This is a genomic window from Maribacter dokdonensis DSW-8, assembly GCF_001447995.1.
GTDB classification, from domain to species: Bacteria; Bacteroidota; Bacteroidia; order Flavobacteriales; family Flavobacteriaceae; genus Maribacter; species Maribacter dokdonensis.
Genome location: NZ_LDPE01000002.1, coordinates 1 through 115,343, shown reverse-complemented (window position 1 = coordinate 115,343; position 115,343 = coordinate 1). Strand labels below are relative to the sequence as shown.

At 36.5% G+C, this 115,343-nt stretch carries 94 protein-coding genes and 1 tRNA gene (1 of these 95 running past the window's edge); 49 read left to right on the top strand and 46 right to left on the bottom strand.

Annotated elements, in window-relative coordinates:
- Positions 1-358, bottom strand: partial view of a sensor histidine kinase gene (locus tag I600_RS10115; protein WP_058104424.1) — the 5' end (the start) only. 2,891 nt of this gene lie to the left of the window's left edge; only the first 358 of its 3,249 coding nucleotides appear in the window; it begins with the start codon at positions 356-358; its stop codon lies off the left edge, out of view.
- A 295-nt stretch (positions 359-653) separates the two neighbouring features.
- Between I600_RS10115 and I600_RS10110 the strand changes: the two genes are divergently transcribed.
- From I600_RS10110 to I600_RS10090, 5 genes are all read left to right on the top strand, one after another.
- The gene (locus I600_RS10110) at positions 654-2,066 is read left to right on the top strand and encodes a sensor histidine kinase (protein ID WP_058104423.1); all 1,413 of its coding nucleotides are present in this window, start codon (positions 654-656) and stop codon (positions 2,064-2,066) included.
- Positions 2,067-2,084: 18 nt separating this feature from the next.
- Positions 2,085-2,867 (top strand): enoyl-CoA hydratase/isomerase family protein, encoded by a 783-nt coding sequence (locus I600_RS10105; protein WP_058104422.1) that lies wholly within the window; start codon positions 2,085-2,087, stop codon positions 2,865-2,867.
- A gap of 17 nt (positions 2,868-2,884) precedes the next feature.
- Entirely contained in the window at positions 2,885-4,438 is a 1,554-nt protein-coding gene (locus I600_RS10100) for a hypothetical protein (protein ID WP_058104421.1), read from the top strand.
- A gap of 47 nt (positions 4,439-4,485) precedes the next feature.
- The gene (locus I600_RS10095) at positions 4,486-5,559 is read left to right on the top strand and encodes a PA0069 family radical SAM protein (RefSeq protein ID WP_058104420.1); all 1,074 of its coding nucleotides are present in this window, start codon (positions 4,486-4,488) and stop codon (positions 5,557-5,559) included.
- Between the two features lie 316 nt (positions 5,560-5,875).
- Positions 5,876-7,309: a glycosyltransferase gene (locus tag I600_RS10090; protein WP_058104419.1), complete on the top strand. Its 1,434-nt coding sequence runs from the start codon at positions 5,876-5,878 to the stop codon at positions 7,307-7,309.
- Between the two features lie 83 nt (positions 7,310-7,392).
- Here I600_RS10090 and I600_RS10085 read toward each other — a convergent pair whose 3' ends face one another.
- The 3 genes from I600_RS10085 to I600_RS10075 form a co-directional block, all read right to left on the bottom strand.
- Positions 7,393-8,070, bottom strand: coding sequence for an HD domain-containing protein (locus I600_RS10085; RefSeq protein ID WP_058104418.1), 678 nt, complete (start codon positions 8,068-8,070; stop codon positions 7,393-7,395).
- Positions 8,067-8,651, bottom strand: coding sequence for a lysophospholipid acyltransferase family protein (locus I600_RS10080; RefSeq protein WP_317038729.1), 585 nt, complete (start codon positions 8,649-8,651; stop codon positions 8,067-8,069). Before I600_RS10080 ends, I600_RS10085 begins: the two co-directional genes overlap by 4 nt.
- Before the next feature lie 234 nt (positions 8,652-8,885).
- Entirely contained in the window at positions 8,886-9,296 is a 411-nt protein-coding gene (locus I600_RS10075) for a BrxA/BrxB family bacilliredoxin (protein WP_058104416.1), read from the bottom strand.
- Between the two features lie 130 nt (positions 9,297-9,426).
- Between I600_RS10075 and I600_RS10070 the strand changes: the two genes are divergently transcribed.
- The 4 genes from I600_RS10070 to I600_RS10055 all read left to right on the top strand — a co-directional run bounded on the left by I600_RS10070 (position 9,427) and on the right by I600_RS10055 (position 12,940).
- A complete protein-coding gene (locus I600_RS10070) occupies positions 9,427-10,167 on the top strand; it encodes a TerB family tellurite resistance protein (RefSeq protein ID WP_058104415.1) in 741 nt (246 codons plus the stop codon).
- 25 nt (positions 10,168-10,192) lie between these two features.
- Positions 10,193-10,777, top strand: a complete 585-nt coding sequence (locus I600_RS10065; RefSeq protein WP_058104414.1) for a HupE/UreJ family protein — start codon at positions 10,193-10,195, stop codon at positions 10,775-10,777.
- Between the two features lie 85 nt (positions 10,778-10,862).
- A complete protein-coding gene (locus I600_RS10060) occupies positions 10,863-11,300 on the top strand; it encodes a deoxycytidylate deaminase (protein WP_058104413.1) in 438 nt (145 codons plus the stop codon).
- A 14-nt stretch (positions 11,301-11,314) separates the two neighbouring features.
- A complete protein-coding gene (locus I600_RS10055; RefSeq protein WP_058105103.1) occupies positions 11,315-12,940 on the top strand; it encodes a S41 family peptidase in 1,626 nt (541 codons plus the stop codon).
- On the opposite strand, the gene I600_RS10050 is transcribed toward I600_RS10055, so the two are convergent.
- Both I600_RS10050 and I600_RS10045 read right to left on the bottom strand, forming a co-directional pair.
- Positions 12,937-13,140 (bottom strand): hypothetical protein, encoded by a 204-nt coding sequence (locus I600_RS10050; protein ID WP_058104412.1) that lies wholly within the window; start codon positions 13,138-13,140, stop codon positions 12,937-12,939. The genes I600_RS10055 and I600_RS10050 overlap by 4 nt on opposite strands.
- 38 nt (positions 13,141-13,178) lie before the next feature.
- Complete coding sequence (locus I600_RS10045; RefSeq protein WP_058104411.1) at positions 13,179-13,757, bottom strand: MarC family protein; 579 nt, start codon at positions 13,755-13,757, stop codon at positions 13,179-13,181.
- Positions 13,758-13,872: 115 nt separating this feature from the next.
- On the opposite strand from I600_RS10045, the gene I600_RS10040 reads away from it, so the two are divergent.
- The gene (locus tag I600_RS10040; protein ID WP_058104410.1) at positions 13,873-14,442 is read left to right on the top strand and encodes a DUF3109 family protein; all 570 of its coding nucleotides are present in this window, start codon (positions 13,873-13,875) and stop codon (positions 14,440-14,442) included.
- Here I600_RS10040 and I600_RS10035 read toward each other — a convergent pair.
- On the bottom strand, positions 14,435-16,270 hold the full coding sequence (locus I600_RS10035) for a tetratricopeptide repeat-containing sensor histidine kinase (RefSeq protein WP_082642952.1): 1,836 nt from the start codon (positions 16,268-16,270) through the stop codon (positions 14,435-14,437). The two genes, I600_RS10040 and I600_RS10035, sit on opposite strands and share 8 nt — an antisense overlap.
- Before the next feature lie 146 nt (positions 16,271-16,416).
- Positions 16,417-17,151: a LytR/AlgR family response regulator transcription factor gene (locus I600_RS10030; protein ID WP_058104409.1), complete on the bottom strand. Its 735-nt coding sequence runs from the start codon at positions 17,149-17,151 to the stop codon at positions 16,417-16,419.
- Between the two features lie 305 nt (positions 17,152-17,456).
- Here I600_RS10030 and I600_RS19195 point away from each other — a divergent pair, with 305 nt between their 5' ends.
- The 4 genes from I600_RS19195 (at position 17,457) to I600_RS10010 (ending at position 22,258) form a co-directional block, all read left to right on the top strand.
- Complete coding sequence (locus I600_RS19195) at positions 17,457-17,597, top strand: hypothetical protein (RefSeq protein WP_157490883.1); 141 nt, start codon at positions 17,457-17,459, stop codon at positions 17,595-17,597.
- A 22-nt stretch (positions 17,598-17,619) separates the two neighbouring features.
- Positions 17,620-18,177: a hypothetical protein gene (locus I600_RS10020; protein WP_157490882.1), complete on the top strand. Its 558-nt coding sequence runs from the start codon at positions 17,620-17,622 to the stop codon at positions 18,175-18,177.
- A gap of 491 nt (positions 18,178-18,668) precedes the next feature.
- A complete protein-coding gene (locus I600_RS10015) occupies positions 18,669-19,655 on the top strand; it encodes a ribonucleotide-diphosphate reductase subunit beta (RefSeq protein WP_058104406.1) in 987 nt (328 codons plus the stop codon).
- Between the two features lie 122 nt (positions 19,656-19,777).
- Positions 19,778-22,258 carry a ribonucleoside-diphosphate reductase subunit alpha gene (locus I600_RS10010; protein ID WP_058104405.1) on the top strand — a complete coding sequence of 827 codons (2,481 nt, stop codon included), beginning with the start codon at positions 19,778-19,780 and terminating at the stop codon, positions 22,256-22,258.
- Positions 22,259-22,815: 557 nt separating this feature from the next.
- Here I600_RS10010 and I600_RS10005 read toward each other — a convergent pair.
- The 3 genes from I600_RS10005 to I600_RS09995 form a co-directional block, all read right to left on the bottom strand.
- Entirely contained in the window at positions 22,816-23,739 is a 924-nt protein-coding gene (locus I600_RS10005) for a hydroxypyruvate isomerase family protein (protein WP_058104404.1), read from the bottom strand.
- A gap of 77 nt (positions 23,740-23,816) precedes the next feature.
- Positions 23,817-24,464 carry a gluconate 2-dehydrogenase subunit 3 family protein gene (locus tag I600_RS10000; RefSeq protein WP_058104403.1) on the bottom strand — a complete coding sequence of 216 codons (648 nt, stop codon included), beginning with the start codon at positions 24,462-24,464 and terminating at the stop codon, positions 23,817-23,819.
- A complete protein-coding gene (locus I600_RS09995) occupies positions 24,464-26,176 on the bottom strand; it encodes a GMC oxidoreductase (RefSeq protein WP_058104402.1) in 1,713 nt (570 codons plus the stop codon). The genes I600_RS10000 and I600_RS09995 overlap by 1 nt, the downstream gene beginning before the upstream one ends.
- A gap of 171 nt (positions 26,177-26,347) precedes the next feature.
- Here I600_RS09995 and I600_RS09990 point away from each other — a divergent pair, with 171 nt between their 5' ends.
- From I600_RS09990 to I600_RS09975, 4 genes are all read left to right on the top strand, one after another.
- Positions 26,348-27,340 (top strand): sugar phosphate isomerase/epimerase family protein, encoded by a 993-nt coding sequence (locus I600_RS09990; RefSeq protein WP_058104401.1) that lies wholly within the window; start codon positions 26,348-26,350, stop codon positions 27,338-27,340.
- 17 nt (positions 27,341-27,357) lie between these two features.
- Complete coding sequence (locus tag I600_RS09985) at positions 27,358-27,801, top strand: DinB family protein (RefSeq protein ID WP_058104400.1); 444 nt, start codon at positions 27,358-27,360, stop codon at positions 27,799-27,801.
- Positions 27,802-29,031 carry a nucleoside permease gene (locus tag I600_RS09980; RefSeq protein ID WP_058104399.1) on the top strand — a complete coding sequence of 410 codons (1,230 nt, stop codon included), beginning with the start codon at positions 27,802-27,804 and terminating at the stop codon, positions 29,029-29,031.
- A 151-nt stretch (positions 29,032-29,182) separates the two neighbouring features.
- Positions 29,183-30,322 (top strand): Gfo/Idh/MocA family protein, encoded by a 1,140-nt coding sequence (locus I600_RS09975; RefSeq protein ID WP_058104398.1) that lies wholly within the window; start codon positions 29,183-29,185, stop codon positions 30,320-30,322.
- Positions 30,323-30,389: 67 nt separating this feature from the next.
- Here the strand turns inward: I600_RS09975 and I600_RS09970 are convergent, their stop codons facing one another.
- Positions 30,390-30,851, bottom strand: coding sequence for an ASCH domain-containing protein (locus tag I600_RS09970; protein ID WP_058104397.1), 462 nt, complete (start codon positions 30,849-30,851; stop codon positions 30,390-30,392).
- A 64-nt stretch (positions 30,852-30,915) separates the two neighbouring features.
- Positions 30,916-32,619 (bottom strand): GMC oxidoreductase, encoded by a 1,704-nt coding sequence (locus I600_RS09965; RefSeq protein ID WP_058104396.1) that lies wholly within the window; start codon positions 32,617-32,619, stop codon positions 30,916-30,918.
- 158 nt (positions 32,620-32,777) lie between these two features.
- Between I600_RS09965 and I600_RS09960 the strand changes: the two genes are divergently transcribed.
- From I600_RS09960 to nadD, 6 genes are all read left to right on the top strand, one after another.
- Positions 32,778-33,830, top strand: coding sequence for a sugar phosphate isomerase/epimerase family protein (locus tag I600_RS09960; protein ID WP_058104395.1), 1,053 nt, complete (start codon positions 32,778-32,780; stop codon positions 33,828-33,830).
- An 11-nt stretch (positions 33,831-33,841) separates the two neighbouring features.
- On the top strand, positions 33,842-34,582 hold the full coding sequence (locus I600_RS09955; protein ID WP_058104394.1) for a 3-keto-disaccharide hydrolase: 741 nt from the start codon (positions 33,842-33,844) through the stop codon (positions 34,580-34,582).
- A 12-nt stretch (positions 34,583-34,594) separates the two neighbouring features.
- Positions 34,595-35,416: a 3-keto-disaccharide hydrolase gene (locus tag I600_RS09950; RefSeq protein WP_058104393.1), complete on the top strand. Its 822-nt coding sequence runs from the start codon at positions 34,595-34,597 to the stop codon at positions 35,414-35,416.
- A gap of 132 nt (positions 35,417-35,548) precedes the next feature.
- Positions 35,549-36,406 (top strand): YicC/YloC family endoribonuclease, encoded by an 858-nt coding sequence (locus I600_RS19190; RefSeq protein WP_058104392.1) that lies wholly within the window; start codon positions 35,549-35,551, stop codon positions 36,404-36,406.
- Positions 36,407-36,988 carry a guanylate kinase gene (gene gmk / locus I600_RS19185; protein ID WP_058104391.1) on the top strand — a complete coding sequence of 194 codons (582 nt, stop codon included), beginning with the start codon at positions 36,407-36,409 and terminating at the stop codon, positions 36,986-36,988.
- Positions 36,989-36,994: 6 nt separating this feature from the next.
- On the top strand, positions 36,995-37,579 hold the full coding sequence (nadD, locus tag I600_RS09935; RefSeq protein WP_058104390.1) for a nicotinate (nicotinamide) nucleotide adenylyltransferase: 585 nt from the start codon (positions 36,995-36,997) through the stop codon (positions 37,577-37,579).
- A 20-nt stretch (positions 37,580-37,599) separates the two neighbouring features.
- Here nadD and I600_RS09930 read toward each other — a convergent pair whose 3' ends face one another.
- The 4 genes from I600_RS09930 to I600_RS09915 all read right to left on the bottom strand — a co-directional run bounded on the left by I600_RS09930 (position 37,600) and on the right by I600_RS09915 (position 42,016).
- Positions 37,600-38,319 (bottom strand): Tim44 domain-containing protein, encoded by a 720-nt coding sequence (locus tag I600_RS09930; RefSeq protein WP_058104389.1) that lies wholly within the window; start codon positions 38,317-38,319, stop codon positions 37,600-37,602.
- A gap of 66 nt (positions 38,320-38,385) precedes the next feature.
- Complete coding sequence (locus I600_RS09925) at positions 38,386-39,102, bottom strand: DUF6503 family protein (protein ID WP_058104388.1); 717 nt, start codon at positions 39,100-39,102, stop codon at positions 38,386-38,388.
- A 28-nt stretch (positions 39,103-39,130) separates the two neighbouring features.
- The gene (locus I600_RS09920; protein WP_058104387.1) at positions 39,131-41,398 is read right to left on the bottom strand and encodes an inorganic phosphate transporter; all 2,268 of its coding nucleotides are present in this window, start codon (positions 41,396-41,398) and stop codon (positions 39,131-39,133) included.
- 219 nt (positions 41,399-41,617) lie between these two features.
- A complete protein-coding gene (locus I600_RS09915; RefSeq protein WP_058104386.1) occupies positions 41,618-42,016 on the bottom strand; it encodes a carboxypeptidase-like regulatory domain-containing protein in 399 nt (132 codons plus the stop codon).
- A gap of 179 nt (positions 42,017-42,195) precedes the next feature.
- Between I600_RS09915 and I600_RS09910 the strand changes: the two genes are divergently transcribed.
- A complete protein-coding gene (locus I600_RS09910; protein WP_058104385.1) occupies positions 42,196-43,539 on the top strand; it encodes a deoxyguanosinetriphosphate triphosphohydrolase in 1,344 nt (447 codons plus the stop codon).
- Here I600_RS09910 and I600_RS09905 read toward each other — a convergent pair.
- Both I600_RS09905 and I600_RS09900 read right to left on the bottom strand, forming a co-directional pair.
- The gene (locus I600_RS09905; protein ID WP_058104384.1) at positions 43,536-44,663 is read right to left on the bottom strand and encodes a DUF3078 domain-containing protein; all 1,128 of its coding nucleotides are present in this window, start codon (positions 44,661-44,663) and stop codon (positions 43,536-43,538) included. The two genes, I600_RS09910 and I600_RS09905, sit on opposite strands and share 4 nt — an antisense overlap.
- Complete coding sequence (locus tag I600_RS09900; RefSeq protein WP_058104383.1) at positions 44,660-46,426, bottom strand: 1-deoxy-D-xylulose-5-phosphate synthase; 1,767 nt, start codon at positions 46,424-46,426, stop codon at positions 44,660-44,662. The genes I600_RS09905 and I600_RS09900 overlap by 4 nt, the downstream gene beginning before the upstream one ends.
- 62 nt (positions 46,427-46,488) lie before the next feature.
- Here I600_RS09900 and I600_RS09895 point away from each other — a divergent pair, with 62 nt between their 5' ends.
- Complete coding sequence (locus I600_RS09895) at positions 46,489-46,932, top strand: nucleoside deaminase (protein ID WP_058104382.1); 444 nt, start codon at positions 46,489-46,491, stop codon at positions 46,930-46,932.
- A gap of 70 nt (positions 46,933-47,002) precedes the next feature.
- On the opposite strand, the gene I600_RS09890 is transcribed toward I600_RS09895, so the two are convergent.
- The 6 genes from I600_RS09890 to aspS form a co-directional block, all read right to left on the bottom strand.
- On the bottom strand, positions 47,003-47,194 hold the full coding sequence (locus I600_RS09890; protein WP_058104381.1) for a cold-shock protein: 192 nt from the start codon (positions 47,192-47,194) through the stop codon (positions 47,003-47,005).
- Between the two features lie 70 nt (positions 47,195-47,264).
- Positions 47,265-47,531: a hypothetical protein gene (locus I600_RS09885; RefSeq protein ID WP_058104380.1), complete on the bottom strand. Its 267-nt coding sequence runs from the start codon at positions 47,529-47,531 to the stop codon at positions 47,265-47,267.
- A gap of 33 nt (positions 47,532-47,564) precedes the next feature.
- On the bottom strand, positions 47,565-49,349 hold the full coding sequence (locus I600_RS09880) for a chloride channel protein (RefSeq protein ID WP_058104379.1): 1,785 nt from the start codon (positions 49,347-49,349) through the stop codon (positions 47,565-47,567).
- Positions 49,350-49,384: 35 nt separating this feature from the next.
- Positions 49,385-50,239 (bottom strand): tetratricopeptide repeat protein, encoded by an 855-nt coding sequence (locus I600_RS09875; protein WP_058104378.1) that lies wholly within the window; start codon positions 50,237-50,239, stop codon positions 49,385-49,387.
- Positions 50,211-50,756 (bottom strand): hypothetical protein, encoded by a 546-nt coding sequence (locus I600_RS09870; protein WP_058104377.1) that lies wholly within the window; start codon positions 50,754-50,756, stop codon positions 50,211-50,213. Before I600_RS09870 ends, I600_RS09875 begins: the two co-directional genes overlap by 29 nt.
- Positions 50,757-50,884: 128 nt before the next feature.
- Entirely contained in the window at positions 50,885-52,639 is a 1,755-nt protein-coding gene (gene aspS / locus I600_RS09865) for an aspartate--tRNA ligase (protein ID WP_058104376.1), read from the bottom strand.
- A 259-nt stretch (positions 52,640-52,898) separates the two neighbouring features.
- On the opposite strand from aspS, the gene I600_RS09860 reads away from it, so the two are divergent.
- A complete protein-coding gene (locus I600_RS09860; protein WP_058105101.1) occupies positions 52,899-53,246 on the top strand; it encodes a toxin-antitoxin system YwqK family antitoxin in 348 nt (115 codons plus the stop codon).
- 73 nt (positions 53,247-53,319) lie between these two features.
- On the opposite strand, the gene I600_RS09855 is transcribed toward I600_RS09860, so the two are convergent.
- The 11 genes from I600_RS09855 to I600_RS09805 form a co-directional block, all read right to left on the bottom strand.
- Entirely contained in the window at positions 53,320-56,820 is a 3,501-nt protein-coding gene (locus I600_RS09855) for an efflux RND transporter permease subunit (protein WP_058104375.1), read from the bottom strand.
- Positions 56,821-56,826: 6 nt separating this feature from the next.
- Entirely contained in the window at positions 56,827-57,993 is a 1,167-nt protein-coding gene (locus I600_RS09850; protein WP_058104374.1) for an efflux RND transporter periplasmic adaptor subunit, read from the bottom strand.
- Between the two features lie 25 nt (positions 57,994-58,018).
- Positions 58,019-59,359 carry a TolC family protein gene (locus I600_RS09845; RefSeq protein WP_058104373.1) on the bottom strand — a complete coding sequence of 447 codons (1,341 nt, stop codon included), beginning with the start codon at positions 59,357-59,359 and terminating at the stop codon, positions 58,019-58,021.
- The gene (locus tag I600_RS09840; RefSeq protein ID WP_058104372.1) at positions 59,360-59,965 is read right to left on the bottom strand and encodes a TetR/AcrR family transcriptional regulator; all 606 of its coding nucleotides are present in this window, start codon (positions 59,963-59,965) and stop codon (positions 59,360-59,362) included.
- Positions 59,966-60,049: 84 nt separating this feature from the next.
- The gene (locus tag I600_RS09835; RefSeq protein WP_058104371.1) at positions 60,050-60,469 is read right to left on the bottom strand and encodes a hypothetical protein; all 420 of its coding nucleotides are present in this window, start codon (positions 60,467-60,469) and stop codon (positions 60,050-60,052) included.
- Positions 60,470-60,480: 11 nt separating this feature from the next.
- Entirely contained in the window at positions 60,481-61,005 is a 525-nt protein-coding gene (locus tag I600_RS09830) for an RNA polymerase sigma factor (RefSeq protein ID WP_058104370.1), read from the bottom strand.
- Between the two features lie 122 nt (positions 61,006-61,127).
- Positions 61,128-62,852: a CRTAC1 family protein gene (locus I600_RS09825; protein WP_245188875.1), complete on the bottom strand. Its 1,725-nt coding sequence runs from the start codon at positions 62,850-62,852 to the stop codon at positions 61,128-61,130.
- The gene (locus tag I600_RS09820) at positions 62,812-64,173 is read right to left on the bottom strand and encodes a phosphatase PAP2 family protein (protein ID WP_082642951.1); all 1,362 of its coding nucleotides are present in this window, start codon (positions 64,171-64,173) and stop codon (positions 62,812-62,814) included. The genes I600_RS09825 and I600_RS09820 overlap by 41 nt, the downstream gene beginning before the upstream one ends.
- A gap of 14 nt (positions 64,174-64,187) precedes the next feature.
- A complete protein-coding gene (locus tag I600_RS09815) occupies positions 64,188-67,529 on the bottom strand; it encodes a VCBS repeat-containing protein (RefSeq protein ID WP_058104368.1) in 3,342 nt (1,113 codons plus the stop codon).
- A 67-nt stretch (positions 67,530-67,596) separates the two neighbouring features.
- Complete coding sequence (locus I600_RS09810) at positions 67,597-69,474, bottom strand: RagB/SusD family nutrient uptake outer membrane protein (RefSeq protein ID WP_058104367.1); 1,878 nt, start codon at positions 69,472-69,474, stop codon at positions 67,597-67,599.
- A 9-nt stretch (positions 69,475-69,483) separates the two neighbouring features.
- A complete protein-coding gene (locus I600_RS09805) occupies positions 69,484-72,675 on the bottom strand; it encodes a SusC/RagA family TonB-linked outer membrane protein (RefSeq protein ID WP_245188874.1) in 3,192 nt (1,063 codons plus the stop codon).
- A 433-nt stretch (positions 72,676-73,108) separates the two neighbouring features.
- On the opposite strand from I600_RS09805, the gene I600_RS09800 reads away from it, so the two are divergent.
- Both I600_RS09800 and I600_RS09795 read left to right on the top strand, forming a co-directional pair.
- Entirely contained in the window at positions 73,109-74,125 is a 1,017-nt protein-coding gene (locus I600_RS09800; RefSeq protein WP_058104365.1) for a GntR family transcriptional regulator, read from the top strand.
- A gap of 136 nt (positions 74,126-74,261) precedes the next feature.
- Complete coding sequence (locus tag I600_RS09795) at positions 74,262-75,236, top strand: polyprenyl synthetase family protein (protein ID WP_058104364.1); 975 nt, start codon at positions 74,262-74,264, stop codon at positions 75,234-75,236.
- On the opposite strand, the gene I600_RS09790 is transcribed toward I600_RS09795, so the two are convergent.
- Together I600_RS09790 and I600_RS09785 are read right to left on the bottom strand one after the other, a co-directional pair.
- Positions 75,233-76,375, bottom strand: coding sequence for a lycopene cyclase family protein (locus I600_RS09790; RefSeq protein WP_058104363.1), 1,143 nt, complete (start codon positions 76,373-76,375; stop codon positions 75,233-75,235). The genes I600_RS09795 and I600_RS09790 overlap by 4 nt on opposite strands.
- A 75-nt stretch (positions 76,376-76,450) precedes the next feature.
- The gene (locus I600_RS09785; protein WP_058104362.1) at positions 76,451-78,727 is read right to left on the bottom strand and encodes a TonB-dependent receptor; all 2,277 of its coding nucleotides are present in this window, start codon (positions 78,725-78,727) and stop codon (positions 76,451-76,453) included.
- Between the two features lie 78 nt (positions 78,728-78,805).
- On the opposite strand from I600_RS09785, the gene I600_RS09780 reads away from it, so the two are divergent.
- The 4 genes from I600_RS09780 to I600_RS09765 all read left to right on the top strand — a co-directional run bounded on the left by I600_RS09780 (position 78,806) and on the right by I600_RS09765 (position 81,261).
- Complete coding sequence (locus tag I600_RS09780; RefSeq protein ID WP_058105099.1) at positions 78,806-79,468, top strand: metal-dependent transcriptional regulator; 663 nt, start codon at positions 78,806-78,808, stop codon at positions 79,466-79,468.
- Between the two features lie 19 nt (positions 79,469-79,487).
- Positions 79,488-80,309, top strand: a complete 822-nt coding sequence (locus I600_RS09775; protein WP_058104361.1) for a ZIP family metal transporter — start codon at positions 79,488-79,490, stop codon at positions 80,307-80,309.
- Between the two features lie 63 nt (positions 80,310-80,372).
- Complete coding sequence (locus I600_RS09770) at positions 80,373-80,813, top strand: hypothetical protein (RefSeq protein WP_058104360.1); 441 nt, start codon at positions 80,373-80,375, stop codon at positions 80,811-80,813.
- Between the two features lie 25 nt (positions 80,814-80,838).
- Positions 80,839-81,261 carry a DUF2141 domain-containing protein gene (locus I600_RS09765; protein ID WP_058104359.1) on the top strand — a complete coding sequence of 141 codons (423 nt, stop codon included), beginning with the start codon at positions 80,839-80,841 and terminating at the stop codon, positions 81,259-81,261.
- 3 nt (positions 81,262-81,264) lie between these two features.
- On the opposite strand, the gene I600_RS09760 is transcribed toward I600_RS09765, so the two are convergent.
- Positions 81,265-81,672 carry a SusC/RagA family TonB-linked outer membrane protein gene (locus tag I600_RS09760; RefSeq protein WP_058104358.1) on the bottom strand — a complete coding sequence of 136 codons (408 nt, stop codon included), beginning with the start codon at positions 81,670-81,672 and terminating at the stop codon, positions 81,265-81,267.
- A gap of 69 nt (positions 81,673-81,741) precedes the next feature.
- Here I600_RS09760 and I600_RS09755 point away from each other — a divergent pair, with 69 nt between their 5' ends.
- A complete protein-coding gene (locus tag I600_RS09755; protein ID WP_058104357.1) occupies positions 81,742-82,128 on the top strand; it encodes a DUF423 domain-containing protein in 387 nt (128 codons plus the stop codon).
- On the opposite strand, the gene I600_RS09750 is transcribed toward I600_RS09755, so the two are convergent.
- The 4 genes from I600_RS09750 to I600_RS09735 all read right to left on the bottom strand — a co-directional run bounded on the left by I600_RS09750 (position 82,125) and on the right by I600_RS09735 (position 87,145).
- Positions 82,125-83,663, bottom strand: coding sequence for a carboxypeptidase-like regulatory domain-containing protein (locus tag I600_RS09750; protein ID WP_058104356.1), 1,539 nt, complete (start codon positions 83,661-83,663; stop codon positions 82,125-82,127). The two genes, I600_RS09755 and I600_RS09750, sit on opposite strands and share 4 nt — an antisense overlap.
- 257 nt (positions 83,664-83,920) lie before the next feature.
- Positions 83,921-86,113 (bottom strand): ferrous iron transport protein B, encoded by a 2,193-nt coding sequence (gene feoB / locus I600_RS09745; protein ID WP_058104355.1) that lies wholly within the window; start codon positions 86,111-86,113, stop codon positions 83,921-83,923.
- Positions 86,110-86,355 (bottom strand): FeoA family protein, encoded by a 246-nt coding sequence (locus tag I600_RS09740; protein WP_058104354.1) that lies wholly within the window; start codon positions 86,353-86,355, stop codon positions 86,110-86,112. Before I600_RS09740 ends, feoB begins: the two co-directional genes overlap by 4 nt.
- A 106-nt stretch (positions 86,356-86,461) precedes the next feature.
- Positions 86,462-87,145 carry an SCO family protein gene (locus I600_RS09735; protein WP_058104353.1) on the bottom strand — a complete coding sequence of 228 codons (684 nt, stop codon included), beginning with the start codon at positions 87,143-87,145 and terminating at the stop codon, positions 86,462-86,464.
- 162 nt (positions 87,146-87,307) lie between these two features.
- Here I600_RS09735 and rseP point away from each other — a divergent pair, with 162 nt between their 5' ends.
- Positions 87,308-88,660, top strand: a complete 1,353-nt coding sequence (gene rseP, locus I600_RS09730; RefSeq protein ID WP_058104352.1) for an RIP metalloprotease RseP — start codon at positions 87,308-87,310, stop codon at positions 88,658-88,660.
- A 79-nt stretch (positions 88,661-88,739) separates the two neighbouring features.
- Positions 88,740-88,813: transfer RNA gene (locus I600_RS09725), tRNA-Asn, on the top strand.
- 181 nt (positions 88,814-88,994) lie between these two features.
- Here the strand turns inward: I600_RS09725 and I600_RS09720 are convergent.
- Positions 88,995-89,888 carry a helix-turn-helix domain-containing protein gene (locus tag I600_RS09720; RefSeq protein WP_058104351.1) on the bottom strand — a complete coding sequence of 298 codons (894 nt, stop codon included), beginning with the start codon at positions 89,886-89,888 and terminating at the stop codon, positions 88,995-88,997.
- 139 nt (positions 89,889-90,027) lie between these two features.
- Here I600_RS09720 and I600_RS09715 point away from each other — a divergent pair, with 139 nt between their 5' ends.
- From I600_RS09715 to I600_RS09695, 5 genes are read left to right on the top strand one after another with little or no spacing between them, the layout of a single operon-like run.
- Positions 90,028-91,464, top strand: a complete 1,437-nt coding sequence (locus tag I600_RS09715; protein ID WP_167342546.1) for an MATE family efflux transporter — start codon at positions 90,028-90,030, stop codon at positions 91,462-91,464.
- A gap of 53 nt (positions 91,465-91,517) precedes the next feature.
- Entirely contained in the window at positions 91,518-92,687 is a 1,170-nt protein-coding gene (locus I600_RS09710) for an efflux RND transporter periplasmic adaptor subunit (protein WP_058104349.1), read from the top strand.
- Positions 92,688-92,702: 15 nt separating this feature from the next.
- Entirely contained in the window at positions 92,703-95,864 is a 3,162-nt protein-coding gene (locus tag I600_RS09705; RefSeq protein ID WP_058104348.1) for an efflux RND transporter permease subunit, read from the top strand.
- 13 nt (positions 95,865-95,877) lie between these two features.
- Positions 95,878-97,290, top strand: a complete 1,413-nt coding sequence (locus I600_RS09700; protein ID WP_058104347.1) for an efflux transporter outer membrane subunit — start codon at positions 95,878-95,880, stop codon at positions 97,288-97,290.
- Between the two features lie 55 nt (positions 97,291-97,345).
- Positions 97,346-98,059: a hypothetical protein gene (locus I600_RS09695; protein WP_058104346.1), complete on the top strand. Its 714-nt coding sequence runs from the start codon at positions 97,346-97,348 to the stop codon at positions 98,057-98,059.
- Between the two features lie 81 nt (positions 98,060-98,140).
- On the opposite strand, the gene I600_RS09690 is transcribed toward I600_RS09695, so the two are convergent.
- On the bottom strand, positions 98,141-98,536 hold the full coding sequence (locus I600_RS09690) for a MauE/DoxX family redox-associated membrane protein (protein WP_058104345.1): 396 nt from the start codon (positions 98,534-98,536) through the stop codon (positions 98,141-98,143).
- Between the two features lie 672 nt (positions 98,537-99,208).
- On the opposite strand from I600_RS09690, the gene I600_RS09685 reads away from it, so the two are divergent.
- Genes I600_RS09685 through I600_RS09675 form a run of 3 tightly spaced genes read left to right on the top strand, consistent with a single transcriptional unit; the run spans position 99,209 to position 102,777 of the window.
- Positions 99,209-99,688, top strand: coding sequence for a biotin/lipoyl-containing protein (locus tag I600_RS09685; RefSeq protein ID WP_058104344.1), 480 nt, complete (start codon positions 99,209-99,211; stop codon positions 99,686-99,688).
- A gap of 46 nt (positions 99,689-99,734) precedes the next feature.
- Complete coding sequence (gene accC, locus I600_RS09680) at positions 99,735-101,207, top strand: acetyl-CoA carboxylase biotin carboxylase subunit (RefSeq protein ID WP_058104343.1); 1,473 nt, start codon at positions 99,735-99,737, stop codon at positions 101,205-101,207.
- A gap of 28 nt (positions 101,208-101,235) precedes the next feature.
- The gene (locus tag I600_RS09675; RefSeq protein ID WP_058104342.1) at positions 101,236-102,777 is read left to right on the top strand and encodes an acyl-CoA carboxylase subunit beta; all 1,542 of its coding nucleotides are present in this window, start codon (positions 101,236-101,238) and stop codon (positions 102,775-102,777) included.
- Between the two features lie 14 nt (positions 102,778-102,791).
- Here I600_RS09675 and I600_RS09670 read toward each other — a convergent pair whose 3' ends face one another.
- Positions 102,792-103,817, bottom strand: coding sequence for a LacI family DNA-binding transcriptional regulator (locus tag I600_RS09670; RefSeq protein WP_058104341.1), 1,026 nt, complete (start codon positions 103,815-103,817; stop codon positions 102,792-102,794).
- A gap of 193 nt (positions 103,818-104,010) precedes the next feature.
- Between I600_RS09670 and I600_RS09665 the strand changes: the two genes are divergently transcribed.
- From I600_RS09665 to I600_RS09645, 5 genes are all read left to right on the top strand, one after another.
- Positions 104,011-106,686: a TonB-dependent receptor gene (locus I600_RS09665; protein ID WP_058104340.1), complete on the top strand. Its 2,676-nt coding sequence runs from the start codon at positions 104,011-104,013 to the stop codon at positions 106,684-106,686.
- A 177-nt stretch (positions 106,687-106,863) separates the two neighbouring features.
- Positions 106,864-108,177, top strand: a complete 1,314-nt coding sequence (locus I600_RS09660; protein WP_058104339.1) for an MGH1-like glycoside hydrolase domain-containing protein — start codon at positions 106,864-106,866, stop codon at positions 108,175-108,177.
- 102 nt (positions 108,178-108,279) lie between these two features.
- Positions 108,280-109,884, top strand: a complete 1,605-nt coding sequence (locus tag I600_RS09655; RefSeq protein WP_058104338.1) for a sodium:solute symporter — start codon at positions 108,280-108,282, stop codon at positions 109,882-109,884.
- Between the two features lie 10 nt (positions 109,885-109,894).
- On the top strand, positions 109,895-111,019 hold the full coding sequence (locus I600_RS09650) for a glycerate kinase (RefSeq protein ID WP_058104337.1): 1,125 nt from the start codon (positions 109,895-109,897) through the stop codon (positions 111,017-111,019).
- A gap of 338 nt (positions 111,020-111,357) precedes the next feature.
- Positions 111,358-115,343 (top strand): DUF7507 domain-containing protein (locus I600_RS09645; protein WP_245188873.1); only part of this gene is annotated, 3,986 nt, incomplete at its 3' end.

The following is a 115,343-nucleotide window of genomic DNA, read 5'->3' as shown; positions in this document are numbered from 1 at the left end:
AAGGAGCTACGATATTTAAACTGCGGTTGAATACGTTTAAGCCTTGGTTGGTACCTATCAATAAATTTTCATCGTCTTCGTAAAGCTCAACTATATATTCATGACTAAGCCCTGTTTTGCCATCTGAGCTCTTTGTGAAAATTTCAAAATCTTTACCATCGTATTTGTTTAATCCGTTACGTGTACCTACCCAGATAAAACCATACTTGTCTTCTAATAACACAGTAGAAGAACTTTGTGACATGCCGTCTTGAATATGATGAAATTTTAGGGGTTCTAAATTTTGGGTATACGCATTCAAAGAGGATAGAACCAATAATATAAAGGCAAGATTTTTAGAAAAAGTATTGAAAATCATATGGGACCTTTATAGGTATACTAAGAGTTAACGTAATTAAATATAAGAAATTACTTTCAAAATTAACAAAATGCATTCTGTGTGTTCTTATTTGTTAATTTGAGTAGAGTATGTAGTTTTTGTTTAAATGACTCCGTATGCAATAAGATAGTTGCTCTTAAATAAATGCTTTTATCTTATGAAAGTAGGTTCAACAGCGTAATTAGTGCATTTTGGTGCGATATTTGCTAACTTTAGACGAAATAACAGAATCTTGTTAACAAGGGTATCTTTACGGTCACGCATTTTTTTATCCATGATATTTTTGGTGCTCATTGCATCTGTATTAATAGCTGGGGTTACGGTATACCAATATCGTGAACAATCAAAGGATTATCATGAAAATAGAATGGAGCGTAAAGAGGAACAAATACGTCAAAGTATAGACCTTGCCATTCAGAAAACAACGTATCCGGTTACCACGGAGAATCTAGATTTAATTTTTAAAAATGAAATCTATGAGATTGCCGTTGTTCAAAACATGAACTTTAATATCTATAGTTTGGAAGGCGAGCTAATTAAGAGTTCTAGACCCAAGTTTGCCAATGATTCTATTTCTATGTGCCTAGATGCTGAGGTACTTAATAAGCTAGAAATAAGTCCCAATAAGCGTTATGTCATGGAAAATGCCTTGGCGGGAGATAAGTATCAAGCTTCATTCACCTATATAGCGGATCAAAAGTTTAAACCAATTGGTATTTTAAACTTGCCCTACTTTGAAGATAATTCGTTTAACGATTATGAATTGAAAGAATTTTTGTTTCGTTTATCTGGGGTTTATCTGCTAATGCTATTAATGGCAATATCTTTTGCTTTTTTCATTTCGAAATATATAACCCGCTCACTAGAAACCATTTCAACCATGATGGGCAAAACCGAGCTAAGTAAACAGAACAAGAAAATTTATTTGGATAATCCGGGTGAAGAAATAGAAAAACTGATTTCTGCGTATAATGGAATGATTGATGAATTGGGTCAAAGTGCAGTTAAATTGGCTCGTAGCGAACGTGAACAGGCATGGCGAGAAATGGCTAAGCAAGTGGCACATGAAATTAAGAACCCACTTACGCCAATGCGACTGAGCGTGCAGAGTTTTGAACGAAAGTTTGATCCCAATGATCCAGATATACATCAAAAAGTAAAAGAATACTCCAATACTTTAATTCAGCAAATAGATACCATGAGCAGTATAGCATCTGCATTCTCAAATTTTGCAGAAATGCCGGCACAGCAAAATGAGACATTGAATGTGGTTAAAATCGTGAAATTAGCTTTGGATATATTTAATGAAGACTATATTCATTTTATTGCGGATGAAGAGGAAATTATTGCGAAATTGGATCGTACCCAACTTATTAGAGTGGTTACTAATTTGGTGAAAAATGCTATACAGGCAGTGCCAGATGTAGAATCTCCAAGAGTATTGGTAACGGTAGCATCTGAGGGTAATATGGTAAAATTATCTGTGGCAGATAATGGTCATGGTATAGAGAAAGATAATGAAGACAAAATATTTGAACCAAAATTTACTACTAAAACCAGTGGTATGGGCCTAGGTCTTGGCATGGTTAAAAATATAGTGGAAACGTATAAAGGCACCATTAAGTTTACTTCGCAATTAGGTAAGGGTACGGTGTTCTGTGTAAAATTCCCTAAAGAAAATGTATAATTCAACAACTTAATAACAATGGCATACGAAACAATATTGATTGAAAAAGAAGCAACAACGGCAATTGTAACTATTAATCGCCCTAAAAAATTAAATGCTTTAAATAAGGAGACCATTGGGGAGTTACATGATGCTTTCAAAGATTTGCAAAAAGATAAGGATGTCAAAGCCATAATTTTGACCGGTAGCGGTGAAAAAGCATTTGTAGCGGGTGCCGATATTTCTGAATTTGCAGATTTCGATGTTAAAGAAGGAAAAAAATTGGCGGCCAAAGGTCAAAAACAATTATTTGATTTTGTTGAAGGCTTATCTACACCTGTTATTGCTGCGGTCAATGGTTTTGCTCTAGGCGGCGGATTAGAGCTTGCAATGGCTTGCCATTTTAGAGTGGCCAGTGATAATGCCAAAATGGGACTGCCAGAGGTTTCTTTAGGATTAATACCTGGGTATGGTGGTACCCAACGTTTGCCTCAATTGGTGGGTAAAGGTAGGGCAATGGAAATGATCATGACCGCGGGCATGATCTCTGCCGATCAAGCTAAAGCCTACGGGCTTGTAAACCATGTAACTACACAAGAAGAACTATTACCGCTATGCCATAAGATAATAGCAAAGATCACCAATAATTCTTCTGTAGCCATTGCTCATGCAATAAAAGCGGTAAATGCTGGTTTTAAGAATACTGTAAATGGTTATGAGCAGGAAATTGAGGCTTTTGGTGACTGTTTTGGAACAGATGATTTTACCGAAGGTACTACTGCATTTTTGGAAAAAAGAAAAGCTGAGTTTCCGGGTTCATGACATAAACCAAACTGGTTATGTTAAAACGTAGCGTATTCTTATTTTTGTTCATTACCAATGTACTAGCTTCTTTAGCACAAGAAGAATTGGTGACCTATACCATTGGGGAAAAATTTCATGACAAATACAGATATTCCAATATGCTGGCAATTGCTGATGACGGCAATGAAGGTACCGTTGTGGTACGAGCATATTATACCGGTATAGTTTTAAAGCCCAAAGGTTATTTTATTGAACATTACAATAAAGACCTTGAATTGGTTTCTGAGTATAATTATAAGCTTAAGGGTGCTAATTTTATAGATGCATATGTGCGTAATGGACAGGTTTATCTATTATTTTTAGAGTATAATTATAATAACAGAAGCTACCAATACGAAGTACATAGGAGTCCGTTTTCCCAATTTCAATTTACCAAAGAGACCATTTTATCCATTGCTTCTGAACCTGTAGAGCAACCTTTGGATAGAAATTTCTATAACCGAAATTTTTCATCGGGTTTTACAACTTCCATTTTGTTTAATGATGATAAATCGGCATTCGCAATAACTACGCATTATAAAAAGAGAAAAGTTGACCAGCATACCATCTATGCCTTTAATGCCAATTTGAATAAGCTCTTTGAGCATGATTTCTCTGATGAGGTAGAAGAAAAAAATTACGCTTTTGAAAACGTAGTTTTTTCAAAAGATATGCAAAATGTGTATTTGGTAGGTAAGGCATACTTTAAGAAGAAACGCTTTAACGCTACCGAACGTAAATTTCAGTATGAAATGGTAAGGGTTTCCAGTAGCGGAAGAAGTTTACAGTCTTTTTATACCCCAGGGAAATTTCCAGAGGCATTAAAACCTATATTTAAAGGAGGTGAATTACTGTGTATAGGATTTTATGCGGATAGAAAGGATAATAGGTATAACGGCATTTCCTATTTTAATTTAGACCCTAGGTCGCTTACTTTAAAGACAGAAAAATTCAATGCCTTCTCAGAACAGTTTATGTTAGATAAATTTGGAAGGGAAGATGATAAGGCCATTAAAAACTTGGTGTTTAAAGGGATGGATATCACATCTGAAGGTAATATCCTGTTCAACGCAGAAGAATACTTTACCAGTAACAGCGTACAATCGAATTCAAGTGGTGGTAGGGTGATGGTTACTAGGTATCATCATAACGATATTATAAGTGCAAAACTTAGCGCCACTGGTGACTTAGTCTGGGCAAGAAATATAAACAAAACAGAAGTGACGCAAGGTGATGGTGCTTATGCTTCTTACAGTGCCTACACTAAGAATAATAACACCTATTTCTTTATAAGCACATCAGCTGAAAATCCACAGCAATTGAGTGATGACCGTATTATGTTTAAGCAAGGGTTGAGCAGAAATAGAAATGTATTTTTAATTCGTTTGGATGAAAACGGACATATGAAGTATAATAAGGTTATTGATGATACTGAAGCACGTTTGCCGTTAATGGTTTCTGCACCATATATTGATCGTCAAAAAGATGAATTAATGTTCTATGCCAAAAGGGGAACAAAAAAGCAACTGGTTCAAGTAGGTGTTAAATAAAATTGCAATTAGGATTTAATCCATAATTTTGGAGTAAATCCTAATTAATGAAATCAGACTTTTCTATAAAAGGTAGAGGCGCCCAAAAGAATACCTTTAATAAGTTTTCAGCATACAACTACGAAACTAGGGACGATTTTCTTGAATTTTGCCGTCTTGAAGGTGAAATTGCCGATAACAATAAAACCCAATACATACCAGTTTACCCAAAATCAATAGTAAATAAGGTAACTAGCCCAGATGTGGGTATGAGTTATTCTATGAACATGTACCAAGGTTGTGAGCATGGTTGTATTTACTGTTATGCTAGAAATGCACATGAATTTTGGGGCTATAGTGCAGGTTTGGATTTTGAACGTAAGATTTTGGTAAAGCATAATGCACCAAAATTGTTAGAAGAGAAATTAAAAAGTAAAAGTTGGAAGGCATGTACCATTGTGCTTTCAGGAAATACAGATTGCTACCAACCTGCTGAACAAGAGTTTCAATTAACCCGTAAATGCTTAGAGATTTTCTTGAAATACAAGCATCCAGTGGGAATCATTACTAAAAATGCGTTGATTTTGCGCGATTTGGATATTCTAAGGAAATTAAACGAGCATGGTTTAATTGGTGTAAACATATCTGTTACCTCTTTATCTGAAGAAACCAGAAGGATATTAGAACCAAGGACTACCACCATTAAAAAGAGGTTAGAGGCTATTAAAGTTTTATCTGACAATGGCATTCCGGTAAATGCTATGTTGGCTCCGATCATACCTGGCATCAATAGTCATGAAATTTTAAATTTAGCTAAGACAGTTGCGCACCATGGGGCATTGTCAATGGCTTTTACCGTGGTTAGATTAAATGGAGCCATTGGTCATATTTTTACCGATTGGATTCGTAAAACACTTCCAAATAAAGCAGACAAGGTTTTGCACCAAATTGAGGAGTGTCATGGAGGAAGTTTAAATGATAGCAGATTTGGTATCCGAAGTAAAGGAGAAGGTAAAATTGCTACTCAAATTCATGATATGGTCAGTTTGGCAAAACGAACCTATTTTAAAAACAGCACTTTCCCAAAATTAAATACTGATTTGTACGCATCATATAAAGATGGTCAATTGAAATTATTTTAAAATTTTTCTGCAATTGTTGAAAATCCCAAGGAAAATATAATTAGATAAAAATGGTAATGTTTTTTGCATCCATTGGGCTTAAATGTTTCTATTTTATTTGAAATAGATATTTCCCAAATAAATGGTATAACCGCATGAAAATGAGTAAAATATTGTTATTAAGTCAAAAATTTATGGTTTTAAATTAGTGTGCTAAGTAAAAAAATCGTGGTAAAGTTTAGGGTAAAAAAAATCTTTAAAAACTTTTGTTAAAATAAGATCTAAAAGATGATTCTAAGCGTAGATAGGGAGAATGAAATAAATATTAGAACCATTTATGAAAACCAAGAACACTACCATAAAAAATATGAAAACCGTAAACAACAAAACCGAAAAGAAAACTAAGAAGTCTTTCTTTTCCAAAATTGCCAACCAAATAGAAAATGCCAATGCATGGGGTGTTTTTGTAATGGGCAGCACATTTGTATTAATGTTTGGATCTGCTTATTTGGCTTATATATTACAGAGCGATTTTTCAGACTTACATTTAGAGCGCAGAAGTAGCTTAATAGGATTTATTTTTATGATCGTTGCTGCGGCCTTCTTTGTATTCAAGTTAAGTTTTTTCATCTATACGTTTGTCCGTTTTTTAAAGTACAAGGCTATACCTTCAGTTTCAGATGATGAACTGCCTACGGTAACCGTTATTGTACCGGCTTATAATGAAGGAAAACAAGTTTGGGCCACCTTAAAAAGTTTGGCAGATAGTGACTACCCAGAGCATAAAGTGCAATTATTGGCAATTGATGATGGTAGTAAAGATGACACTTGGAACTGGATGCAAGAGGCAAAAAAAGAATTAGGTGACAGGGTTTCTATTTGTCAACAGCCTAAGAATATGGGTAAACGTCATGCACTTTACAGAGGCTTTAATGAAGGTACAGGTGAAATTTTCGTTACTGTGGACAGTGACTCTATAGTTGATCCAGATACTTTAAGAAATTTAGTTAGTCCGTTCATTGTTGATGAAAACTGTGGTGCGGTTGCAGGTAATATTCGTGTTTTAAATAACAAGAAAGAAATTTTACCTAAAATGCTAGATGTAAGTTTTGCACTTAGTTTTGAGTTTGTACGTTCTTCTGAAAGTACTTTAAATTCAGTTTTATGTACTCCAGGAGCTTTGGCAGCTTATAGAGCTACTGCGGTATTTGGTTGCTTAGATGAGTGGATCAACCAAACCTTTATGGGGCAGCCTTCTGATATTGGTGAAGATAGAGCTATGACCAATATGATTTTAAAGCAAGGTTTTCACGTATTGTTTCAAAGAAATGCTTTTGCTTATACCAATGTTCCTGAAAAATACAAGGGTCTGTATAAGATGTTCATTAGATGGGGTAGAAGTAATGTTCGTGAGAATATTCAAATGTCTAAATATGTATTTACGAACTTTAGAAAAGGACCAAAAGCAGGTACTAGATTATTATTCTTCAGCCAGTTTTCAAGAATTGTATTGTGTTACCCATTTGTACTGTTCATGTTAGTTTTTGTTTTCACGCATCCGTTGTTGTTCTTAAGCTCAACGTTCTTAAGTATTTTGGTACTGTCAACATTCCCGGTAATATTTTACGCAAAAAGATATACGTTCTCAGAGTCTTTCTGGGCATATTCTTACAGTGTTCTATATACTTTTGGTCTGTTCTGGATTACCCCTTATGCTATTGCAACGGCAAGTAGAAGAGGTTGGTTAACAAGAGAGTTACCGCAGAAATAAATAATACAGAAAATATAAAGGGTCTCAATTGAAATTGAGACCCTTTTTTTATGACTTAAAATATAGATATGATTCGGTAATGGCTAGCTTAAATTTTTAAGAGGACTCCACTCTTGGTAAAATTGTTCTAGAAAGTCTATCATATATTGGTGTCTTTGCTGGGCCAATCGCTTTCCGGTTGCGGTGTTCATTTTGTCTTTAAGTAACAATAGTTTTTCGTAGAAGTGATTTAGAGTAGGCGCTTTTGACTTTTTATACTCCTCTTTACTCATTTCCAAGTTAGGAGGTATACTGGGGTCATAAAGGGCTCTATTTTTAAACCCACCATAATTAAAGGCCCTTGCAATGCCTATGGCGCCAATAGCATCTAAGCGATCGGCATCTTGTACTACCTGAAGTTCTTTTGACGTAAATAGTTTTTTCTTCATTTTACCATCATTTAGACCAGCCTTAAAAGAACTATATTTAATGATATTGGTGACGTGGTTAATGGTTCTTTTAGGAACTTTTAGACTTAACAAAAAGTTCTCTGCCATCTTTGGCCCTAAAGATTCATCACCATCATTAAATTTGGCGTCTGCAATATCATGAAGTAAGGCACCAAGGCTTACCACCAATAAATTTACGTCTTCCTCTTTAGCAATAAGCATGGTATTATTGAAAACACGTTCAATATGGAACCAATCATGACCTCCCTCGGCATTTTTTAGTGTTTCTTTGACGAAAATGATAGTTTCTTCTACGATTTCTGAGTTGGTCATTTAAAGGAGTTTATACCGCTTACTACGGATGCTTCAATTTGTGTTATTAGTTCATCAAGATTACCCTTGTTCTCTATGGGTTGTTGTACCTCTAAACGTACCTTGGAACCTAATCCCATAGGAAATTGACCGAATCTTACCAGCTTCCATGAATTATTGATGCTTATGGGAACGATCAAAGCTGAAGGCGCTTTTTTAAGAAGCATTTTAAGTCCCATAGGTTTAAACGGTTTTGGGTGCCCATCCCTACTTCTGGTACCTTCAGGAAAAATTACCGCACTTCTATTATGTTTTTCAATGTACGATCCAAGTTTGCCTATCTCCATAATAGCGGATTTCCCATCCTTTCTATCTATAAGAACAGAACCACCATGAACAAGATTGAAGGAAACGCTTGGTATACCTTTACCCAATTCTTTTTTACTGACAAACTTTGGGTGGTGTTTGCGCATGTACCAAATCAACGGGGGTATGTCATACATACTTTGGTGATTGGTTACAATTATTAAAGGCCTGTTTGTAGGAAGATCGTATTTGTTGGTGAATTTATACGTAGTGCCTAAAATATTAGTGCTTCGCATTAAAAAGAAATTCAGCTTGCTAACAACAGGCTTTAGTCCATTGTATCCAAAAACTTTAAAACCAAACCATTGAATGGGGTGAAAAATAAGAAGACATAGCCCAAAAGCTATGAAAAAAAAGGGGGTTATTATATATGAAAGCAGTTTCTGCATCTTACAAAAATAAAAAACCGCTCAATTAGAGCGGTTTTTTAATACTATTATTTTACTTAAATAGAGTCTAAGACTGTAGTTTTAGCAAAACTCATCATAAGCTTGTGCTAAATTTTGAGCGATCATTTCAGCTGGTCTACCTTCAATATGGTGACGTTCGATCATGTGAACCAATTCTCCATTTTTAAACAAAGCCATTGATGGCGATGAGGGAGGAAAAGGGATCATTAGATTTCTTGCTGCATCAACCGCTTCTTTATCAACACCGGCAAATACCGTTACGGCATGATCAGGTCTTTTACTGTTCTGCAAGCTCATTTTGGCCGCAGGTCTTGCATTGGCAGCTGCGCAACCACAAACAGAGTTTACAACAACTAAAGTTGTTCCTTCTTTGTTAATGGCATCGGTAACTGCATCTGCAGTATATAATTCTTCAAATCCGGCAGAGGCCAGATCATCTCTCATTGGTTTAACTAATTCCGCAGGGTACATATTCTTAATTTTTTAATTAATTGTTACAAAGATAATCAATTAGTCGTAGGACTGCTTTATACCTTAACGTTTCATTGGCCATACTTTCTATTCGTAATATTTTATCTTTGGCAAAATTGAGCATACGAAAATGATTAAATGGTTAGGGGCCGTAATTGGTTTTTCTTTTAGAGGGTTATCTGGAGCAATTTTAGGCTTCTTTGCCGGCAGTATAATAGATAACTTTTTTGGGTCTAGTAAGGGCAGTGCACGTAGCGTTTTTGAAGATTATACCAGACCAAATGTTACGGCCGCAGATTTTGAATTGAACTTGTTGTCTTTATGTTCTATAGTTATAAAGGCAGACGGACAAGTAAGCCAATCAGAAATGGACTATGTACGTCAGTACTTTGTGGGCACTTATGGGAAGGATAAGGCAAATGCCATTTTTAGGAGATTCAATGAAATCAATAAAAAAGGGCAGATATCCGCACAAAACGTGTGTACATTTTTGGCACAACGTACCCGCTATGAGGTTAGATTGCAATTATTACATTTTTTATTTGGTATAGCACAATCAGATGGCAACATTAGTAATCCTGAAATTCAAAAAATAAGGGAAATTGCAGGTTACCTTAGAGTATCATTGAACGAGTTTGAAAGTATTAAAGCCATGTTCGTGAAATCTGCTAACAATGCTTATAAAATTCTTGATGTGCCTAAAACTGCCACTGATGCCGAGGTAAAAAAGGCGTACAGGCAAATGGCAAAAAAATACCATCCGGATAGGGTCAATACTCAAGATGAAGCTATTAAGAAAGGTGCTGAAGAGAAATTTAAACAAGTACAAGAGGCATACGAAACTATACAAAAGGAACGCGGATTAAATTAGTTTGAACAGATAATATAAAAGTGCAATGCAAGAATTTTGGTTTTATATAAAATTAGGTTTGCAACATGTATTGGATATCAATGCATATGACCATATCCTTTTTTTGACGGCGATGGCGCTACCATTTACGTTTAAAAGCTGGAAAAACGTATTATGGTTGGCAACCGTTTTTACGGTAACCCACTGTTTAGCTTTGGTTTTCTCGGTTTATGAGATTATGGTAGTAGATGCTACTTGGATAGAGTTTTTAATACCTGTAACCATTTTAGCAACAGCGTTGTTCAATATAGTAGATGTAATGTTGCTTAAAGAAAATAGAACAATTTGGTTTCATATGTTGGCAACAGGTTTTTTTGGCCTGGTTCATGGTTTTGGCTTTTCCAACTACTTTAAGATGATGATTATGGGTGAAGAAGATAAGCTTGCACCTTTACTGGGTTTTGCTGGTGGAATAGAATTATCTCAAGTGGTTATTGTTTTGATGGTATTGGTCCTAGCTTTTGTTGTCCAAACATTAATGAATGTAAAACAGCGTGTTTTTATATTGGTAGGCAGTATTGTTGTGATACTGATAACCTTACCGTTGTTATATGAAACATTTCCTTTTTAGATTGTTAAAGTTTAGCCTAACATAATGTTGTTACTGTTCAAAGCAGGTAACTTAGGGTTATGCGCTTTTATAAAGCTCACCGTTCATGAAGAAAGAAAAACAATTAAAATACGATAGGGCCTATTTAAGAATGGCCACGGAATGGGGAAAATTATCGTCATGTAAAAGAAAACAGGTAGGTGCAATTATCGTCAAGGATAGAATGATCATATCTGATGGTTATAACGGTACCCCTACCGGTTTTGAAAATTATTGTGAAGATGAAGATGGGTATACCAAGTGGTATGTTTTGCATGCAGAGGCCAATGCCATTCTTAAGGTTGCCAGTTCAACACAATCTTGCCAAGGGGCTACTTTGTACATTACTTTATCTCCCTGTAGAGAATGTAGTAAACTAATTCATCAATCTGGCATTAAACGTGTAGTGTATCAAGTTGGTTATAAAGATGATTCGGGATTAAAATTTTTAGAGAAAGCTGGGGTTGAAATAGAACATATGCCAGAAATAAATGTGACAAACTAACGTTAACACTAATGATGAACAAAAAATACAGTGCTCTTTTTCCTTTAATTATCGCTTCTGCTCTTGCATTAGGGTTTTTTATTGGTGGAAAACTGAATTTTAATGATTCTCCCGAAAGACTATTCTCTACCAATTCCAAAAAAGATAAATTAAACAGACTTATAGATTACATTGATTACGAGTACGTAGACGATGTAAATACAGATAGTATAGTCGATGTTACCGTGAATAGTATCCTAGAAAAATTAGATCCCCATTCGGTCTATATTTCAGAAAAGGAAATGTCTAGCGTAGCAGATAATATGAAAGGTGATTTTGTTGGTATAGGCATTAATTTTTACTCTTATCATGATACCATTGCAGTAATCAAAACCGTTAAGGATGGTCCTAGCTATGCGAAGGGAATTTTACCTGGCGATCGTATTTTAATGGCTGATGAAGACACGCTTTACGGTCATGATTTTCCTAGCGAAATTATTGTGGACAAGCTAAAAGGTAAAGAAGGTACTTCGGTTGACCTTACTGTCTTTAGAAAGTCTGAAAATAGAACGTTTAACGTTAAAGTAAAACGTGGTATAGTGCCTTTAAAAAGTGTAGATGCCTTCTACATGCTAACAAAGGATATGGGCTATATTAAAGTGAATCGTTTTGCTGAGTCTACCTATAAAGAATTTAAAGATGCTTTAGGGAAATTGCAAAAGCGTGGTGCCCGCAAGTTGGTTCTTGATCTAAGGGATAATCCAGGCGGTTATCTGGGTATGGCAGAAGAAATGGCGGACGAGTTCTTGGAAGATGGTAAACTAATTTTGTTTACTAAGAATAAGAAGGGAAAGATCAGTAAAAGTTTCGCAACTGACGAAGGTAGTTTTGAAGATAAGCCTATTTATGTTTTGATCAACGAAAGATCTGCTTCCGCTAGTGAAATTGTTGCCGGTGCGTTACAAGATAATGATATAGGTACCATTGTTGGTCGTCGTTCTTTTGGTAAAGGTTTGGTACAGCGAGAAATGGCTTTAGGCGATGGTTCTGCAGTTAGACTGACCGTTTCTAGATATTACACCCCAACGGGTAGAAGTATTCAGAAAACATACGCAAATGGCACTAAAGATTATTATCAACGTTTTACCGACAGATATCATAGTGGCGAAATGATTTCGGTTGATAGCATAAAAGTGGCAGATTCATTGAAATTTGTAACCCCTAAGGGAAAAGTGGTCTATGGCGGTGGCGGAATAATTCCGGATGTCTTTGTGCCTATCGGTTCAAATGAGGAAGAGGCAGTGGATAGTATGGATAATTTGGGCTTTATTTCATTTTTTGTATTTGAACATTTAGATGAAGATCGTGACCGGTATGCCCAGTATACCCAAGAGGAGTTCGTGAACGATTTTAATGTTGATGATATCCTTTTTGAAAAGTTTGTGGAGTATTCGGTAGATAGAAACCTAAGAATGAACTTCTATGAGCATGAGAATAGCATTAAGCTGTTCTTAAAGGCTAATATTGCAGAACAACTGTTCAATACAAATATACATGCCAAAATTAAGGCAGATGAGGACTTAATGCTGCAGAAAGTATTAGAGTTAGATGGTGGTGGTATCGAACAGCAAGAGTCTGGCGCAATTAAGACCTACAACTAATCTTGGTTCATCTTATCCTGAATCTTCTTGCTGGTTACAAATACCAAAAGTAGTACTATAGCACATAAAGATGCCATAATACCGATCAATGCAATGGTACTGTTCTTTTCAAAAGGATCTGCAAAATTTACCAATGTAACATTATAGGCAATTAAAGCAATTGCAATAACTATGAATATAATGGATAACGTCTTGCTCATATAATCTTGTTTTTATAAAAGTACAACCTTCTAACGGTCTAGAAAAGTTGATTAATGTTAGCGGCGAATAATTTAACGGCGATGGCCATAAGAATTACCCCAAAAACCTTTCTAATTACATTAACACCATTTTTGCCTAGCATTTTTTCGATCTTGCCCGATGATTTCAATACTATGAACACGAATATAATATTGACGATAATGGCAACGATTATATTTTCTACATAATATTCAGCTCTTAAAGAAAGTAAAGAGGTCAATGTACCGGCACCCGCAATTAATGGGAAGGCAATGGGTACAACAGATGCACTCTCTGGTTCGTCATCCTTGTATAGGGTAATGCCTAAAATCATCTCAATAGCCAAAAAGAAAATAATAAAAGCTCCCGCAACGGCAAATGAATTTACATCAATACCGATCAAGTTCAATATCTCCTCACCAAGGAACAAAAAGGCTACCATGATCACGGCAGCTACAACAGAAGCTTTTTCAGATTGTATGTGCCCAACCTTTTTGCGTAACCCTATGATAATGGGTATACTGCCTAAAATATCTATTACGGCAAAAAGAACCATGCTAGCTGTAGCAATCTCCCTTAAGTTAAAATGAAATTCCATCTTTCAAATTTTTTGCAAATTTACGTTTTATGTATGCATTTGGATCTTTATTCTTAAAATAATCCATCTCAAAGACTTTTTTAAAATATGTATCTTGCGGCCTTTAAACTAAGCCATGTTTCAATTAGGGAAAACCATAGTATCTGAGGAAATAATAGAGAATGATTTCGTTTGTAATCTTAGCGCCTGTAAGGGTGGTTGTTGCGTAGACGGAGAGGCAGGTGCTCCCGTAGAGGATAGTGAAACGGAAATTATGGTAGATATCTATTCAAAAGTAAAACCTTTTCTAAGACCTGAGGGAATTTCGGTTATTGAAAAAGAAGGAGCTTTTGTTAAGGGAGAAGATGGTGAATGGGAAACTCCGTTAGTAAACGGTAGTGAGTGTGCCTACGTAATTTTTGATGAAAAAAAAGTTGCCAAATGTGGTATTGAAGAGGCTTATAACCAAGGTGTGATCAACTGGAAAAAACCGGTTTCATGTCATTTATATCCTATAAGAGTTCGAGAGTACACAGAATTGACTGCGGTTAATTACCATAAATGGCATATTTGCGACCCTGCTTGCGCCTTGGGTGACGAATTAAAAGTGCCTATTTATAAGTTTGTGAAAGAAGCGTTAATCAGAAAATTTGGTGAGGCTTGGTATAAAGAGTTAGAAGAGGTAGCTACGGACCATCTTAAATAGTAGGTATATAAATTACGATCTGTGTGCCGATCGGATTTGTATCATCATCGAATTTGTCAATGATATCAACGTGGAAATAGTTTTCATAGTCACGGGAGAAATTTGCTAAACGCTCTTTGGTAATATCGATGCCAACAGATTTTCTTTTAAGTACTTTACTGTCTTTTATTCGCTCTGCAGCATCTCTACCTACGCCATTATCGGTTATAACTATCTCTATAAAGCCGTTTTTACCTTTTTTTACTTCTAAGTCAATATTTTTGGCTCCTTCCTTTGAAGATAGTCCGTGCCATAATGCATTTTCTAAAAACGGTTGTAGAATTAGCGATGGAATTTTAATGTTATGAATATCAATGTCGTCTTTTATATGGACGTTGAAGTTGATTTCATTAGAAAACCTAATGTTCTCTATGTTCATATAAAGCTCAACAGTTTCTAGTTCCTCTGCCAGTGAAATCTCGCGTTGGGAAGATGCCTCAAGTATCTTTCTTACCAGTTTTGAAAATTTGTTGAGGTAATGAACGGCATTTTTCTTCTCATTGTTTATGATATATAATTTAATTGAGTTCAGTGAATTGAATAAAAAATGTGGATTCATTTGGCTCCGAAGCATACTTTGTTCCAATGTCAATAGCTTTTTATCTGCATTCAATTGACTCTGGCGATAGAGAATGTATAAAATACCTATCAATAGTATAAGTGATATACCTATGATAATCAACATGGTCTTGTTTTTCTTCAACTTTAAACGAACAGATTCATTCTCTTCTGCAAGACGTTCTAGTTGATTGGCCCTCATTTCAGATTCATATCGTAAAATCATATCATTCACATACCTAAGGTTGAGTGAGCTTGTTATGCGTTCTTCATATTTTTTAAAATCTTTATAGTAACGCATTCCCTTTTGGTAATCGTCACGTTTGATCCATAGTTCAGATAGAAATTTATTTGCTTCTGCTATTTCCGCGTTCAGTTTGTTCGTTTTTGCCAATGCTAAACCAGATTCTAAATTGGTTTCTGCGGCATTATAATCCCCTAAACGAATAAAGGCCCAGCCAAGGTTTATGTAAATGGTAGTAATGAGTTTATTGTCAGCTAAGGAAATTGCTTTCAACAAATTTGATTGTAGAATGTCTATAGCTTCCTGAATTTTACCTTGATGGACATATACATGGGCAATGTTGTAGTTACACGTTATTTTGCCCTTATTAGAGTCCATAATCTCATAATAAACAAGGGATTTTCTGAAGTTTTTTAAAGCGGGCTCCAATTTGCCTTGAGCTTCATAACATTCGCCCAGGTTTTTATGGTTAATGGCCAAGCCCAGTTTATCGTCCAATTCTTTTTCAAGAATCATCGATCTCTCGTACTTTTCTATGGCCAGGTCATACTGCTCAAGCATTTGATAGGTTGCTCCTATATTATTTAAAGACGCTATAATGCTCTTTTTGAGTCCGTCGCTGGGTGTAGCTACAGTTTCAGCCAATTCAAGTGCATTTTGACTATAGTCCAATGAGGACTTAATGGCTTCTGTCCTTGAATATACACTGCTGATCATATTTAGGCTGTAGACCCTAAATTCTATATTGTTTGCTTCAACCGATAATTGGAGTGCGTCTTGGTATAAGGCTAAGGCTTCTTGGTATAGTGCTTGATCACGGTACAATGAACCAAGTTGATTGAGCGCATATACTTGTCCTAAAACATACTTTTTGGTAATTGACCTTTCTTGAATATAACGAAGCGATGTGCTGTCATTACTGTATGGTTTTAGAATATCATTAATTTCTTTACGGGTTTCTGGTACTACCGTTAAAAGGCTGTCCATGTTTTCCTTTAAAACAGTAGATATGTCTTGCGAGTAACCGTAAAAAGACAGCACTAAAGCATAGAGAAGTAAGAATGGAATTTTATACCTAATGATGTACACTATTATTTTAGAAAAGCTTTGAAATGGTTTTTACGGATGTTGACTTACAACATGTCTAAAAAATCTGATTTTTTTTGTCTGGAAACAGGTATTTTATGGTTGGACTTTAATACCACGTAACCATCTGTCTTCAAGAATTCCTTTATTTTATTTAAATTAATGATGTATGAATTATGAATTCTGAAAAATGAATCGGAAGGTAGTAATTCATTTACCTCTTTCAATTTTTTGGTTAACACTATTTTTTGACCATCTGTTAAAAAAATGGTGCTGTAGTTACCATCAGATTCTGCGTATAATATTTCATCGCTTTCTAGAAATAACAATTTGCCGTCGGTATTTAAAGTAATACGCTTATGTATGGCTCTTGAATTATAGTTTAAAAGCACCATTTCCAATTTCTCGACAGAAAAATTGTTATTGTTGAATTTTTTGATCTTTGCAATGGTTTCTTCCAAATCATCGGTATCGATCGGTTTTAATAGATAATCTAGAGCCTGACTCTTAATGGCCTTTAAGGCATATTGGTTATAGGCGGTAGTTATGACAACAGGAAAATTTTTGTTGGTCAGTTTTCTAATGAATTGAAAACCGTCCATTGTGGGCATTTCTATATCTAAGAATAGACAGTCTGGCGTGTGTTTTTCTAAGTAGGTAAGTGCTTCATTTGGATTGGTAAATGAGGCAATTACATTGATTTCATCACTAAAATTAGTGAGCTCCCACGTTAAGCTTTGCAGTGCTTTTATTTCATCATCAACAATTACAGCTTGTAGCATAAGGTTAGGGTATCAAGTTAGAAAGTTATGAAAAATTAAGTTTTTGTATGGTTTTTGAATGCTATTTTGTGTCAATGGATCTAATTTTAGTGTAATCGGTATATTTTGACTAGGTGGCGATTATTTGGATTTATAAATACAAAAAGAAAGAAAAATACTACAAATTATATTTATGAAAATTCTTTTGAATTTTTCATGCTCCGATTATACATAAAAGAGTGCAGATTATACAAAATAGGTGTTTGCTGTTTCAGCTTAAAATTACCTTTAGCCTAGAGTTTCAGTATATTATAAATGAAATTGAAATGAGAAAATGCGGTTATATGTTGGCATTTTTTATTGTAATCTTATTGATTGCATCTCATTTTATGGAAGGTGAAGAGCCAATTAATGAGGGATTGGAAGTAGCTATTGAACTAAAACAAAATAAAGTGACCAGACCATAATTCAAAAACTCAACTAATGATCATGAAGAATAGTTTTCGGTTTGTTGGTAAATTTTTGAAGTTAGTTTGCTTTGGTATTGTACCATTTATGCTATTAAGTGGTGGGTCAAAAGTTGGGGTTACTAATAATAAATTGGATGATGGCACTTGTAGTTTTAACATCATAGGCAGTACTAATTTTCATATAGACGGTTTTGCATCGTTTAAGAGAATTACTGAACCTGATAACTTTGGAAATATTGCAGATAAATTAGTGTTGAGTTTTTCTGATTGTGATACTAACAAGATGCATAATCTGGAAATTGTTATCGCATCGACTAATACTGATGACGTTGGTGTTTCGGTCGGTAAACATAAAATTAAAAACATTCATTGTCTGATCAATAGGTTCAGCGGTGTATATGGTTTTGCCGATTTAAGTGAGGTAGGTGAACTGCCTTTCTTTGTGAAATCTGGTGATGTTATAATAAAGGAAAGTATTTCTAATAAAGTTGATGGAAATTTAGAAGTACAATTAGAAAATGCTAACGGAGAATCTTTGAATGTCAAGGGCTCTTTCAATGCACTAATAAAAGTTTAAAAATAGTACGGTTCTTTATAAGGTAGTGTATGTTGCCTTATATCTAATGTTTGAGCGCCATATAGTATAAATACGATTAGTCGTATGATTACATTCTAAGAAAAGGTTTCGGGGGAACTACCTTTATTAGTTTTGGTGGGCATTTTTCATAATAGAAGCATTAGTGGGGCCGTACATTTTTTATGGAATACACTTACCTGTTTTACCTCTTTTTATAAGCTAGTTTTAATAAACCATTGAGTATGATTTTTTATACTTTTTGGTTTAAAAAAATCATGTTTAAAGTTTACCTAAAATTAATGCTAAGTCCTTATTTCGCAAAGGTTAATGAACACTAGGAGTACAGGTACATTTCAACACACGGTGTTAAAAACTTTGTGGTCAAAATACCTAAACTAACTTTATATTTTCAATGCAATTTTAAATCTTTGTTAGTACCTTCAGAGAAGAAAACTATTTCTTTTTCACTACTAATTTTAAATCTAAATTATATGTCCGCAGCTTTAGAGCCTATTTTGGAGCCAAATGATGATCGCTTTGTTATTTTTCCTATCAAACATGATGATTTATGGGAATGGTATAAAAAATGTGAGGCTTGTTTTTGGACAGCGGAGGAGATTGATCTTCATGAAGATTTAAATGATTGGAATAACAAACTGAATGATGACGAGCGTTATTTTATAAAACATATTCTTGCATTTTTTGCAGCTTCCGATGGTATTGTTAATGAGAATTTGGCTGAAAATTTTGTGAGTGAGGTTCAATATGCCGAAGCAAAGTTCTTTTATGGATTTCAAATAATGATGGAGAATATTCATTCTGAAACCTATTCACTTTTGATAGATACTTATGTAAAAGATGAAAAGGAAAAGAATGTTCTTTTCAAAGCTTTGGAAAATTTTCCAGCAATAAAGAAAAAAGCAGATTGGGCCTTAAATTGGATCGAGTCGCCAAGTTTTGCAGAACGATTAATTGCTTTTGCAGCAGTAGAAGGTATATTTTTCTCCGGTGCCTTCTGTTCCATATTCTGGTTAAAGAAAAGGGGCTTAATGCCAGGTCTAACTTTTTCTAACGAACTTATATCAAGAGATGAAGGCATGCATTGTGATTATGCGGTTCACCTGCATAACAAGCATTTAATGAATAAAGTGCCAAAAGAACGTATTACTCAAATTTTGACCAATGCCCTGGATATTGAGCGTGAGTTTATTACAGAGTCGTTACCGGTTAGTTTAATTGGAATGAACTCTAAATTAATGACGCAGTATTTGGAATTTGTAACAGATAGGTTATTGGTTGAACTTGAATGTGATAGAGTGTACAATGCCTCCAATCCATTTGATTTTATGGATATGATTTCTTTACAAGGTAAAACCAACTTCTTTGAAAAACGTGTTTCTGAATATCAGAAAGCAGGCGTTTTGAACAAGGATAAAGATGATGATTCCCAGAAAATTAGCTTTGATGCTGATTTCTAATTAATGTAGTGCACAATTTTACCAATAGAAGTATACGGGAAAATTGTGTCATCATTTAAAATGTTAAAATTTTAACATTAATAACGTAAATATAATATTAACCCTTAATTGTTTGTAGCCAAATGTTCGTAGTTAAAAGAGATGGAAGAAAAGAAGTGGTCATGTTTGATAAGATCACCGCACGTGTACGTAAGTTATGTTATGGTCTAAATGGTCTTGTTGATCCGCTAAAGGTAGCTATGCGGGTAATAGAAGGTCTTTACGATGGTGTAACTACATCTGAGTTAGATAATCTAGCAGCGGAAATAGCGGCAACAATGACTACCACACACCCAGATTATGCAAAATTGGCTGCACGTATATCTGTATCTAACTTACATAAGAATACTAAAAAATCGTTCTCACAAACCATGAACGACCTATATACTTATGTAAACCCTAGAACTGGTAAAAAGGCCCCTTTATTATCAGATGAGGTTCATAAGGTAATTGCTGAAAATTCAGAAAGATTAGATTCTACGATCATCTATAATAGAGATTTTAGCTATGACTATTTTGGTTTTAAGACTTTGGAGCGTTCTTACTTATTAAAAATCAACGGTAAAATTGCAGAACGACCACAACACATGCTAATGCGAGTATCCGTAGGTATACATTTAAATGACCTTGATGCTGCTATAGAAACGTATGAACTAATGTCTAAAAAGTTCTTTACACATGCTACGCCAACATTGTTCAATTCAGGAACACCAAAGCCTCAAATGTCATCATGTTTTCTTTTGGCTATGAAAGATGACAGTATTGATGGTATTTATGATACTTTAAAACAGACCGCCAAAATTTCCCAATCTGCAGGAGGTATAGGTTTATCTATACATAACATTAGAGCAACTGGGTCTTATATAGCTGGTACAAACGGTACATCAAATGGTATAGTGCCCATGCTACAAGTGTTTAATGATACTGCTCGCTATGTAGATCAAGGTGGTGGTAAACGTAAAGGTAGTTTTGCAATATATCTTGAGCCTTGGCATGCCGATATTTTTGAATTTTTAGACCTAAAAAAGAACCATGGTAAGGAAGAAATGCGTGCAAGGGATTTGTTTTATGCCATGTGGATTTCAGATTTGTTCATGAGAAGGGTAGAAGCCAATGAAGATTGGACTTTAATGTGTCCTAATGAATGTCCAGATTTGTTTAATAGACATAGTGATGAGTTTGAAAAACTTTATCTACAATATGAAGCTGAAGGTAAAGGGCGCAAAACTGTCAAGGCGCGGGAACTTTGGGAAAAAATATTAGAATCGCAGATAGAAACCGGCACACCGTATATGTTGTATAAAGATGCAGCCAACCGTAAGAGCAATCAAAAGAATCTTGGAACCATACGTTCATCAAATCTTTGTACCGAAATCATGGAGTATACGTCGCCAGATGAGGTAGCCGTGTGTAATTTAGCATCTATTGCGTTACCTATGTTTGTAAAAAACGGTGAGTTTGATCATAAAGAATTGTTTAAGGTAACCAAAAGAGTGACTAAAAACCTTAATAAGGTCATTGATAGAAATTACTACCCTGTTAAAGAAGCGGAGAACTCAAACATGCGCCATAGACCTATTGGTTTAGGTGTACAGGGTCTTGCAGATACTTTTATAATGCTGAGAATGCCCTTTACAAGTGACGATGCAAAAAAATTAAACCAAGAAATTTTTGAAACTTTATATTTTGGTGCGGTTACGGCATCTATGGAAATGGCCAAAGAAGAAGGTCCATATTCCACATTTGAAGGTTCTCCAATGTCCAAAGGTGAATTTCAATATAATATGTGGGGAGTAAAAGATGATGAATTATCCGGTAGATGGGACTGGGCAAAACTTCGTAAAGAAATGCAGACCAATGGTGTAAGAAACTCTCTTTTGGTAGCACCTATGCCCACTGCATCCACTTCGCAAATATTAGGGAACAATGAGTGTTTTGAACCTTATACATCTAACATTTATACCAGACGCGTTCTTTCAGGTGAATTTATTGTGGTCAATAAACATCTTTTAGAAGATCTTGTTGGTTTAGGTATGTGGAACGAGAGTATGAAACAAGAGCTTATGAGAGCCAATGGATCTATTCAACATATAGAAACAATACCCCAAGATATCAGGGATCTGTACAAAACGGTTTGGGAGCTCAGTATGAAAGACATTATAGATATGTCTAGACAAAGAGGCTACTTTATTGATCAGAGCCAGTCCTTGAACTTGTTTATGGAAAATGCCAATTATTCTAAACTTACTTCAATGCATTTTTATGCTTGGAAGAGTGGTTTAAAGACTGGAATGTATTATTTACGTACCAAAGCAGCTGTTGATGCGATCAAGTTTACATTGGATAACAGTAAGAAAAATGTTGTAGCCACAGATGAGGTGAAGAAGACAGAAGTTGTTACGGCAATAGACAGTGAAGTGGTTATTACAGATACAAAGGTTTCTAAAGTGGCTCCTCAAGCAGAATTGGATATAGCACCTTTGTCACCTCAGGAGATGAAAGAAATGATTGCTAGGGCTAAGGAAGGGCAGGCAGATGATGATTGTTTAATGTGTGGTTCTTAAATACCATTTTTAAAAATAACCATAAAAAAGACCCCACATTTTGGGGTCTTTTTTACATACGGCTAAGCCGGAGGTTAAGTAAGGGGGCGTTTATTTATCGTTTGTGATATATGGCTTTAATACCGTCGTAAATACCAACGCGGCTACATATATCATTAATATTGTAATGTAGTTTTCCATAACTTAAGTAAAAGGGTATAAGATATATACGTATTAAAAACCTGTTTGGATTACGGAAATTTAATGGTATCGTTAAAAAGACTGTGATACATTAATCTTACAGCGTGTTTAAAGTTGAACCATTTATAGGTTAGTCTCATTTGAAATAATTCAAATGAATTGAACCTTATCTTCTTATAGATGTAAAAAGATAATTTTGAAGCCAGTAATAAACCGGCATAGACGAGTATTGCTTGTAGGTATTGGGACATATACAAAAGAACGAATAAGTAGGTTAATTCTTACAAAGTGAATATGTATTTCATCGAATAAATATTATTTTTCGATGAAATACATTCAGTTCTTCTTTTACTAATCGGTCATAGTGTTGCTGAACCCTATTTAAAGCTATCTACTTTTTTATATGCTTCAATTACGGCGAGTTCACCTTCTTTGCCCTCTCTAGAGTTTCCATGTTCCATGCCTAAAATACCATCATAACCCTGCTCATGAATCCATTTGAATACGTTGTCATAGTTTATTTCGCCAGTTGTGGGTTCTTTTCTACCGGGGTTATCTCCAATTTGTATATAGGCTATTTCAGACCAAGAAGCTTCCATATTGGGTATTAAATTGCCTTCTTGTATTTGTTGGTGGTAGATATCGAACAATATTTTACATGAAGGTGAATCAACTGCTCTACATATTTCATAGGCTTGGGGCGAATCCGTCAGGAACAATCCTGGGTGATTCCTGAAATTTAAAGGCTCCAATACCATTGCAATATTATGTGGTTCCAGTAAAGCTGATGCCTGTCTAAGACTTTCAATAACGTTGGCAGTCTGGTAGCCCATTTTTAGTTTCAAATCTAAATGTCCGGGTACTACTGTCATCCATTTGGCGTTCACCCGCTTGGCAACCGCTATAGAATTTTTAATATCATTTAAGAACTCTACTCTTTTTGCCTTATCCCCAGATGCCAGATTAGGAGTTTTCCAATGTATTTCATGTGCTACGAAGACGCCCATCTCCAAACCGCGTTCCTTCATGGTTTTTGCTATCTTTTCTTGCAGTTCAATAGGTCTTTTACGCATTTCATTATCTTCAAATGCGGTATAACCTTGGTCGGCCATAAAGTTTAATTGATCTATAGGATCTTCACCTGCAAGATTTTTGAACATTCCTAAATGGGGAGCATATTTCAGGTTGTATTTATGAACTTTTGGTTTCTGGTTCATAGAGTTAGCATAAGCTAGACTACTACCTAATGAAATGGCCCCTGTGGTCAATGCGGATTTTTGAATGAAATTTCTTCTTTTCATAAGTGGTTTTTTATGTAAAAAGCCAAGAACTATGTAAGATCAAGTTCTTGGCTTTTAATAATTAGAAAGTTATATGGTTATAAGGACCATGCCTTACCACCTGTAAGCTCTTGCATATCTCCACATGCTACGTATTCACCCGGTACAGGTAAATATGCCAATACTTCTTCACCTACATATTCAGACGCTTTATAGCCCCAAATAGTCATTCCTCTCAAGTTGTTGGCAAATGCAAATCTTGATATTTCATCATCTATCTCAGCAGTTGTACCTTCAGATATAGCTTTTGTGTAACTATTGATAGTTTCGAACATTTCTGCTTGCTGATCTTTTGTGTATTTCAAAGAACTTGCCAATACTGGGTCTAAGTCTTCGGTGGTAAGATCTTCGGCATTTTCCTTACCAGAATCTGCCAACGCTTTATCAATAAATTTGGTCATTGACATTTTAAGGAAATCCTGTTGTTCCTTTTCCATAACATCTTTTGCAAATTTGTCGATAAAAATATCTACTTGTACTTCAGAAGCAGAGGGAGTATCTGTTTTAGGTAAAATGATGTCTACCAATTTTGTTAAAACTTTACCTTGGGATTGAGCTAGAAATTCGGGAGTCCAGGTAATTGCTGGTTCACTTTTACAACTTTGTACAATTGATAATAATGTAGGGGTTGCAACCATATATCCAAGTGACAGCCCCATGTTTTTTAATACGCGTCTTCTATCCATTATATATTTCCTTTTTTAAGTTCTTCTACTGCATGGTTTGCAGCCCTTGCCGTAAAGGCCATGTATGTTAAAGATGGGTTTACGCAACTTGCAGAGGTCATAAAAGAACCGTCTGTTACGTAAACATTTGGTACATCATGTAGTTGATTGTTACCATTCAATACCGATGTTTTTCTGTCTCTTCCCATTCGGGCAGTTCCCATCTCATGAATACCTAAACCTAATGCACTTTCGTTATCATATCCTTTTACATCTCTTAAACCTGCTTTTTCTAACATATCTACAGCAGATTCTAGCATGTCTTTTCGCATTTTCAGCTCGTTTTCTTGTAATTCGGCATCAAATGTAACGGTAGGCAGTCCCCAGTCATCTAATTTGTCATAGTCTAGGGTAAATCTATTGTTCTCATATGGCAATACTTCACCAAAGCCCATCATACCGAACGTCCATCCACCTGGCTTTAATACGGCATCTTTTAAATCTTTACCATAAGATAGCTCGGCAATGGTTTCTTCCCAATTACCTCTAGAGGCACCACCTTGATATCCAAATCCTCTTTTGTAATCTTTTCTGTCAGAATCACCACCTAAATTTCTAAATCTTGGAATATAGATACCGCTTGGCTTTCTTCCTTTGTAATATTTATCATCAAAACCATCAAACTTACCAGACGCACCCACTTGTAATTGGTGGTCCATAATATTACGTCCTAATTGATCAGATGCGTTACCCATACCATTAGGGAACGTTTCAGATTTAGATTGCATTAATATAGATGTAGAGGCAATGGCCGATGCACATAAGAAAATCACCTTTGCTTTGAACTCAAAAGTTTCTTTGGTGTTTGCGTCAATTACTTTTACACCTGTTGCTTTTTTTGTATTTGGATCATACATTACTTCATGTACAATAGAGTCTGGTCTTAAAGTCATGTTTCCTGTAGCTTCCGCTGCCGGTAATGTTGATGATAAACTACTAAAGTAAGCTCCGAAAGGACAACCTCTAATACATCTATTTCTAAATTGACATTTACTTCTTCCGTCAAATTGTTTTGTTCCTGTAATATGGGCCGTTCTACCAGCTGTTACCACACGGCCATCAAAATTCTCCGCAACCTTTTCCCTAAATTCCTGCTCAACACAGTTAAGCTCCATCATAGGTAGAAATTTACCATCAGGTAATTGTTCCAAACCTAAGTTCTCTCCACTTACCCCTATATATTCTTCTACCTTGTCATACCAAGGTGCTATATCTTTATAACGTACAGGCCAATCTACGGCAATACCCTCTTTTTTATTTGCTTCAAAATCAATATCGCTCAAACGGTAACTTTGACGGCCCCATTGTAAAGAACGTCCACCTAAATGGTAACCTCTCATCCAATCAAATCGTTTGGTTTCGTTGTACGGATGTTTAAGGTCATTAACGAACCACATGTGACTGGCTTGGTTTGTAGTATAGCCTGTTCTGTTTTGTTTTGGTTGTTGTGCTATAATTTCCTTTGTTGGTTGCCCGGCATTCGGGAAATCCCATGGGTCCATATTGGCGGTCTCATAGTCTTCAATATGTTTTACCATTCGACCTCTTTCCAAAACTAGTGTTTTAAGGCCGGCTTCACATAATTCTTTTGCGGCCCAACCACCACTAATTCCTGTTCCTACAACTATAGCGTCATAGGACTCCTGCTCTTCATTGTAATAAAATTTGCTCATAAAAGTTGTTTAATCTCTAAATTTATTAAATATTAAATTAATTCTATACATTTATTGTCCATTCTTCTTGCGAAATTCGCTAAAATATGCATCTTGCATATGTATAAAATCTAGACATGGTTTTACGCAAACGATTGAGAATATTATTCAAACAACAACAAACAACCAAAAATGAGAACAAACAAGTTTATTAAGATTACAACAGCAGTATGTGTTGGACTATTAGTATTAGGTACTTACTCCTGTAAAGACGCCAAGAAAGAAAAAGTGGCAGAACCTGAAGTAGTAGAAGAAACACGTAATGCCGAACCATTTTTTGATTTATCACTCGCGCAGTGGTCTATGCATAAAATGATTAGGGAAGATGGCGTAGATCCGTATTCTTTTGCCGAAAAAGCTAAAAATTGGGGTTTTACCGGATTAGAGTATGTTAGCCAATTGTACAATCCGGAACTTGAAAAAGCAAATTACTCTGAAGAGGCTATGGCAAATTTTGTTGCCAAATCTAATGCCGAAGCTGAAAAGCACGGAATGAAAAATGTGTTGATCATGATCGATGGCCAAGGTAATTTGGCGGTCAATGATGAAGCAGAAAGAAATGAAACCGTAGAAAAACATAAAAAATGGGTAGATGCTGCTGCAGCAATGGGTTGCCATGCCATTAGAGTAAATCTTAATGGTAGTACCGTGCCAGAAGAATGGATAAAAAATTCGGTAGACGGATTAACAAAATTAGCTACCTATGCAAAAACCAAGAATATTAATATTTTGGTAGAAAATCATGGGGGACTCTCTTCTAACGGTGAACTTCATGCGGAGGTAATGAAAACTGTAAATATGGATAATTGTGGAAGTCTACCCGATTTTGGTAATTTCTGCATAGAACGTAAGCCAGATAGTTGGGATTGTCTTAAAGAGTATGATAAATACAAGGGGGTTAAAGAACTTATGCCTTATGCAAAGGCAGTTAGTGCCAAATCAAATAATTTTGATACCGATGGGTATGATACAGGTATAGACTATGTACAAATGTTGCAGATTGTTAAAGACGCAGGTTATACAGGTTTTATTGGTGTAGAATATGAAGGTTCTGAAATTAGCGAAGAAGCCGGTATTATTGCTACTAGAGACTTATTGATAAAAGCCTCAAATGAAATAGAATAATTTTTATGGAATGATGTATGGAAGCTTTTTTTAATGAAATTTTCGACTATAATTTTCACTGTAATAAAAAATTGATCGAGCAATGTTCAGAGCTAGACGACGTACCGGCAAACGCGGTACGTTTGTTTAGCCATATTCTGAACGCGCACCATATATGGAATGCTAGATTGGTGGATAAGCCTAGCAAATTGCAGATTTGGCAAGAGCATGAGATAAAGGACTGGTCAGATATTCATTATGATAATCAGCGTACATCTTTTGAGATTATCTCCAATGCAGATAATTTTGAAAAGCGCATAGATTATGAGAATACGGAGGGTAGACTTTTTACAAATACCGTTCAGGATATTCTATTCCATATCATAAATCATTCTACCAATCACCGCGGTCAAATTGCTGTGGATTTTAGAAATAATGAGAAGAAGCCAATAGGTTTTGATTATGTTTATTATAGAAGATAGATGAAAAGTTTAGTTAGGGCACAGCTTTGCTTTATGATGTTTTTAGAGTTTTTTATTTGGGGTGCATGGTTTGTAACATTGGGCACTTTTTTAGGGAATAACTTAAAAGCAACAGATGGGGAAATAGCATTGGCATTTTCAACACAATCTTGGGGGGCTATTATAGCTCCCTTTGTTATAGGAATTATTGCGGACAGATATTTCAATGCGGAAAGAATCTTGGGAGTTTTACATATTCTAGGCGGGGTACTTATGTATTTCATGTACGGAACAACCGAATTTGATGATTTTTATATTTTGGTTTTAGGATATATGATTTTGTACATGCCTACATTGGCATTGGTGAACTCGATCTCTTTCAATCAAATGAAAAACCCTGCCAAGGAATTCTCTTTGGTTCGTGTGTTTGGAACATTGGGTTGGGTAATAGCCGGCCTATCGATCAGCTATGTGTTTAATTGGGACCAAGGCATCAATATTGGAGATGGTCTGCTTAGAAATACATTTTTGATGACCGCAATTGCATCGGTCATACTAGGTGTTTTTAGTTTTACATTACCTAAAACACCACCAAGAGCGGCAACTACGGGTAAGATTAGTTTCAAAGAAATACTGGGTTTAGATTCCTTAACTCTGTTTAAGGACAAGAACTTCTTGATATTTTTTGTGTCATCGGTCTTAATATGTATTCCTTTGGCATTCTACTATCAGAACGCCAATCCTTTTTTGGTAGAGATAGGAATGAACAATCCTACCGGTAAAATGACATTGGGGCAAGTTTCTGAAATTGCCTTTATGCTTTTATTGCCCTATTTTTTCACCAAGTTCGGTTTTAAGAAAACTATTCTTGTTGCCATGGCCGCTTGGGTAGTACGTTATTTGCTCTTTGCCTTTGGAGATGTAAACGAGCTAGGCTTTATGCTGATAATCGGAATTGCATTACACGGAATCTGTTATGACTTTTTCTTTGTTTCAGGACAGATTTATACGGATAGCAAAGCTGGTGAAAAATTTAAAAGCTCTGCCCAAGGTCTAATTACATTGGCAACTTATGGGGTAGGTATGCTCATAGGTTTTTGGGTAGCAGGTAAAATATCTTCTGCGTATGTAATAAATGATGGGAAACATATATGGCAAACCATTTGGATGTATCCGGCTGGTTTTGCATTAGTTGTTTTTATTTTATTCGCTATTTTTTTCAAAACGGAGAAAATAGATTATCAATCTTAGATAAATTCTTTAATTTAAGCCCCAAAAATCAATAGACCATTAGTACAAATAGCCTTTATTTTATAGATAAATGGCTTCAATATTTCAAAATAGATAATAGTAATCCAACAAATTTTAGTAAATATTATTTTCAATTTAAACAACAACAAAAATGCCAAAGAAAATACGATTAGGAATATTAGGTGGAGGAGGAGATTCACTTATAGGAGTTTTACATAGAGTAGCTTCTTTTATTAATGACAATTACCAAATTACAGGTGCTGTGTTCAATCCGGATCATGATGCCAGTATTGCATTTGCAAAGGAAATAGATGTACCCTTAAATAGAATATACAAAGATTTTGACACCCTTATAGAAGAGGAGTTGAAATTGCCTGAAGATGAGCGTATACAGGTATGCTCTGTTCTAACACCAAATTTCTTGCATTACCCAATGGCAAAGAAGTTATTGGACAATGGTTTTAGTGTTATTTGCGAAAAGCCAATGACCACAACGTTAGAGGAAGCCAAGGATTTACAAAAGGCACATGCCAAAGCAGGTACCGTTTTTGCTTTGACACATACGTATACCGGATACCCAATGGTACGTCAAATGCGTGAAATGATCAAAGCAGGTGCTTTGGGTAAAATACATAAGGTTGATGCCGTTTATTACCAAGGGTGGATCAATACCATTATACATGATAAAGAGAAAAGATCTTCAGTTTGGAGATTGGATCCTAAAAAAGCGGGTATTAGTTCTTGTATGGGCGATATAGGTGTTCATGCTTTTAATATGGTAGAATATACTACCGGATTAAAAGTTAAAGAGCTACTTTGTGATTTCAATTACCTATACGAAGACAATCAAATGGATGTTGATGGTACCGTACTTATTCGCATGGGAGATCATGTAAAAGGTGTTATTAGAGGTAGCCAGGTTGCCACAGGTGAGGAAAATGGTTTGGCTATTGCTATTTATGGTGAAAAAGGAGCATTTAGATGGGAGCAAGAACGACCTAATTTTTTATATAAATTAAGTGATACGGAGCCTACGCAAGTTTATAAGCCTGGTCATGCCTATAACTCTGAATTATCATTAGACGGAACAAAATTGCCAGCAGGTCATCCTGAAGGTATATTTGATTCTATGGCGAATATTTACAAAGGTGTTGCAAAGGCCATTAGAGGAGAAGATTACAATGATGGCGAGTTCCCCACCATGGCAGATGGTGTTCGCGGTATGAATTTCATAGAAGCTACCGTAGAATCGCACAAAAGCGGTAATAATTGGGTAGCGCTAGAAAACTAATCCATTATATCGTAGAAAATAAAAGAGCCGCATTTTGCGGCTCTTTTTTATGTTGTAAAATGAAAAACTAGGAATGTACCATTTTAAATTCTTGACAGACAACGATCATACTTTCCCTAGGTTCCCTATTGAATTTTTGCAACTCTCTACTGAAAAGGTCCCAATGGTATTTTTTCCAGTACTCTAACGTTTTATCCCCGTTTGCTTCAAGTTGGGCGTAAGCCGAATCAATACTAAAATAAGGTTTAATTGTAACTGCGGTGGTAGCAACTATGCATTGTGCTTCACCATTATAATTGGTTACCACAATATAGTCTCCTATTTTAGGTAAGGGTTCATGACGGTTTTGTAGGCCTAACAAAGAATGTGTAATCGCTTTTTTAACACCGGTTTTAATTAAATTGGCATTCTCATTTGCGTCGGTTTCATTGTCGCCAAAATACATAGTTTTAGGCGTTTCGTGAAAAACGTCTTCCAAGTGGTTTTTTAAATAACTTCCCCACATGTTTCTTGCCGATGCATTCTCCATAGATTAATATTTTCTGTAATGTATAGTTTGTAGTAAACGCTATTCTTTATAATAAATTTCAGTATCAAGAAAATTTACCTTCTTTTAACTGTTCGGCTGCATGGTTTGCAGCTCTGGCAGTAAATGCCATATAGGTCAAAGATGGGTTTACACAACTAGACGAAGACATAAAAGCGCCATCCGTTACATACACATTGGGTACTAAATGTACTTGGTTGTTCTTGTTGATTATTGAGGTCTTTGCGCTGTACCCCATTCTGGCGCCACCCATTTCGTGAATGCCCAAACCTGGTCCGCTAGACTCTTCATAAGAAGCTACATCTTTAAAGCCTGCAGCTTTGAACATGGTAACAATCTCTTTTTTAATGTCTTCACGCATATTATACTCGTTCTCTTTAAACTCTACATCAAAAGCTAGTTGAGGTAAACCCCATTTGTCCTTTTCGGTAGGGCTTAGGGTTACTCTATTATCATCATAGGGTAAAAACTCACCAAATCCCGTTACGCCAATGGTCCAGCGACCTGGTTTCAATACAGACTCCTTTAAGTCTTTACCATATGAAAGTTCTCCAATTTCTTTTGACCAATCTCCCCTGCTGGCCGTGCCTTGGTAGCCAAAACCTCGTAAATATCCATTCCGTTTTGTTTTTTCGTTCAAGTTTACAAAACGTGGTATGTAAAACCCGTTGGCTCGCCTTCCTTTATAGTATTTGTCTAGGTAGCCATCAACTTTTGCCGTAGCACCTAATTTATAATGGTGGTCCATGATTCCTCTTCCCAAAGCATCAGAATCGTTTCCTAATCCGTTCGGGAAGCGTTTGGATTTGGATTGTAATAGAATACCGACCGATGCCATTGCAGATGCGCAAAGAAAAATCACCTTTGCCTTAAATTCAATTTTCTCATTTGTTTCTGCATCTATTATTTTTACGCCTGTTGCTTTTTTGGTATTATCATCATAGATAACCTCATACACTATAGAGTTTGGTCTAAGGGTCATGTTTCCGGTTCGTTCCGCTGCCGGTAATGTTGATGAGTTACTACTGAAATAACCGCCAAATGGGCAGCCGCGCCAACAACGATCTCTGTTTTGGCAAGTACCACGACCTTCAAAAGTGGCATTGGGATCGGTAATGTGTGCGGCCCTACCTATGGTAATCAATCTTCCGTCTTCGAATTTTTCTGCAACGTTGTTTTTAAAATCCTCTTCTACACAATTTAATTTCATGGCAGGTTGAAAAATTCCGTCAGGTAACACATCTAACCCTAAGGCCTCACCGCTTACACCTATATATTCTTCAACTTTATCATACCAAGGCGCAATATCCTTATATCTTACGGGCCAATCTACGCCAATACCTTCTTTTTTGTTGGCTTCAAAATCAATATCGCTCCAACGGTAACTTTGTCGACCCCAAGTAAGTGATCTACCGCCTACTTGATATCCACGAATCCAATCAAAGCGTTTGGTCTCTACATAAGGGTGTTCCAAGTCATTGACAAAAAAATGTTTAGAATCTTCTGTAGGTGCCCAATTTACCCGTTTTTGAATATGGTATTTTTCTTTATCTTCTTTAGAAAGTTGACCTTTTAACGGGTAATCCCAAGGGTCATCGTGCATGGTAGGATAGTCTTCAATATGCTTCACCATAGGGCCACGTTCCAAGACAAGTGTTTTTAAGCCCTTCTCTGTTAATTCCTTAGCGGCCCAGCCACCACTTATTCCTGTGCCGACCACGATTGCGTCGAATATTTCATCTTGATTCATGCTTCAATTTTTATCTTTTTCTGATGGTATTCCCTATATTTATAGCAAATCTTTAAAGTATTGAGAAGAACACTATTCAATTCTTAAATATAAGATAAATTGATGCATTTAATGTGTCTTTTTCAACAACTAAATCAAACAACAGACAGTAAATTTTTATGAAAACAATCAAAGGACCAGCCGTATTTTTGGCACAGTTTGTAGACAGTAAAGCTCCTTTCAACACCCTTGACGGAATGTGTAAATGGGCATCTGACCTTGGTTACAAAGGAATTCAGATTCCTACATGGGAAAGTTTCCTAATCGATTTGGACAAGGCGGCCGAAAGTCAGACCTATTGCGATGAGCTAAAGGGAAAAGTAAACTCATATGGCTTAGAAATCACAGAACTTTCAACACACCTTCAAGGTCAATTGGTAGCGGTACACCCTGCGTATGACCTTATGTTCGATTCTTTTGCGCCCGATAATGTACGTGGCAATGCAAAGGCAAGAACAGAGTGGGCAGTAGAAACGGTTAAAAAAGCCGCTACGGCCAGTAGAAGATTAGGGTTGAACGCACACGCAACTTTTTCTGGGTCGTTACTATGGCATACTATGCACCCATGGCCACAAAGACCAGCCGGTTTAGTGGAAATGGGTTTTGAAGAATTGGCAAATAGATGGTTGCCGATCTTAAATCATTTTGATAAAGAAGGTGTAGATGTATGTTATGAAATTCACCCGGGAGAAGATTTACATGATGGCGATACTTTTGAGCGTTTTTTAGAGGCTACGGGAAATCATAAAAGGGTTAATATTCTTTATGATCCAAGCCATTTTGTATTACAGCAGTTAGATTACATCACGTATATAGATCATTACCATGAATTTATAAAATCTTTTCATGTAAAGGATTCAGAATTTAACCCAACAGGTAAGAAAGGTGCGTTTGGTGGGTTTAATGATTGGGGAGATAGAGCTGGTAGATATCGCTCTTTGGGTGATGGACAGATAGATTTCAAGACCATCTTTTCTAAATTAACGCAATACGGATGTGATGTATGGGCAGTAATGGAATGGGAATGCTGTATTAAAAGTCCGGAGCAAGGTGCTCGTGAAGGGGCTAAATTTATTTCGGACCATATTATTGAGGCCACTGAGAAGACCTTTGATGATTTTGCCGGTGCGGAAATAGATAAGGAAATGTTGAAGAAAATGTTAGGACTTTAAAAAGAGGATAAATGAAGAAGTTATTGGTAAGTGCCACTTGTTTATTGGCAATGATGTCGTGTAAGCAAGAAAAGAAAGAAACGGTAAACGCTACAGTAGTAGAAGAAGTTGAAGTCGTTGAAAATGAATGGGAAGTACTGTTCGACGGTACTTCGCTAGATCAGTGGAAAGAGTTTAAGACTGACGGCGTAAGTGATGCATGGAAAATTGAAGGTGATGCCTTGGTATATACGCCACCAGCGGAAGGTGAAGAACAACAAAACCATGATTTGGTTACCAGAAAAGAGTATACCGATTTTGTTTTGACACTTGATTGGAAAATATCGGAAGCAGGTAATAGTGGTGTATTTTGGGGAGTAAGCGAAGATGAGAAATTTGGTACGGGTTATCAAACCGGTCCCGAAATTCAAATTTTAGATAACGATAAGCATCCAGATGCCAAAGCGGGTACAACGCACCAAGCATCGGCTTTGTATGATATGGTAGCCCCTGCCAAAGATGCAACCAAACCAGTAGGTGAATGGAATACGATGGTCATTACGGTGAACCATAAAGTGCATAAGGGTAGTGTTACTTTGAACGGTGAAGAAATGGTAACTTTTCCGGTAGCTAACGATGAATGGGACGCTATGGTTGCAAAGTCTAAATTTGCCGGATGGGACGGATTTGGAAAGTATACCACTGGTAAAATTGGTTTGCAAGACCACCACAACGTGGTGTCTTTTAGAAATATTAAAATTAAACAACTTTAATAGCATTAGGTTATGAGAAAGAATAACACTTTAATGATGTTGGGGGCTATTTTGGTTTTGGTGTCTTGCCAAGAAAAAGTATCTACCGATGTTGTAGAAACTATGCAGGCTAAAGATAGCGTGATCGTTTATGAAGAGTATATGGGCGAGGAGCCTACAAAACCCGAAGAAACTGAATTCTATGAACCCAAAGTGCCTGTTGTTAAACCTGGCGGGGTTGGGTCTGCCCCAAGTGATGCCATTGTGCTTTTTAATGGTACTGACTTAAATAATTGGATAAGTACAAATGATAGTACGGCTGCTAAATGGCACTTGAACAAAGATGGAAGTATGACGGTAAATGATAAGACCGGAAACATACAGACCAAGCAAAATTTTGGAGATGTACAATTGCATATAGAATGGAAATCTCCTTTACCGGTGCAGAGAGAAGGGCAAAATAGAGCAAATAGTGGTGTGTTTTTAAATGGTATTTATGAAGTACAGGTATTGGATCAAAATGATAACCCAACCTATGTAAATGGGCAAGTAGCTTCTATATACAAGCAACACGTGCCGTTGGCTATGGCTTCTGTGCCAACAGGGGAATGGAATACTTATGATATTATTTATCACGCACCGGTATTCAACAAAGATGGCGGTAAAATAAAATCTGGCGATATCACGGTAATCCATAATGGCGTGTTGGTTCAAGACCATGTTGAACTAAAAGGTACAACGCCATATATTGGATGGCCAAAAAACCCACCACATGGCAAGGGACCTTTAATGTTACAAGATCATGGCGACGATAGTCGCGTAAGTTTCCGTAATATTTGGGTTAGGGAGCTTTAAAAAAATAATTTAATAATTGAGGAGTAAACAAGAGTTCGGTTTTGTTTACTCCTTCTTTACATATGTATGGTAATAGGTTTTACATTAGATTTTTCAATTACCTTACCTTTGTCTTAATCTTAAAATGAATTTATGATTCAATCCATGACCGGTTTCGGTAAGCATGTAGTTCAGTTACCTAATAAAAAGATTACCGTTGAAATCAAATCACTTAACAGTAAGAGTATTGATTTAAATGCGCGTATGCCCTCCAGTTATCGTGAAAAAGAGTTAGAACTTAGAAAGTTGGTAGCTAATTCTTTGTTACGTGGAAAGGTGGATTTTAACTTGTACGTGGAACTTACCGGTAATGAAACCTCTACTCAGGTAAATGAAATAGCGGTTAAGCAATACATGAATCAATTAAAGAATATAGCTTCTGGTGATGATCTTAGATTATTGGAAATGGCATTGCGTTTTCCCGATGCCATGAAGACAGATAAGGAAGATATTGATGAAGAGGAGTATAAAGCCATAAAGGAAGCTTTAATAGGTGCTTTAAAAGAGATCAATGAATTTAGATCCGAAGAAGGCAGTGTTTTAGAAAAGGATTTTTTAGATAGAATAGCTTCTTTGGAAAAATTGTTGGAAGAGGTGATCGCAATTGACCCAGATAGACAGGCAACAATACGTGAGCGATTAGAAAAGGCGGTGCAAGATATAAAAGCTGATGTTGATGCAAATAGGTTTGAGCAAGAGCTTATTTATTACTTAGAAAAATATGACATTACCGAAGAAAAAGTTCGGCTGGCCAATCACTTGGATTATTTTAGTAAAACATTACTTTCAAATGATAGTAATGGTAAAAAATTAGGGTTTATTTCTCAGGAAATAGGTCGTGAGATCAATACTATTGGGTCTAAGGCCAACTTTGCCCCAATGCAACAGCTTGTGGTGCAAATGAAAGATGAGCTAGAGAAAATCAAAGAACAAATGTTAAACGTATTATAGATGAAAGGCGGTAAACTAATCATTTTTTCTGCGCCATCGGGTAGTGGCAAAACTACCATTGTTCGGCATTTATTGGCGCAACCAGAGCTGAATTTGGCTTTTTCGGTCTCTGCGACGTCACGCCCAAGAAGGGGGAAAGAAAAAAATAAGGAGCATTATTATTTTATGTCGGTTTCAGAATTTAAGAATCATATTAAAAATGATGATTTTCTGGAGTGGGAAGAAGTTTACAGGGATAATTTCTATGGTACGCTTAAAAGTGAGGTAGAACGTTTATGGGCAGAAGGCAAGAACGTTATTTTTGATATTGATGTTGTTGGCGGATTACGTATTAAAAAGAAATTTCCTGAACAGACCTTGGCGGTTTTTGTAAAACCCCCTAGTGTTGATGAGCTTAAAATAAGACTTAAGAAACGCAGTACCGAGAGTGAAGACAAAATTAACATGCGTATTGCAAAGGCATCGGTAGAATTGGCTACGGCACCTCAATTTGATAAGATTATTAAAAATTATGATCTTGATGTGGCTCTAAAAGAAGCGGTGAATCTAGTAGCAGATTTTGTTTCTGAAGACAAAGACTAGTATGTTATGAAGAAGGTAGGATTATACTTTGGTACCTTTAACCCTATTCATATTGGTCATTTAGTCATTGCGAACCATATGGTAGAGTTTTCTGATTTGGATGAGGTTTGGTTCGTAGTAACCCCACAAAGTCCGTTTAAGACCAAGAAAACGCTTTTAGACAACCATCAAAGATTCGAGATGGTATATGAAGCCACAAAAGAGTACGATAGGCTAAAACCTAGTAATATTGAATTTAACTTACCCCAACCGAATTACACGATAAATACACTTGTTCATTTGGGGGAAAAGTATCCAAATGGATATGAATTTTCGTTGATAATGGGTGAGGATAATTTAAAAGGGCTGCATAAATGGAAGAATTATGAGGCTATTTTAGATCTGCATAACATTTATGTGTACCCTAGAATTTCAGAAGGTGCTATAGAGCATCAATTTCAAGACCATGAAAAGATACATCGGGTAAATGCTCCTATTATGGAAATCTCTTCCACGTTTATACGAAAGGAACATAAAAACGGTAAAAACATTAAGCCATTATTACCACCAGAGGTTTGGAAATATATGGATGAAATGAATTTTTATAGATAGTACCCCAAGAATCCCAATAATTAACTCGCTGGCGCTATGTTTGCTGGAATTATGTTTTTAGTTTTGGCGAATGCTAGGGAAAGTTGCCCGTCCTGAATATCGTCTAGTACCCATTGTCCATTAGTATATTCCATTACCCAAATTTTTTCTTCTTCATCAAATTTATTACTTCCCTGAACAATTTTATGGGTGTCAATATCTTTTAGATAATCCATAATGTTGGCAGTAATTAGAAAGGCAATTCTTGAACCTTCTAAACCTGCATCTTCTGAAATCTCAAGATATAATGGTTTAACTGATTTTATGCCATCTACTTTACAAACATTCCTTAGGTTTTCTTTTTTCCATTCGTCCAAATGCACCAATTGCTGATTTTGCCAGTACCAATGACTAATGTAGCTAGAGGCTTCTTTTAAGTCTTGATTATTCCATGCGATATAGACCCTGTTGAATATATTACGTACATTCTTATCTAAATTGAGCCAAGAGAAATCTTTATTTCTTTTGCCTAATTCCAATAATACTTTTTTACAGTTTTTAACGGCAAAATATTCCCTGAAATAAACGTAGATAGTAAGAGGAAAAAATATAATTCCAATAATGCTTAAAAGTACTTTTCCCCACCAGGTCTTAAAAATTGCCTTCACCACAGTTCCGCCAGGTCCGGCATACATAGGATCAATATCAAAAAGAACTAGGGTAATAACCAGTATCAGTAGTATATAATGAGTTTTTCTCATGCTAAAAATGAATTAGGGTTCATTTAATAACTGAGAATATACTGAATTTAGTATATCAATATCTAATTATAGTGAATTCGCTTTACGTAGGTTATCGGTAGCTAGGTATACATCACCTTTATTATAATACCATGCACGTACTTTAGGAATTCTAATGCCGTTTACGGTAATCATCTCTGAAAGTAGAATGTACTCGCCATCATTTTTACTTTCATCATGAAAGAACTGATATACCTCCATGGCGTAGGTTTTAGGGTCAAAGTAAAAATACCAAGTATCATTACCTACTTCTTTTTCATACGTGGCTTTTAATACTAAATACTCCTTTCCCTTAAAAGTCTTCTTAACTACGTTATTATCTATTATAGTACCCGGATCTTTCAATTTCATAGGAAGACCATATAGGTAGGTATAATAGTTTTTCATCATCTTAGCGCGATCACAGCTAATATTCAAGCTATCCTTAATCTTTGGGAATATAGAAGTACTGCCGTTCAATTTCAATGTACATTCACCATTGTCCAATTCAGATTCAATAGTATAATTGTCTTTTTTAACTGTAGATTTAAAATAGTTGTTAGGCAGCTTCATTTCAATCACAGTGCTACGTGGACTGCTTTTAGGGTTTTCCATTTCAATGAGCATTTTACCTTTAAAACTAGACCAGTTATTTTCTGGGTCATGATAGGCAATGGCGCGTTCTAATAACTGAGTTCCTGTAATTTCTTGAGCATAATTTAATACCCCGTGTAGCAAGAAAACGGATAGCAAAACATATTTCATAAAACGTGTTGTTTAAAGTGTATCTCCTTTAGTCTAATGTTGCCGGTTTAACATCGGCATCATGTTCCTTGTAATATAGCTCTAGAAGGTTCATGGTCGCCGTCATCAAATCTTTAGTCTCTAGTAAGATAGTAAAATATAACGTAGTGTTTTTAGGACTGGATTCTTCTGACCTGGTGCGCTCAACCTGAAGGCTTATTTTTTGGGATACCAAATCATATAATTCTTGTTTGTTATTAAGAATGTTACCTATTTTCTCAAATGATCTTTCGTCAAAAGCATGATAGGTATTATCTAGAATTTCGGCAAGTTTAATATCTATTTGCTTCAGTTCCTTGATTTGGTTATACTTTAATTTTTTATGGTTATTGTTAACGTGCTTGTGACTTACCTTGCCAATATATTCCAATGATTGTGAAATATCTGTCAAGTGGCCCATGGCATTTATATAGAAATTACTGGCACCTATATGTGCTTCTTCCAAATTTTTAATAAAATAGAAGGTGTGGTTTCTTAGGTCTTCAATTTCGTTGGCCAATTTGGCGCCTTGCTTTTTGTTTTTATGAAGAGAGCTTAAGTCTTGTTTTGCAAGTCCGTTAATGGAGTTCGAGTATATTTTGTTGGCTCTTTTAACAACGTTTGCAATATTCTTGGCACTTTCCTCAATAACCCCTTGAATAGAACTGCTTTCAGCACGTTGTAAGATTTCCTCTTCTTTGGTTTCCTTTAATTTTTTAGTGTGTGATAAGTAGTTCTTGCCAATTAGGATAAAGGCAAAAATCAATAAGGCTCCAATTGCCCAAATACCTCCTAAATGTATAACATAAGCAATGATCGCTGCCGCAACAAAAGCTACAATGGCGGTAAAGAACCATCCGCCTATAACATTAAGCACACCCGCAACTCTATATACCGCACTTTCCGATCCCCAAGCCCTATCTGCCAAAGATGTACCCATAGCAACCATAAAGGTTACGTAGGTTGTAGATAATGGTAGTTTTAACGATGTAGCCAAAGAGATCAATACACTGGCAACCATTAGGTTTACCGAAGCTCTAATTAGATCAAAAGCAGGCTGATCTTTAGCTTTTGCTTTTTGGGCATATGATGTTGGCTTAATAAATTGTTCGTTGATTCTATTTTGAATTGCTACGGGAATTAATCCGTTTAAATTTTCTGAAGCTTTAATGGAGAATTTAACAATTTGCCTAGACAGGTAATTGGGCTCAAAACGTTCTTCTCCTTCATCTTGTCTAGAAAGATCCACGCTAGTCTTTACAACATTTTTTGCTTTAGATGAAAACCAAAGTGTAACCACCATGATTATACCAGATGCCAGTAATAGATACGTTGGTGTCTGTACAGCGACCGCAAGTCCTTTCATATTGTATTCTGAAGCTAATTGACCAGATTCTGACCAACTTAAAAAAGATTCATAAGCAGCCAATGGAACCCCAATAAAGTTTACCAAATCGTTACCTGCAAACGCCATGGCCAGGGCAAAAGTTCCTAAAATGATAATTACGGTATAAATATTCCACTTCAAAAAAGTGGTTGCTGCCCAAGACAGCACAAACCATAAAGCGAAATTTCCTAAAAGAAATAATTCTGGATTTTCGGCAATGAACATAGCTGCCTCAGGACTAATGATCGAAGTGCCTTTAAGACCTTTGATCAATATGAAATATATAATCGCAGTGATGGCCATACCACCAAAGATTGCACCTACCCACTTTGGCTTTTCGTTGAATTTAAAGGATATTAAAACCCTAGTAAAAAATTGAACAATGGCACCAATGGTAAAAGCAATGACGACCGATAATAAGATTCCAATGATAATCTCGGTGGCCTTATCTGTATTTATATAGTCGGTTAAATGTGTAATATTACCATCGCCAGAATATATTTTAACAAGCGATATTGCTACGGCCGCACCCAATAGTTCAAAAACAATGGAAACTGTTGTTGATGTGGGCATACCAAGGGTATTGAAAAAATCCAGTAATAAAATATCCGTAATCATAACGGCCATAAAGACGATCATGATTTCTGCAAATACAAATTCTGACGGATTAAAGATTCCTTTTCTGGCAACTTCCATCATGCCACTAGATGATATTGCGCCAAAGGCTATACCAACACTGGCAACAATCATTATAGTTTTAAAGGAAATTGCTTTTGAACCTATTGCTGAATTTAAAAAGTTGACGGCATCATTACTAACACCTACAATTAAATCGGTTATGGCCAGTACGGCCAATGCAATAATCATGAATAAATATATGTTCTCGCCCATCAAAAAATTAAATAAGGAACAAAAATGATACTATAAATTATCATTCAGGTTAACATAAGGTTATGAAGTTAAAATCGTATTTCATGCAATGATGATTAATACTTTCAAAGAAACCAAGTTTTGTTGATGAAAATACTACTTTTCTTTTTAAATAGATTTTTAAAAGCACGTATTGGTCAATTTTTAAAGAGTAAAAATCGACTAAAAAATGTGCTAATATTACTTGGTCTTATTTACGGCCAACTCAAATGCGGTTTCCGTCTCGGCAGATGCGGAACTTACTTTAGTAGAAGAAGGCATTGGTAAACTTTTGGCATAAAGTGTTTCTAAAATTGTGGCCTGTTCCCCTTCTTTTACCAAAACCTCTAGACGCATAGGTTCGTATCCCATGAATTGAACAAGAATATTGTGCTTGCCAGGGGCAATATCATTGAATTCAAAGTTACCTCTAAAGTTGGTTTGTGTAGAAAAAGTGGCATCGTCCAAAGAAACAGAGGCCATTAATAGAGGCTCGTTATAGAACTCACCGTCCAAAATTTTCCCTTTAATAGAGCTGGTCTCTTGTGCAAATGACAAGGAAGTTATCACTAGGGCAAATAGAACAAATACTTTTTTCATCGGTTATTTAGATTCTCGCGCAAAGAAAGGCACTCAAGGTTAAGAAAATGTTACCTAAGAATTATGAATACGTATTTTAAAGGTTAAGATTCTAGTATATAATGACTTAGTTGTGTCATAATTCAAAAGCTAAAAAGTAGTAAATGCCGTATCTTGCGGCTTGTAAATAATGGGTTAAAATGAATTGGGAGCAACTACTTTCTTTACGCAGACAAGGCGATAAAAATAAACGATTAAGAAATGAACAAGATGAAACTAGGTTAGGGTTCGATGTTGATTATGATCGTATCATCTTTTCATCCGCTTTTAGAAGTCTTCAAGATAAGACCCAAGTTATTCCGTTATCTAAAACTGATTTCGTTCATACAAGACTGACCCATAGTTTAGAAGTATCTGTTGTTGGCAGAAGCTTAGGTAGGTTAGCGGGGAAAAAAATTATAGAGAAACATCCGCATTTAAAAGAAGTACATGGTTACCAATTCAATGATTTTGGAGCTATAGTCGCTGCGGCCGCCTTGGCACATGATATTGGAAATCCTCCCTTTGGCCATAGTGGGGAAAAAGCAATAGGAGAATATTTTAAAACTGGAAACGGACTAAAATTTAAAGAACAGTTTACGGCGGTAGAATACCAAGATATTATTGACTTTGAAGGTAACGCAAACGGATTTAGATTAGTGACCCAAGATAGAGCAGGAGTGTCCGGGGGGCTACGTTTAAGCTATGCCACTTTAGGGGCATTTATGAAGTACCCTAAAGAATCTTTGCCCAAGAAACCTTCCAAACACATTTGCGATAAGAAATTTGGATTTTTTCAAAGTGAGAAAAACATATTTGATGAAGTTGCCAAAGATTTAGGTTTACCTGCCAGAAGTCTAAACGGTTCCGTTGCTTATGGTAGGCATCCTTTAACCTTTTTGGTAGAAGCCGCAGATGACATTTGTTACACGATAATTGATTTTGAAGACGGTATTAATTTAGGTTTGATTTCTGAAGATTATGCTTTGGAATACCTGATAAAATTGGTTAAGGATACTATAAATACCAAGAAGTATAATTCCTTGGAGTATATGGAAGATAGGCTTAGTTATCTGCGGGCCTTGGCTATAAATACCTTAATACAAGATGCGGTCTCCATATTCATAGAACATGAAGATAGTATTTTGAATGGTACCTTTGAAGTGTCCTTATTGGACAAAAGTAAATTTAAGGCCCAAATTGAAGATATCATTAGCTTAAGCGTTCAAAAAATATATCAATCGCAAGAAGTGGTAGAAAAAGAGATTGCCGGCTATACCATTATTTCAGATATTTTAGATGTGTATATTGATGCGCTTATCGGTAAAAAGAACAATACGGCATCTAATTATCACAAACTCATTTTAAGGACTTTACCGGGTTTTTACCAGCAAACAGACGCATCATTATATCAAATTGTTTTAAACACTTGTTGCTACGTGGCTAGTCTTTCTGATAGTGCCGCAGTGCATATGCATAATAAAATAAAAGGCAAGACTCTTTAGAAGCCGTATAGTAAACCTACGCCCAATACTTGCTTAAACTGTATTTTGGGTGTTCCAGGATCAACAATGGTTCCGTTATCATTTTTGACTACGTCAAAAAGAATATCGTCATCATAGATCATTTGGGTGCCTAAGCTTGTACTAATAAATTTGTTCACCTTCATGTTCAGGGTTAATTCCCAATCAACATCAACGTTTCCAAAACTCTTAATATAATCGGTATAGAGGTTCAGCCTACTTTTCAATTCAATATTGTCGGCAATATTATAATTGAAATTATTGGTAATAAGAATACCAATTTCCAATAAGTGATTTTCCCCAGGAGTAATAACGTTGCCATCAGCATCTAATTCTGCTTCTTCCACACCAAAGGCACCATTATCTGCCAAGTCTTGATCTAAAACAAAAGTTGATTTTTGGGTTAAAGGAGATAGATATAGGTTAAATTTTTCGTCTTTGGTAATATATGATGTACCCGCACCAAATAGTAAGTAACCCGGAGCCATAAATCTTGATATAGGCGTATCTCTATCTGGGTACTTGTAACCGTTGGAAAATTGGGTATTAAAGTTTAATTGTACCGAATAGAACCACCTGCTTGTATTGTCTTTTTTAAAACCTAGATTAGAGGTTAATCTTATGACATCTTCGGTTTTTCTTAGTTTTTGCCCTTCTTGTGCATTTAAACCGTAGCGTAATTCTAAATTGTTTTCCCATTGAAAGTTACTGAACTTGTATTTTCTGGCAAATTTCAGAAATCCTAGACCACTTATGGCATTATCACCACCGGCATTCCAATTCACAAAGGCGACTTCACTGATATTGATACCAAAACTATTTTCAGTTTCCCAAAAAGAAGGTACTCTAAAACGTTGAAATCCCTTTTGGAGTGTTTTGGTTTTTTTAAAATCTATATTGGGTATCTGTAGGTTTACATCTTTTCTTGGAGAGTAAATTTTATCTACGGTCCTTCTGATTACAATGGTGTCTACCGCAATACTATCAATGGTTACACTGTCAACAATAATAGGTGCCGGTATAGTATCTTGACCATGAGAAATTTGGATCAACAAAAGAAATGCGGGTAGTAAAAGGTAATAAGGTTTAAAAGCTATTCTTTTCATAGAAACTGTTGTACATATTGTTTTACGGACATCTTATCTATTCCTGCTTCCTTGTAGAGTTTTTCTGTAGCTCCATGGGTGATATAGAAATCAGGAACTCCAAATATCTTAATTATTTTATGGATTCCAATATTATTTGCAAATTCTAACACTGCACTGCCAAATCCGCCAATCGCCGCGCCGTCCTCTAAGGTGATGATATGTTCAAATTTTATAAGTATTTCTTTTAATAACTTGTTATCCAGAGGCTTTATAAAAGGAAAGTTGTAATGCGCTATAGCATCGGGTTGGTTCAATTCTTCTATCATTTCAGATATCATATTGCCTATAGGTCCGGTGCTTAGAATAGCAATTTTATGTCCTTTCTTTAATGCTACAGCTTTACCTATGGGAAGTTTTTTCATAGGTAATTGCCAGTTCAACATTTTTCCCCTACCTCGTGGATATCTAATGGCAATTGGGTGGTCTAACCCTAACTGAGCGGTATACATTATATTTCTTAGCTCTTCTTCGTTCAATGGGGAAAAAATAGCAAGGTTAGGTATGCATCTTAAATAAGAGATATCATAAACACCATGGTGTGTTGGTCCGTCTTCGCCCACTAAACCTGCGCGATCCAAACAGAAAATTACAGGTAAATTTTGCAAGGCCACATCATGAATTACCTGGTCATATGCACGTTGTAAAAAGGTAGAATAGATATTGCAGAAAACAACCATGCCATCAGTGGCCATACCGGCAGCCAGGGTAACGGCATGCTGTTCGGCTATACCTACGTCGTAGGCTCTTTCTGGAATTGTGGCCATCATATATTTTAAAGAACTACCTGTTGGCATGGCAGGCGTAATACCCACAATTTTTTCATTTTTTAATGCCAGTTCCACTATGGTCTTTCCAAAAACATCTTGAAATTTTGGAGGTTCAAGAGCGGCATTTTTCCTTTTTAACTCTCCCGTTTGCTTGTTGAACTTACCGGGTGCATGGTAGGTTACTTGATTTTCCTCTGCTTTTTGCAGCCCTTTGCCCTTTGTAGTAATAACATGTAAAAGTTTAGGACCATCAACATGCTTTAAAATTTCCAATTCTTTGATTAAGGATGGCAAATCATGACCGTCTACCGGACCGGTATAATGGAAATTAAGGCATTCAAAAATGTTCTCTTCTTTAGCAGATCCTGTTTTTACGTTGGTCAAGTATTTCTTTAATGCACCAACGCTTGGATCGATCCCCATGGCATTATCATTTAAAACAATCAACATATTGGCTTTGGTTTCTCCTGCATGGTTTAACCCCTCAAATGCCATGCCACTTGCAATAGATGCATCGCCAATTACTGCAATATGTTGCCTTTCTGGTTTTCCTTGTAGTTGTGCCGCCAATGCCATTCCCAATAATGCAGAAATAGAAGTTGAGCTGTGTCCTGTACCAAAAGCATCAAACTCGCTTTCTTTCATTTTTGGAAATCCACTAATACCACCAAATTGACGGTTGGTGTCAAAAATATCTTTTCTACCGGTCAGTATTTTATGTCCATATGCTTGGTGGCCAACATCCCAAATAAGCTTGTCTATAGGGGTGTTGAACACATAGTGTAGTGCAATGGTCAATTCCACAACGCCTAAACTGGCACCTAAATGGCCTTCTTTTACAGAAACAATATCTATAATAAATTCACGTAGCTCAGTAGCCAATTGCCTTAAATTTTCCTGATTTAAAGGTTTTAGGTCTTTCGGTGAATTGATATGTTCTAGTATCGATTTCAAACTGTGGGTATAATGGGACAAAAATACTTTTTTAAAAATGAAACTATCGTATTTTTGACCTTATGGTTTTACCTTACGATGATACTTATTTTATGAAAAGAGCCCTTCAAGAGGCCGAATATGCTCTTGAAGCTGGTGAAGTGCCCGTAGGTGCTGTAATTGTGGTGCAAGATAGAATTATTGCCAGAGCACATAATCTCACTGAAAAATTAAACGATGTTACTGCACATGCGGAAATGCAGGCAATAACATCTGCCGCTAATTTTCTTGGGGGAAAATACTTGAAAGATTGTACTTTATATGTAACCTTAGAGCCATGCCAAATGTGTGCAGGAGCCCTATATTGGAGCCAGATAGGTAGAATAGTTTATGGGGCTAAAGATATAGAGCGTGGTTGTGGTGCAATGGGTACTACCTTACACCCCAAAACCAAGATCATAGGTGGTATTTTAGAGGTGGAGTCGGCTAGTTTGTTGCAAGAGTTCTTTGCTAAAAAGAGAAAGTAAAACCTAGGTGCAAATTGAAAAACCACGCAAAAGCGTGGTTCATTGATGTTTTGATAAAAAAGAAAATAAATTATAGTACCTGAACTTGTCCGGCAACCGTACCTTTTCTTCCTTCTTCTTCTTCATAGCTCACTCTATCACCTTCTCTAATTTCAGTGCCATGTAATGCGGTGGCATGAACAAAAATATCTTTTCCAGTTTCTTCATTGGTTATAAACCCATAACCTTTAGATTCGTTGTAAAATTTGACGGTACCAATCATTGTATTGAAATTTTAATATTATGATTCTAATTTAATATAATTTTGCGTTGATTGGTAGCGAATTGCCCTATTAATTTTTTGGAGAGTCTTGATTATCAGTGTTTCTAGGCTCTTTTCCTTGCATTTTTCTTACATTTTCATCTGTGAGCATATAATCTTTGAATTTTTTCCCTTTGCTCTCTTTGATTAAGAAGAGGGGCATTGCCAATAAAAACAATCCTAAGGTACCTGAGCCTATATATTTATGGGATAAAGCTTCTTGACCGTTATCTAAGGTGAATCCGTAAATAATCAATCCAAAGGAGATTACAACTATAAGGGAAATAAGGTATTTCATTTTATTACTTTTATCTTGAGCGACTGCTATTTTTTATTTGGTAAATCTTATTAATTCTCTTCTGTAGGCGGTCAATAGTTTAGATTTGGATACAAAACCCATGTATTTTCCATTTTTTACAACGGGTAAATTCCACGCCCCACTATCCTGAAATTTTTGCATTACGATCTGCATGGTATCAATGCCGTAATAAATATGGTCCGGTGCTTTATGCGTAAAGGTTTCTACTTTTGTAGTGTTGTACAGTTTAGTATCGAACATGAACTCCCTAATATCGTCCAATAGGATAATACCTAAAAATTTTTGATGGGCATCAACCACGGGGAATATATTTCGGGTAGATTTTGCAACGGAATCATGTAACATTTCCCCCAATGTCATTTCTGGATGTACCGTTTTGAAATTGGTCTCTATCACGGTGTCTAGATCCATAAGGGTAAGTACGGCTTGATCTTTGTTATGGGTCAATAGTTCACCACTTTCTGCCAGCTCTCTGGTGTAAATAGTGTAATCTACCGTGTTTTTTGTAATAATGTATGAGATTGATGCAGTAATCATTAACGGAACAAACAAGGCATAACCACCAGTTATTTCTGCAATAAGGAAAATAGCCGTTAAGGGTGCATGTTGTACACCGGCAATTAAGCCTGCCATGCCTATTAAGGTGAAATTACTTTCCGATACCGAAAAGCCCAAGCCTGAATTGTTGATCAGTTTAGCTACTACATTTCCTAAAGCGCTGCCCATGACCATGGTGGGAATGAAAATTCCACCGGCCCCACCTGCCGCTAACGTGGTGGTCATTGCTACTGCTTTAAAAATGGTGATACCGAACAGTAATGCAATAACGATCCAAATATTATCAATGTAAGCGTCAAAAGGGGTTTTTCCCAAGGCATTAATATGGTCTCCTTTTAGCAAGTCGTTTATAAAGGAAAAACCTTCACCATATAACGGAGGTATAAAATAAAGCATAATTCCAATAGCCAAACCGCCTACTAAAAGTCTGTACTTTGGACTCTTTAATGGTTTAAACAAGTTGATAATGCCAAAATACATTTTAGTAAAATAGATCGATGCAATGGCGGTACCAACGCCTAAAACGATGTAGAATAGGGTGTCTTTTACTTGGAACGGTTCATTGATCGAGAAATTGAACAATACTTCATTGCCCATAAAGAAGTAGGAGGTAAGTACGCCACTTATGGATGCCAGTAATAATGGTAACATTGATATCATCGTAAGATCTAGGCTAAATACTTCTACCGCAAAAATAATAGCCGCAATGGGCGATTGAAAAATAGATGATATTGCACCGGCCGATGCACAGGCAATTAGTAAGGACCTTGTCTTAGAGTTGATATGAAACAATCGGCCAAGGTTAGAACTTATTGCAGCGCCGGTTGCCACTGCAGGACCTAATAACCCCACCGAACCACCAAAACCAACGGTTAAAGGTGCAATGATCAATTGAGTGTATACTTGTTTAACATCTATATGACCTTTGTTTTTTGATAAGGAGAAAAGAATGGAAGAAACCGCATGTTTCAACTTCTCTTTGTGGACATATTTTACGTAGAGAAACACCAAGGTTAAACCTACGATTGGTAAAATGAAATATAATTGATTGCTAGAGAAAATAATTCCTTTCTCTAAGGATGCCTCAATAAAATAAGTAATATTCTTAAGTGTTACCGATGCTAAACCGGCCAATAAGCCAACAACAACACTTAAAATGTAAATAAAGGTCTTTTGTGAGATGTTCTTATATCTCCACTTATAAATACGCCTTAAGAAATTGTTTGTTTGTATGGGCATTGTATAACCATATCGTTAGTAGCCATCAAAGGTATTTAATTACTTGCAATGATTTTTGATTTAAGTTCTTCTAAATCTTCGAGATAAATTTGTTTTAAAACCTCAACATAATTATGGCTGTTAAAGTATCCATTGTTGAAATCTACAATGGCATCATTTATCATATTCAAAGCTGTTTTTTTATCACCTTCGTTCCATAATAGCTTCGCCTTGTAATACTTAGCATCTGCAGAGTTGGTGAAATATTGAATTACTTTGTCAAAATTCTCATTTGCTTTTTCTTTGTTATCCGATTCGTAATAGGCTATACCTCTATAAAGAAACGCCTCTAATTCTACCCAATCTTCACCAGAATCTTCAGTTTCTTTGGTGATATGTTTATCCCAATAAGCAACAGAGTTATCATAGTCTTTTGCGCCTAAATATGCAATGCCACGCCAATAATCTACACTATGCCCCTGTGGGTAATCTAAATATGTGGTTAAAGAATCTGATGCGTTGAAATCTGCAATGGCTTTTTCATAATCTCGGTAGAACGATAGGTAGAGGTAACCTCGCATTGGAACCCAAGTAGCTGGGTCATGTGCAACCGCTTTGTCAAACCTTAGTTTCCATTCGTGTGGAATTCCTCTTTTTAGAAAAGGAACGGAAATCTCTCTTAATGCTTTTGCATGGGTACTATCTAAAGCTATAATGTTATCTAAAAGAGTCATCGCTTTAGGTGTTCCTTGAAAACTACGATCAAAACCATGTTTACTCTTTTCGCTATCCCATAGTTGCTTTGCCATTAATTTTCGCTCTTCAAAAGGAATTTCATCAAAATCTTTATTCTTACAGCTTAATGATGTCAATAGTAAAAAACTAAGGCAATATTTCAGTAATTTTTCCATCTTCTAGTCTAAAAATCAAGTACATATATTTGTCGTTATCCGATTTGTTATCTGAAATAACCCAATTCTCCTTTTCGACTGTTAATTGAATTATTTCTTCAACCAAATTATTGTTAAATTTTGTTAATTGATAATCTTTATTTAACTGGTTTACCTCCATGTCACCGACTTCACCATTACAATTGATGATAAAACGAAGGTTGAGCATGCCACTATCAGTATAAAGATTACTGTTGAAGTTAGATTGAATAAAGCGTTTAAATTGTGCTTTATTTTTATCAAAAACATTGAAGTTTACATGAGAGTAATAACCTATTGGGCTGTAATCGTTACAACGTTTGAAATTGGGGGCAAAATCACGATTTTCTGATGATAAATAACCAACATCATATTGATGTTTTTCAGAATTTACATCATACTTCCATTCATATTGATAATAAATGTACCCGATAATTCCACAAAGAATTAGAAGTATGCCCAATAAACTATACAATACTATTTTGAGCCATTTTTTCATAAAGTGAATTTAACAAAAATTATCTTACATGGTTAGACTCTTTGTTGATGTTCATTTATTAATTGGTAGAAAACAAAAAATCCTGCACTTGGGCAGGATTTTTAATTATGTAGGGAAATCAAGAACTGTTATTCTTGAATATCTAACTTTAAGTTCAATTCTTTTAATTGTTCGTCGTCAATTGCTGCAGGCGCATCGATCATGACATCTCTACCACTATTGTTCTTAGGGAATGCAATGAAATCACGTATGGTCTCCTGTCCGCCTAAAATAGCTACGAGTCTATCTAAACCAAATGCCAATCCGCCATGTGGTGGTGCTCCGTACTGAAAGGCATCCATCAAGAATCCAAATTGTGCTTTTGCCTCCTCGGGAGTAAAACCTAAGTGCTTGAACATGGTTGCCTGTGTTTCTTTATCATGAATACGAATAGAACCACCGCCTATTTCATTACCATTCAATACTAAATCATAAGCATTGGCGCGAACAGCACCTGGATCGGTATCCAATAATTCTAATTGACCTGGTTTTGGTGATGTAAATGGGTGGTGCATGGCGTGGTAGTGATCCGTTTCTTCATCAAGTTCCAATAATGGGAAATCAACTACCCATAATGGAGCAAACTCGTTTGGATTTCTCAACCCTAATCTGGTTGCCATTTCCATACGTAGCGCACTTAACTGTGTTCTTGTTTTATTGGCGTCGCCGGAAAGAACGCAAATAAGGTCTCCTGATTTAGCACCAGTTACCTCTGCCCATTTTGCTAAATCGTCTTGGTCGTAAAATTTATCTACGGTAGATTTAAAGCTTCCGTCTTCATTACATTTTACGTACACCATTCCATTAGCACCAACTTGTGGGCGCTTTACCCAATTTACCAAGGCATCTAATTCTTTTCTAGTGTAAGATGCTGCACCAGGTACCGCAATACCCACAACCAATTCAGCGGAATTGAATACACCAAATTCTTTATGTTGTGCTACAGCATTTAATTCCCCGAACTCCATTCCAAAACGAATATCTGGCTTGTCGTTCCCATATTTAGACATGGCTTCATCATAGGTCATTCTTGGGAAAGAGTCTATTTCAACACCATTAACTTCTTTTAAAAGGTATTTGGTTAAGTTCTCAAATACATTAAGAATATCTTCTTGCTCTACAAAAGCCATTTCGCAATCTATCTGTGTAAACTCTGGCTGCCTGTCTGCACGTAAATCTTCATCCCTAAAACACTTTACAATTTGAAAGTATTTATCTAAACCACCAACCATCAATAATTGTTTAAAGGTTTGTGGCGATTGTGGCAATGCATAGAACTGCCCTTCGTTCATACGGCTAGGTACTACGAAATCCCTTGCACCTTCTGGTGTAGATTTTATTAAATAAGGAGTTTCCACTTCTATAAAGCCTTCGCCAGATAAAAACTTTCGAACTTCCATAGTTACCTTACTTCTAAAAATAAGGTTGTTTTGTACCGGTTTTCTACGGATGTCCAAATACCTGTACTTCATTCGCAGGTCTTCGCCACCATCAGTTTCGTTCTCAATAGTGAATGGCGGAGTCTTAGATTCGTTTAAAATGGTTAATTCAGAAACTAAAACTTCTATATTCCCCGTTGGAATGTTTGCATTTTTTGATGCTCTTTCAATAACCTCACCTTTTATTTGAATAACAAACTCTCTACCTAAGTTTCTTGCTTGCTCCAATAATTCTTTAGAAGTACGATCTTCATCAAGCACTAATTGTGTTATACCATAGCGATCACGAATATCTACCCAAACAACAAAACCTTTATCTCTTGTTTTGGAAACCCACCCAGAAAGGGTAACTGTGGTACCAATATGTGATTCTCTTAATTCCCCGCAGGAATGGCTTCTATACATAATACTTGCTTTAATGAAAGGGCAAATTTAAGAAGTCTATTTCATAGTAGGTCTATATTAAATGCAGGTTTTACTCGATGACCGGTTTTACGAAACAACCTTTTTGGACAAGGTTAATATACTGACAAATAGATGATTACATAATCAATGTTAATTTAATGTTATGTAAAAGTTACCTAAACATTGATTAATTGCAAAATAATTGTATCTTTATACCGTTATCATACAAGAAATCAGTAATCAAAAAAAATATATAATTATGAAAAAGATACTAATTATTGCCGTAATGGCATTGTCGTTTGGAGCATACGCTCAAATTGATCCAGTTTTTGAAAAAGAAGGAGATAAAGTAAAAGCTACATACTTTCATGCTAATGGAGAGAAATCCCAAGAAGGTTATTTTGTAAATGAAAAGCTAGATGGGCAATGGAAAATGTTCAATGAAAAGGGAGAGAAGATAGCCATGGGTAACTATGATAGCGGTGTTAGAACCGGTAAGTGGTTGTTTTGGGAAGGTGATGTAAGAAGTGAAGTTAATTTTGACAACAATAGAATTGCAAGTGTTTCTAAAGCAAGCAAAAAAGATCCTGTTGTAAGCAATAAGTAAATCAACTAATTCATATATAAAAGCCCGTATTCATTTGAATACGGGCTTTTTTTATATCAATTTTTAGAGATGCTTAAGCAGCACTTTCCAATTGCTCATTGTTATCTGTACTGTTACTTCCCCAGTTTCTAAATTTTATTTTTATACGGTATACAATATTGAATAACACCGGTACTATAATTAAGGTTAAGAAAGTGGCAACTAATAAACCAAAGATAACCGTCCACGCTAATGGCCCCCAGAATATTACGTTGTCTCCACCCATATAGATCTTAGGGTTAAATTCTGAGAACAGTGAAAAGAAATCTATATTTAGTCCTATTGCCAAAGGGATCAGACCAAGCACTGTTGTAATTGCCGTAAGAATTACTGGTCTTAATCTTGCCTTACCACCAACGATCATAGAATCTGTAGCATCTTCAATAGTCAATAGGTCGCTGTCGTCCATATCTAATCTAATCTTTTTACGGTCTATCAGTATCTGTGTGTAATCTAGGAGTACCACTCCATTGTTCACAACAATACCTGCCAGCGAAATAATACCCATCATGGTCATCATAATAACAAAAGACCATCCGGTGATCATTAACCCTCCAAATACACCAATAAAACTCAAGAAAATGGCGATCATAATGATCAATGGTTTAGAAATGCCACCAAATTGGAATATTAAAATAAGCATGATCAATCCTAATCCTGAGAAAAAGGCACCTACTAAGAAGGCTTGTTGTTTTGCTTGTTCTTCCAGTTGACCGGTGTAATCTATTTTAACGGTTGACGGAGTACCATCAAAACTTTCCATTTCTCTTTGTATTTCCGCTACAATAGCACCAGCATCTGTAAAGCCAGGTTTTAATCCGGAGTAAATGGTAACTACTCGTTTACCATCACGATGTTTAATGGCGCTAAAGCCCGAGGTATTTTTCTCTTTGGCTACGGCAGAAATTGGTATTTCTTTGATTTGACCGTTAGATGGGTCCCTAAAAATAATATTCTGATTGAATAAGGCACTTTTATTATATCTAAGATCTTCGTTGAATCTAACGTTGATGTCATAATCTTCGCCATCTTCTTTATATACGCCTGCTTTTTCACCAAAAATGGAACGTCTTAATTGATTACCTACCTGACCAACGGCTACACCAAGTTCACCGGCTTTTTCACGATCAACTATTACTTGCATGGCAGGTTTGCCCTTGTTCACATCAATTTTTAACTCCTCTATACCTGCAATATTTTTGGTGTTGATGAAGTTTTTAATGTCTTCGGCAGTATTAATGAGCTCATCATAATCGCTACCCTCAAGCTCAATGTTAATAGGGAAACCAGCTGGCGGACCATTGGCATCTTTTTCTACGGAAATGGCAACACCAGGGTAAATACCTTGTAATGCAGCTTGTACACGAGCCCTGATGTCTTCTGTGTTCAGACCTTCCCTATATTTATACTCACTAAAGTTTACGGTTACTTTACCCTTATGTGGCATTTCTGCCGAAGAACCACCATCTGTTAATGGGTTACCGGCACCTTCACCAACGACCGATACCGCTGAGGCCATCATAAAGTTTTCCCCGTTCTTTTTGTACTTAGGGTCATCCATTATGGCGTATACTTGATCTTCTACCTCTTTGGTGATTTCATTGGTTTTTTCAATAGAGGTTCCTTCAGGATACTCTACATACACATAGATTTCATTCGGTTTGTTGTCCGGAAAAAACTCAATTTTAGTACGTCCACTACCAACCGACATGCCAAATAACATAAATACACCGATCAACATGAAAAAGGTAATACCAAAATACCAGTATACATTACTACCTCTAAGGGCGTGCTTTAGACGTTTTTCATACCAATTTTCAAAACGAACCATGGTTTTACGCTGAAATTGTATAGCAGCACCTTTAATTACATATTTGTATACCCAGAACATGATACCGGTTAAGATCAATACAGATCCTAAGCCTCTCATAGCACCACCAAATATTAAGATCAAAGCTCCCAATACCCCCAAAATAATACTCATACGAATAAGCTGCTTTAGGGTCAGTTCTTTTTCATCGGTACTCATAAATTTAGAAACCAACATAGAGTTCATGAAAATGGCAACGAACAAGGAGGATCCCAATACAACAGAAAGTGTGATAGGGAAATAAATCATAAACTGCCCAAAAATACCTGGCCATAATCCTAACGGTACAAATGCCGCTACTGTTGTTGCGGTAGAAATGATAATGGGGTAGGCTATTTCACCAATACCCTTTTTAGCAGCTTCGGTTCTAGAAAGACCTTCGTCCATTAATCGGTAAACGTTTTCTACCACTACAATACCGTTATCTACCAACATGCCAAGCCCCATGATCATTCCAAATAAGATCATGGTATTTAGCGTATAACCAAGCCATGACAATATTACGAAAGACATGAACATTGACATAGGTATGGCAAAACCAACGAATAGGGCATTTCTAAATCCTAAGAAAAACATTAAAACGGTTACAACTAAAATGATCCCGAATATGATGTTGTTCACTAAATCGTCTACCTGGTTCAAAGTTCTAGTAGAAGAATCATTGGCAATAGAAATATTAAGATCTGGCGGAAAATAATCAGCTTCTTCCTTCTTGACCAATTCTTTGATTTTGTCTGCGGCAGATATCGCATTTCTACCAGCTCTCTTCTTTACATCGAGCATGACTACATTCTTGCCAAACTCACGGGCGTAGGTGGTTTTATCCTTAGCATGAAAATTAACGGATGCAATATCCTTAAGGTACACGGCGCCATTCTCAGACTTGACCACAAAATTGTTCAATTCTTTTGGATCTTCTACTTCGCCTAAAATACGAATGGTACGTCTTTGACCAACTGTTTTCAGGTTACCAGCGGACATTGTCATATTACCATTGCTAATGGCATTTATAACATCTTGAAAACTAATTTTAGCGGCCATCATCTTATATATGTCCACGCCAATTTCTACTTCTAGATCTTGGGCACCACGTATATCGGCCTGTTTAATTTCTGGTAGGTCTTCAACTTCATCTTGCAGGTATTCTGCAAATTCCTTCAGTTTTTCTACAGGATAATCTCCCGTAAAATTGATGTTCATGATAGGAACTTCTTCAGAGAAATTTAAATCGAAAACATTTGGTTCTACCTTAGCTCCGTTGAACGTTGGCCAGTCTTCACTAGCCTTTTCACTATCAACTTCGTCCTTAACCTTTTGTTTGGCTTGTTCTACGGTTATATCCTCATCGAATTCTACGGTTAAAATAGCGTAATCTTCTTGAGAGGTTGATGTGATCTCTACTACATTACTTACGTTCTTTAATCTATCTTCTAAAGGGTCTGTAATCAGTTTTTCAATATCCTCGGCAGTGTTGCCAGGGTAGGGTGTACTAATATAAATTTTGGTTTCTATGATTTCAGGAAAGTCTTCTCTGGGCATAGCCATGTAAGCACTGAAACCTAACCAAAGAAAAATGGCGATCATGACATAAATAACCGAGGGGTTATCTATGGACCATGATGAAAGACCGAATTCCTTATCGGCGTTCTTTTTTACTTTACTCATCGATCTTTATTTTTTAATTTTAACTTTTTGACCATCCTTGACGCTTCTTGCGCCTTCTTTGATAATATGGTCTCCGTCGTTCAATCCTGTTAAGACCTCTATAGCTGCACCTTGGGTTTTACCTGTGGTGATTATGGTTCTTTTTACGACCGATTCTCCATCTGCATTTGGTTCATCTGCAACAAATACATACTGTTCCCCTTCTGCATTTTCAGAGATTATACTTGTTGGTATCAAAATTGCATCTTCGCTGGTGTAATCATTAATGTTCACTTTTGCGGAAAGATTAGGTTTAATTTTACCTTCTTTGTTCGGTACCGGTATTTCAGCTTCAAAAGAACGGTTAGACGGATTGATGAAATTACCCGTTTCCCTGATCTTAGTAACAACGCTATCACCTAGTATAGGAAAATAGACCAAAGCTTCCTTTCCTTTTGTAACATTGCCTAAATAAGCTTCTGGTACTTCTACTTCAATATACATATCAGACAAGTTAACTATGCGAAATACCTCAGATCCCTGTCCTGGTGCAACCACAGTACCTTGGTCTTTAATTACATTGTCTATGATTCCTGAAAATGGAGCTCTGATCGTAGACTTGCCTAACTGGCTTTGCGCTTGTGATACCATGTTTTCGGCCGCTTCATAATTCGTTTTTGCCTGTAGGTACTGAATTTCCGATCCAATATTCTGATTCCAAAGACGTTCTTGACGTTCAAAAGTAGTTTTGGCTAAAGATGCCTGTGTTTTTAATTGGTTTAATTGACTTGACATTCCGCCATCATCTATGGTTGCAAGAACTTGTCCCTTGCTTACACGGTCCCCTTCTTTAACGTATACCCTTTGTAAGGTACCTGCCATTTCTGGGTAGATCAGTACATTCTGTTTGGTACTTACATCTCCTTGCAATTCCAGATAGTGATTAAATATTTCCTTTTTGGCTGTTAATGTATTTACTAAAGGTAACTTCTCTTCATTGCCCAAAATGGCAATTGCAGAGTCCAAAGATTTTAGTTGGGCATCTATCAGTTTTTGCTGGGTAGTTATTTCATTTTTTTTGGCTCTTATGGCCTCAAGGTTTTGTCCCGAAATAATTTCAGCTACCGATTGATCTTCACCACCACATGAGTAAAGGCCTATGACGGCTATTAATAAAATAGGTAATTTCTTCATGATCGTTTTTTTTATGATTGATTATTTAGGATTTTGTATTTAGTATAATTTCTAGATCCGTTTTTTTATTGATAACCTCAACCATTGACTGTAAAAACTCTTGTTGAGTGGTATATAGTTGGGTTTGTGCTTGGCGCAACTCAAAACTGGTAGCCAATCCTTCTTTGTATTTAATTTGATTTTTGTTTTCTATACGCTCAGAAAGTAACAGGTTTTGTTTTGCCGTTTCATAATTGTTAATGGCCAACGTATAGTCGTTCTTGGCGTTCTCTAACTGCAATCTAATCTGTTGTTCTGCTTCCGTTAATTGTGTTTTTGCCTTTTCTAACGCAATTTTTGCACGTTGTGTACTGGCACTACGCTTTAAAGAACTGAATATTGGTATGTTTAGATCAAAGCCCAATATGGAAGAATCAAACCACTCTGGGTCTCCACTAAAGAAATCAAAACTTTCTGAATAGGAAGAACTACCGTAGTTTACAAAAGCGTTTAAAGTGGGTAGGGCTCTACTTCTAGACAATTTCCATTCGTAATAACGTTGCTCGTTTAAGTTTTCGGCAAGTTTATAATCTACATTGTCGCTGATATTAAAAGCTGTACTTAGTATGCTAAGATCCATTTTAGAAACGGTAAGGTCTTCTAGTTTTTCTTGTAGTTGCGTTGGTGCATTTAAGTCTAAACCTAAACTAACATTGAGCATTTGTAAGGTAATCTCTTTTAGTCTAAGTGCATTTTGTAATTGGTTTTCTACAGAAGAAAGTGTTATTTGAAGTTGGTCTACACTTTCTTCATCTCCTAACCCGTTTTCGTACAATTTGGTTGTTTCATAAAGGTTTTTTTCAAGGTTCGCCTTATTCTTTTCTAAAATCTTTACCGATTCTTCTGCCAATAAAACGTTGCCGTAGGCTTCAACTACTTGTTTTCTAACATCTAGATCTGTTTTTTCTTTATTATTGGCACTATAGCTCAAAAAGGCTTTTGTTGCCTGAACACCAACAATGTATGACCCATCAAAAATTTGTTGGGTTAAGGTTGCCGTAGCGGTCAAAGATTGGGGTTGGGAAAATACTACCGGAATAAACTCACCTGCCGCACCCCCAACAAGCTCTGCTGGCAAAAGGGTAACGGGTTGTTTTAACTGGTTTTGATACCCAACTGATCCGTTTATTTGAGGTAAGCCACCCGCAATAGTTTCCCATTTTTGCTTTTGAGCATCTATGATGTCCCTATTGGCGTTTATAGCGGCGTAGTTGTTTTCTAAAGCAAATTGAATTGCCTCATCTAAGGTAAAAGAATACGTCTGTTCTTGTGATAGACCTAAGTTTAGACTTAGAACAGTGATTAAGATTACTAATTGATTTCGCATTTATTCTTGATTTGAATTGATGATGTTATTTAATATGGTTTTCCCTTTAGGAGTAACTATACCTCGTATATGATATTCCAAAAATGAATCCATAAGTTCAGATATAGGAAAAAGGTCTAAAGGAAAAATATTCTGATCTTTAATGGTGTTCATTCCGCTAAAATATATTCGGGCTACAAATTCAGGATTTACATTATCTCTAAAAAGCCCTTGAGCTAACCCTCTTTCTACATTTAAAAGCACACACTTATGCATTTTTTCAAATTGCATAAGTTTTAGCGATTTATGGATTTTAGGGTAGTATTTCATTAATTGGTATTGAGGAGAGCTTTTTTCGTTGTTCAAATGGGACATTACAAATCTTTTGATCTCATATAATTCTTCAATAGCATTCTTTTCCATAGCTATTATTAGATCTATACCCTCACTTAAAACACAAAACTTAGCCATAACGCAATCTTCAACAAGCGAAGTCTTATTTTCATATTCGCTGTAGATCGTTTTTTTGGACATGCCTATTTCATTGGCAATATCATCCATTGTTATACTTTTAAAACCGCGTTCCAAGAATAGCTGTGATGCCGTATTCCGTATTTTTTCTTTCATAACGAATGCAAATATACATCAGGAAACTTTAGAAACTGTAAAAGTTTCCAAAGTTTTACAATTTGTTAATGTCGTTTAGAAACTTCATCCGTTGTTTATAGATTCATTACGTGCCACGTATTCTTTATAAGCTTGTTCGCCTTCATTCTTCCAGAATTCATCATAGTGTTTCCACTTGGAAAAATCTGTTCTCATAGGTTTGCATGGATCAAATTTTGAAAATCTCTTGTGTTTATCCTTTTTCTTTTTTTTGCTGTTAGGACCATCACCACCACCAAAACCAAAGATTATTTTAGATAATAGTAGTATGCCAAGAGCTTTCCAGTAGTCTATTTGAGGTAATCCAAAAATATCTGGCATAAGCCAATTCCATAAACGCATAACAATGTAGCCTACTAAAAAGACTATAATGATCCCTAGTAAAATATACATGAGAATTTTGAACGCTTTATAAACATAATATTGAGCTGATTTTTCCATGGTTTTTTCCAAATTAGATTTCATAATGCTATTTTTTAATTTTCTATTTTTTTAAGAAGTATTGAAAGTGCCCTATGTCTTCTGGACATTAGTGTGCCTTGAGGTATACCGGTTTCCATTGAAATTTCTTTGTAGCTGTAATTTTCAAAATCAACTGCAACTATGATATCCCTATAGACAGGCTTTAATTCCTCTATGGCAATCTTTAGTTTTTCTTGTATTAGTGCAGGGTATTCATTTGAAGATTGATCATAGAACAAATAGGTAAAATCTGTCCAGAGTTGTTCTAGTTGCTCTTGGTCATCAAACCGTGTTCTTTTGGTACGTAATATATCTGTAATCTTATTTTTGACGGCATTATACACATAACCACCAATGTTATGTATTGGTAAGGCGTCTATAGGTCTAGAGAAAATACGTAAAGCAACATCTTGTATAATATCTTCGGCATCACTTTCTGATGTTTGTTTAATTTTAGATTGAATGTAGCGCTTGATCGAGCTATATTCTTCTTCAAAAAAACTATTCAGGTTTGTGTTATCTTTTTGGTCAGATGCCATCCAAGAGCTTTTTCAATTGGTCTTCACTTATAAAGACGCAGAATTTGAAACCTATTGCATTTTTAAGGAATTTTTTTAAAAATTAATTTTGTAAAATGTGTAAAGATAATATAATCAGCTGTTTAACTTCTCTTGTTGCGGTATAGATATAGGACTGTAATTATTAAAAATAGAGCACCAATGAAGTACCAAAAATTGAATAAGGGCTTTTTGGGTTGGGCTGTTTCTACAATTTCTAATAATTGATTGGCTTTAATATTGGTAATAATTTGATTGTTGCCACCAGACCAGTTTACTATGACGGAATCTATTTTGGTAGTTGTACCCAGGCCAACATGTGCAATGACCGAGTTTTGAGAAATATGACTAGACCCACCACCATCTATTTCCCTAATGAATTTTTTACCGTTCGCAATTACCGTTACCCTAGAACCAATACCATTGCTTTCTGCTTGTACGCCCTTTAAAGCTATTTTTAACCAATTTCCTCTTGCAATGTCGTTTCTAAATAAGCGGGTGGTTGACGCAATAGGATAGTTTAGAATAGGTTTTTGATTTACGACCAGTAAATCCATGTCTCCATCATTGTCCATATCAAAAATTACCGAACCTCTACCAATACCATAATCGTTAATAGCAAGTTCACGTCCCTTTTCGGTATACGTATTGGCATTGTTCTCAAAATAGAAATTGCCCATTGGGGTGCAGTTGGGGTTTAAATCGCCATTGGAAACAAAAAGGTCTAAATCTTCATCATGATCAAAATCGGCAAAATTGGCGCCCCAGCTTATGGCTAAATTGTAGGTGCCCAATTCTTTAGCCTTATCTACAAACGGATTACCATTGCCTTGGTTTTCCATAAGCATATTGAATTTAATGTTGGTAACATAATAGTCCATCCATCCATCCCCATTGTAATCACCAACAGCCGCTCCCATAGCGTTGATCTTTAAATCCATTTTGGTTTGCTGGCTTACGTCCTCAAAGCGATCATTAGGATATTCATTTTGGTACAGGAAGTTGGGCACTGCTTTGTAACCAAAATCTTGGTTCACCAATAAGTCTTGGTCTTGATCATTGTCGAAGTCGGTGAAAACACCACCAAACCCAAAACCTTTATGACCTAAGCCATAGTCATCATACACATTTTTAAAGCTTTTACCTTCATTGTTTTTTAGTAAATAACTTCTTGCGGTTTGGTTTGCACTAACTATAGTTGCGTCTTTTATAATACCTAGTTTTCCGGTAAATTCTTGGAAGTAATTGCCAACAAAAAGATCTGGGTATCCGTCGGCATCTATGTCTCCAAAACTTGGACCTGTACTAAAAGAGTTGAATTCTTCTAAACCATATGCTTTTGTAACGTCGGTAAACGTGGCATTTCCATTATTTAGAAACAATAGATTTTTTGCCCTAGGTATTACATTTTTACCATCGGTAGTTGTGATTGTTGTAATGAACAAATCTCTAAACCCATCTTTATTGATGTCTGCACTGACCACACCTTGGGTAACATACTCATTGGTAACCTCTAGACCAGAGCCTTTAAAAACGTCTTCAAACGTACCATTTCCTTTATTTAGATATAATCTGTCCGCTTGTATACCGCTAGTGATATAAAGATCTTCAAAGCCATCGTTATTAAAGTCGAAAACGGTTACACCGCCACCAAATGTTCCTTCATATACTTCGTATTGGTGTTCAATACCTGCATGCTCTGTAACATCAACAAAAGTTTCTTGTGCGTTAATTAGGCATCCGCAGAAAAAAAGTACTGCCAAAAAATATGTGTGCGTTATAGTGGTGTTATTTTTCATTTGTATTCTTCCATTGAAGGGTGTAAACATTTTTTGCGATTTCCACTCCTTTTTCTAATCCTACCTCGTTGTCAAGTTGAGTATGTATACCGCCGTAAAATCTAGAATCAGCAGTTTCTTGTGCAGCTTCCCAAAAGGTGTCAAAAGAACGAACGACAAAATCGGTTTCTTTTAACTCATCTCGTTCTCTTCCTTCGTGTGCCCTATCGGTAAAAGTGAATTCCTTGCCAAAATTATGTTCTAATATAGTTGCGGCAGCGGCGGCTTGTATTGCATGTCCAGATGGAAATGAAGGAAATGGCGGGTCTGGCCAAAAAGATTCCCATTCTTCATCAATGTACTTTGGGATAAAGGTATTAGGTCTTTCCGTAAAGAAAAGATATTTCCATTTCCAACAATTAATAAAAGCGTCTGCCACCGCCATGCCTACTTGGGCATACACTTGGGTGCTTTCTATAAGTGAAAGGTCATGCCCATCTACTGCCAACGTAGCAAAATAGTACGAGTGACCAGGCGGTGTAAAGCTAACATCAGGGTCATCTCCCCACCAAATGGCAGCTTCCTTTTCTAATTGGGTCAATTCTAAATCTTTTAGATAAACATTTTCAAATTGTTGGTAGTAGGCAGACCCTGGAAGTGTGTCATAAGGTATCATTTGTGGATCCTCAATTGTTTTATTGATAGGAGCAAAGGTTCTATTTTCGCCCCAATGTGGGTGTAATGGATGATGGCTAAAAGACTGTGCGAACAATGGTGGTTTCCATGCTCCCGGTCTGTCTGGATGAACCATAGATTTGTCAAAATTGTATAAGTATCCTCTATGACCTCCATCTGTTTTACTCCATTCAAAAATTACTTTTGCAACAGATTTACCATATTCTATAGAGCGCTTCACCGTTTCTGGAGCAACACTTGTTTTAAATTGATTGTAAACAACCTGTTCAAGGGAATCTATTTTTTGGATATTTTCATCTGATGTTTGAACATAAATATTCTTCAATATTTCTGACTGACCTGCATTAAGAGATAGTATCCAATTATATTCTTTGTCCGTATCTATTGTTGGTAACATGGTTAGACCAGTAACCTGATTGTTCATTGTACTATATTCTTTATAACCTGGTACTATAGATTCATACATGGTTAAACCGGTGTAACCAAATGCTCTTGAGGCAAATGTAGGGGAGTTAGATGGGGTATATTGTGTAATGTACAAAGTCATGTTGGCCCATTCCGTAGCAACATCTTTTTCACTCATATTTGGTTGTTCTTCTGTAGAACAAGCTGTAATCATTAAAAGTAGTGATAGTAAGAGCGTACTGCCAAGTATGTTTTTATTATAAATGGTCATTGTTATTTATAAAGCTATTTTGTTAGTTGATATGTTTGTATTGACTTGCCGTAGTTGGTAAGTATTAGTTTATCGTCAATGATAATACCTCTGGTATTACTTCCTTTTATGGATAGACCAGATTTAGATTGGGAAATGTACTTATAATTGGCATTTTCATCACCTAAAAGTAATGTACCATAGTTGGCATCGAATTTACCTATACGTAACTTATAATAATCATTGTTGCCAAGAAGTAGCAGGTCTAAATTACCATCTTGATTAAAATCTTCCGCAATAATTTCTGAAACCGGGGAAAATTGAGCTTGTAATGGCAATTGAACTTTTGTATACTTTTTATCTGTTGTGCTTAAAAATAGGGATGTTTCTTGGTGTGTTGCAGTTAATTTTTTCACCTTTTTCAATTCAGTATCATTAAAAATGTCTGTTATCTGCGCATCAGCGTATTTTTCATAACTGTTAAATTTCTGTCTTTTGCTCGATAGTTGTCCTAACAGTTCATCTCTGGTAACATATGGATAACTATTACCGTCAATGTAAAAATTTAGAATGGGATCAATAGAACCGTTATTATCAAAATCGGAATAATACAATTCAGCCGGAGTGTCTTTGTCTATTGTGAATTGTGTATTGGTACCAATATTTCCTGCAATAATATCTTGTTTGCCGTCTTTATTTAAATCTTCAACAAGAACGCTGCTCCAGAACCCATTTAAATCACTTTCAAAAAACTGGTCTGTTCCATTGATCAATTTGCCATTTTTAGTCAAGAAAATAGTTATGGGCATCCATTCACCAACTATAATTAAATCTTCTATAGTGTCACCATCCATGTCTGCCCAAGTGGCATCGGTAACCATACCAGGATATTGTAAGTTGGGTTGAATTTCATTGGTCTTGTCTACATAACTTCCTTTACCGTCATTGATAAGAATATAACTTCTTGGTATTTCAGGAAAGCGACCAGGAACATTATAACCACCGATAAATATATCTAAGTGCGAATCATTGTTTATATCTGAAAATGAAATCGATCCGGTGCTTATGGTCATTTGTGGTAATGAATTATGAGCCTTTTTAAAATTCCCTTTCCCATTGCCCAAATAGAGCCTGTCCTGTAATAGAGGATCATTAGCGGTTAGGTTATGATATCCGCCACTCGCCATATAAATATCTAGATGACCATCATTATTAACATCAAGTACTGCAATATCAGTATCAAAATGAGCCTTGTCTAGGTCAAAATCTGCGTTTGGTTTTTGATTGAAATTTTTATTGTTAGTTTGAAGATATATGGCGGTAGGTTGATCAACGCCGCCACCAATGACAATATCTTCTAACCCATCATTGTTTAAATCTGCTTTAGCAATAGGAGGACTACTATGAGATAATTGTTTTATTAAGAGCGACTGTCGTTTAAAATCATTTACAGAAGATGGTTTGTGCTCAAAATTAACGGAATTGCGTACAGTTGAAAACAACGTTTTACTTTTCTTTTGAGCCAATTCCAAGGTTTGGGCATTGGATTCATTCAGCTCAATTGTTCTATTCGCTGAAAGTGCTTCAATAGTCTCCGTTTTTCCAGAGTTCCAAGTTACTTTTAAAGAATCTACGGTAGTTATGTCGCCTAATCCAAAATGTAAAATCGATGATACGGTCGAAAGATATCCCCTGGTTGGCATTTGCTCAAGTACTTGGGTTTTTCCTTTGGCGTAGATACTGATTTTTGATCCAATACCATGTGTGTTTTTTTGGTTTCCTTTTAACTGAATGTTTAAGAAATTGCCATTGCCTTTTTGGGTGTCATTCCTATAAATAAATGCCGGTTTGTTAATGTTATTAATAACGAGGTCTAGATCACCATCATTATCTAAATCAGTATATATGGCACCATTGCTGTTGGCAGGTTGGGCTATACCTGCTTCTTGAGATTGATCATTGAAGTGGACGCCATCTTTATTGGTATAATAGAAATTGGTCAGGTTAGATGCTGGCATTTCTTTTATAAGTTCTAAAACATCTTGCCGTTGTAGTCTGCCTTTAGATTGTACGAAACTGTCCATGTAATTGATGAAATCCAAATTGGTGTAATCCCTAAAATATCCGTTGGTAATGAATAGATCTTTAAAACCATCATTGTCAAAATCAGCAAAAAGTGGAGCCCAGCTCCAATCTGTATTTGAGATACCGGCTAGTTGACCTACTTCACTAAATGAATTGTCGCCATTGTTCAACTGAAGCATATTGCGCATATATTGATGATGAAAACCACTTCTAATATTTAGATCAAACTTTTCATAATTATCTGGCGATAAAAGTAATTTTTGGCGCTTATTATCTTTAGGCAACATGTCTAAAGTGAAAATATCCTGCAAGCCATCATTATTGATATCGGCTACATTATTGCCCATAGAAAAATGACTTGTATGTCCCATTTGATCACCTAGTTGGTCTGTAAATGTGCCATTTTTATTATTAATATAGAGATAATCTGGTACAGTATAATCATTAGAAACATAGAAGTCTTGCCAACCGTCATTGTTAATGTCACTAATACCTATACCTAATCCATAGGTTAATGCAGAACCACTAATACCTGCTTTTTGGGTTATATCATAAAATTTCTCATTTTTTTGCTCAAACAACCTAATACCTTGATAAGGGTCATCTTTTTTTAAAAACTGTTTAGTGCTTACTTCATTTAAAACAGGTAAAGATTTTGGATTGTGGTTTAGTAAAAGCATATCTAGATCACCGTCTTTATCATAGTCAAAGAAATATCCTTGATTGCTAAAAGCAGCGCTGGCCAAACCATATTCTTCCGCTTGTTCTTTGAAAATTGGTACGTTGTTGGCATCATTCCCTTGATTGATGAAAAGTTGATTTTTACGCTTTGCATCTGGTAAGGCCCCTGAATAACATAGATACAGATCTAATTTACCATCTCCGTTTACATCTGCAGAGGTTATGCCTGTTTTCCAAGGTCCAGGTCTACCGGCGACTTTAGAAATTGTAGTAACATCTTTAAATGTGAAATTGCCTTCATTTAAATAGAATTTATTTTCACCCATGTTAGAAGTGAAATATAAGTCTTGAAGACCATCGTTATTAAAATCCCCTGTAGCTACACCACCGCCGTTATAGAGGTATTCGTAAACCAATACGTTGGCATTTAACCCTTCCTTTAAGGTGTTTTGAAAAGTTACTTTCGTTTCATGTTCGGATAAAAGAGTGAATAGGGTTGGTTCTTCAATCTTGTTAATTATTGAAGAGGTTTCATCTTTTTTAACTTTCTCTGTACAGCTTTGATGTAATAAGAAAATTATAAGAATATAGAAGATTAGATTTTTTGTCATTTGTTTAAAAGTAAAAGATCTATTCCAAAAAGGAATAGATCTTTAATTTAACTCAATTTAAACTAAACTAATAACCTGGATTCTGAATCAAAAGGTTATTTCTATTGATTTCATCTCTACTTATAGGCATGAAATACATTTTATCGTCCCAAGTTCTGGTTTCATTATCATTATTGTCTACAACGGTATAGGTGTAATCATATACAGATGTGTCATACTGATAAGGAGTTCTTGGTGTTGCACCAGCTTTAAGGGTAGCTGTTACTTTCATAACCTTAATGCCCCTGCCCAAAGTTTGATCAGCGATCATCCATCTTCGTGCATCATGGTATCTGTGTTCTTCATATGCCAATTCAACTCTTCTTTCATTGATGTAATCCTCTAAAAGCTCAGTTCCAGATGAGGTAAGTGCCGGCATACCTGCTCTAAAGCGAATCTTGTTCAGCCAGTTTCTCGCTTCGCCTTCATCACCAAGTGCAATAGAAGCTTCTACATAGTTCAATATTATTTCGGTATATCTAATAAATGGCCATGGTACTACTTGGGCACTAGATTGATTGTCCACTAAAGATGGGTCTGGATCAATGAACTTTCGTACATAATAACCGGTTCTACTTCCGTTCCAGTTTTCAATTGGTGAATCTCTCATATCAACACCAGGTATTATTCCTCCGCTACCATCTGCATATGTACCTGTCTGTATTTCATCATAAGGATCTATTGAGGCAACATCATCTGGTCTTGGTTTCCATGCTGCTCCATCATAAAGAATAGTTGCGGCCATTCTTGGGTCTCTATTCTCATATGGTGCAGCCGCGTGTTCTTCATTGCTCCAGTCGAAATCAGAACCGTCCATCATTTGATAGTCGTCTACCAATTGTTGAATAGGTGTGTTACCTGCCCAGTTATGATATCCGTTAGGTCCATTGTTGATCCCTTGGTGAATTCCACCTAAAGGCCAATTACTTTCTTGTGTAAATAGAGGCGAATGTGTTCTTTCAAATAATAGTTCTGATCTTGCAGCAGCATCACCAACGGCACTTCCACCTCCCATAGCAATAGAGATGTATGTTTCAGTCGCTTCTTCTGCACTTGCAGGTTCGGTTAAATCTAACTTGTAACCAGTGGTCGCATCTAAAACGGCCTTGGCAGCGGTCTTTGCAGCGTTCCATCTTGCATCTCTGTCCCCAGAAGTATATGCAACCAGTTCTAAATTTGAATATCCACCTAATGTTGCCGACTTAGCGCTCGCTGTAGGTCCGTCGCGCAAATCACTGGCGGCATATGTCAATACACGAGATTTTAACCCCATAGCACTTAACATAGATGCTCTACCTGGTGTAACCTCTTTGCCTTCCAGTAATGAAATGGCTTTGTCAAGGTCACTGGTTACAAAATCTACATTTTCAGCATAAGTACCTCTAGCTATAGAGTAGTCATCATCTAAGCCGTAAGGGGCATCAATTAATGGTGCGCCACCGTAATAGCGCATTAATTGATGGTAATAATACGCTCTTAGAAAATGTGCTTCACCCGTTAACCTGTCTTTCAATGTTTGATCATCAAAAGTTGAATTTGGTAATTCTTGTAAAGCTATATTCGCTTTTCGTATTGCTAAATATAATTCGTTCCATTGTGGAATGATATTCACGTTACCCGTACCCGACGGGGAAAGTGAACCTTCTGTAATAACGTTTACTCCTCTACCAGAGTGTGTAAACATTGCTTCGTCCGTTAATGAAGCCAAACCTTCTTCTTCAAACCCTCCATAGCCAAGGGATGCATAGACGTTGAATACGAATGCTTGTGCCAACGCACCGTCTGCCCAAGTGGCATCTGCCGAGATTGAATCTAATGGCTGCGTTTCTAAAAAATCTTCATTACACGAAATAGGTACTAACGCTAAAGTCAGTAGGCCTAAGAGTACTAATTTTCCTTTTTTCATGATTTTTTTTTAAAATGTTAAACTAAAACCTGTGTTAATAATAGTCTGTTGTGGATAAAACTGACCGTCATTACTTGTCGATTCAGGATCATATATATCTTGAGCCGCCCATGTAGCCAAGTTTAGACCACTCATATATATTTTAAATTTAGATAGACCAAATTGCTCAATCAATTCTGAAGGAAAGTTGTATGCCAATTGAACATTTTTAAGTCTTAGGTAATCTTTACTAAATAAGTTGTAGGTATTATTGCCATAATCACCACCTGTATAGTAGGTGTCTCCACGACTGGCAAGTCTTGGATGAACGCTACTTGGGTTGTCTGGACTCCATCTGTTGTCAAAGCTGTACTTTAAAAAGTTACCTATGTCACCAGATTCTGTTTGGATAAATAATTTAGCCCCTGTAGCTCCTTGTAATAATACAGAAAGATCAAAGTTCTTGTATGAAGCGTTAAACGTAACACCAAAGTTAAAGTTAGGGTTGATGCTATTTTTTAACCTTACTTGATCTAAGTCGTTAATGGCACCATCTCCGTTGATATCTTTAAATTTCATATCACCTGGCTCTAATGTTGGCTTAACAGCACTATAATCTAGTGGATTGGAATCAATGGCAGCTTGGTCAATAAATACACCATCAGACTCGTATACTAAATATGAGCCAATAGGCTTTCCTTCTTGTAATTGGTAACTTGGAGCACCAGGAATTTCATCTAGGAACTCAACTGTATTTTGTGCGTAACCTCCGTTTACACCAACATCCCATTTAAAACCATCAAAGCTACCACCAAAATAGTTCAACGCAAATTCAAAACCTTCGTTATTTACTTTACCTGCATTTACAGGAGGTAAAAGGTCTGAAATACCAGAAGAACCTGGGGTAGAACCTGTTTTTTGAATTAGAATTTGATCACGTTTGTTCAAGAAATATTCAAGGGTGAAACTCATTTTTCCGTCCAATACAATACCGTCTAAACCAATATTATAATTCTTAGCTCGTTCCCATGTAAAGCTAGGATTAGCCAAGAGGTTTTCAAATAAAGTCGTTTGTACTTGACCATTTATTGGGTATTGACCAAATTCGTAAATAGATTGGTAAGCATATTCTTGTAATTCATCATCGGTTATTTCACCGTCACCGTTGGTGTCAAATGAAACTTGATCATTACCCATTTCACCGTAAGAACCCCTTAACTTTAAGTAGCTAATAGAGTCAACGTTGAACCAATCTTCATTATTAATGTTCCAACCAACTAACAATCCTGGGAAGAACCCAAAACGATCATTACCTGGGAAAATATATGAACCATCATATCTCCAGATGAACTCGGCTAAGTATTTTTCTTTAAAGTTATACTGGGCACGGCCATAGTAACCTAAACGTGTTCTGTTGTAACCGAAACCATCCGTTTCTTGTGCAATTTCACCACCTACTCCTAACTGGTCAACAGCGGTAGAAAGGTAGTTTCTTCTAAATGCTGAGAAAAATTCACCTTGAAAATTCTCACGGGTAACACCGGCCAATAAGTTAATGGTGTGGTCATCACCAATTGTATTGTCATAACTTAATAAACCGGTTAGGTTAGTGTTTAGTACATTATTAGATGATTGTAATAATCTTGCATCTGTAAAGTTGGAACGTATAGATCCGCTTAGTTCCGGTACACCGGTAGCAATATAGTTTGCACGGTCAAGAGAATAAAGAGTCCATGGTGTTTGCCATAGTTTTCTACGTAACTGGCTTTGGTCAACACCTGCCAATAATGTCAGTTTAAGACCTTCTACCCATGGGTTGGTAATATCCAAAGAACCTGTAAATTGTAGGTAATCTGTTGGTTGTTTGTCATACCCTGTAGCATTCGTTGTAACTACCACCGGTTGTTGACCATTTTCAATATCAGGTCCTGGTAATCCATTTGGCCATATTGCAGGTTCATTTGGTCTACCTCTCATCAACATTCTAAAGATAGCACCTGCACCTTCAGTAGGGAAGGTTCTATCTTCCTTTCTATATCCCATACTTAGTTTAGTAGACAGGTATTCATTAATTCTAGCATCGGTATTGATTCTAAAATTATACTGTTGGTATCTGTTGGCCGAGTTTTTATATATAGCGCCTTGATCTGCATAACCTACAGATGCGTAATATTTTAGATCTTCACTACCACCGCTTATGGATAGGTTGTGTCTTTGTTGTTCCGCCCAATCTTGAAAAGTGGCACCAAACCAATCCGTATCAGGATATAACCATGGATCAGCATTGGTTCTATGATTATTGATTGTTTCTGGACTAAATGCAGCGTTTACGGTTTCTGCAGGATCACTACCTGGTATAGTATAACTACCTGAGGTTTGAAAAGCGGTATTTGCAGCTCCCCATTGTGATGAAGGAATATTACTGTTATAAATCGCCAATTCATTCATTATAGTTTGATACTCTACCGCACTTGCCATTTCTGGTACTCTTGTAGGTCTGGTTATACCAAAATCAGCCTTATAATTTATTTGCATTTTGCCGGCTTTACCGGTTTTGGTAGTAACGATTATTGCTCCGTTGGCCGCTCTAGCTCCATAAATTGCAGCTGATGCATCTTTAAGTACAGAGATATTGGCAATATCATCTGGGTTAATACGACCTATACCACCATCTCTATCTGGAATACCATCAATAACGATCAAAGGTTGGTTGTTTCCTAATGTATTGGTTCCACGAATACTTATGTTCGATTCGTCATTACCAGGCTCCCCACTGGTCTGTACGATTACTACCCCGGGCAATCTACCTGCCAAGGAATTCGATACACTTATGGCCGGTGAACTTTCTAGTACCGGACCCTGTACTGCGGTTACCGCACCTGTTACGGTCGCTTTTTTCTGAGTACCGTAACCAACGACAACAACTTCGTCTAGGTTGGCAACGTCCTCTTCTAAAGATACATTGATGGTACTTTGATTGTTTACCGGTACCACTACAGCCTTAAAACCAATGTAGCTGAATCGTAAACTGGTACTACCATCATCTACGGTAATTGTAAAGTTACCGTCAAAATCCGCTTGTACTCCTGTTGTAGGGTTGTTGGCATCAATGACCGAAACACCTGGCAACGGCATGTTGTCTGAAGCTGAAGTAACAGTTCCAGAAACGGTTGTCTGTGCGTGGAGACCCATAAAGAGAAATCCACTAAAAAATAAAATCATCGTTAAGCTTACATGATTCCGAATCATGGAAAACTTAGAAAAGTCTGTTTGATAATTCATAAAGTTAGTTCTTACAGTTGTTAGTTAATTATGTTGACGTAGGCGTTATAGTCTCTTTAGGGAGCGTTTTTGAGATGAAGAGACTATGATACACTATGCTACTGTGAACAAATATAAAATAAAATGTTAATTTAATAAATATTAACATGTTATTTTTTAGAATTTCCATTTAGATCTTAAAATATTATCAAATACATATTATTTGTCATTTTATCTAAAAAATCTGTATTTGCGTGTTTGTAGCCTTTTTCGGCATATAAACCTTTTTTTTACATGCTAATTTGTTGTGTTAGGTACACTATAATTCAGGAGCTATTTTTTGATATCTTTTTTTAAATTGTATATTGACGCCTGCAAATTTCATTTATAATTTATGCCGGTTATTAGTAAAATTCTAAACCTCACCCACAATAATAACCTTACAAAACATGAACAATTGGTTCAAGGCGTAATTGAATCTATTGAAGATGGGCAATTGACTATTGGTGATCAGTTACCCTCTATAAACACTATGGTTGAGGAAATAGGCTATGCAAGAAAAACTATTTTTAAGGCATATGAGGAGCTTAAGAATAGAGGCTTAATAGAGTCTAGGCAATTAAAGGGTTATTTTGTGATTAGCCAAGCTACCAATATTACCAAAAGAATGGCTTTGCTACTATTTGCTTTTCAGAGTTATCAAGAAGAATTTTATAAAACCTTTCGTAAAGAAATGGGAAGAAGGTTTCAAATAGATGTTTTTTTCCATCATAATAACCTCACTGTTTTTAAGACCATAATTTCTAATATCAATGGTAAATATGGCATGTATGTTATTGCTCCAATACAAAATGAAAAGGTTGCAACATTATTAAAGAATATTGAGCCCAAAAAATTATTGTTGGTAGATAGGTATTTAAATTTGGGACCAGGGTATTCTTATATCTCCCAAGAATTTGAAGAGGTCATTTATACGTCTTTGGTTAGGTTGCTGCCAGAAATAAAAAAGTATAATAAGATTATTTTGTACTTCAACGAAGAGAGCGATTTTTCTCCTATAGCTATAAAAAACGCGTTTCAAAAATTCATAGATGAGTTTGAGGTCAATGGTTCTGTCAAGAATAATTATACTATTGGGTCTGCTAAAAAAGGCAATTTATATTTTGCGTTAGGAGATACCATACTTTGGCAAATTCTAAGAGATTCGGTTAGAAATAAATATAAAATTGGGGAGGATATCGGTATTCTGTCCCAAAACGATAATGTTTCAAAAGAAATTGTGTTTGGTGGAATTACTACTATTTCCACCGATTTTAACGAAATGGCAAAAAGAGCGGCATTGCATTTAAAAGGTGATACAGTTACAAAATTAATTATGCCCTCTAGACTGATCAAGAGGTCTTCTTTATAATTAGTAAGTAGCGTAAAAGTTCATCTTTGACAGCTTTTTTAAATTAGGGATTCATCTGTAAAGTTTTATTTCTTCTCACTTAAAAAGGGGGCTTATTCAGCCATTTTTGTTCTATTTTTGTGCAAAATTGCAAAGAATGCATACTATTAGTGAATATCGAGATGAGTTTATTGCGTATTTAGACTCTATGAAGATTACAAAAGAGCCTAGAAACCTGTATGAGCCTATCACATATATTCTGGGTTTAGGCGGCAAAAGGTTAAGACCGGTATTGGTTTTAATGACTGCTGAAATTTTTAATACCGATTTTAGAAAAGCTTTAGATGCTGCCGTTGCTGTTGAGGTCTTTCATAACTTCTCTTTGGTTCATGATGATATTATGGACGATGCCCCGGTACGTAGGGGTAAAACTACGGTACATGAAAAATGGGATATTAATACGGGTATTCTGTCTGGTGATGCCATGTTGATAATGGCCTATCAACTTTTTGAAAATTATGAGCCTAATGTTTTTAGAGATTTGGCCAAGCTGTTCAGTAAAACGGCACTTGAAGTTTGCGAAGGTCAACAATACGATGTAGATTTTGAAACTAGGGATGATGTGATGTTGCCCGAGTATCTTAAAATGATAGAATACAAAACTGCCGTCTTAGTTGCAGCTGCCTTAAAAATGGGCGCTATAGTTGCAGGTGCACCAGATGAAGCACAGCAACAGATGTACAATTTTGGACTAAACCTTGGTATAGCTTTTCAATTACAAGATGATTATTTAGATGTTTTTGGTGATCCTAAAACCTTTGGTAAGCAGGTTGGTGGTGATATTATTGAAAACAAAAAGACCTACCTATATCTTAAAGCTTTAAACTCTGGATCAGAAGTAATCGCTAAAGAATTAGAGCATTTATATTCTATTCACCCAAAAGAGGCCGAAGCTAAAATTAACGCTGTGCGTTCTATATTTGAAAAGACAAAAGCGGATCAAGCTACTAAAACTGCCATTGCAGATTACACGGCTAAAGCTTTTGAAGTTCTTGATGATATGGATATTGATCCTGAAAATAAAGAACTGCTAAGACAGTTTGGGGAAAACTTAATGAATAGAACGGTTTAGAAAATTCGTTTTATTAATGCTTTGATAAACGGTTGTTTAGGGCAAGAGTTGATATATTCCAAATCTTCTATGAGACTTGTTTTTTCATCTAAAAACTTAAAAACTTTTTGTGGTGGTAATGCTTTAAAGATAGATTCGAATATTACATGGCCATTGGCATTGTCATTGTGAAGTACATCTAAAAAGAGCATGTCATAAAACCAAAATTTGCCTTTCAATTTTAATTTTTTCAGAGGTTTCCCCTCTTTAATGAACGCTATCAATTTTGGTACTTTGTTTGCCGTACTCATAAAAGTATAACCTGTGCTGGGTTTGGCCCAACCCCCTGCGGTACCTATATAGCGTATTCTGTTGGTATGGTGTTCCCTAAAGTCATACGCTGTCATAGGTATACTGCCAAATTCTCTTTCTATAATCTCATATTCCTGGCATTGAAACCGTTGTAAAATATAGTCCTCTATAGCTTCTTCATACTCAGGTGTTGGCAATAGCTTTTCTGAAAACAAAGTGTATTCTATTAATGCGGTATCATTGGAATAGGGCAGTACATACATAAATCTTGTATTGCCTTTTTGAGGTATGGAAAAATCCATATATGTGACTTCCTCGGTATTGAAAATAGGTTTGTTGACCTTTATTACCCAGCCTATAAAATGCTGCTGTAATACGGGATATTTTGTTTGCTGGGTAGCCATTTTATAATCAAAAAGGCTATTGAATATATATTTGCCGGTATAGGTTTTGTTTACTGCTTTAACCGCAACAAGGTCTTCAGTTTCGGAGATACCCACCACAGTGTCTTGCACAAATGTTATATTGCTAGTTGCCTTTACCTTTTTCAGGTAATGATCATAGAAGTCGATACCTCTTATCATTTTATAAGAATATGGGTCGATCTTGGTTCTTTTGGCAACATCTTCTCCTTGAAAATGAATGGAATTCCACTTCTTATGGATAATCTCTTCAAATTGACCGTTACCTTTTTCCCAAAAACACCACGTTCTGTCGTTGCTATTTTTTGGTGCTTTGTCAAGTAGTAAAATCTTTTTTTGATCAAAAAACGAATCGTTGGCCATAGCATCTGCCAGCAATAGACCAGATGCGCCTGCGCCAATGATAATGTAATCGAATTCGTTCATGAATTTTTCAGATTGTTCTCAGCTTCTTTAAGGTCTAGCACTTCAAAAGTACAAAATAGCATGTGTCTTTAATACTTAATTCAATGTATATCGTAGTCCAATAAAAGAACGGATTCCTTGATTTGGTCCATAGACGTAAGATGGGTCAAATGTTAATGCATTCGGGTTATTTGGTGTGGCAACCGCATTGCCATTTGCATCAAAGGTAACTTCTTTGTCAAAAGGATCGTTGGCACGGGCAATAATAAAGGGGTTTCCTCGGTTGGGTGTCCAGTCCAGCAAATTTTTAACTCCTCCGTAAATTTCAAAATTCTTTATCCCATCATAAGATAGTTGTATATTTTGAATACTCCACGCGGGTGAAAAATCTCGCCTGGGATCACTTTCCCCTAATGTTGGTAATCGCATAGGGCCATATAAATTACCCGTATAATCTATCTTTAAATTCCATGGCCTAATTTGGTATCCAATACTCCAATTGGCGGAATAGCTTTCTGTTAAAATTTGACGTTGCGTAACCCCATTTTCAGTATTGCTCACGTTCTGTAATGTTCCTCCGATCATAAATTGTAAACCATTGTACATGGTTATATCTATGTTTGCACTTATTCCCTTTGAAATTGATTTTCCATCTAAATTGTCATATATAATTTGGTTGGGGTTGGTGTCGTAATCAGGGATTATAACATTTTGGAAATAGGTGTAAAATACTGAAGCATCTAAACTTACAAACGTACCATTATCACCGTAAATTTTCTTCAGAAAGTTAAGATTTACATTAAATGATTCTTCCGGTTCCAGTTCTTCTGCAATAATGACATCTCTAGAACCTGTAAGTGCTGCATGATCTTCTGTGAATAGATTTACCACTCTAAAACCGGTACCCGCATTTAAGCGAATAATGTCATTTTCGGTAAACTTAAAGCGATAGGCCGCTCTTGGCGTAAAGATATTGCCGTGGCGGTTATCATAATCATATCTGCCCCCTAGGAGAAGGGAATGTTTTTTGTTGAACGCTATCTCATCCTGTAAAAAAACACTCGGTATAATTACTTCATCGGGTTCATTACCATTCGTGTTCGCGGTAGCTGGCGTATTGTCGTCATAATAATTATAACGTAATGCAGTACCTGCTAAAAGGCTATGTTTTCCTATGTTTTTATCCCATGTTAACTGGGTAAAACCAATACGTTGATCTGCCAAATAAGGAACATCGCCATAAACGGAATTTTGTTTGTGGTCATTATAGGAAAAGGAAAGCATCATTTGCTCTTCTACCGGCAACTGGTACTTGCCTAAAACTTCCCATCTACGGGTGTAAATACTTTCCCCATAAATTTCATCACCGCCTCTAAATTCTGGAGTCCATTGCAGTTCACCTCCCCATCTATCTTCATAAAAAAACCTTCCTGCCAAAGAAAGGATTCTGGAGTCTTTTCTTTCAAAATTCCATTTTTGAAAAACAGATATGCGATCTTGTAATGTAAGATCGGTAAAATTATCTCCATTATTATCAATAGGGTTATCGTACTTAAAATAATTGGCACCTAAGAGAACATTGGCTTTTTTGCCAACATTAAACTTAGTGCCTATGTCTAAATTAAATTCTCCCCAACCGGTTACAAAACTATCCGCAAAAAAATCTGGGGCAGATAAGTTGTTCTTTGTAATAATATTAATGAGTCCGCCAACGGCTTCACTTCCATATAATGTAGAAGCTGGGCCTTTAACCACTTCAACTTGTTCTATAAGTGAATTGGGAATTCCTGAGAGTCCGTATACAGTTCCCAAACCACTAACTATGGGCATGCCATCTATTAAGACTAGGGTGTACGGACCTTCTAGTCCATTAATATGAATATCACCTGTATTACAAACATTACAGTTTATTTGTGGTCTTACTCCGTTTACATTCTGTAATGCTTCAAAAATACTTGGTGTTGGGTTCTTTTTAAAAAAGGTAGGTGTATATACTTCTACCGGTACTGGACTTTCTAACCTACTAACAGGTTTTAGAGTGCCTGTAACTACCATTTCATCAAGAGACTCGGTTGATGGTCTTAGGTCAATATTTACAATTTGGTCTTCATCTTCGGAAACGGAGATCGCTTTACGAAATTGTTCAAAACCTATATTGGAAGCAATGATAATGTAATCGCCAGAAGGAATATTTTTAAGTAAGTATTGACCGTTTTCGTCTGACGCAGCGCCAATTTGAGTGCCTTTCAAATAAATATTTACATAGGCTTCAGGAAATCCCTTTGAAGATATGGTTCCAGATATGGTAGTTTTTTGAGCATTTACAGTTGTAAAAGCTAAAATAGAGCAAGCGAAAAATAATATTTTGAACATCTAAAATTAAATTTAGGCAAATCTAAAAAATTGTTTTTAGGTATAAAAATGTATTTTTGTGTTAATATTGCTTTTCAAATGACATTATCAGAAGAAGATTACATAAAAGCCATTTATCACCTAAGTGATTTCAACAGTAAATCTGTTGCAACAAATGCCATTGCAGAACAGATGAAGACAAAACCTTCTTCTGTAACCGATATGGTAAAAAAGTTGTCTGAGAAATCTTTGGTGAACTATAAGAAATACCAAGGCGTCTCACTATCGGAAAAAGGCAGGTTGGTTGCCCTTTCCATTATTAGAAAACATCGTTTGTGGGAGGTTTTTTTGGTAGATAAACTTAATTTTTCTTGGGATGAGGTTCATGTGGTTGCAGAGCAATTGGAACACATAAAAAGTGATGCTTTAATTGATAAGTTAGACGCCCATTTAGGATACCCTAAAGTAGATCCACATGGCGATCCTATTCCTAACAAAGATGGTGTGTTCACAAAATCCGTAAAGAAGTTGATCAGTGATTTGCCGGTGGGTAGTCAAGGGGTTTGTGTTGGCGTCAACGATTCTTCCGCGGCATTTTTAAAATTTTTGGACAAGAATAAAATTGCCTTGGGCGATACCTTTAAAATATTGGAAATTGAAGAGTTTGATGGTTCCGTTACCATCTCTACCAGGTCGGGCTCCATTAGGATATCAAAACAGATTGCAACAAATTTATTTTTGGAGATTGTAGATGAAGAGTAGCATATTAATTATATGAATTATGGATGAAATTATAGCGTATTTTGAATCAATAGATCCCGTACTGGCAGCATTTTATGCTACATTGTTTACTTGGGGACTCACAGCAGCGGGCGCGGCACTGGTTTTTCTTTTTAAAACAATGAACCGTGCTGTTTTAGACGGAATGTTAGGGTTTACTGGGGGCGTAATGGTAGCGGCCAGTTTTTGGAGCTTACTGGCACCGGGTATAGAAATGAGCCCGGGTGAAGGGTTTGTGAAAGTTATACCGGCAGGAGTAGGTTTTTTGCTAGGTGCTTTGTTCATTTTTGGGTTGGATAAAGTATTGCCCCATTTACATATTAATTTTAAGGAAGACGAGGCAGAAGGTGTTAAAACACCTTGGCGTAGAACAACCTTACTTACGTTGGCCATTACATTACATAACATACCGGAAGGTTTAGCGGTTGGTGTACTTTTTGGGGGAGTGGCCGCTGGTTTTGATGGCGCCTCTATTGGTGGTGCCGTTGCTTTGGCCTTAGGTATTGGTCTACAAAACTTTCCGGAAGGTTTTGCCGTTGCCATGCCGTTACGTAGGCATGGACTGAGCAGGACAAAAAGTTTTATGTTCGGTCAGGCTTCCGCATTGGTAGAGCCTGTTGCAGCAGTACTAGGGGCGTGGGCCGTGCTTACTTTTCAACCTATACTGCCATATGCGCTTTCTTTTGCGGCAGGCGCCATGATCTTTGTGGTCGTAGAGGAAGTTATACCAGAAACACAGCAAGATAAGTACACTGATATTGCTACCATGGGCTTCATTGGTGGCTTCATCATCATGATGACCCTAGATGTTGGTTTAGGTTAATAATTTAATTTGAATTTTACCGTTTAAGGCAATAGTATGGTTAACTTGATACTTTAAACCTTTATGCATTTTACCAAGAAAAATTGGGTATGGACAGTGGTGTTGATTCTAACAGTAATCTGTTGCGCGTTCATTTTAATACTTCATTTAAAAAATTGGGTAAGTAATAGTGACAATAGCCTAGGAATTCGTTCTGGGTTTTATAATGTTGAAATTCCATTTAACGAACTAGATAGTGTGGTGTTGGTTGAAAGAATACCGCCAATGGAGCGTTTGCACGGTTTTTCTGCGCTGGAAAAAGAGAAAGGTGTCTTTAGGGAGTTTAAAGATTCTTTGACAGACAAGAAAGTTCATGTATTTGTAGATAATATTGAACAACATAAAGTTAAGTTGGTCTATAAAGATTCTACTTACGTATATTTTAATCTAAAGGACTCGGTCCAAACTTTACAATTGTTTCAGAAACTCGGCGGAAAAATAGGGGCATTGAGCGCGCCTAATTAAATTGTAGGTTTTAAAATAATATGGCATGATAAAAGGGAATCTACTGGTACTATTTGTTTTAGGATTGATGTCTACAGGTCTATTTGCTCAGCATAATATTAGTTTAAATATTGATGGGGTTACTTCTGAAGAAGGTAATATCTGTTTTGCCGTTTATACTGATGAAAGTTCCTTTTTAAAGTTTGATAAGGTATTTAAATCCGGTTCTGAAAAGGCTGTGAAGGGTAAGACGGTTTTTGATATTGAAAATTTGCCCGATGGTGAGTATGCCATTGCTATATTTCATGATGCTAACGGAAATAATAATTTAGATACCAACATGTTGGGTATTCCAAAAGAGCAAATAGCATTCTCCAAAGGGAAAATGAAAATGTTTGGTCCGCCAAAATATACCGAATGTGCCTTTATTCTAGATTCAAATATGCAAATGAATATTAGTTTGCAGTAAATACTAATAGCTTGTAATTTTGATTACTCCGTTGGCTCCCTGAGTACCATAACCAGCAGCATCTGCACCCGATAGTATAACTATTTTCTTCACATTGTAGCTATCTATTAACTCGTTGATCGAATGAAAAGAATTTCCAATTATCTGATTGTTTAAAACGTACAAAGGTTCTTGACTGCCACCAGAGGCAAAGGAATTACTGGTCTTATTGATTATAGGTACATTGTTTTGCAAGACTACGCCACTCTTTTGGCGTATACGTTGTAGTAGAGAAACATTCGCCCTATTTTTTTCTTTCAATTCCACATCTAATGAAGATGTACCGTTGTTGTCATTACTTGTGTTTTTTGATGATCCGCAGCCGGTCATTATCAAAAGCACAAAACCATAGGCAGTAATAAACTTTTTCATTTTTTGATAATTAGTTTTATGTAAGGTATACAATTAAATGGATGCCATTATCTTTGAAAGAAAAATTTCATGGTATTAGTTGCGCAATTGGTAGGAGCCTTATTAGGATTATTAGCAGTAGTTTTTGGGGCATTTGGTGCACATTTGTTAAAGAAAACGTTTACTGAAGATCAACTGAATAGTTTTGAAACAGGAGTAAAATATCAAATGTATCACGCACTTTTACTATTGATGTTAAGTTTTAACCTTAATCTAGAAACTGGTCTAGAAAAGGCAATTATCTATTGCATCATCATTGGAATCATTCTTTTTTCCTTTAGTATTTATGGATTGTGTATATCTGCATCCAAAGGAAATAAAATAAAAATACTGGGTCCTATTACTCCAATTGGAGGTTTGCTTTTGGTAACGGGTTGGGGGCTTTTGTTCTATAATATAGTTAAGAACTATATTTAATCAATGGTGGTTGACTTAAACTCTTTTATTGCTGTATTGGGTTCCATAATAGCGTAGCCTTCCCAAAAATTAGGATCGTATTTAGGCATATATGTCGGTGATACGGCATTGTTTTCTGTAAAACCATCAAAAGTAGCTTGGTCTATTTGATCAGATTCAAAAATGATCAATTCATTCTTTACAACATTTATAAAGACAAAATCTATATCGCCAGAAAGCTCATTTTGTTTGTTTTTGCCTTTTACGATTTTATTCTTTTCAATGATTTTTAATGGTCTTCTAACACCAATACGTTCACCTACTTCAGACTCATAATAGCGTAGGCCGTAATGGTCAAATGCATCTTTTTGATAAATGACTTTTCCTTTAGATAAATAGGTATTTGTTGAAATCCCTAAAAGACTGAATTTTTTAACAGGCTTTACATTGCTATAGTCTATTTGCAGTACGGCAAAATCATCTGCATTTATAAATAGTGTTCCTTCAAAATCTGCTGATCCACTTGGTTTAAAAGAGATGACGTAAACGGCATCATTACCTAAATATGTGAATTCTTGCAATGTATAATCATACTTTCTGGATTTTACTATAAAGTTTAGATCATTGTCTTCTTGCGTGGGTAAATTATTGAAGATATTGTTCAATTGACTTTTTTTCCAATTGGCGTAGTTTTTCTGTTGCAGCTCTTTGTCTTTCTTCTTTTTCTCTAGCTGTTCGTTGGCAGCGGCCACATCTGTAGAGTCAATATCTTCTTCAAGAAATTCGCTAACCTCCTCGGCATCTATTTTTGTACCGAACAAACCGGATTTTATCTTGAAATAAGATCCTTCTTTAACATTTTCACGAAGTATTTCATTGAATTTTTCCTCTAATTTTTCAGCATCAAGTTCCTTGCTTTTATCAAATAGTTTGGAGGCTTTTAAAAGATTTAATTTTAATAACTCTTCATATGGGTTGCCGTATAGATCGCCAACAATTTCAGAATAATAACTGTTGTCCTTGGGTACAGTGGTTATAACACTATCTAGAAATTGTTGGTTTAGTATATCTATGGATGATTTTTTGACTTTAAAATCACTTTTTGTCCATCTATCAAAGTTAGATGACCTATGGAACAATCGTTTTTTAGTGAGGTCGGTCTTATAGTTTTTGTCTAGATTGTCAACTACAAAATCTATTATTTCGTCAGCAGTATAATTTTTATTGGATACTATAACCTCTCTTAGTTCAATTGCTTTGGGTACAAGTAATATTCTAGCGCTTGTAAACTCTGAAATAGGTTTGGCAAGGGTTTCATAACCCATTGAGGAAATAATGAGAGAATCAGATTCTTGTATGGTTTCGTTCAAGATAAAATTGAAATTGCCCTCTTCATTGGTAATGACTCCTTTTTCTTTTAATTGAACAGTGGCGTAAGGAATAGGTTGTTGGGTAATGCTATCTAAAACGTTGGCGCTTAAGTTCTGTGCATTAGTGTTTAAAATGGTGAAAACAAAAAATGTAAAAAGTAATAAGTGGGTTGGTTTATTGTTCATAGTGTTAGATTATTCCTACGCAATCTAAACGAACAAAAGCAAGAAACGTTACAGTTTTAGAAACTGTTATGAGTCTTTTATAGCTATTTTAACTTATAAATAAAGATTAGTGGCAGCCACAATCATCTTGACCACAGGATTTAGCGTTGTTTTTTTTGCCGGACCAAATAGATTTAGGAATCAAAAATTTATTTACCAAATACCCTACGGAAATAGCTAGTGTTATGTAAACCAATATGTGTTGTATAATGTCCATATTATTTTAATAATTGATATGCTATTAAAGCTACAATATAAGCAAAAAGGCTCATGAATATTAGTTGTCCTGCTGGCCATTTCCAAGAATTCGTCTCCCTTTTTACTACCGCCAAGGTGCTCATACATTGCATAGCGAATGCATAGAACAATAGTAATGAAATGCCCGAAGCTAAATTAAACAATGGTTTTTTTGTTTTGGGATCTACTTCTGCAGCCATTCTATTTTTAATGGTTTCCTCTTCATCATTCCCTACACTGTAAATAGTAGCTAACGTACCTACAAAAACCTCTCTTGCCGCAAAGGATGTTAAAACGGCTATTCCTATTTTCCAGTCATATCCTAAAGGTCTTACTATAGGTTCTATCGCTTTGCCCATATAACCCATATAGGAATGCTCTAATTTATAGCTGGCAATTTCCTGGTTTAATGCTCTTTCTTGCAATTCTTGCTGTTGAACAGCTTTCTCTTTTATGGAAAGAGTGTTTGCTTGTGGTTCTTGTTGATTTTCAAAGTAAACCTCGCTATTGGCGCTATATCCCTTTTCTTTAATTCTTTGCGCTACTATGGTTTCGGCATTTTTAAATTCATCCGAGAATCCGTTAGAGCCCAAAAACCAGAGCACAATAGATATGGCCAATATTATTTTACCTGCGCCAAAAACAAAACTTTTTGTTTTTTCAAGAACGGTGTAGGCAACGTTTTTTATCAACGGTAGTTTATAGTTGGGCATTTCAACCACAAAGAAAGACCTACTTTTAATTTTTAAGATCTTGTTCAGGATTACCGCCGACAGAATAGCAGCTCCAAAGCCCATTAAATATAACGACATTAAGGTTAGGGCCTTATAGCTTAATCCAAGAAAACTGCCTTCGGGTATGACCAAGGCAATGATAATTAGGTAGACCGGTAACCTTGCCGAACAGGTAGTGAACGGGGTTACCAGAATAGTAATTAACCTTTCTTTCCAGTTTTCAATAGTTCTAGTAGCCATTACCGCTGGAATAGCACATGCGGTACCTGAAATTAATGGAACCACACTTTTACCGCTCAATCCAAAGGGCCTCATTATCCTGTCCATCAAGAAGACTACCCTGCTCATATAGCCTGTTTCTTCCAGTAGGGCTATAAATAAGAATAAGAATGCTATTTGTGGTATGAATATAACGATACCGCCAATGCCGGCTAAAATACCCTCTGCAATAAGATTGGTAAATACTCCCGGTGGCAATGTATCTTTCACCCATTCTGTAGCCGAAGCAAAAAAACCATCAATTAAATCCATGGGATACTCGCTCCAACCATAAATGGATTGAAAAATGGTGAGCAGTATTAAAAAGAAAATTGCATATCCAAAGACCTTATGGGTCAAGACCTTGTCCAAAGTAGCTCTAAACCCTTTGGCGGCACTGGCATCTACTTTATACGTTTCCTTTAAAATGCCGTTAATGAATTGATAACGTAATATGGTTTCTTTCTGCTGTAAACGTTTAAGCTCGGATTTTGATTTTGTAGTAAAGGAAGATGTGTCTTTTGTAAACGTTTTTTTCAACGGCATAAAGTTCACGTCTTGGGTAATGACCAACCATAACTTATAGATATCCTCTTTCGGAAAAGCTTCTGTAAGTCGTTCAAAATAATCTGGGGCTATGACGGAAATATCTACATTTTGGCTTTTTGGTAGAAGTTTATAGTCTGCAATGAGATTTCTTAATCTATCTATACCCGTTTCTTTTCTAGTACTTACCAGAGCAATTTTAGAGTTTAACTTTTGTTCCAATAACTCAATATCTATGGTAATCCCTTTACGAACCATACGATCGGCCATATTAATGACTAAAATGGTAGGTATTTTTAGGTCCTTGATCTGTGTAAAAAGAAGAAGGTTTCTTTTTAGGTTTTCTACATCAGATACCACAATGGCAACGTCTGGGTGATCTTTGTCGTTCTTATTTAAAAGAAGTTCAACGGCAACACTTTCATCTAATGATGTAGTGTTTAAACTATAGGTGCCCGGTAAATCTAAAATGTGAGCTTTGACACCACGGGGCAATTTGCAAATACCCTCTTTCTTTTCTACGGTAATACCTGGGTAATTACCAACTTTTTGGTTTAGTCCGGTAAGCTGATTGAAAACCGATGTTTTACCGGTATTAGGGTTGCCTATAAGGGCTACATTGATCTGTTTGCTCATATAACCGCATTGTCATCAATAATATCAAGTGCTATATGTAAGGCCATTTCTCGTCTAATGGCAATATGAGATCCGTTGACATTAATATATATTGGGTCTTTTAATGGAGCTACCTGAACCAATTCTACTTCATTACCAGGTAAACAACCCATTTCAAGTAGCTTGATCGGCAATAGGTCTTGAGTGAATTCTTTTATGATTCCTCTTTGACCTCTTTTTAAATGTGCTACTGTAGTCTCCAATCTTTATTTAGATTCATTATAAGTAAGGCAAAAGTAAATGAAATAATTCAATTAAGGAATTATTACATCTTAAAACTAGTTTCGCCTTGGGCAGGTAATAGCCCGGTTAATTATCTAGTTCGTCGTAAGAATTTTTTAGAATTTCAATATCGGCCATAATTTTATCCATATCCTCTTTTTTAGTGCCATCATAAAAGCCCCTTATGCGTTTATCCTTATCCACTAAAATAAAATTTTCGGTATGTATCATATCAAATGGTCCTCCATCGCCATCGGTTTTAACGGCTAAATAAGATTTTCGTGCCAATTCATAGATCTGTTTTTTATCACCCGTAACTAAATTCCAATTCCTGTCATCCACCCCTTTTTCAATAGCATATTTTTTAAGCTGTGTAACCGAGTCGATCTCTGGAGTAACGGAATGTGATAACAACATAACATCAGAATCTTTGCCAAGTGCCCTTTGCAGGTCTACCATATTTTTGGTCATGATAGGGCAAATAGTAGGGCAGGTGGTGAAAAAGAAATCGGCTATATAGATTTTACCTTTGTAATCTTCTTGGGTAATGATCTCGCCATTTTGGTTGGTCAATGAAAAATCTGCAATGGTATGGTACTTTCTAACATGTTGAATTTCTTCTGCTACCAGTTCTGAGTTTACCATGGCAGGAGAATATACGGGCAACAGTTTTACAGGCTGTAGGGCATTATAGAATAAATATATGATTATGACGGAGAGTACCAAAAGTACTATTCCAAAAATCTTGAATTTTGCGAAGAAAGACCGCATACTATTTTTTTACAAAGGTACGCTAGGGTTGTCAAGATTTCAAGTAAATATAGCTGTCTTGCTGATAAATTATTCATAAAATACCATAAGGTCAGTGGGTTTCTTTTTTTTAGCGGTTGTAAAAATGTACTTTTGTGCGATTTTAATTTTCACGAAATAAGGATGAGCCCCATTGTAATAAAGACAATTCAATTTTTTTTAAGCCTTTCAATATTAATAGTACTACACGAGTTAGGGCATTTTATACCGGCAAAATATTTTAAGACCAGAGTTGAGAAATTCTACTTGTTCTTTGATGTAAAGTTTTCACTGTTTAAAAAGAAGATAGGTGAGACCGAATACGGTATTGGTTGGTTGCCCCTTGGCGGATATGTAAAAATATCTGGTATGATAGATGAGAGCATGGACAAAGAAGCCATGGCAGAAGAACCTAAGGAGTGGGAGTTTAGAAGCAAACCGGCTTGGCAACGTTTAATTATTATGTTAGGCGGCGTAACGGTAAATTTCATTTTGGCCGTTGTTATATTCATTGGTCTGGCATATGCTTATGGAGATCAATATGTTGCCAATGATAGTTTAAAAGACGGTATTTGGGTTACGGATACTACCTTGGGTGATGCCCTTGGTGTTCAGACGGGTGATAAAATTTTAGCAGTTGATGGAAAAAAAATAGAGTCTTTAAACAGCATAGTGCCAGAAGTGGTGTATGGAGAGAACATTACTATTGAACGTAATGGTCAGAAAATTGAAAAGGAAATACCAGTTGATTTTATTGAAACTATTTCTAATAACAAAGAAAATGCACGTTTTATAAGTCAAAGAAGTCCTTTTATAATAAATGCAATACCAGATGGCTCACCAAATGCAAATACTGGATTTGAGAAAGGAGATGCTTTAATTGAAATTGAAGGAACTAGGGTAGAATATTTAGATCAAGTAAGTCCTATTTTAGAGGTCAATAAAGGAAAAACGGTAAATGTTATTGTAAAGCGAAATGGTACCGAGTTGCCATTAGAAGCTAAAATATCTGACGATGGTAAGATAGGTGTTTCATTAGGATTTGATAGTTTAGAGGAATACGAAAAAGAAGGCTATTTTCAAGTAAAACAATTAGATTACACATTCATAGAATCTATCCCAGCCGGATGGAACAAAGGTGTTAAGACACTTACGGATTACATTAAAGGGATGAAGAAAATTTTTAATCCTGATACCGGTGCTTATAAAGAGGTGGGTGGTTTTGCCGCTATTGGTGGTATGTTCCCAGATACTTGGAACTGGCCAGCGTTTTGGGGTACCACTGCGTTTATATCGATTATTCTAGCATTTATGAACATACTTCCAATACCAGCATTAGATGGCGGTCATGTGATGTTTTTGCTTTATGAAATGATTACGGGTAGAAAGCCAAGCGATAAGTTTTTAGAGTATGCACAGATTACCGGATTCTTTATTTTAATAGCACTTTTACTGTTCGCAAACGGTAATGATGTTTATAAAGCGATATTTAAATAAAAAAATAATTTATTTGTTTGGAGACTTTCAAAAAACTACTATATTTGCACCCGCTTTAGGAAACTAAAACGGGTTATTTTCCTCCTTAGCTCAGTTGGTTAGAGCATCTGACTGTTAATCAGAGGGTCCTTGGTTCGAGCCCAAGAGGGGGAGCAAAAAACGAAATCCAATCTATTTATTTAGGTTGGATTTTTTGTTTTTGGTAAATAATAACGGTGGTTTGCGCTGTTTTAGGCTAAAACGTTCTAGTCTTGAAAATATTTATAATATCAAGATTTTATCCAATATAAGGCACACTATTCGGGAACCTATCTTTTAATTATCGTCTTCACCGTTATTTCCCGTTATTCCGAAACTGACTTGCCGTAATACCTACATTACGTTTAAAGAACTGATTAAAATTGGCTACTTCATTAAAGTCTAATTCATAGGCTATTTCTGCCACAGATTTATCCATTTGGTGTAATAGTGTTTTGGCGAAAAGTATTTTATAATCTATGATAATCTTCTGAGCACTTTTGCCTGTAGCTTTTTTAGTGCATTCCGTTAAGTAAATAGGACTTATGTTCATCTGTGAGGCATATTCGACAACCGATAAAAAACTATTGTTGCTTTTAAGAATCTGTTGCTCAAATTTAGACATGATACTATCAAACCTATTGGTAGTGACTATACCTTTATTATTTTGGGTAGCACGTTTAACTTTATAAAGTAGAATCAAAAGAAGCGACCTAACAATTTCCCGATTGTTCAACGCCGTACTTCTAGATTCATCATATAATTCTTGTGCAATAGGCAGAATGCCTTTAAAATCCTCCTTTGTTGTCTGATAAATGGGAATGGTATGCATCTTGAAAAATGGGAACTCATTTTGTAACCCATAAGACTGATTTAAATTGGTGAAGATCGAGGCGTTGAAGTAAATGATATAACCATAATCGTCCTTGGGTGGTGTTTTACCATAATTAATCACCTGAAAAGGGGAAACAATAGCCAAGCTATTTTCTAATTGATGAAGGGTTTGATTGCCAATTTGAATATTGGTGTCGCTTTTTTGTAAAATAGCGATCTCAAAAAAATCGCGTTTATGGGGTACCATGAATTCCTCATCGGGTTCTTGATGTTTTGGTCCCTTCTCTATCCTTCTTATAAAAAAACTGTTGGCATAATCATTCGCAGGTTGTGTTCGGTTTAAGAAATAAGAGTTGATATCCCTAAATATTTTCATGTGTAATTCTTTGGATGAAAGGTCTAAAAGTACAAAAACCTAAATTATAATCCTTTTTTCACAAATTGTAATTCATATTTCTGTTTTTAATCCTGATACTTTTGCATTGCATACGTGAGTAATTCAGTAAATGAAAAATTTGAAGGACATATTTAACAACGCATTTCAATTCTTAAAACCTAAGAAAAATGTAGTTTCTAACAATGGAGAAACTATTAAGGAAAAACATTCCTTGAAGAACGACTCTATACGGAAACTACTTTTTGCCTTTGTAGGTCCTGCGGTATTAGGACTGCTAATTAATGCGCTTTATAACTTTGTAGACCGCATATTCGTGGGGCAATTTGTGGGTGCGGATGGATTATCTGCGGTTACTATGGCTTTTCCGGTAACATTATTTCAGTTCGGATTTATATTGTTATTTGGTAGCGGATCGGGAATATTAATTGCGCAATATTTAGGGGAGAAAAATCATGAAGAAGCCGAAGATGCCTTGGGTAGTGTTGTTGCTGGGCTGTTAGTTGCTATTATCGTGTTTACCACCTTGGGCTTGTTATTCTATAAGCCATTATTACTAGCCTTTGGTGCAGAAGGTACACTTTTAGACCTTTCTGCAGAATATTTACAGATTATTATCTTAGGCTTTCCACTAAGTTTTTTCCTTTCCTTGGAATTTACGTGTAGAGCAGAAGGCAATCCAAGTTTTCCTGCAAAACTTATCCTATTATCTTGTCTAATTAATGTGAGCCTAGATTATATTTTTATGAAAATATACAATTTAGGTATAAGTGGTGCAGCACTTGCAACCATAATTGCACAAGCCGTAAATGCTTTGTTTCTAATAGGATACTATGTAAAAAAGAAAAGTGTTGTTCCTATTGTTTGGAGAAAAGTAAGACTTAAAAAGCACATTGTGCTACCTATATTTTCTGTAGGTTTTGCGCCTTTTGTGATGGACATTGCCATTAGCTTTCAAAATATATTCGCCAACAAATTATTACTTACTTCTGGAGGAACGGACGGAGTCGCCGCTATGGGAATCATTTTTGGCATCAATGTATTTTTTATGATGACCGCCCTGGGTACAGGTGATGGTATGCAACCTGTAGTTAGTTATAATTTTGGGGCAAAACGTTATGACCGTGCGTTAAAGACGTTTAAATATGCTGTTGTCGGGGTGAGTTTGGTTGCGTTCATTGGTGTTGTTATATTAGAATTGTTTCCCTCACAATTAATCGATATTTTTATTGGTGATGAGGATAACATCAAGAAAATCACAAAGATAGCCATACGGATATTCGCATTGTCCATTCCGTTTTACATGGTGCAGATTGTAATGACACGTTATTTTCAAGCACTGCAACAAAACAAAATAGCAACAATATCGGCATTGTTGCGCCCTGCACTATTTGTCCCTATAGCGTATGCATTAAATGCTTTATATGGTTTGATCGGTATATGGGTCGCTTTTGTAGTAAGCGATTGTTTAGCCGCTTTAATCTCATTTGTATTCGTTAGAACATATTCGATTCACAAATTAAAAGTATCCACTGCAACCTCATTGTTAACAGAATAAATTTTAACCGTAAATCATAATTACTTCAAAATAACCAGTAAATAAATACATAAATGAAAACTAAATATATCAACATACAGACCTATTGCTATGGCTTGTTCTTAGCCATATTAGTTGCATCGTGCAACAGCGAAAAGAAGCCTGAACAAGGAAATGCCGTAACCGATTACGAAGTACTAACCGTTTCTTCAAAAGACATAGAAATCTTCAGAGAATTTCCCGTAACTATTGAAGGTACAGAGAACATAGAGATTTACCCTAAAATTGAAGGTTTTATAGAAAAAGTACATGTGGATGAGGGCGAATATGTAAAAAAAGGACAACTCCTTTTCTCATTGAATGCACCCGAATATCAACAAGATCTTTTAAGTACAAAGGCAGCGATTAGCAGTGCAAAAGCAGATGTTAGTTCTGCTCAGGTTGATGTGGAAAAAGCAAAGCCTTTAGTGGAAAGAGAAATTATTAGCAAGTTTGAATTAACCTCTGCCGAAAACTCTCTTACGGCAGCAAATGCAGCTTTAGAACAGGCGCAAGCCAATTATTCCAACGCACAGACTAATTATAACTACACTAGAATTACCGCTCCAGTTTCGGGCTATATTGGTTCGTTACCTTATAAATTAGGAAGTTTGGTAAGTAGTAGCATTTCTGAACCTTTGACCACGGTGTCTAATATTAAACAGGTGTACGCTTATTTTTCAATCAATGAAAAAACGTATTTAGAATTTGCAAAGGCAGGTTTGCTGAAGAGTTTAGATGAAGTTTCTCTTTTACTTCCAGATTATACCGCTTTTGACCAAAAAGGAAAAATACAAACAGTAAGTGGTCAAGTAGACGAAGAAACAGGTTCATTTAATGTGCGTGCTATTTTTGACAATCCAGACAACCTACTTAGAACGGGTAACAGCGCAACCATACAAATTCCGAGAACTATTGAAGATGCCTTTCTTGTTCCGCAATCTGCTACCTACGAAATTCAAGGTGGTGTATATGTGTATTTGGTTAACGACCAGTCGCAAGTACAATCCCAAAAAATTACTGTAACCGCTACAAATTCAGGTCAGGCGTATATTGTTACAGACGGACTTAAAGCTGGTGATCAAGTAGTTCTTGAAGGCATTTCAGGTTTATCTAGTGGTAAAGAAATAAAACCAGTTCAAGTAAACGAAAGTGAGATAAAAGCGCTACAGCAAATCACAGAAAAAGTAACAACTACCAACTAATAAATAATAGAAATTATGTTTAATAAATTTATAAAACGACCGGTTCTTTCGGCTGTAATTTCTATTATCATTTTGATTTTAGGGATTATCGGAATTACCACATTACCAATATCTCAATATCCAGATATTGCACCACCTACGGTACAAGTTTCTGCTACTTATGACGGTGCAAATGCAGAAGCTGTATTAAATAGTGTTATTGTTCCATTGGAAGAAGCGATTAATGGTGTGGAAGGGATGACCTACATGACCTCAACTGCAACTAGTGGTTCTGCAAGTATAACCGTATATTTTGAATTAGGTACCGATCCTGATATCGCTGCGGTAAATGTTCAAAATAGTGTTTCTACGGCTTCAAACTTATTGCCTTCAGAAGTTACGCAATCGGGTGTTACTACACAAAAACAGCAAAGTAGTAATGTATTTATTTTTGGGTTGTATAGTGAAGATGGCAGATATGACGAGGAATTTATTCAGAATTACGCTGAAATTAATTTAATACCTGTTTTAAAAAGGATAGATGGTGTTGGTAGTGCATCGGCATTTAGTTCTAGAGAATATAGTATGCGTATTTGGCTTAAGGCGAATATCATGGCGAATTACGGGTTAATTCCTTCTGATATTACCACAGCGCTTGATGATCAAAACTTAGAAGCTGCACCAGGAGAATTAGGTTTACAAGGGGCGCAAGCATATCAATATACCTTAAAATACAAAGGTAAATTACAAAACGCCGAAGAATTTGAAGATATCATCATCAAAACTACGGACGACGGGCGTATTCTACGTTTAAAAGATGTAGCTAGAGTAGAATTAGGTTCACAATCCTATAGCACAATTACCACCATTAAAGGTCAGCCTGGTACGGGTGTTGCCATTGCACAATCTGCAGGTTCAAATGCCCAAGAGGTAGTTGCGCAATCTATCGCAACCTTAGAAGAAGCTTCTAAAAACTTTCCTGAAGGGTTAACCTACACAGAAATGGTAAATGCCAATGACTTTTTAGATGCATCTATCGAAAAGGTAATCAGTACTTTAATCGAAGCATTTTTATTGGTTTTCATTGTAGTATTTATCTTCTTGCAAGATTGGCGTTCTACATTAATACCTGCCATATCTGTACCTGTGGCTATTGTAGGAACCTTCTTTTTCCTAAGTTTATTTGGGTTTACCATTAACCTGTTAACGCTATTTGCTTTAATGCTTGCTATTGGTATTGTGGTAGATGATGCCATTGTGGTAGTAGAGGCTGTACACGCCAAACTGGATTCGGGTTATAAATCTGCCCGAAAGGCGAGTTTAGATGCCATGAGCGAGATTTCTGGGGCTATTATTTCTATAACCTTGGTGATGTCTGCCGTATTTATTCCGGTTACCTTTATTAGTGGATCATCTGGAGTGTTTTACCAACAATTTGGTATTACCCTAGCCATTGCCATTATATTATCGGCTGTAAATGCATTGACGTTGAGTCCGGCCTTATGTGCCTTATTGTTAAAACCACACGAAGAGCATAAATCAAAAAGTTTTGTGCAACGTTTCTATGTAGCATTTAACGTAGGGTTTGAGAAAACAACCTCAAAATATAAGAATGCGTTAAACTTTTTAATTCGTAAAAAAGCTATTGCCATTGGGGTCATCTTTATATTTATTGGTGTATTTGTTTATCTAATGAATACAACAGCAACAGGCTTTGTACCCGATGAAGATCAGGGTATTGTTTTTGCCGATGTTAGTTTACCTGCTGCATCCTCTATGGAAAGAACCGATGAAGTTTTAGATGAACTACAAAAAATTATTGAAGATATCCCAGAAGTAAACGCATATTTAAGATCTACCGGTCGTGGATTTATAAGTGGTACAGGGTCTAATTATGGTATGTTTATTTTAAAACTGAAACCTTGGGATGAGCGTAGTGGAGAGGGACAAAGTGTACAGGAAATCATTGGTCAGTTGTTCGCAAGAACGGCATCTATAAAAGATGCTAATATGATATTTTTTGCTCCGCCAACGGTTACAGGGTTTGGTTTAAGTAACGGTTTTGAAGTGCAATTACAAGACCAAAGCGGTGGTACTGTTGATGCCCTTTATGATGTAAGTCAAGATTTTATTGAAGCATTAAGTCAACGACCAGAAATACAATATGCCAGTACAACGTTCGATCCAACTTTTCCACAATACGAAGTTGTAGTAGATGTTGCTAAAACCAAGCTAGCAGGTTTAGATGTAGAAGGTGTTTTAGGTGTTATGCAAGGCTACTTAAGTGGTGTGTATGCTTCTAATTTCAATAAATTTGGAAAGCAATATCGTGTGTATTATCAGGGGGAACCAAACTTTAGAGCCAACCTTGAGAGTTTAAATGCCATAAAAGTTAAAAACGGTAATGGTGTTATGGCACCTATTACCGAATTTGTAACCTTAGAAAGGGTTTACGGACCACAAAGTTTAACGCGTTTTAATCTATTTACAGCGGCAAAAATAAGTGGTGCTCCCAACTCAGGTTATAGTTCTGGTGATGCAATCAACGCTATTGAAGAAGTAGCGGCAGAAACCTTACCAACAGGGTACGGATATGAATATTCTGGAATTACTAGAGAAGAGATTTCCGCAGGTAGTCAAACCGTTTACATTTTTATGCTGTGTTTCATCTTCGTGTATTTCCTATTGTGTGCACAGTACGAGAGCTTTATACTTCCTATTGCCGTTTTATTATCTGTACCGGCAGGACTTTCCGGAGTATTAATCTTTGCAAACTTATTTGGTATTAGTAACAACATTTATATACAAATTACCTTAGTGATGCTGATTGGGTTGCTGGCAAAAAATGCCATTTTAATCGTGGAGTTTGCCATACAGCGAAGACGAGAAGGAGAAACAATACTACAGTCGGCATTAGACGGAGCCATAGCACGTTTTAGACCAATTTTAATGACATCGTTCGCCTTTATTTTCGGATTATTTCCGTTAATGATATCAACTGGTGCTGGTGCCGTTGGAAACAGAGCTATTGGTACAGGAGCCATTGGCGGTATGCTAGTTGGTACCATATTAGGTGTAATGGTGATACCGGTATTGTTTATCATATTCCAGACCCTTCAAGAAAGAATAGTAGGTGTTACCGATCACGATTGGGGAGATGAAGATGATATTGATACTAAAAAAGAACAATTAAATTAAAGCGAATACAGATATGAAATCTAATACTATAACATACATCATTCCTATCGCTGTACTTGTTTTACTAATGAATTCTTGTGGGGTGATCACTAAAAGATATACCACGCCAGATAGTGAATTTGCAGAACAATACAGAGATACCTTGGTTAATGATACAACATCCATGGCAACGATGCCTTGGAAAGAAATAATTTCCGACAGTGTATTGCAAAATTTGATAGAAGAAGGTTTGCAAAATAACCTCGATTTAAAAGTAGCAATAGAAAACATAAATCAGGCAAAAGCCAGTTTGGTTGAAGCAAAATTAGCGGTGTTACCAAGTTTAGAAGGAAGCGCCAGTGTTACGCGATCTAAAACATCGGAGTCCTCTCTAAATTTAGGAGGTGTAACAGGAATTAATTTAAACACCACCTCTTATATAGGGCAACTAAGTAGTAGTTGGGAGCTAGATGTTTGGGGTAAGTTGCGCAGTAATAAACGAGCTGTTTTGGCGTCGTTTTTAGAGACCGAAGCAGCAACCAAAGCGGTACAAACACAATTAATTTCTGATATTGCCACCGCATATTATAATTTACTGTCTTTAGATGAGCAACTAGAAATCACCAAAAAAACTTTGGAAAACAGGATTGGCGATCAAGAAACCATGAAGTATTTAAAAGAATCGGCTGTGGTTGATGGTGCAGCAGTGGTTCAAAGTGAGGCGAGTAGATATGAAATAGAAACCTCTATACCAGATATAGAAATATCCATTTTAGAACAGGAAAATGCTTTAGCTATTTTGTTAGGCAGATTACCTGGTACTATTGAAAGAACATCTTTAAAAGAACAGGAGGCATACGCCGATTTAAAAATAGGAGTACCATCTTCATTGTTAAGAAATAGACCGGACATTCAAGAAGCGGAAATGGCTTTCAGAAGTGCTTTTGAAGATGTAAATATGGCTAAAACCTATTTTTATCCATCCTTGACCATTACGGCAAGTGGAGGTTTGTCTTCCTTAGATTTATCCAATTTTTTCGACAACTCCATTTTCTATAATCTAATTGGGGGCTTAACACAGCCTATTTTTGCGAACGGAGAAAATAAGGCAAGACTGAAAATTAATAAATCGGTTCAACAACAGTCGTTTTATGATTATAAAGCAGCATGGTTAAATGCCGGTTCAGAAATATCGAACGCCTTATATTCCTACAATAAGACTAAGGAAAAGCAAGAGTCTAGAGCACATCAAATAAATGCGCTTGAAAAATCCGTAGAATTTACAGAAGCGTTACTGGAATATTCATCTAGCACCAATTATACCGATGTACTAACTACTAAAAACAGTTTATTATCCGCACAGTTAGATGGTGTAGAAGATAAAAAAGACGAGTTGCAAGCTATTATAGAATTGTACCGCGCCCTTGGTGGTGGTTGGATGAATTAATATGATGCAGTAGTCATGTATAAAGTCTAATATATATTTTAATTAAATAATTATAATGAAACAATTTAAAATTACTGTTCTTCTTATTCTTTTCGGAATAATAACAATTCAGGCTCAAAAAGATAACGAGACGAACATTGACCTGCTAATACAACAATCTTTCGAATCCATGGGTGGGATTGAGAATTGGAATAATACCCATTATATACAATGGAATTTTGGAAAAAGAATGCTTATCTGGGATAAATGGACGGGAAATGTTAGAATTGAAAACCCTGCCGAAAAATTAACGCTGGTGGTTAATATTAATTCAGGAAAAGGAAAAGCATCAAAAGATGGTGCATTAGTTACAGATGCTGAAGAACTAGATAAGATACTTAAAACAGGTAAAAAATGGTGGATTAACGATTCTTATTGGTTGGCTATGCCATGGAAGTTAAAAGATGATGGTGTTAAAATTACTTATTTAAAAACAGAGTCGCTTCCTAATGGAAATTTAGCAGATGTATTAGAAATGACTTTTGAAAATGTAGGTGTTACTCCTCAAAATAAATATCACATTTATATTGATCAAAAAGATCATCTGGTAAAACAGTGGGCTTTCTTTGGAAATTATAAAGATGAGGAACCTCGATTTATAAGAGCATGGGATAATTATCAAAAAGCAGGTAATGTTTTATTATCATTTAATAGAAGTGAAAACGCCGGAGGTCCAAAGAACGTTATTGTTAAAGACGAAATAGCACCTGATATTTTTACAAAACTATAATTAGGATTCTTAATACAGTTAAAAAAGGAAGTAATTTAAAATTACTTCCTTTTTTAATTCTTGCATGATTCTTTATGGTATTTAGTAGGTTTTAACTGTTTTTTCTTCTGTAAAATAAAATAGTAAAAATAAAAAGCCAATATATGTAGCTTGTAAGCCTACCAGATCCCATTTTTGAGCAAAAGAACTACCAATTACTAAAACATTCATTAAGCTAAAAGCACCAATTAATGTATGTTTTGTATACTTATTTATTAATAATAGAATACCAATAGTTAATTCTATAAAAGGAATACTATATGCTAAAGGAGTTACTAAAAAAGAAGGTAATAATGTGTTCTGAAAAGTGTTTTGCATTCCTGTTACAAAACCTTCAAGGTTAGGTAATCTTACAATACCATGAAATAAAAAATTGATACCGAAAGAAATACGTAATAAATGAACGGCTAGTGTTTTGTTGTCTAATTTAGAAATCATGAATTTTAACTTTTAATAGGTAATCTTTCAATACTTCTAAAGGTAATAAAAATCAACTAATGGTTATAGTTACAAGTGTTCTGTAATTATAAAGCAACATGGTTAAATACAGGGTCCGAAATTTCGAACGCCCTGTATTCCTACAACAAGATTAAGGAAAAGCAGGAGTCTAGAGTGCATCAAATAAATGCGCTTGAAAAATCTGTAGAATTTACGGAAGCTTACTAGAGTATTCATCTAGCACCAATTGTACCGATGTGTTGACTATTAAAAACAGATTGTTGTCGGCAGAATTAGACGGCGTAGAAGATAAAAAAGACGAGTTGCAAGCTATCAAAGAATTGTACCGCGCCCTTGGTGGTGGTTGGATGAATTAATTTATAAAACCACTACATGGTACGGTATGTGAAAACCATTCAATTTCTTGAATGGTTTTTACATTTATATCCTAAATATAGCAACTAGCCATATATTGTAATTTAGATTTCTGGAATAGGGTATTCATCTGAAATCTAATTTTTAAGAGGTCCTCAAAATTTGCATTTTAAATTTTAAGTGCTTGGTAATCTATCTGTTTAGATGCGTAAAATGCTTTTATATAAGATAAAATTCATCCCCAATCTTTTTCGATATCTTTGGTTTACATAACTATTGTATTTATAAGATTCAAATATGTCAAATTACCTGATTACCGTAAACAAAGAAGAATTACAATGTAGCACTAGTGACGTAGATTCTTTAGATAGTATATTGGTCAATGAGAATACGCTACATGTTTTAGATAAGAATAGCGCTTTTGACGTAGAAATAATTCATTCCAATTTTTTGAACAAGACCGTTACTCTTTCCATCAACGGAAATATTTATGATGTTAAACTTGAAGATGAGTATAATCAGCAAATTAAAAAGATGGGATTGCTGGCGGTAACCACTCAAAAACTAAACGAGGTAAAAGCACCCATGCCCGGGTTAATTGTGGATGTTTTGGTAGAAGTAGGGCAAGAGGTCATAGAGGGTACTCCTTTACTGGTACTATCTGCTATGAAGATGGAGAATGTTATTCTGGCTCAGGGCGAAGGCGTAATAAAATCAGTTGAAATTAAAAAAGATGATGCTGTTGAGAAAGGGCAGTTAATTATTGAAATGGAATAGAAACTATCTTATAGCCACCAATGTATAAAAGGAAAATTAAGTTTTAATGAAAAAAATACTAATAGCCAACAGAGGTGAAATAGCATTACGGATAATGAAGACCGCTCAAAAAATGGGCATTAAAACCGTAGCTGTATATTCTGAAGTTGACCGTCATTCTCCACATGTGAAGTTTGCAGATGAGGCAGTTTTACTTGGTCCTGCCCCTTCATCAGAATCGTATCTTGTGATGGAAAAAGTAATTAACGCAGCTAAGGGAACAGGTGCAGATGGTATTCACCCTGGTTACGGATTTTTAAGTGAAAATGCGACTTTCGCACAAATGGTGGAGGACAACGGGATCACTTTTATTGGACCCAAACCTCATGCCATTAAGGTAATGGGGAATAAACTGGCGGCAAAAGAGGCGGTTCGTGATTATGATATTCCTATGGTTCCCGGTATTGAAGAGGCTATAACAGACGTGGCCTTAGCCGAAAAGGTGGCAAAAGAAATAGGATTTCCAATTTTAATTAAAGCTTCTGCTGGTGGTGGTGGTAAGGGAATGCGGGTAGTTGAAAACTTGAAGGATTTACCAGAGCAGATGCAAAGGGCAATTAGTGAGGCACAAGCGGCATTTGGTGACGGATCGGTTTTTATTGAAAAATATGTAGGCTCGCCCAGACATATAGAAATTCAGGTTCTTGCCGATACCCATGGTAATATTGTACATCTATTTGAACGGGAATGTAGTGTTCAAAGAAGACATCAAAAAGTAGTGGAAGAAGCTCCTTCAGCTGTACTTACTCCAGAAATAAGAGATGCAATGGGAGAAGCCGCCATAAAAGTAGCTAGAGCTTGCGATTATGTAGGTGCTGGTACGGTAGAGTTCTTGCTTGATGAAAACAGGAATTTTTATTTCTTGGAAATGAACACCAGGTTGCAAGTAGAGCATCCGGTGTCTGAGTTGATATCTGGGGTCGACTTGGTAGAGCAACAAATCAAAGTAGCTCGTGGAGAAGCGTTGGCTTTTACCCAAGAAGATTTAAAAATAAACGGTCATGCACTTGAAGTTCGTGTATATGCAGAGGATCCTTTGGCAGATTTTATGCCCAGTATAGGAACATTATCAACCTATAAAGTACCGGTAGGTGAGGGTATTCGTGTTGATGACGGTTTTGAAGAAGGTATGGAAGTGCCTATTTATTATGACCCCATGCTTTCCAAGTTGATTACCTATGGTAAAACCAGGGAAGAAGCTATCCAATTAATGATTAGGGCTATTGAAAATTATAAAGTAGAGGGTGTTGCCACAACTTTGTCTTTTGGAAAGTTTGTCTGTGAACATGAAGCCTTTACTTCGGGGAATTTTGACACCCATTTTGTTAAAAACTACTATTCGCCAGAGCATTTAGAAATGCAATATGCCGAAGAAAGAAGAATAGCGGCCTTGGTAGCATTGAAATTGTATAAGGAAAATGAAAAAGTTTTAAAGGTTCCGTCCAAAAATTCTTCTAATTGGCAGAAGAGTAGAGTGTAGAATTGCAAATAAGATTTGAACGAGTAGCATGAAAGATAATAAAGAGATTTTAGCGGAAAAACTGGCATTGTCCAAATTGGGTGGAGGTCAAGCACGTATTGATAAACAGCATGCCAAAGGAAAGTTAACTGCTCATGAAAGAATACATTTTTTATTGGATGAAGGTTCATTTGAAGAGATGGGTGCCTTGGTTACCCACCGTACCAAAGACTTTGGTATGGAAAAACAAATTTTTTATGGTGACGGAGTAGTCACTGGTTATGGTACGATCAACGGAAGACAAGTTTGCGTCTTTGCACAGGACTTTACCGTTTTTGGTGGTGCTTTGTCTGAAACACATGCCGAAAAAATCTGTAAGATTATGGATATGGCCATGAAAATAGGTGTTCCAATGATCGGTCTTAATGATAGTGGTGGTGCCCGTATTCAAGAAGGTGTGCGATCCTTAGGTGGCTATGCCGATATTTTTCATAAAAACGTTATGGCATCGGGAGTAATTCCCCAAATTTCGGCTATTATGGGGCCATGTGCCGGTGGTGCGGTATACTCGCCAGCAATGACCGATTTTACCTTAATGGTAGAAAATTCTAGCTACATGTTCGTCACTGGTCCTAATGTGGTAAAAACGGTAACCAATGAAGAAGTGACATCGGAAGAACTTGGTGGCGCATCGGCACATGCCACTAAATCTGGTGTAACACATTTAACGGCTGCTAATGATATTCAATGTATAGAACAAATTAAGCAGATGATCGGGTATATGCCTCAAAACTGTGAAGATAAACCCGAAGATGTTCACTATACACTTGGTAATGAGGTACGTGATGTGTTGGAAGATATTGTGCCCATAAATGCAAATCAACCCTATGATATGCGCCATGTCATCAATGGTATTGTTGATGAGGATACCTTCTTTGAAATACATAAGACCTATGCAGATAATATTGTTGTAGGGTTCGCTAGGTTGGCAGGCAAAAGTATTGGTATTGTTGCCAATCAACCTATTAGTTTGGCAGGGGTGTTAGACGTTGATAGCTCTAAAAAGGCTGCGCGTTTCACTCGTTTTTGCGATTGTTTCAATATTCCGCTTTTAGTATTGGTAGATGTCCCTGGGTTTTTACCGGGCACTGATCAAGAATGGAACGGTATTATCACAAACGGTGCAAAATTACTGTATGCCCTAAGTGAAGCAACGGTACCTAAAGTAACCGTAATTACTAGAAAAGCATACGGCGGTGCGTATGATGTTATGAACTCCAAACATATTGGTGCTGATCTAAATTATGCGTGGCCTGGAGCGGAAATTGCCGTTATGGGAGCCAAAGGTGCAAGTGAGATCATTTTTAGGAAGGAAATAAACGCTGCTGATGACCCAGAAGCAAAATTGGCGGAAAAGGAGGCGGAATATGCAAAATTATTTGCCAACCCCTATAGTGCTGCACAAAGAGGATTTATAGATGAGGTTATTCTTCCTAAAGACACCAGGAGGAAACTCATAAAAGCCTATACCTTGCTTGAAAATAAAGTGGCGGTCTTGCCAAAGAAAAAGCATGGCAATATTCCGTTATAATAAGTGGTCGTACTTTAAGCTTTTAGTGAGGAATCCCTAACGATCAAACTGGTCTTTATCTCAACAGTTTTGGTATGTACTTCGTTGGGTTGACTTTCTATTTCTTGAATTAGAAACCGAACTGCTGTTCTACCGATCTTGTCGCCAGGTTGGTCAACAGTGGTCAAAGCCGGACTGATGATGGTTGAGTTGATAGAGTTGCTAAAACCTACCACTGCAATTTCATCAGGTATTTTGATCTTAAATTTATGTAATGCCTTTATAGCACCAATTGCAGCATTATCGGTAATGGCAAAAATGGCATCTGGACGTTTTTTCATACTAATGAGAATATTGGCCAACCGCCTTCCATTGCCTAATGAAATATCTTCTGTGCTTAAAATCAACTTGTCCCGTACGGGTATTTTATATTGGTTTAAAGCACGCAAATAGCCGGCAAATCTCTTTTCTGAGTTGTATGAGTTTTCGGTTTCTTTAATAATGGCTATTCGTTTCTTGCCAAGTTCTATTAAATGTTCAACAGCGTTAAAAGCAGCTTCTTCTTCATTGATAACAACTTGGGTGCAAGGTATTTTACTTGATACCTTGTCAAATAATACAATAGGTATTCTATTTAAAACCTTTAATACTTCTTCTACATCTTTTGTCTTTCTGGCCAATGACATTAGCACTCCGTCAACTCCAAACTGGGTCATGGTGTTTAACATTTCTACTTGTTTGGCGTCGTCATTATTAGATTCTGAGATAATTACTCTGTACCCCCTTAATTCAGCTTCCTCAATAATTCCTTTTATAATGGTAGAAGTAAATAGGTGCGAGATGTTGGGTACAATAACACCTAGTATGTGTGTTTCTCTTGAACGGAAGCCTCTGGCAAATAAATTAGGTACATAATTCATTTGTTTGGCTAGTTTTTTGACTCTCTCTTTGGTTGCTAGACTAATATCCGGGTGGTCGTTCAGTGCCCTTGAAACTGTTGAAATTGATAAACTCAATTCTTTAGAAAGTTCTTTTAATGTGGTATTTCTTTTTTTGCTCATGATTGAAAATGAGTAAATTATATGGAATTCAAAGAATAACAATATTACAAATTAAATTGCAAACGTTTGCGCAAACGTTTGCATTGGTAATTCGTTAATTTTTAGTTAATAGAATGCTGTATTCATATAATTTGGCTTCATAATCAACGATTTGATAATTTAAATCGACTCAACTTAAAAAAACTCAAACATTATGAAGAAAATTATTTTTGCGGTAATCGGACTTCTTATCAGTGCAAGCTCCTTTGCACAGACTGATATTTCTGGAACCGTAACGGACAATTTAGGAGACCCTATTCCCGGTGCAAATATTTTAATAGTAGGTAGCACTTCGGGTACAACATCAGATTTTGATGGTAATTTTTCTTTTTCAACAGACCTTACAGGTGAACAAATATTACGTATATCATATATCGGTTTTACTTCGGTAGATAAATCTTTGACCTTAAATGGTACTACACAAACGGTAAATGTCGTGCTTCAAGAAGGTGGTCAGTTATTAGATGAGGTAGTTTTAACCGCATCAAGTACATTTCGTTCTCAAAAACAGGCTCCTTTATCTATCAGTTCTGTAAAAATGAAAGAAATAACTAAGCTATCTGCCAACAGTCAGGCAGATATTCTTAGAAGTGTCCCAGGTATTACCGCTGAAGGTGGTGGTGGTGAAACGGCGAGTAATATATTCGTTAGAGGTTTGCCTTCCGGTGGTCAGTATGTTTTTAACCCGCTACAATATGACGGTATGCCTTTAATTAGTTCTTTCGGACTAAATTCTTCTGCGCATGATGTCTATGCAAGACCAGATATAGGTTTTAAAGGTGTTGAATTTGTTCGTGGTGGTGCAGCTGTATTATATGGTGCAGGTTCTGTTGCCGGTATTATTAACTACACAAGTAAAACGGGCGATACAAACCCTGGTAACATTATTAATATTGAAGTGGCCAACCAAGGTAGAATAAAAACGGACTTCTATTCCGGTGGTCAACTAGGTGGTGAAGATTCTAACACGTATTACGCTTTTACTGGTTTTGTTCGTCATGATAGAGGTCCTATTGATGTAGGTCTACCAACAAAAGGTGTTCAGTTTAGAGGTAATATTAAAAAGAAATTCGATAATGGTTCTTTTACCTTAAGCGGACAGTTTATTGACGACAAAGCTCAATTTTACCTTCCAATTCCATTAAGTGGTGGTAGTAGAGAACGTATAAACGGTAATGATGGTGACCCGGTTGAGCAATTGTTATCCGGTGATTTGGCAAATACCTCGTTCAACACACCAGGTGGAACCTATAATAGTCCTATTTCAGATGGTGTTGCTACTTCTGGTGGTTACCTTATGGGTGATTTCAATTACAGATTTGAAGACGACCTTAAATTGACCTCCAAAATTAAATATGCAAATTACAAGCACAACTTTGCCTTGTATGTAGGAGGAAATGGAACAAACGGAAACCCGATAACATTAGATAATTATGTAGAAAGTATCGCTCCTGGTAATTTAGGATATACTGCTGCTTACCAAAGTGGGTCAGGTGCTCAAATTAACGGTAACGACTTGGTAATAGATAATTTGCATGTGGATCGTTTACGTCCAATGACAGATTATTCTGGTGAGATCAACCTTACTAAATCTATTGAAACAGCAAATGGTGGTGACCATAACATAACCGTAGGTTCTTATTTAGCCCGTACAGAAGCAGAAGATGTAAATTATCAATATAGAGTGTTGACAGAGTTCAATAATAACCCTCAATTGGTAAACTTAAATTATACCGATGCCAGTGGAAATAATGTAGTGTATTCTCAAGGCGGTTTATATAACCGTATTGGTCAAACTGCCAATAACTATCTTTCTCAAAATAGATTAGCATTATATATTACCGATGAGATGATTTTAGATAGATGGCGTTTTGATGTTGGTTTTAGATGGGAACATACAGATGGTATCAATAGCCGTGGTGGTATTATGAGCGAAACGGTATATGCCGATCCGGAACTTACAGCTGAGTTAAGTGACGTGCAAACTGCAGATGGTACGTTCTTAAGAACAGAAGTAAATGCAAATGCTTGGGCGCTATCACTTGCAGGTCTTTATGAGTTAACCGAAACTACCAATCTATACGCAAACTTTTCTAAAGGATACTTTTTTCCTCAACTAAGAGGTTTTGCTCCGGTAGCAGGTATTTCTGAAAGTCCGTACGATGCTGAGAACATTATTCAGTTTGAAGCTGGTGCCAAATTCGGAAACCAAAAATTCTCTGGTTCGGTGGCAGGGTATTACGTAGGTCTTAAAGATCGTATTTCCATTAGGCAGGCAATTGTTGGGGGTCAATTAATAGATGAAACAAGAGCTGAGCAAAACACAAGAACTATAGGTATAGAGGCAACTTGGGATTATAGCCTTGCACAATATCTAAATCTACGTGGTAATGCAACTTACCAAAACCATGAGATTACAAAAAATACGGATTTTGATTTGGTAAACGGTACATCTACAGAAGCTAACGTTGGTAATGAATTGGCCAGACAGCCAAACTTGTTGGGCGGATTGGGACTGTATTATGACAATACTGCTTTTGATGCCAATTTCGGTTTCAACTACACAGGGTCAAAATTCACCGATGATACCAATAATATAGAATTAGATGCCATAACCATTGGTAGGTTAGGTGCCGGTTACACATTCTCAAAAGAGGATAACAATAATTCGGTTCGTTTGGGGGTATCGGTCTTTAATTTATTTGATAGTGACGGAATTACGGAGGGGAATCCAAGAGCAGGTTCAGCAGGTCAAACAGAATCACAATTCTTTGTAGGTAGACCAATTTTACCTAGAAGATTGTTTGTAACGGCTACTTTCAATTTCTAAAAATTTGTGTTGTTAGTTTAAGTTTAATTGATGAGCACATTGGCGATAATAGGAGTTGCCAATGTGTTTTTTACTCGATAATCCAGATTTATATGCTCTGACGCTTGCGTCAACATAATAATTGTGTTTTTAATTCAAAGCCTAGTGGGCTAGTCCCAAGGTGATTTACAAGATAATATGAAGAAAGAATTATATAAGAAGGCTATTGCAATCTTGGATGCAAATTTTCAAGAAGGTGGATTTACAATACCTAGTGCAGGGCTGTATCCTTTTCAATGGAAGTGGGATTCAGGTTTTATAGCTATCGGTTTTGCTCATTATGACGTAGAAAAAGCCAAAACCGAAATGAGAACCTTGCTTGATGCACAGTGGGAAAACGGATTTATACCGCATATCGTTTTTCATACGGAGAACGATTCCTATTTCCCTGGGGCAGATTTTCACCAATCTGAATTGCATCCTTTATCATCAAAAAAATATAGGTCTACTGGTATGACACAACCACCGGTTTCCGGTTTTGTGTTACAAGAAATGTATCGTATTGCAGAAGATAAGGATGATATGTTGCACTTCATCAAAGAAGAGATCGATAAGGTTTTTAACAATCACGTGTATTTCTACGAAAATAGAGACCCAAAAGATGAAGGGTTGGTCTACATTTATCACAACTGGGAATCTGGTACGGACAACTCCCCTGTATGGGATGATATCTGGAAAATGATGGATCCGCCGGAATATACATTTGTTAGAAAAGATACTACGCATGTAGATGCTTCCCAGCGCCCTACCAAAAGGGAGTATGATCATTATCTGCACCTTATCAATATTGCCAAACAGCACAATTATAATGATGCTAAAATTGCCGAGTTTTCCCCCTTTTTGGTTCAAGATCCATTGTTCAATGCAATGCTTATAAAATCTAATCAGGCGTTAATTGAATTATATGAATTGATCGGGGGTCATGAAGATAAAATTGCAACTCTATCTCAATGGCAATTAAAAAGTATTAAAAGTTTCAATGATAAGTTGTTCGATGCGGTATTAGGGGCATATGTACATTATGATTTAAGAAACGAGAAACCTATTCGCCACATTACCTCATCGTCTTTTTCACCTTTGTTCGCACATATTCCATCTGAAGAAAGAGCTCAGGTTTTAGTGAAAACAATGATGGAGAAGTTCGGTGGAGAAGATAAATACCTATGTGCATCGTTTGATCCTACTGATGATCGTTTTAATCCTAGAAAATATTGGAGAGGTCCTGTGTGGATCAATATGAACTGGATGCTTTTTCGTGGGCTAAGAAGTAACGGTTACACAGATCTAGCAGAACGGATTAAAATAGACAGTTTAGAACTGATCCAGCAGTACGATTTTTACGAATATTTTGACTGTAGACGAGATACCGGAGATAAAAATCAGACGGGATACGGCGGGAATAATTTCTCTTGGAGCGCCGCTTTATATATTGATATGGTGAATACCGATTAAAACTGATGTGTTATGAATTATATTGATTACTTTTTAATTGTATTCTACATATTCGGTATTGTTATGGTTGGCTTTTTAATCAAAAAAAATAGAAACTAAGGTATGAACTACGTTGACTATATCATTATTGTTGTTTATTTAGCAGGGTTTTTAGGTTTGGGCTTTATGTTCAAGGAAAACAACTCTGGTGGCGATTACTTTTTGGGTGGTCGTAAAACATCATGGCTGCCATTAAGCTTATCGGCAATGGCAACCCAATTGTCTGCCATAAGTTTTATCTCGGCTCCTGCTTTCGTCGGTTTAAAAGATGGTGGGGGTATGCAGTGGCTAACGTATGAGTTTGGTGTACCATTGGCAATGGCATTTTTGCTTATTGCAGTATTACCAACACTGTATAAATCAGGTATTGTTAGCGTATATGAATATTTAGAGAAAAGATTTGATTCTTCATCGCGTTTATTAATAAGTTTCGTTTTTCAAATAAGCAGGTCTGTAGCTACAGGGGTTATGGTATATACTATGGCCTTAATTTTACAGGCCACTATTGGATTGGATTTTTGGATTTCCATTTTAATTATCGGACTCATTACCATGGTCTACTCTTTTCAAGGTGGTATGAAGGCAGTTATATGGGGCGATGTCATTCAAATGAGTATCCTTTTTATTGGCATTATTATATGCTTGTACTTTGGTTTTAGTGAGCTTGGTGGAATAGATAATTTTCTTACCCATGTGGATACTGATAGAATTACAGCGGTAGATTTTAACAAATGGGGTTTTAACAATGCAGATGGTAATGATGAATTTGGATTTTGGCCCATGGTCATTGGTGGATTCTTTTTGTACGCTTCTTATTACGGTACTGATCAAACCCAATCGCAACGGTTGTTATCTTCAAGTAGCATGTCTAACCTTAAAAAACTGATGATGGCAAACGGATTATTGCGTTTTCCGTTTACATTGACCTATTGCATTATGGGGCTTGTGTTGGGTACGTTGCTGTTGCAAGATGTTAGTTTTCAAGAACAGATGGAAACCGTGTACCAAGCCAATATAACTTCATTACAAGGGAAAAAGGCAGATTTAATGGTGCCGGTCTTTATAATTAAGTATTTGCCAAATGGGGTAATCGGTATTTTGATCGTAGCTATCATGTCAGCAGCTATGTCTACCTTGAGTTCTACGGTAAACTCCTTATCTGCCGTAACTATGGAAGACTTCGTAAAAAGATTCAACCCTAATATGCCAGATAAAAAATACATGACCTATTCAAAGTTACTGTCTATTTTTTGGGGTCTGGTCTGTTTGTTTTTTGCATTTTTTGCAGGCAATATAGAAGGCACGGTCATAGAAGTCATCAATAAAATAAGTTCTGTTTTCTATGGTCCAATTTTGGCAGCTTTTATTTTGGCAATACTTACCAAGAAAACTCATGCTCTTGGTGCCAATATCGGTATAGTTGTTGGGGTATTGTTCAATGTTTACCTATGGCTATATGTGCCTCAGATCTTTTGGTTCTGGTGGAATGCACTGGGGTGTATAGTTACTGTATTGGTTGCGATTGGGGTAAGCTACACGGTTAAAAGAAGGGTAAATGAAGGGTTAAAGGTTGAATATTATTCCGGTAAAAAAGAAGTGGTAATATTGTTGGCATACTTTGTAGCAATAGTTGCTTTTAGTGTTGCATTACCAAATATTTTGAATTAATCTTATAGCAATGAAATTTGTAATAGCACCAGATAAGTTTAAAGGCTCACTAACCGGTTTCGAATTTTGTGATGCCGTAGAGGAAGGACTCCTAATGGTGTTCAAGGATGCCGAAATTTTGAAAAAGCCTTTAGCAGATGGTGGTGATGGTACCATGGAAGTCGCTAAACATTATATAAAAGGAGAAACGGTAACCATTACTGTAAACGATCCTCTTTTTAGACCTATAAATGCTTCTTATTTATATTCTGATGAAACAAAGATTGCCTACATAGAGATGGCTGAAGCATCAGGATTGAAATTGTTGAATGTAGATGAGTTTGACTGCATGGAAACGACAACATCTGGAACAGGCGAATTAATTTATGATGCGCTTGAAAAAGGAGCAACAGAAATTATTTTAGGTATTGGCGGTAGTGCTACCAATGACGGTGGTATGGGCATGGCAAATGCGTTAGGTTTTCGCTTTTTGGATGAAAAAGGACTGGAGTTATCCCCGATAGGGAAACATCTTTCAAAGGTGAAAACTATAGACGATTCCAACAAGCATCATAGGTTAGATGGGGTAAAAGTAAAAGTCGCATGTGATGTCACCAATCCTTTTTATGGGCTACAAGGTGCCGCTTATATTTATGGGGCACAAAAAGGTGCTTCTGAAAATGAGATTATATTTCTAAATCAGGGTTTGTGCAACTTTGCAGAAATTATCAAGAATCGTTATGAAATCGATTTACAGAAAGTAAGTGGCTCCGGTGCAGCAGGTGGTGTTGGTGGTGGCGCCCTTATTTTTCTGAACGGAGAATTAATTTCTGGGAATAATTTGGTCAAGGAATTGGCAGATTTTGATAATGCTATTGAAGGAGCAGATTGGATCATTACCGGCGAAGGTCAGTTAGATGAGCAAACGCTTTCTGGCAAGACCATAGATGGGGTAGTAAAATCTGCCAAATCCAAGAATATACCCGTTGCCGCACTCTGTGGCTCGGTAAGTATTAGCGTTGCACAACAACAAAAATTCGGGTTAAATTATGTGGCATCGATTGTAAGAGGCATTTCTACTTTAAATCAAGCTATGGAGCAGAGTAGGGACAATCTTGTAAATGCCGCCTTTAATTTTGCAAGTCTATTAAAGTGAAAAATTGATTATTAAATGGGGTTGCTTTAACTAAGAATTACTTTAATGTGCATATAGGTTTAACCGGAATTGGGTTATAGGTTTTCTAATAAACCCGGTCAATTTTCTTATGCTAAATTGCAAATTCAAACAACTGTAATCTTTTTACTACAAGTTCTGTAAAGTATAAAAATAGGGAAGAATGCCATTTGCAAGCCACAGCTATCTCTTGGTATACCTTTACTTTCGGTGTATTGACAACAATTTATTTATAGGGCACTAGGCTACTGTTACCTTTAGTTTACGTACGAACTAATATCCATTCAAACTTGAAAAATATGGATGGATTATTTTAGCCAATGACCAAACTTATTACTTCATATTCTAACCTTAATTCTTTTTGGAAAAGACTAGCCGTTCTTTTTCTTTTGATACAGGGAATACAACCATTATACTCACAGCAGACAACTACTTGGACCCAACAACCCTTATCCGTCACTTGGGAATCTTTAAGTTCAGATGGTGCGGTAAGGGTAGAGGCAGTACCTTCATTAGGAGTATCTATCTTAGGTGAAGATACTATGGGTTGTACGTCAGATGCTACTTATGGAGACCCTACTCCTGATGTATTTGGAAGTCGTTCAATAGAAGTTTCGTTAAACTCTATTTTACGTTTTGGTACTTTGCAGTTCCGTTTTTTTGATGCGGCTACCGGTGATCCGGTATATATTGTAAGTCCATTACTTCATGTGGATAGGGTGGGTACCTATGGTATTTTGCCTTTTCCTTTGCTTTCTGGTTCTAGTACGGGTGTTTTTACATCAACTAATGGAACATGGTCAAATGTTAGTCGTAATGGTCCTATTTTTGAATTTACTAACACCCAATTTAATGTAGATACAGGTTCGCTAATTAGTGGTAATGGTGGTGAATGTGGTAATGGGAACACTACAGGAACAGGAGGAGGAACAATGAAAATGGATGAAGCTGTTCAATCCATTAATATGGACGTTAACCTCGCTGGTAGTCTTTTAGGTTTAAACGAGGAAGTGGAGTTTGTACTTTCTAACTTAATTATTGCAGAACCTGAGATTGAAGTTACCAAAACTTTAATAAATAACTTTAGTTCTCCTGTAGAAGCTGGAGATTCAGTGGATTACACTATAAAAATTGAAAATACCGGTAACGTAAAAGTTACGAATGTTGATGTAACCGATACTTTTAAAGATGCTAGTGGAAATAGTATAGCATTAAGTACCCCGCCAAATTTCTTATCTTCTACAATGGGTTCTTTAGAAGGAACTCTTTTGCCAAATGAAGTGGCGACTTATACTGCTGGCCATGTATTGACTACAAATGAAATTAATGAAGGAGGAGTAATCAATCAGGTAAGTGTTTTTGCCGATAGTCCATACGGTCCAGATGATACAGATGACATTTCAGATGATGGTGATGATACAGATGGTAATTTACTTAATGATACTACAGATAGTTTTTTTCCTGTTCCTTTAAATGATGCCGCTACGGTAGAAAAGAATAATTCAGTTGATATTTTAGTAACCAATAATGATGATTTTGGAGGTAATGGTCCTAATTCAGGAGCTATATTTATTGTCAGTACCCCCACCAATGGTAGTGTTTCCTTAAACGAAAACGGTTCAGCTACCGATCCTCAAGATGATTACTTCTCTTATACACCAAGTACGGACTTTATAGGTGCCGACTCATTTATTTACGGAATAACAGATGCAAGGGGTTATACACAATACGCGACAGTTAATATTACAGTGTATACTTGTCCAAATGCTGGTATCGACGGGATCCTGAACATTTGTTTAGGGGATTCTTTTGAGAATGCAGATCTTTTTGCGTCTTTAACAGGTGCTCCGGATACCGGGGGAACCTGGACTAATAATTTTGATGATACATTTACCTATACTTTAACTGCTGTTGCACCTTGTACGGTTAATGCTACTAGTATTGTAACAGTAATTGAGCATGAGCCACCAAATGCCGGAGGTGATGGCACATTAAACATTTGTCAGGGTGAATCATTTTCGAATGCTGATCTGTTCGCACAATTGACCGGTTCCCCGGATACCGGCGGAACGTGGACCGATAATGGCGATGGTACCCACACGTATACAGTGCCAGCGACTGCTCCATGTGCTGTAGATGATGAAAGTATCGTAAACGTTGTAGAGCAAGCTCAACCAAATGCCGGAGGTGATGGAACATTGAATATCTGTCAAGGAGCAACTTTTGACAATGATGATCTATTTGGTCAGCTTACAGGTAATCCAGATACGGGCGGAACATGGGTCGACAACGGTAATGGCACGCATACGTACACTGTGGCAGCGACTGCTCCATGTACTGTAGACGATGAAAGCATCGTAACCGTAACCGAGCAGGCACAGCCAAATGCAGGAATCGATGGAACATTGAATATTTGCGAAGGCGAAACATTCACCAATGCAGACTTGTTCGCGCAACTGACCGGTTCCCCGGATACGGGCGGAACATGGGTCGACAATGGCAATGGTACTCATACGTATACCGTAGCAGCGACATCACCCTGTACAATAGATGACGAAAGCATCGTAACCGTAACCGAGCAGGCACAACCAAATGCCGGGGGTGATGGCACATTGAATATTTGCGAAGGTGAAACATTCACCAATGCGGACTTGTTCGCACAACTGACCGGTTCACCCGATACCGGCGGAACATGGATTGACAATGGTGATGGCACGCATACGTATACAGTATCAGCGACAGCTCCATGTACAGCCGATGATGAAAGTATCGTAACCGTAACCGAGCAGGCACAACCAAATGCAGGAATCGATGGAACATTGAACATTTGTGAAGGCGAAACATTCACCAATGCAGACTTGTTCGCACAGTTGACCGGTTCCCCGGATACCGGTGGAACGTGGACGGACAATGGCGACGGAACTCACACGTATACAGTAGCAGCGACAGCTCCATGTGCAGTAGATGATGAAAGTATCGTAACCGTTGTAGAGCAGGCGCAACCAAATGCGGGAATCGACGGAACATTGAACATTTGTGAAGGCGAGACATTCACCAACGCAGACCTTTTTGCACAGTTAACGGGAAATCCAGACACTGGAGGAACTTGGGTGGACAATAACGATGGCACGCATACGTATACTGTGGCAGCGACATCACCCTGTACAATAGATGATGAAAGTATCGTAACCGTTGTAGAACAAGCACAACCATATGCTGGAATCGATGGTACACTGAATATTTGTGTAGGCGATACTTTTGATAGTAATGATTTGTTCGCGCAACTGACTGGCAATCCAGATACAGGTGGAACTTGGGTTGATAATGGAGATGGTACCCATACGTATACAGTATCAGCAACATCACCTTGTACAGTAGATGATGAAAGTATCGTAACCATTGTAGAGCAAGCGCAACCAAATGCCGGAGGCGGTGGAACATTGAATATTTGTGAAGGAGCAACATTCACCAATGCTGACTTGTTCGCACAATTAACTGGTTCACCCGATACTGGTGGAACGTGGACCGACAATGGCAATGGAACACATACGTACACAGTGGTAGCGACAGTTCCATGTACTGTAGACGATGAAAGTATTGTAACCGTAACCGAGCAGGCACAACCAAATGCAGGAATCGATGGTACACTGAATATTTGTGTAGGCGATACTTTTGATAATAATGATTTGTTCGCGCAACTGACTGGCAATCCAGATACAGGTGGAACTTGGGTTGATAATGGCAATGGAACACATACGTATACAGTATCAGCAACATCACCTTGTACAGTAGATGATGAAAGTATCGTAACCGTAACCGAGCAGGCACAGCCAAATGCAGGAATCGATGGTACATTGAATATTTGTGAAGGCGAAACATTCACCAATGCAGACTTGTTCGCACAATTAACTGGTTCACCCGATACCGGTGGAACATGGACCGACAATGGTGATAGCACGCATACGTACACGGTAGCGGCGACTGCTCCATGTGCAGTAGACGATGAAAGTATCGTAACCGTTGTAGAGCAAGCGCAACCAAATGCAGGAATCGATGGAACATTGAATATTTGCCAAGGCGAAACATTCACCAATGCGAACTTGTTCGCACAGTTGACAGGTTCACCCGATACCGGTGGAACATGGACCGACAATGGTGATAGCACGCATACGTACACGGTAGCGGCGACAGCTCCATGTACAGTAGATGATGAAAGCATCGTAACCGTTGTAGAGCAAGCTCAACCAAATGCCGGAGGCGATGGAACATTGAACATTTGCGAAGGTGAAACATTCACCAATGCGGA

Excerpts from the sequence above, each read along its gene's own strand:
- I600_RS09810 (WP_058104367.1), bottom strand. The coding sequence starts at position 69,474 with ATGAAAAAAGGAAAATTAGTACTCTTAGGCCTACTGACTTTAGCGTTA.
- I600_RS09925 (WP_058104388.1), bottom strand. The coding sequence starts at position 39,102 with ATGAAATATGTTTTGCTATCCGTTTTCTTGCTACACGGGGTATTAAAT.
- I600_RS09665 (WP_058104340.1), top strand. The coding sequence starts at position 104,011 with ATGAAGAAAATTATTTTTGCGGTAATCGGACTTCTTATCAGTGCAAGC.
- I600_RS10075 (WP_058104416.1), bottom strand. The coding sequence starts at position 9,296 with ATGTACCCTGCGGAATTAGTTAAACCAATGAGAGATGATCTGGCCTCT.
- I600_RS09855 (WP_058104375.1), bottom strand. The coding sequence starts at position 56,820 with ATGAGTAAAGTAAAAAAGAACGCCGATAAGGAATTCGGTCTTTCATCA.
- I600_RS09775 (WP_058104361.1), top strand. The coding sequence starts at position 79,488 with ATGGATGAAATTATAGCGTATTTTGAATCAATAGATCCCGTACTGGCA.
- I600_RS10100 (WP_058104421.1), top strand. The coding sequence starts at position 2,885 with ATGTTAAAACGTAGCGTATTCTTATTTTTGTTCATTACCAATGTACTA.
- I600_RS10090 (WP_058104419.1), top strand. The coding sequence starts at position 5,876 with ATGAAAACCAAGAACACTACCATAAAAAATATGAAAACCGTAAACAAC.
- I600_RS09880 (WP_058104379.1), bottom strand. The coding sequence starts at position 49,349 with ATGCCCATACAAACAAACAATTTCTTAAGGCGTATTTATAAGTGGAGA.
- I600_RS10085 (WP_058104418.1), bottom strand. The coding sequence starts at position 8,070 with ATGACCAACTCAGAAATCGTAGAAGAAACTATCATTTTCGTCAAAGAA.
- I600_RS09845 (WP_058104373.1), bottom strand. The coding sequence starts at position 59,359 with ATGCGAAATCAATTAGTAATCTTAATCACTGTTCTAAGTCTAAACTTA.
- I600_RS09675 (WP_058104342.1), top strand. The coding sequence starts at position 101,236 with ATGAAAGATAATAAAGAGATTTTAGCGGAAAAACTGGCATTGTCCAAA.
- I600_RS09915 (WP_058104386.1), bottom strand. The coding sequence starts at position 42,016 with ATGAAAAAAGTATTTGTTCTATTTGCCCTAGTGATAACTTCCTTGTCA.
- I600_RS09805 (WP_245188874.1), bottom strand. The coding sequence starts at position 72,675 with ATGATTTTATTTTTTAGTGGATTTCTCTTTATGGGTCTCCACGCACAG.
- I600_RS10060 (WP_058104413.1), top strand. The coding sequence starts at position 10,863 with ATGAAGAAAGAAAAACAATTAAAATACGATAGGGCCTATTTAAGAATG.
- feoB (WP_058104355.1), bottom strand. The coding sequence starts at position 86,113 with ATGAGCAAACAGATCAATGTAGCCCTTATAGGCAACCCTAATACCGGT.
- I600_RS09815 (WP_058104368.1), bottom strand. The coding sequence starts at position 67,529 with ATGACAAAAAATCTAATCTTCTATATTCTTATAATTTTCTTATTACAT.
- I600_RS09790 (WP_058104363.1), bottom strand. The coding sequence starts at position 76,375 with ATGAACGAATTCGATTACATTATCATTGGCGCAGGCGCATCTGGTCTA.
- I600_RS09650 (WP_058104337.1), top strand. The coding sequence starts at position 109,895 with ATGAAATTTGTAATAGCACCAGATAAGTTTAAAGGCTCACTAACCGGT.
- I600_RS09910 (WP_058104385.1), top strand. The coding sequence starts at position 42,196 with ATGAATTGGGAGCAACTACTTTCTTTACGCAGACAAGGCGATAAAAAT.
- I600_RS10040 (WP_058104410.1), top strand. The coding sequence starts at position 13,873 with ATGTTTCAATTAGGGAAAACCATAGTATCTGAGGAAATAATAGAGAAT.
- I600_RS10110 (WP_058104423.1), top strand. The coding sequence starts at position 654 with ATGATATTTTTGGTGCTCATTGCATCTGTATTAATAGCTGGGGTTACG.
- I600_RS09700 (WP_058104347.1), top strand. The coding sequence starts at position 95,878 with ATGAAATCTAATACTATAACATACATCATTCCTATCGCTGTACTTGTT.
- I600_RS09965 (WP_058104396.1), bottom strand. The coding sequence starts at position 32,619 with ATGAATCAAGATGAAATATTCGACGCAATCGTGGTCGGCACAGGAATA.
- I600_RS09710 (WP_058104349.1), top strand. The coding sequence starts at position 91,518 with ATGAAAACTAAATATATCAACATACAGACCTATTGCTATGGCTTGTTC.
- I600_RS09825 (WP_245188875.1), bottom strand. The coding sequence starts at position 62,852 with ATGTTTACACCCTTCAATGGAAGAATACAAATGAAAAATAACACCACT.
- I600_RS09660 (WP_058104339.1), top strand. The coding sequence starts at position 106,864 with ATGAAGAAAGAATTATATAAGAAGGCTATTGCAATCTTGGATGCAAAT.
- I600_RS09885 (WP_058104380.1), bottom strand. The coding sequence starts at position 47,531 with ATGAAATACCTTATTTCCCTTATAGTTGTAATCTCCTTTGGATTGATT.
- I600_RS09860 (WP_058105101.1), top strand. The coding sequence starts at position 52,899 with ATGAAAAAGATACTAATTATTGCCGTAATGGCATTGTCGTTTGGAGCA.
- I600_RS10050 (WP_058104412.1), bottom strand. The coding sequence starts at position 13,140 with ATGAGCAAGACGTTATCCATTATATTCATAGTTATTGCAATTGCTTTA.
- I600_RS09930 (WP_058104389.1), bottom strand. The coding sequence starts at position 38,319 with ATGAGAAAAACTCATTATATACTACTGATACTGGTTATTACCCTAGTT.
- I600_RS10070 (WP_058104415.1), top strand. The coding sequence starts at position 9,427 with ATGATTAAATGGTTAGGGGCCGTAATTGGTTTTTCTTTTAGAGGGTTA.
- I600_RS09760 (WP_058104358.1), bottom strand. The coding sequence starts at position 81,672 with ATGAAAAAGTTTATTACTGCCTATGGTTTTGTGCTTTTGATAATGACC.
- I600_RS09950 (WP_058104393.1), top strand. The coding sequence starts at position 34,595 with ATGAGAAAGAATAACACTTTAATGATGTTGGGGGCTATTTTGGTTTTG.
- I600_RS09785 (WP_058104362.1), bottom strand. The coding sequence starts at position 78,727 with ATGTTCAAAATATTATTTTTCGCTTGCTCTATTTTAGCTTTTACAACT.
- I600_RS10055 (WP_058105103.1), top strand. The coding sequence starts at position 11,315 with ATGAACAAAAAATACAGTGCTCTTTTTCCTTTAATTATCGCTTCTGCT.
- I600_RS10000 (WP_058104403.1), bottom strand. The coding sequence starts at position 24,464 with ATGGATAGAAGACGCGTATTAAAAAACATGGGGCTGTCACTTGGATAT.
- I600_RS09905 (WP_058104384.1), bottom strand. The coding sequence starts at position 44,663 with ATGAAAAGAATAGCTTTTAAACCTTATTACCTTTTACTACCCGCATTT.
- I600_RS09820 (WP_082642951.1), bottom strand. The coding sequence starts at position 64,173 with ATGACCATTTATAATAAAAACATACTTGGCAGTACGCTCTTACTATCA.
- I600_RS09690 (WP_058104345.1), bottom strand. The coding sequence starts at position 98,536 with ATGATTTCTAAATTAGACAACAAAACACTAGCCGTTCATTTATTACGT.
- I600_RS09770 (WP_058104360.1), top strand. The coding sequence starts at position 80,373 with ATGCATTTTACCAAGAAAAATTGGGTATGGACAGTGGTGTTGATTCTA.
- I600_RS09875 (WP_058104378.1), bottom strand. The coding sequence starts at position 50,239 with ATGGAAAAATTACTGAAATATTGCCTTAGTTTTTTACTATTGACATCA.
- I600_RS10095 (WP_058104420.1), top strand. The coding sequence starts at position 4,486 with ATGAAATCAGACTTTTCTATAAAAGGTAGAGGCGCCCAAAAGAATACC.
- I600_RS09830 (WP_058104370.1), bottom strand. The coding sequence starts at position 61,005 with ATGGCATCTGACCAAAAAGATAACACAAACCTGAATAGTTTTTTTGAA.
- nadD (WP_058104390.1), top strand. The coding sequence starts at position 36,995 with ATGAAGAAGGTAGGATTATACTTTGGTACCTTTAACCCTATTCATATT.
- I600_RS10030 (WP_058104409.1), bottom strand. The coding sequence starts at position 17,151 with ATGCTACAAGCTGTAATTGTTGATGATGAAATAAAAGCACTGCAAAGC.
- I600_RS10035 (WP_082642952.1), bottom strand. The coding sequence starts at position 16,270 with ATGGACAGCCTTTTAACGGTAGTACCAGAAACCCGTAAAGAAATTAAT.
- I600_RS09695 (WP_058104346.1), top strand. The coding sequence starts at position 97,346 with ATGAAACAATTTAAAATTACTGTTCTTCTTATTCTTTTCGGAATAATA.
- I600_RS09955 (WP_058104394.1), top strand. The coding sequence starts at position 33,842 with ATGAAGAAGTTATTGGTAAGTGCCACTTGTTTATTGGCAATGATGTCG.
- I600_RS19195 (WP_157490883.1), top strand. The coding sequence starts at position 17,457 with ATGAGAAAATGCGGTTATATGTTGGCATTTTTTATTGTAATCTTATTG.
- I600_RS09755 (WP_058104357.1), top strand. The coding sequence starts at position 81,742 with ATGGTATTAGTTGCGCAATTGGTAGGAGCCTTATTAGGATTATTAGCA.
- I600_RS09980 (WP_058104399.1), top strand. The coding sequence starts at position 27,802 with ATGAAAAGTTTAGTTAGGGCACAGCTTTGCTTTATGATGTTTTTAGAG.
- I600_RS09985 (WP_058104400.1), top strand. The coding sequence starts at position 27,358 with ATGGAAGCTTTTTTTAATGAAATTTTCGACTATAATTTTCACTGTAAT.
- I600_RS10080 (WP_317038729.1), bottom strand. The coding sequence starts at position 8,651 with ATGCGAAGCACTAATATTTTAGGCACTACGTATAAATTCACCAACAAA.
- I600_RS10010 (WP_058104405.1), top strand. The coding sequence starts at position 19,778 with ATGTTCGTAGTTAAAAGAGATGGAAGAAAAGAAGTGGTCATGTTTGAT.
- I600_RS09795 (WP_058104364.1), top strand. The coding sequence starts at position 74,262 with ATGCATACTATTAGTGAATATCGAGATGAGTTTATTGCGTATTTAGAC.
- I600_RS09735 (WP_058104353.1), bottom strand. The coding sequence starts at position 87,145 with ATGCGGTCTTTCTTCGCAAAATTCAAGATTTTTGGAATAGTACTTTTG.
- I600_RS09895 (WP_058104382.1), top strand. The coding sequence starts at position 46,489 with ATGGTTTTACCTTACGATGATACTTATTTTATGAAAAGAGCCCTTCAA.
- I600_RS10020 (WP_157490882.1), top strand. The coding sequence starts at position 17,620 with ATGAAGAATAGTTTTCGGTTTGTTGGTAAATTTTTGAAGTTAGTTTGC.
- accC (WP_058104343.1), top strand. The coding sequence starts at position 99,735 with ATGAAAAAAATACTAATAGCCAACAGAGGTGAAATAGCATTACGGATA.
- I600_RS09975 (WP_058104398.1), top strand. The coding sequence starts at position 29,183 with ATGCCAAAGAAAATACGATTAGGAATATTAGGTGGAGGAGGAGATTCA.
- rseP (WP_058104352.1), top strand. The coding sequence starts at position 87,308 with ATGAGCCCCATTGTAATAAAGACAATTCAATTTTTTTTAAGCCTTTCA.
- I600_RS19190 (WP_058104392.1), top strand. The coding sequence starts at position 35,549 with ATGATTCAATCCATGACCGGTTTCGGTAAGCATGTAGTTCAGTTACCT.
- I600_RS09705 (WP_058104348.1), top strand. The coding sequence starts at position 92,703 with ATGTTTAATAAATTTATAAAACGACCGGTTCTTTCGGCTGTAATTTCT.
- I600_RS09840 (WP_058104372.1), bottom strand. The coding sequence starts at position 59,965 with ATGAAAGAAAAAATACGGAATACGGCATCACAGCTATTCTTGGAACGC.
- I600_RS09970 (WP_058104397.1), bottom strand. The coding sequence starts at position 30,851 with ATGGAGAATGCATCGGCAAGAAACATGTGGGGAAGTTATTTAAAAAAC.
- I600_RS10015 (WP_058104406.1), top strand. The coding sequence starts at position 18,669 with ATGTCCGCAGCTTTAGAGCCTATTTTGGAGCCAAATGATGATCGCTTT.
- I600_RS09655 (WP_058104338.1), top strand. The coding sequence starts at position 108,280 with ATGAACTACGTTGACTATATCATTATTGTTGTTTATTTAGCAGGGTTT.
- I600_RS09960 (WP_058104395.1), top strand. The coding sequence starts at position 32,778 with ATGAAAACAATCAAAGGACCAGCCGTATTTTTGGCACAGTTTGTAGAC.
- I600_RS10065 (WP_058104414.1), top strand. The coding sequence starts at position 10,193 with ATGCAAGAATTTTGGTTTTATATAAAATTAGGTTTGCAACATGTATTG.
- I600_RS09920 (WP_058104387.1), bottom strand. The coding sequence starts at position 41,398 with ATGGGCGAGAACATATATTTATTCATGATTATTGCATTGGCCGTACTG.
- I600_RS09685 (WP_058104344.1), top strand. The coding sequence starts at position 99,209 with ATGTCAAATTACCTGATTACCGTAAACAAAGAAGAATTACAATGTAGC.
- I600_RS10105 (WP_058104422.1), top strand. The coding sequence starts at position 2,085 with ATGGCATACGAAACAATATTGATTGAAAAAGAAGCAACAACGGCAATT.
- I600_RS09835 (WP_058104371.1), bottom strand. The coding sequence starts at position 60,469 with ATGAAATCTAATTTGGAAAAAACCATGGAAAAATCAGCTCAATATTAT.
- gmk (WP_058104391.1), top strand. The coding sequence starts at position 36,407 with ATGAAAGGCGGTAAACTAATCATTTTTTCTGCGCCATCGGGTAGTGGC.
- I600_RS09670 (WP_058104341.1), bottom strand. The coding sequence starts at position 103,817 with ATGAGCAAAAAAAGAAATACCACATTAAAAGAACTTTCTAAAGAATTG.
- I600_RS09765 (WP_058104359.1), top strand. The coding sequence starts at position 80,839 with ATGATAAAAGGGAATCTACTGGTACTATTTGTTTTAGGATTGATGTCT.
- I600_RS09890 (WP_058104381.1), bottom strand. The coding sequence starts at position 47,194 with ATGATTGGTACCGTCAAATTTTACAACGAATCTAAAGGTTATGGGTTT.
- I600_RS09720 (WP_058104351.1), bottom strand. The coding sequence starts at position 89,888 with ATGAAAATATTTAGGGATATCAACTCTTATTTCTTAAACCGAACACAA.
- I600_RS10005 (WP_058104404.1), bottom strand. The coding sequence starts at position 23,739 with ATGAAAAGAAGAAATTTCATTCAAAAATCCGCATTGACCACAGGGGCC.
- aspS (WP_058104376.1), bottom strand. The coding sequence starts at position 52,639 with ATGTATAGAAGCCATTCCTGCGGGGAATTAAGAGAATCACATATTGGT.
- I600_RS09780 (WP_058105099.1), top strand. The coding sequence starts at position 78,806 with ATGACATTATCAGAAGAAGATTACATAAAAGCCATTTATCACCTAAGT.
- I600_RS09800 (WP_058104365.1), top strand. The coding sequence starts at position 73,109 with ATGCCGGTTATTAGTAAAATTCTAAACCTCACCCACAATAATAACCTT.
- I600_RS09995 (WP_058104402.1), bottom strand. The coding sequence starts at position 26,176 with ATGAGCAAATTTTATTACAATGAAGAGCAGGAGTCCTATGACGCTATA.
- I600_RS10045 (WP_058104411.1), bottom strand. The coding sequence starts at position 13,757 with ATGGAATTTCATTTTAACTTAAGGGAGATTGCTACAGCTAGCATGGTT.
- I600_RS09850 (WP_058104374.1), bottom strand. The coding sequence starts at position 57,993 with ATGAAGAAATTACCTATTTTATTAATAGCCGTCATAGGCCTTTACTCA.
- I600_RS09870 (WP_058104377.1), bottom strand. The coding sequence starts at position 50,756 with ATGAAAAAATGGCTCAAAATAGTATTGTATAGTTTATTGGGCATACTT.
- I600_RS09990 (WP_058104401.1), top strand. The coding sequence starts at position 26,348 with ATGAGAACAAACAAGTTTATTAAGATTACAACAGCAGTATGTGTTGGA.
- I600_RS09750 (WP_058104356.1), bottom strand. The coding sequence starts at position 83,663 with ATGAACAATAAACCAACCCACTTATTACTTTTTACATTTTTTGTTTTC.